Source organism: Desulfatibacillum aliphaticivorans DSM 15576 (genome assembly GCF_000429905.1).
GTDB classification, from domain to species: Bacteria; Desulfobacterota; Desulfobacteria; order Desulfobacterales; family Desulfatibacillaceae; genus Desulfatibacillum; species Desulfatibacillum aliphaticivorans.
Window position 1 is genome coordinate 1 of the sequence record NZ_AUCT01000025.1, and the last position, 111,456, is coordinate 111,456.

At 53.6% G+C, this 111,456-nt stretch carries 76 protein-coding genes and 1 pseudogene; 40 read left to right on the top strand and 37 right to left on the bottom strand.

The genetic code is table 11. From position 1 onward, the window contains the following. The 6 genes from G491_RS35980 to G491_RS31685 all read left to right on the top strand — a co-directional run. A partial coding sequence (locus tag G491_RS35980) for a hypothetical protein (protein WP_035219628.1) occupies positions 1 to 186 on the top strand: 186 nt, incomplete at its 5' end. A gap of 303 nt (positions 187 to 489) precedes the next feature. Then, a complete protein-coding gene (locus G491_RS0120015; RefSeq protein ID WP_028315836.1) occupies positions 490 to 2,502 on the top strand; it encodes a TonB-dependent receptor in 2,013 nt (670 codons plus the stop codon). Positions 2,503 to 2,649: 147 nt separating this feature from the next. Further along, complete coding sequence (locus tag G491_RS0120020) at positions 2,650 to 4,161, top strand: ABC transporter substrate-binding protein (protein WP_157468424.1); 1,512 nt, start codon at positions 2,650 to 2,652, stop codon at positions 4,159 to 4,161. After that, on the top strand, positions 4,158 to 5,141 hold the full coding sequence (locus tag G491_RS0120025; protein WP_028315838.1) for an ABC transporter permease: 984 nt from the start codon (positions 4,158 to 4,160) through the stop codon (positions 5,139 to 5,141). Before G491_RS0120020 ends, G491_RS0120025 begins: the two co-directional genes overlap by 4 nt. Beyond that, on the top strand, positions 5,131 to 6,936 hold the full coding sequence (locus G491_RS34280) for an oligopeptide/dipeptide ABC transporter ATP-binding protein (protein ID WP_051327402.1): 1,806 nt from the start codon (positions 5,131 to 5,133) through the stop codon (positions 6,934 to 6,936). Before G491_RS0120025 ends, G491_RS34280 begins: the two co-directional genes overlap by 11 nt. Beyond that, positions 6,926 to 7,609 carry an ABC transporter ATP-binding protein gene (locus G491_RS31685; protein WP_035219630.1) on the top strand — a complete coding sequence of 228 codons (684 nt, stop codon included), beginning with the start codon at positions 6,926 to 6,928 and terminating at the stop codon, positions 7,607 to 7,609. The genes G491_RS34280 and G491_RS31685 overlap by 11 nt, the downstream gene beginning before the upstream one ends. A 407-nt stretch (positions 7,610 to 8,016) precedes the next feature. Here the strand turns inward: G491_RS31685 and G491_RS0120040 are convergent, their stop codons facing one another. Beyond that, on the bottom strand, positions 8,017 to 8,874 hold the full coding sequence (locus tag G491_RS0120040) for a crotonase/enoyl-CoA hydratase family protein (RefSeq protein WP_028315839.1): 858 nt from the start codon (positions 8,872 to 8,874) through the stop codon (positions 8,017 to 8,019). Positions 8,875 to 9,126: 252 nt separating this feature from the next. Between G491_RS0120040 and G491_RS0120045 the strand changes: the two genes are divergently transcribed. Further along, on the top strand, positions 9,127 to 10,098 hold the full coding sequence (locus G491_RS0120045) for a GlxA family transcriptional regulator (protein WP_028315840.1): 972 nt from the start codon (positions 9,127 to 9,129) through the stop codon (positions 10,096 to 10,098). Between the two features lie 51 nt (positions 10,099 to 10,149). Continuing rightward, positions 10,150 to 10,899, top strand: coding sequence for an MBL fold metallo-hydrolase (locus tag G491_RS0120050; RefSeq protein WP_028315841.1), 750 nt, complete (start codon positions 10,150 to 10,152; stop codon positions 10,897 to 10,899). A gap of 105 nt (positions 10,900 to 11,004) precedes the next feature. On the opposite strand, the gene G491_RS0120060 is transcribed toward G491_RS0120050, so the two are convergent. Beyond that, positions 11,005 to 11,433, bottom strand: coding sequence for a hypothetical protein (locus G491_RS0120060; protein ID WP_028315842.1), 429 nt, complete (start codon positions 11,431 to 11,433; stop codon positions 11,005 to 11,007). Positions 11,434 to 11,733: 300 nt separating this feature from the next. Further along, entirely contained in the window at positions 11,734 to 12,171 is a 438-nt protein-coding gene (locus G491_RS0120065; RefSeq protein ID WP_028315843.1) for a hypothetical protein, read from the bottom strand. Between the two features lie 220 nt (positions 12,172 to 12,391). Here G491_RS0120065 and G491_RS31690 point away from each other — a divergent pair, with 220 nt between their 5' ends. Further along, positions 12,392 to 13,840, top strand: coding sequence for an ATP-binding protein (locus tag G491_RS31690; protein ID WP_051327403.1), 1,449 nt, complete (start codon positions 12,392 to 12,394; stop codon positions 13,838 to 13,840). Between the two features lie 2 nt (positions 13,841 to 13,842). Continuing rightward, entirely contained in the window at positions 13,843 to 14,532 is a 690-nt protein-coding gene (locus G491_RS0120075) for a response regulator (RefSeq protein WP_028315844.1), read from the top strand. A 93-nt stretch (positions 14,533 to 14,625) separates the two neighbouring features. On the opposite strand, the gene G491_RS0120080 is transcribed toward G491_RS0120075, so the two are convergent. From G491_RS0120080 to G491_RS0120095, 4 genes are all read right to left on the bottom strand, one after another. Beyond that, on the bottom strand, positions 14,626 to 15,666 hold the full coding sequence (locus G491_RS0120080) for an NAD-dependent epimerase/dehydratase family protein (protein WP_028315845.1): 1,041 nt from the start codon (positions 15,664 to 15,666) through the stop codon (positions 14,626 to 14,628). Positions 15,667 to 15,732: 66 nt separating this feature from the next. Beyond that, positions 15,733 to 19,458: an SIS domain-containing protein gene (locus G491_RS0120085; protein ID WP_028315846.1), complete on the bottom strand. Its 3,726-nt coding sequence runs from the start codon at positions 19,456 to 19,458 to the stop codon at positions 15,733 to 15,735. Between the two features lie 3 nt (positions 19,459 to 19,461). After that, entirely contained in the window at positions 19,462 to 20,532 is a 1,071-nt protein-coding gene (locus G491_RS0120090) for an iron-containing alcohol dehydrogenase family protein (protein ID WP_028315847.1), read from the bottom strand. A gap of 193 nt (positions 20,533 to 20,725) precedes the next feature. After that, entirely contained in the window at positions 20,726 to 21,913 is a 1,188-nt protein-coding gene (locus tag G491_RS0120095; protein ID WP_028315848.1) for a DegT/DnrJ/EryC1/StrS family aminotransferase, read from the bottom strand. Between the two features lie 110 nt (positions 21,914 to 22,023). On the opposite strand from G491_RS0120095, the gene G491_RS0120100 reads away from it, so the two are divergent. The 6 genes from G491_RS0120100 (at position 22,024) to G491_RS0120125 (ending at position 33,418) form a co-directional block, all read left to right on the top strand. Further along, positions 22,024 to 22,365: an STAS domain-containing protein gene (locus G491_RS0120100; RefSeq protein ID WP_028315849.1), complete on the top strand. Its 342-nt coding sequence runs from the start codon at positions 22,024 to 22,026 to the stop codon at positions 22,363 to 22,365. A gap of 22 nt (positions 22,366 to 22,387) precedes the next feature. Beyond that, the gene (locus tag G491_RS0120105) at positions 22,388 to 24,253 is read left to right on the top strand and encodes a sugar phosphorylase (RefSeq protein WP_028315850.1); all 1,866 of its coding nucleotides are present in this window, start codon (positions 22,388 to 22,390) and stop codon (positions 24,251 to 24,253) included. A gap of 90 nt (positions 24,254 to 24,343) precedes the next feature. Further along, positions 24,344 to 25,372 carry an aldo/keto reductase gene (locus G491_RS0120110; RefSeq protein WP_028315851.1) on the top strand — a complete coding sequence of 343 codons (1,029 nt, stop codon included), beginning with the start codon at positions 24,344 to 24,346 and terminating at the stop codon, positions 25,370 to 25,372. Between the two features lie 83 nt (positions 25,373 to 25,455). Further along, a complete protein-coding gene (locus G491_RS0120115; RefSeq protein ID WP_028315852.1) occupies positions 25,456 to 29,748 on the top strand; it encodes an amylo-alpha-1,6-glucosidase in 4,293 nt (1,430 codons plus the stop codon). A gap of 81 nt (positions 29,749 to 29,829) precedes the next feature. Then, on the top strand, positions 29,830 to 31,395 hold the full coding sequence (locus G491_RS0120120; RefSeq protein ID WP_028315853.1) for a glycogen synthase: 1,566 nt from the start codon (positions 29,830 to 29,832) through the stop codon (positions 31,393 to 31,395). Position 31,396: 1 nt separating this feature from the next. Next, complete coding sequence (locus G491_RS0120125) at positions 31,397 to 33,418, top strand: alpha amylase C-terminal domain-containing protein (protein WP_028315854.1); 2,022 nt, start codon at positions 31,397 to 31,399, stop codon at positions 33,416 to 33,418. A gap of 612 nt (positions 33,419 to 34,030) precedes the next feature. On the opposite strand, the gene G491_RS0120130 is transcribed toward G491_RS0120125, so the two are convergent. The 4 genes from G491_RS0120130 to G491_RS0120150 all read right to left on the bottom strand — a co-directional run bounded on the left by G491_RS0120130 (position 34,031) and on the right by G491_RS0120150 (position 41,772). Beyond that, positions 34,031 to 34,909 (bottom strand): alpha/beta fold hydrolase, encoded by an 879-nt coding sequence (locus G491_RS0120130; protein ID WP_028315855.1) that lies wholly within the window; start codon positions 34,907 to 34,909, stop codon positions 34,031 to 34,033. Between the two features lie 678 nt (positions 34,910 to 35,587). Next, positions 35,588 to 37,321: a hybrid sensor histidine kinase/response regulator gene (locus G491_RS31695; RefSeq protein WP_051327404.1), complete on the bottom strand. Its 1,734-nt coding sequence runs from the start codon at positions 37,319 to 37,321 to the stop codon at positions 35,588 to 35,590. A gap of 2 nt (positions 37,322 to 37,323) precedes the next feature. Beyond that, positions 37,324 to 40,359: a chemotaxis protein CheB gene (locus G491_RS0120145; RefSeq protein WP_028315856.1), complete on the bottom strand. Its 3,036-nt coding sequence runs from the start codon at positions 40,357 to 40,359 to the stop codon at positions 37,324 to 37,326. A gap of 504 nt (positions 40,360 to 40,863) precedes the next feature. Next, a complete protein-coding gene (locus G491_RS0120150; protein ID WP_012610040.1) occupies positions 40,864 to 41,772 on the bottom strand; it encodes an SDR family oxidoreductase in 909 nt (302 codons plus the stop codon). A gap of 391 nt (positions 41,773 to 42,163) precedes the next feature. On the opposite strand from G491_RS0120150, the gene G491_RS31700 reads away from it, so the two are divergent. Continuing rightward, positions 42,164 to 43,393: a SpoIIE family protein phosphatase gene (locus G491_RS31700; RefSeq protein ID WP_051327405.1), complete on the top strand. Its 1,230-nt coding sequence runs from the start codon at positions 42,164 to 42,166 to the stop codon at positions 43,391 to 43,393. Between the two features lie 261 nt (positions 43,394 to 43,654). Then, the gene (locus tag G491_RS0120160; protein ID WP_028315857.1) at positions 43,655 to 44,020 is read left to right on the top strand and encodes a response regulator; all 366 of its coding nucleotides are present in this window, start codon (positions 43,655 to 43,657) and stop codon (positions 44,018 to 44,020) included. Positions 44,021 to 44,247: 227 nt separating this feature from the next. On the opposite strand, the gene G491_RS31705 is transcribed toward G491_RS0120160, so the two are convergent. From G491_RS31705 to G491_RS0120175, 3 genes are all read right to left on the bottom strand, one after another. Continuing rightward, positions 44,248 to 45,525 carry a D-alanyl-D-alanine carboxypeptidase/D-alanyl-D-alanine-endopeptidase gene (locus tag G491_RS31705; protein WP_084511609.1) on the bottom strand — a complete coding sequence of 426 codons (1,278 nt, stop codon included), beginning with the start codon at positions 45,523 to 45,525 and terminating at the stop codon, positions 44,248 to 44,250. 256 nt (positions 45,526 to 45,781) lie between these two features. Then, complete coding sequence (locus tag G491_RS0120170; protein ID WP_012610045.1) at positions 45,782 to 46,363, bottom strand: YqaA family protein; 582 nt, start codon at positions 46,361 to 46,363, stop codon at positions 45,782 to 45,784. 120 nt (positions 46,364 to 46,483) lie between these two features. Beyond that, complete coding sequence (locus G491_RS0120175; RefSeq protein WP_012610046.1) at positions 46,484 to 47,143, bottom strand: protein-L-isoaspartate(D-aspartate) O-methyltransferase; 660 nt, start codon at positions 47,141 to 47,143, stop codon at positions 46,484 to 46,486. A gap of 218 nt (positions 47,144 to 47,361) precedes the next feature. On the opposite strand from G491_RS0120175, the gene G491_RS0120185 reads away from it, so the two are divergent. From G491_RS0120185 to G491_RS0120195, 3 genes are all read left to right on the top strand, one after another. After that, positions 47,362 to 48,195 carry a hypothetical protein gene (locus G491_RS0120185; protein WP_028315858.1) on the top strand — a complete coding sequence of 278 codons (834 nt, stop codon included), beginning with the start codon at positions 47,362 to 47,364 and terminating at the stop codon, positions 48,193 to 48,195. 56 nt (positions 48,196 to 48,251) lie between these two features. Then, entirely contained in the window at positions 48,252 to 49,121 is an 870-nt protein-coding gene (locus tag G491_RS0120190; protein WP_012610048.1) for a radical SAM protein, read from the top strand. A 152-nt stretch (positions 49,122 to 49,273) separates the two neighbouring features. Then, positions 49,274 to 50,950, top strand: a complete 1,677-nt coding sequence (locus tag G491_RS0120195) for an MltF family protein (protein ID WP_028315859.1) — start codon at positions 49,274 to 49,276, stop codon at positions 50,948 to 50,950. Positions 50,951 to 51,605: 655 nt separating this feature from the next. On the opposite strand, the gene G491_RS0120200 is transcribed toward G491_RS0120195, so the two are convergent. After that, positions 51,606 to 54,872 (bottom strand): SUMF1/EgtB/PvdO family nonheme iron enzyme, encoded by a 3,267-nt coding sequence (locus tag G491_RS0120200; protein ID WP_028315860.1) that lies wholly within the window; start codon positions 54,870 to 54,872, stop codon positions 51,606 to 51,608. Between the two features lie 1,563 nt (positions 54,873 to 56,435). Beyond that, on the bottom strand, positions 56,436 to 57,938 hold the full coding sequence (locus G491_RS34285) for a TetR/AcrR family transcriptional regulator (protein ID WP_028315861.1): 1,503 nt from the start codon (positions 57,936 to 57,938) through the stop codon (positions 56,436 to 56,438). A gap of 265 nt (positions 57,939 to 58,203) precedes the next feature. Here G491_RS34285 and G491_RS0120215 point away from each other — a divergent pair, with 265 nt between their 5' ends. Beyond that, a complete protein-coding gene (locus G491_RS0120215) occupies positions 58,204 to 60,060 on the top strand; it encodes a class I adenylate-forming enzyme family protein (protein WP_248635459.1) in 1,857 nt (618 codons plus the stop codon). Positions 60,061 to 60,360: 300 nt separating this feature from the next. Beyond that, entirely contained in the window at positions 60,361 to 61,497 is a 1,137-nt protein-coding gene (locus G491_RS0120220; RefSeq protein ID WP_028315863.1) for a CaiB/BaiF CoA transferase family protein, read from the top strand. 352 nt (positions 61,498 to 61,849) lie between these two features. Here G491_RS0120220 and G491_RS0120230 read toward each other — a convergent pair whose 3' ends face one another. From G491_RS0120230 to rpsF, 10 genes are all read right to left on the bottom strand, one after another. Further along, complete coding sequence (locus G491_RS0120230) at positions 61,850 to 62,956, bottom strand: SPL family radical SAM protein (RefSeq protein ID WP_028315864.1); 1,107 nt, start codon at positions 62,954 to 62,956, stop codon at positions 61,850 to 61,852. Then, on the bottom strand, positions 62,953 to 63,924 hold the full coding sequence (locus G491_RS0120235) for a ParB/RepB/Spo0J family partition protein (protein ID WP_028315865.1): 972 nt from the start codon (positions 63,922 to 63,924) through the stop codon (positions 62,953 to 62,955). The genes G491_RS0120230 and G491_RS0120235 overlap by 4 nt, the downstream gene beginning before the upstream one ends. Beyond that, on the bottom strand, positions 63,908 to 64,807 hold the full coding sequence (locus G491_RS0120240) for a phosphoribosylaminoimidazolesuccinocarboxamide synthase (protein WP_028315866.1): 900 nt from the start codon (positions 64,805 to 64,807) through the stop codon (positions 63,908 to 63,910). Before G491_RS0120240 ends, G491_RS0120235 begins: the two co-directional genes overlap by 17 nt. Before the next feature lie 92 nt (positions 64,808 to 64,899). Then, a complete protein-coding gene (locus G491_RS0120245; RefSeq protein WP_028315867.1) occupies positions 64,900 to 65,385 on the bottom strand; it encodes a metallophosphoesterase family protein in 486 nt (161 codons plus the stop codon). A gap of 63 nt (positions 65,386 to 65,448) precedes the next feature. Beyond that, entirely contained in the window at positions 65,449 to 66,528 is a 1,080-nt protein-coding gene (queA, locus tag G491_RS0120250; RefSeq protein ID WP_028315868.1) for a tRNA preQ1(34) S-adenosylmethionine ribosyltransferase-isomerase QueA, read from the bottom strand. A 31-nt stretch (positions 66,529 to 66,559) separates the two neighbouring features. Beyond that, on the bottom strand, positions 66,560 to 67,936 hold the full coding sequence (gene dnaB, locus G491_RS0120255) for a replicative DNA helicase (RefSeq protein WP_028315869.1): 1,377 nt from the start codon (positions 67,934 to 67,936) through the stop codon (positions 66,560 to 66,562). Between the two features lie 288 nt (positions 67,937 to 68,224). Beyond that, positions 68,225 to 68,671 (bottom strand): 50S ribosomal protein L9, encoded by a 447-nt coding sequence (gene rplI / locus G491_RS0120260; RefSeq protein WP_012610059.1) that lies wholly within the window; start codon positions 68,669 to 68,671, stop codon positions 68,225 to 68,227. Continuing rightward, positions 68,652 to 69,647, bottom strand: coding sequence for a DUF2232 domain-containing protein (locus G491_RS0120265; protein WP_028315870.1), 996 nt, complete (start codon positions 69,645 to 69,647; stop codon positions 68,652 to 68,654). Before G491_RS0120265 ends, rplI begins: the two co-directional genes overlap by 20 nt. Positions 69,648 to 69,668: 21 nt before the next feature. After that, entirely contained in the window at positions 69,669 to 69,917 is a 249-nt protein-coding gene (gene rpsR / locus G491_RS0120270) for a 30S ribosomal protein S18 (RefSeq protein ID WP_012610061.1), read from the bottom strand. Next, positions 69,917 to 70,489 carry a 30S ribosomal protein S6 gene (gene rpsF / locus G491_RS0120275; protein ID WP_028315871.1) on the bottom strand — a complete coding sequence of 191 codons (573 nt, stop codon included), beginning with the start codon at positions 70,487 to 70,489 and terminating at the stop codon, positions 69,917 to 69,919. Before rpsF ends, rpsR begins: the two co-directional genes overlap by 1 nt. A 385-nt stretch (positions 70,490 to 70,874) precedes the next feature. Between rpsF and G491_RS0120280 the strand changes: the two genes are divergently transcribed. From G491_RS0120280 to G491_RS0120325, 9 genes are all read left to right on the top strand, one after another. Beyond that, a complete protein-coding gene (locus G491_RS0120280) occupies positions 70,875 to 71,462 on the top strand; it encodes a DUF4390 domain-containing protein (protein ID WP_012610063.1) in 588 nt (195 codons plus the stop codon). Positions 71,463 to 71,510: 48 nt separating this feature from the next. Then, positions 71,511 to 73,757, top strand: coding sequence for a sensor histidine kinase (locus G491_RS0120285; protein ID WP_012610064.1), 2,247 nt, complete (start codon positions 71,511 to 71,513; stop codon positions 73,755 to 73,757). Positions 73,758 to 73,775: 18 nt separating this feature from the next. Beyond that, positions 73,776 to 75,134, top strand: a complete 1,359-nt coding sequence (locus G491_RS0120290; RefSeq protein WP_028315873.1) for a sigma-54-dependent transcriptional regulator — start codon at positions 73,776 to 73,778, stop codon at positions 75,132 to 75,134. A 1-nt stretch (position 75,135) separates the two neighbouring features. Then, positions 75,136 to 75,690, top strand: coding sequence for a 16S rRNA (guanine(966)-N(2))-methyltransferase RsmD (gene rsmD / locus G491_RS0120295; RefSeq protein WP_028315874.1), 555 nt, complete (start codon positions 75,136 to 75,138; stop codon positions 75,688 to 75,690). Positions 75,691 to 75,925: 235 nt separating this feature from the next. After that, on the top strand, positions 75,926 to 76,453 hold the full coding sequence (coaD, locus tag G491_RS0120305) for a pantetheine-phosphate adenylyltransferase (RefSeq protein WP_012610067.1): 528 nt from the start codon (positions 75,926 to 75,928) through the stop codon (positions 76,451 to 76,453). A gap of 7 nt (positions 76,454 to 76,460) precedes the next feature. Continuing rightward, on the top strand, positions 76,461 to 77,375 hold the full coding sequence (locus tag G491_RS0120310; RefSeq protein ID WP_012610068.1) for a selenium metabolism-associated LysR family transcriptional regulator: 915 nt from the start codon (positions 76,461 to 76,463) through the stop codon (positions 77,373 to 77,375). 28 nt (positions 77,376 to 77,403) lie between these two features. Then, complete coding sequence (locus tag G491_RS0120315) at positions 77,404 to 79,578, top strand: vitamin B12-dependent ribonucleotide reductase (protein WP_028315875.1); 2,175 nt, start codon at positions 77,404 to 77,406, stop codon at positions 79,576 to 79,578. Between the two features lie 73 nt (positions 79,579 to 79,651). After that, entirely contained in the window at positions 79,652 to 81,886 is a 2,235-nt protein-coding gene (locus G491_RS0120320; RefSeq protein ID WP_028315876.1) for a spermine/spermidine synthase domain-containing protein, read from the top strand. 247 nt (positions 81,887 to 82,133) lie between these two features. Further along, entirely contained in the window at positions 82,134 to 84,368 is a 2,235-nt protein-coding gene (locus G491_RS0120325; protein ID WP_028315877.1) for a spermine/spermidine synthase domain-containing protein, read from the top strand. A 273-nt stretch (positions 84,369 to 84,641) separates the two neighbouring features. Here G491_RS0120325 and dnaE read toward each other — a convergent pair whose 3' ends face one another. Together dnaE and guaB are read right to left on the bottom strand one after the other, a co-directional pair. Continuing rightward, on the bottom strand, positions 84,642 to 88,148 hold the full coding sequence (dnaE, locus tag G491_RS0120330) for a DNA polymerase III subunit alpha (protein ID WP_028315878.1): 3,507 nt from the start codon (positions 88,146 to 88,148) through the stop codon (positions 84,642 to 84,644). A gap of 106 nt (positions 88,149 to 88,254) precedes the next feature. After that, positions 88,255 to 89,724 (bottom strand): IMP dehydrogenase, encoded by a 1,470-nt coding sequence (gene guaB, locus G491_RS0120335; RefSeq protein ID WP_012610073.1) that lies wholly within the window; start codon positions 89,722 to 89,724, stop codon positions 88,255 to 88,257. A 372-nt stretch (positions 89,725 to 90,096) separates the two neighbouring features. On the opposite strand from guaB, the gene G491_RS0120340 reads away from it, so the two are divergent. After that, the gene (locus G491_RS0120340; protein ID WP_012610074.1) at positions 90,097 to 90,705 is read left to right on the top strand and encodes an L-threonylcarbamoyladenylate synthase; all 609 of its coding nucleotides are present in this window, start codon (positions 90,097 to 90,099) and stop codon (positions 90,703 to 90,705) included. Positions 90,706 to 90,768: 63 nt separating this feature from the next. Here G491_RS0120340 and G491_RS0120345 read toward each other — a convergent pair whose 3' ends face one another. From G491_RS0120345 to G491_RS36760, 4 genes are all read right to left on the bottom strand, one after another. Then, on the bottom strand, positions 90,769 to 92,616 hold the full coding sequence (locus G491_RS0120345) for a 30S ribosomal protein S1 (protein WP_028315879.1): 1,848 nt from the start codon (positions 92,614 to 92,616) through the stop codon (positions 90,769 to 90,771). A gap of 196 nt (positions 92,617 to 92,812) precedes the next feature. After that, complete coding sequence (gene cmk, locus G491_RS0120350; RefSeq protein ID WP_028315880.1) at positions 92,813 to 93,484, bottom strand: (d)CMP kinase; 672 nt, start codon at positions 93,482 to 93,484, stop codon at positions 92,813 to 92,815. Positions 93,485 to 93,508: 24 nt separating this feature from the next. Then, on the bottom strand, positions 93,509 to 94,606 hold the full coding sequence (hisC, locus tag G491_RS0120355) for a histidinol-phosphate transaminase (protein WP_028315881.1): 1,098 nt from the start codon (positions 94,604 to 94,606) through the stop codon (positions 93,509 to 93,511). A gap of 157 nt (positions 94,607 to 94,763) precedes the next feature. Then, positions 94,764 to 94,883 (bottom strand): helix-turn-helix domain-containing protein, encoded by a 120-nt coding sequence (locus G491_RS36760; RefSeq protein WP_084511611.1) that lies wholly within the window; start codon positions 94,881 to 94,883, stop codon positions 94,764 to 94,766. A gap of 168 nt (positions 94,884 to 95,051) precedes the next feature. On the opposite strand from G491_RS36760, the gene G491_RS0120365 reads away from it, so the two are divergent. Then, positions 95,052 to 96,221 carry an exo-beta-N-acetylmuramidase NamZ family protein gene (locus G491_RS0120365; protein ID WP_028315882.1) on the top strand — a complete coding sequence of 390 codons (1,170 nt, stop codon included), beginning with the start codon at positions 95,052 to 95,054 and terminating at the stop codon, positions 96,219 to 96,221. A 15-nt stretch (positions 96,222 to 96,236) separates the two neighbouring features. Further along, positions 96,237 to 96,914: a ribonuclease HI gene (locus G491_RS36140; RefSeq protein WP_051327407.1), complete on the top strand. Its 678-nt coding sequence runs from the start codon at positions 96,237 to 96,239 to the stop codon at positions 96,912 to 96,914. An 87-nt stretch (positions 96,915 to 97,001) separates the two neighbouring features. Here G491_RS36140 and G491_RS0120375 read toward each other — a convergent pair whose 3' ends face one another. Continuing rightward, the gene (locus tag G491_RS0120375) at positions 97,002 to 98,915 is read right to left on the bottom strand and encodes an AMP-dependent synthetase/ligase (RefSeq protein ID WP_028315884.1); all 1,914 of its coding nucleotides are present in this window, start codon (positions 98,913 to 98,915) and stop codon (positions 97,002 to 97,004) included. Between the two features lie 830 nt (positions 98,916 to 99,745). Between G491_RS0120375 and G491_RS34295 the strand changes: the two genes are divergently transcribed. Together G491_RS34295 and G491_RS0120385 are read left to right on the top strand one after the other, a co-directional pair. Then, positions 99,746 to 101,692, top strand: a complete 1,947-nt coding sequence (locus G491_RS34295) for a methyl-accepting chemotaxis protein (RefSeq protein ID WP_051327408.1) — start codon at positions 99,746 to 99,748, stop codon at positions 101,690 to 101,692. Positions 101,693 to 101,916: 224 nt separating this feature from the next. After that, entirely contained in the window at positions 101,917 to 102,885 is a 969-nt protein-coding gene (locus G491_RS0120385; protein ID WP_012610082.1) for an ABC transporter substrate-binding protein, read from the top strand. 59 nt (positions 102,886 to 102,944) lie between these two features. On the opposite strand, the gene G491_RS0120390 is transcribed toward G491_RS0120385, so the two are convergent. The 3 genes from G491_RS0120390 to G491_RS0120400 form a co-directional block, all read right to left on the bottom strand. Further along, positions 102,945 to 105,521, bottom strand: coding sequence for an EAL domain-containing protein (locus G491_RS0120390; RefSeq protein ID WP_028315885.1), 2,577 nt, complete (start codon positions 105,519 to 105,521; stop codon positions 102,945 to 102,947). A 480-nt stretch (positions 105,522 to 106,001) separates the two neighbouring features. Then, entirely contained in the window at positions 106,002 to 106,280 is a 279-nt protein-coding gene (locus G491_RS0120395) for a hypothetical protein (protein WP_012610084.1), read from the bottom strand. A 138-nt stretch (positions 106,281 to 106,418) separates the two neighbouring features. Beyond that, entirely contained in the window at positions 106,419 to 106,781 is a 363-nt protein-coding gene (locus G491_RS0120400; protein ID WP_028315886.1) for a hypothetical protein, read from the bottom strand. A 199-nt stretch (positions 106,782 to 106,980) separates the two neighbouring features. Between G491_RS0120400 and G491_RS0120405 the strand changes: the two genes are divergently transcribed. From G491_RS0120405 to G491_RS0120415, 3 genes are read left to right on the top strand one after another with little or no spacing between them, the layout of a single operon-like run. Beyond that, a complete protein-coding gene (locus G491_RS0120405) occupies positions 106,981 to 107,976 on the top strand; it encodes a radical SAM protein (RefSeq protein ID WP_345917601.1) in 996 nt (331 codons plus the stop codon). Positions 107,977 to 108,014: 38 nt separating this feature from the next. Continuing rightward, positions 108,015 to 109,340: a glycerate kinase type-2 family protein gene (locus G491_RS0120410; protein ID WP_028315888.1), complete on the top strand. Its 1,326-nt coding sequence runs from the start codon at positions 108,015 to 108,017 to the stop codon at positions 109,338 to 109,340. Positions 109,341 to 109,381: 41 nt separating this feature from the next. Then, positions 109,382 to 110,635, top strand: coding sequence for a NupC/NupG family nucleoside CNT transporter (locus tag G491_RS0120415; protein ID WP_028315889.1), 1,254 nt, complete (start codon positions 109,382 to 109,384; stop codon positions 110,633 to 110,635). Positions 110,636 to 111,288: 653 nt separating this feature from the next. On the opposite strand, the pseudogene G491_RS36380 reads toward G491_RS0120415, so the two are convergent. Beyond that, positions 111,289 to 111,456, bottom strand: a pseudogene (locus G491_RS36380) (IS66 family transposase); the annotation flags it as partial.

Genomic DNA, 111,456 nt, shown 5'->3' on the forward strand with positions numbered 1-111,456 from the left:
ATGAGCTTGACTTTGGCGCCTTTGTCCATTTCAGCGTCACGCGCCTTAGACAAGCTCCAGCAGATCAAGGCGGGACAGGCAAAACTCCATGGGATGGCGGTTCCCGTGCTGACCCGCGTGGAGGAGGAGCACAGGGCGATTTACACTCAGTTGGAAATATCCTTTCCTAAAATCAAGAGCTTATAAGGTTTGTAGTACGAAAAACCCTATTGGTGTTTTTATAACACACTGAAAATGCTCCATATCCGTTTTTGGCGGTGTTAAAGTTCGGGGGATCGAAGTTGGACTGAATAGACTGGCAAAATAATAAAAGGCGGGAAGACGGCGTCCCTCGGCCAAGGTAGCCGCCGTCCTCCCTCGGACGACGGAAGTTCCACCGTTCCTGACAGAATTTACGCATAATTGCCGGTTCCCGTCAAGGTCCGGAATGTTGGAGCCTCCGCGTCCTGTCAATTCTTATCGGAGGAGTAATATACAGGAGGCGGTATAATGAAGAAGAAGTTTGGTTTATTGGCAGGATTGATCTGCCTGGGGCTTTTATGCGCCCCGGTTTACGCCGAGGAGGAAAAGGCGGCCAAAGAAATGGACCAAATGGTGGTAACGGCCACCAAGACGGAAACGCCCTTGCGGGAAGTTGCGGCGTCCGTGGATGTTCTGGACAGAGAGGAGCTTGAACTGCGCTCCCAGCCTAATGGAGACTTTATCGACCTGCTCAGAAACATTCCTGGCATGACCGTGGCTCGGGCTTATGCGCCCTTCCCGGCCACCGTGCGTATGCGCGGCGGCGTGGGCCAGACCGTGATTTTGGTCAATGGCCTGCCCGTGGATTTTAAGATGAGCCAGTCCATCCCCAATGAAATCATTGACCGGGTGGAAATCGTCAGAGGGCCTACCTCGGCGATCTATGGCGCGAACGCAACCGGCGGCGTCATCAACATTATCACCAAGACGGGAAGCGAGAACCTGCGCGCTGAAATTCGCGGCGGCGGCGGAACTTCGGGCACGTACCGGACCAGCGTCATGACCGAAGGCAAGGAAGACAACGTGGGCTTTGCCTTTGCCGGACATTACGGCGGATCGGCCGGCGAAAACGTGGTCAAGAATAATAATAACCCTACCATCCACATGATCAACAAATGCAAGTACAACAAATCCGGCGCCGCGGCTTCCGGCCAGTACGATTTCGGCAGGGCGTCCTCCGTCTCTTTGTTTTACAACTACTGGTGGGGGGACTACATGCGCGGCCGCGTGTATTACGGCGGCGAGTGGGAGCGGAACTTCGCCAATGTGAAATTCAACCAGGGCTTCAACGACATGTTCGACATGCAGGTGAACCTGGCCTATCACGTGGACGATTTGCTGCATACCTATGATAAAGGCGGCACAAACTATTACACGCCTCATCAACGGCGCTACACGGACTATGAAGCCATTCCCATAGACGTCCAGTTTAACGGGCATTTTTTTGAAGGCAAAAACACCCTTGCTGTTGGGTATTTTCATAATGATACAAGCGAGGAGCAGGACTATCGGGATTGGAACACCAACCAGGAGCTGAACCTGATCCGTTACTCCACGGAAACCTGGGCCGTTTATGCTCAGGACACCTGGAAAATATTGGACAACCTGATCCTTTCCACGGGCATCCGTTACGACGATTGGAAAAACTACGATAACTACTTCGGCAACTACGTTAACAAAACCCCGGAGGAAAGAACGGAAGACAACTGGAGCCCCAGAGTCGGCCTGCGCTACAACTTCAACACAGCCACCTCCGTCTGGGCCAATTACGGGCAAGGCTTTAACACGCCTACGGCCACCCAGCTTTACGACGACCGCACAGCCGGCGGCAACCAGCGCATCCCCAACCCGAACCTTCAGCCGGAAAAAACCCATTCCTACGAACTGGGTGCGGACCATTGGTTCGGCAATATAGCCAATGTCAAGCTGGTGGGCTTTCACACCTATACGGAAGACACGATTCTTTCCAGCTTCACTTCCGCCAACACGGTAACCAATGAAAACATAGGTAAAACCGAGTCCACGGGACTTGAACTAAACCTGGACTTTTTCATCACGCCCGAATGGAGCACCGGCGGCAACTATACTTATAATACCGCGGAAGTGGACGAAAATCCGGTGGATCGCACGCTGGAAGGCAAAATCCTGGTATACGCCCCCGAACATCAGTTCAACTGGGACGTGACTTACAAAAAGCCCGAAGACATCACGGCTTGCCTGTCCGTTCGGTACAAAGGCGACCAGCAGGTCAATGCCACCAACACCAAGTACAACGCCGTTGACGAGCAGCTTTACATGAACAGCGCCTGGGTGGTGGATTTCAAGGCCACCAAGACGATCCTCAAGGACAAGTGGATCCTGGATAAAGCGGATTTCTCTTTCTACATTGATAATATCTTTAATGAGAAATACCGCACCATGATCTATTACGAAGATCCGGGCACAACCGTGTACAGCGAAATCGCTTTGTATTTTGACTAAACCCAAGGTCTGTTTATAAAAAAGGCATTCAAGCCTATAACGATATTCATCGGCCTTCTCCTGGTTTTGGCCTGCCTGTTTACGGCCTGCCAAAACCAGGAGAAGGCCTCCGAGGCCGGGGAGTTGGTTTTTCGCATTGGTTCCCCCATGACAGTCCGAAGAGTCAACTCCCTGGCCGATTACGGGTACAGCACGCTTGCCATGCTCATGACCCACGACACCCTGGTGCGCTTTGACGAAAACCTGCGCCCCATCCCTCAACTGGCCAGCAAATGGCGATCCAACGAAAACGCCACGGAGTGGGTCTTCACCATTACGGACAAAGCCAAATGGCATGACGGCGTTCCCGTAACTCCGGAAGACATTGTTTTTACATTTAATTATTTGGCGGATGCCAAGGTTGCAGGATACTCATGGGTTAAACAATTCATTGATGAAATGGTCATTGACGGGCAGGATGTTATTTTTCGCCTGAACAAGCCCTACAGCCGGTTTTTAAGCCAGGGCGGGTACATCGTCCGCATTCTGCCCAAGCATGTCTGGGAATGGATTTCCGACCCGGAAAGAGCTGAAGACGACAAATTGTCAATAGGTTGCGGGCCGTTTTTATTCCAATCCTTTAACATGCAATCCAATCAGGTGACATTCGTTAAAAATCCCGATTATTATCTGGGCGCGCCTCTTGTAGACAAGGTGGTGTACACCTTTTATAAAAACCAGGACGTCCTGACCATGGCCCTGGCCAATGGAGAAGTGGACGCATTTTACAAATACGCCTCCGGGTATCCGCCGGGAAAAGCTGTGCGCCTGAAAAACCAGGAAGGGATAACGGTTGCCAAAGCTCCTTCCCTGGGAGTTCCGGCGGCTATGGGGTTCAATCCCCACGTAGCCCTGACAGCCGATCTGCGGGTTCGCAAGGCCATTACGTTGGCCATCAATTACAAACGCATCGGCGACAGCGTGGCCGTGGGGGAGGCCCAGGTTCCCGGGCCGGGATTTGTGCCAGCGTCTTTTCCCTGTTTCGCCCACATGCCCGCGTTTCATACGGATATCGACCAAAGCAAGGCACTGCTGGCGGAAGCCGGGCTGATTGACCATGACGGAGACGGCATTCTGGAAACCCCGGAGGGCGAGCCGGTTTGCCTGAAGCTCATCGCCCGGTCCGACCTGTTCGGCGACAAACAGGCGACCAAGCTGCTCATCCATGATCTGGCTCAGGTAGGAATCGCAGTGGAGGTGATGTCGGCGGATCTTTCCACCTGGATGGCCAAAATCAATAAAGATGACTACCACCTGATCCTGTTTCGGGCCACGCCGTGGGGGATGCTCATGGGACCGGGATACGGAACCGGCTATTTTGACTCCCGCACCAAGGGGAGCGGCCGCCTGTCCAGCCTGGATAGTCCGGCTTTTCACGCCTTGTGCGACAAAATCCTGGCCACCACCGACCCGGATAGGTTGAAAGAGTTGTATACGGGCGTCCAGGAGCAATACGCCTCCCAACTGCCGGCCATCGCCCTGTATTGGACCAATAACCTGTACCCCTATTCCGATAAATGGGAAGGCCTGGTGGTTAACCAGATTGAGGGAGGCCTTGCCAATCGCCTGACCTGGAAAAGCCTGCGGAAAAAAGCAGGCGCCGGGGAGGCCGGATCGTGAGGCGGTTTTCCGGGCTTGCGCGCTACGCCGTTGTCTTATTGGTGATTGTGAGCGCGCAGTTTTTCCTGTTTCGGGCCATGCCGGGAGATCCCCTGATACACGTTTTGGGCGAAGAGGGCTATCTTCTGGCATCCATGAATCCCGAAGAAATGGCCCGGCTGCGTGTGGAATACGGCCTGGACAAGCCCCTGCCTCTCCAGTTCGCCTCCTATTTATGGGAGACGGTGCATGGCCGCCTGGGATGGTCCTCCACCTGGAACATGCCGGTTTTTAAAATAATTATGGATCGTCTCCCCTGGACGCTTCTTTTGATGTTTCCATCCATCATGCTGTCTGTTTTCTTTTCCGCCCTCTTGGGAACCTGGGCGGGATGGACAAACGATTCCCTGCCCCAAAAATGGGTTTCCGGGTTTTTCTTGCTCCTTTACTCCTTTCCGGGATATTGCCTGGCGCTGCTCTTGGTGGCCGCGCTTGGATTCGGGTGTGCAATTTTTCCTACAGGAGGCATGGTCCCGTTAGGAAACCCGGGGCAGGGATTTTCGTTGCTGGATGCAGCCAGGCACATGGCCTTACCCGTCCTTTCCCTGGCCTTAAGCGGAACGGCGTACAAATTTTTGGTCATGAAAAGCGCGGTCATGGACATTACGGATCAGGAATACGTTTTGACCGCCGTGGCCAAAGGCTTGTCTCCGTTTCGGGTTGCGGTTTTTCACGTTTTTCCCAACGCCCTGCCCCAATTGATTCATTTGGCGGCCATGAGCCTGGGACATATGGTTTCAGGCGCCCTGCTGATCGAGGTGGTTTTCTCGTGGAACGGCATGGGCGTGTTGATGCACGAGGCGGTCATGACCAGGGATTACCCCTTGCTCATGGGATCGTTTTTGGTGCTGACCTTTTGCGTGATGCTGGCAAACGCCCTGGCCGATCTGCTGCACAAAGCCGTGGACCCCAGGGTAAGGGACGGCGCGTATGGGGCTTGATCAAAAAAAAGCGCGCCTGTTGATGCTGGCTGTTTCGGCTGTGACGCTCCTGGCGATTTTCGCCCCTTCCCTCATCGCGCCCCAAAGCATGAATGAATTGGGCAGCCCCTATCTGCCGCCCGGCCCCGGGCACGTGCTGGGGACCAACGACATTGGGCAGGATCTCCTGTCCGAACTGGTTTTCGGCGCACGGGCTTCGCTGCTGGTGGGCCTGCTTTCCGCGCTGATCGCCACGGCCGCCGGGGCTTTGGCGGGCGCCCTGGCCGGATATTTTCGCGGCAGGACCGACGCTTTGCTCATGGGCCTTACGGACATGTTTCTGGCCATTCCAGGCTTGCCTCTGATTATCATCCTGGCGGCCTTTCTGGGGCCGGGCATGGGCAACATCGTATTTGTCATATCCCTTTTATCCTGGGCGCCCACCGCCCGGATCATCCGCTCTAAAGTCCTAAACCTGCGGGAGCAGGAATTCATCCTGAATGCAAGATGCCTGGGCGCCGGGCATATGTATCTTATATTTCGGCACATTCTCCCCAACACGGGAGACCTCATCCTGGCTAAGGCGATCCTGGCCGCTGCAGCCGGGATGATGGCCGAGGCCGGACTCAGTTTTTTAGGCTTGGGAGACCCGGTCAGCAAGAGCTGGGGCGGGATGATTCACGACGCCTTTTCCTGCGGCGCCCTGACCAATGGAGCGTATTGGTGGTATTTGCCTCCCATTTTTTGCCTGAGCCTGTTTGTGTTGGCCTTTTCCGTGATTTCCAACGCCTTTCTACAGGCCAATCAAAGCCCGGCCATGTCCGCCGGAAATTATTACGGACGCAATCCTTCCAATGCGAAAGAGGCGGCTTGCAACGCCTCCCCTGCCCCGGCGCTGTTGGAGTTTAAAAACCACAGCGTGTCCTTTCCGCAACGGGGAGGCGAAATCGTGCAGGCGATCCAAGGGCTTGACCTGACGGTTCAAGCAAACGAAAAAATTGCGGTCCTGGGGCTTTCGGGCAGCGGTAAAAGCCTGCTCTTGCTCTCCATAATTGGAGTGAGCCTGCCCAAAGGAAATTATTCCGGCCGGGTGCTGGCCTGCGGTGAGGATGTGGTGGGCAAGACTCAGGAAGAGCTATGCCGTTTGCGCCGCAATTTTGCGGCATATACGCCCCAGGGGACCGGCAATGGATTGAACCCCGTCATGAAGATCGAACGGCAAATCATGGAGTGCATTCCGGGAGAAAATGATAAAAACGGTCAAGCGGTTGTGGAGCTACTCGCCATGGCCGGGCTTGACGACCCGGAACGGACCGCCCCCAATTATCCCCATCGCCTTTCCGGCGGGATGAAGGAAAAAGTCCTGGCCGCCATGGCGTTGGCCAGCCCCGCAAAGCTCATCCTGGCTGACGAGCCCACCAAGGCCTTGGACCCGGATTCGTGCAAGGCGGTCACCAAGGCCTTTGCATCCTTGAAAGACCGGGCCATGATCGCCGTAACCCACGATCTGGACTTCGCCCGAACCATAGCCACCCGGGTGTTGGTTTTGCACCAGGGCCGCATTGTGGAAGACGCGCCTGCATCGCAATTTTTCGAAAATGCGCTGCATCCTTTTTCCCTGGCTTTGCTCCGGGCTGTGGCCATGGAGGGTTGGAAGCCGGAGGGGGTTGACAAAGCGTCCGGCATGGAAGCCCAAATGCAAGAGGCTTGTTCATTTATCCGGGAATGCCCTTTTGCCTGGGAAAAATGCCGTAACCGCCCTCCCCTGTTTTTCCAGGGCGATCAAAAAATCAGGTGTTGGCGCTATGCTGCTTAAATCAAGGGACATTAAAAAGACGTATCCGGTTCCGGGAAAAGCCCGCAAAAAAGTGGTGCAGGCCCTGGGCGATCTGGAAATCCAACAAGGCGCCCGCATCGGCCTTATGGGCGTCAGCGGCGTGGGCAAGACCACCCTGGGGCTGATTCTGGCGGGATTGGTCCGGCCTGACTCCGGCCGGGTGCTGTTTCACGAAAAGCCTATACACAGGCTGAGAGGCGCCCAGTGGAAGAATATGCGGAAATGCATCCAGATGGTTTTTCAGCATCCTGAGTCGGCCTTTGACCCGCGCTGGAAAATGCGGAAAAGTCTGGAAGAGCCTTATAGAATCCACGGCTTGCCCATTGAAAAAGGCGGTCTGGAATCCGTATTGGAGGAAATGGGGCTTCCCAAGGGCGTTCTGGACCGCTACCCCTCCCAGCTTTCGGGCGGGGAGCTCCAACGGGCCGCCCTGGCCCGGGCCTTATGCCTTAAGCCGGATTTGGCGGTTTTGGACGAGCCCACCAGCATGCTGGACCCCCTCACCCAATCAAGAATCCTGGCCGTGATTCAAAAAAGCCTGAAAAGGCGCAACACAGCCTGCCTGTTCATCACCCACAACCTGCATGTGGCCAAGGCGGTCTGCTCCCAATGCTATGTTTTGGAAGAGGGCCGGCTGGAGAACCTGTTTTAACGTGGGTTCTTGACTTTGAGATTCACCGCTCATATCCAAACCAATTAACTATCTGATTTAATTATGATAGATAGTGCGAACTCAGGCCATTATAAAGACGCCCTATACCTTGCCGTTCGAGAATGGGTAGCCCGGGCAGCGTTGTTTGCTGCCCGGGTGCGCCAGCACATGTGGTTTTAAGACAGCCTTTGCAAAGGATGAGTTGTGCGACTTCTTAATTGGGCGCTATCAATAGTTCTTAGAGGGCTTTGATCTCCATAGGATAAAAGGATGTTTGTCTTGTAAAAACATATCCTTCGGACCCTGGCAGGATACTGCTCTGCCAGGGCTGCCCAATTATGATGCTATTTCGGTTATTTTAGACGTTGAAAGGGGAAAGCAAATCCCTTGTCCCATTTACTCACCGCTTATTCGTAGTCCCGCTCTTTCCACCAGGGATAAAAGTCGGGCATGTTTTTGGTGACTGTGTCCGTAAAGTTGGGGGTGCGTTTTTCCAGGAAGGACTCGATGCCCTCCTTGGCGTCGGCCGAGGCGCCCAGGGCGAAAATGCCCCGCGTATCCAGCTTGTGCGCCTCCACGGGATGATCGGCGCCCAGCATTTTCCACATCATCTGCCGGGCCAAAGCCACGGAAACCGCCGAGGTGTTGACGGCAATCTCCAAAGCCAACTTCCGGGCTTCCACGTAAACCTCTTCCGGCTCGTGTACGCTGCGCACTAAACCGGCGCGCAAGGCTTCCTCCCCGTTGAATATCCTGGCGGAATACACCCATTCCAAAGCCTGGCTGATGCCGACCAGCCGGGGCAGAAACCATGAGGAGCAGGCTTCCGGGATGATCCCGCGCGCTGCAAAAACAAAGCCCAGCTTGGCTTTGTTGGAAACCAGACGCATGTCCATGGCGAGCGTCATGGTCAGGCCCACGCCCACGGCCGAGCCGTTAATGGCGGCGATGACGGGCTTGGTGCAGTCGAAAATCCGGCGGGTCAGGCGGCCTCCGGTGTCTCCCTTGCTGATATCAAAATCAAAGGTGGAGTCGTCGCCGTCCCAGGTGGCGGCGCCCATGCTGAGATCCGCTCCCGCGCAAAAAGCCCGCCCCGCTCCGGTGACGATGACGGCTCGGACCGAGTCGTCGGCGTCCGCCTGGTCGAAGGCGTCCATCAATTCATTGAACATGCGCACCGTAAAGGCGTTCATCTTGTCCGGCCGGTTGAGCGTGATGGTCAGAATTCTGTCTTCAATCTCATATAAAATCTCTTGATATTCCATGGAATTCTCCGCCGTTTTCTTGAAAAATTTTTCGAAGGAAATTTTACGCCGCCCGCAAAGGCTAAGGGTTTATCGCTTGAATGCATGCCCTATTCCTTATCACGGATGTGCTAGAATTGACACTGATTTTCAACGGACGGATTTCAGGGATTTCATTCTAATCGATTTGGCTGAAAATGCGTTTTTCTTGTCATTGCAGACAAGCATGGGCTAATCTATACTTATTCCAACTTGCAAGGACGGGAGGCGCATATGCCGCATGTGATTGAAATTGTACTATTCCCCGAGGTTTTGGGTCTGGACGTTTTTGGGCCGGTGGAGGTTTTCCATACGGCGTCCAGGATTTTGGAGCAAACCCAGGGAATCAAGCAGGCGTATTCCTTTCGGTTCGCCGCTGCAGAGGCGGGGCCGATCAGATTAAGCTCGGGCGCGGAAATAATGGCCCAGACAGACTTCATCGAGCCTTTTCAGGGAGACATGCTTTTGATTCCCGGCGGACTGGGAGCGCACATGATGGCGAAAAATGCTGACTTTGTGAAGATCATCCGGGATCGGGCCAAACAGGCGAAACGCATTTTATCGGTGTGCCACGGGGCCTTTCTATTGGCGGCGGCCGGGCTTCTGGACGGGAAAAGAGCAGCCACTCATTGGCTGGGCGCGGACGACCTGGCCGCGCAATACCCCAAGGTGCGCGTGGAGCCGGACGCCATATTCATCCAGGACGGCGCCGTGTACACCAGCGCCGGGGTGACCGCCGGCATTGATCTGGCTTTGGCGGTTGTAGAGGAGGATTTCGGCATGGCTACCGCTCTGGACGCCGCCCGGATGCTGGTCCTTTATTACAAACGCCCGGGCGGCCAATCCCAGTTCAGCACTCCTTTGAAAGCCCAGGAAGCGGCGGGGAAGCGCTTCTCACCACTGCATAACTGGCTTTTAAAAAACCTGGAGTCGGACATTTCCGTGGAAGACATGGCTAACCGATCCGCCATGAGTGAAAGGAACTTCGCCCGGGTTTTCAAGTCGGAAACCGGCATGACTCCGGGAAAGTATCTGGAAGCCTTGCGCCTGGACAGAGCCCGGGAAATTTTGATTTCCGGCGGCGAGTCCCTGGACGGCGTCGCCCAGGCCAGCGGCTTCGGCAGGGAGGAGCGATTTAGGAGGGCATTTTACCGCAAGTTCGGCGTGACGCCTTCCCAATACCGCCTGCACTTTGCAGCAGGATAAAACAAACCACCTTGGCCGCCCAGGACGCGGTCAAAAAAAAGGAATATGACAATGAAAATTCAACTCATCAGAAACGCGACCATGAAAATCGAATACGGCGGCAAGACCTTTTTGACGGACCCCATGTTGTCGCCCAAGGGCGCCATTCGGTCTTTCGCCGGGATTGCGGAAAACCCCACCATAGACCTGCCCATATCCGTGGATGAAGTCTTGCAGGGCGTGGACGCAGTAATTGTCAGCCACAATCACCCCGATCATTTGGACGAGCCCGCCCTGGCCGGCCTGGATAAAACCCTGCCTGTCTTTTGCCAGCCCTGCGACGATTCTTTCCTTGTTGAAAAGGGATTTGAGCGGGTTTTTCCCATCAATTCCAAACACACCTGGGAAGGCATTGATTTCCACCGCACCGGAGGCAGGCACGGCCAGGGGGAAATAGGCAAGCTCATGGGAGAGGTTTCGGGATTTATCCTGCAGGCTTCGGGCGAGCCCACGCTTTATTGGGCGGGGGACAGCATTTGGTGCGACGAGGTCAAGGAGGCGATCAAGAAGTTTTCTCCTGACGTGATCATTACCCACTCAGGCGGGGCCGCCCTTCCCGGGCACGACCCCATCATCATGACCGGGGAACAAACTATGGCCCTGGTTCAGGCGGCGCCTGACGCCAAGGTGGTCGCCGTGCATATGGAGTCCTTGGATCACTGTACAGTGACTCGTGAGGGCTTGCGGAAAATGGGAGACGAAGCGTCCATCCCTGGTTCGCGCCTGATCATCCCTAAAGACGGAGAGACGGTCAACTTGTAGTGCTATGGTTCTGATGAATGATTTCGGGGACGCGAAGCCTTTTTTTGCTGAGACTTATAACACCAGGTTTGGAATTAAGCGTCGCGGCCCCGAAACCAAAGGATATTACTGAGATTGTCCGCCGCCCCTCCGCCCTCTCGGCGGTTGAGGGCAACTGCTCAAACGGCTGATGGCGTCGCTGGCCTCCTGTTGGGTCAGCAGCCCGCATGAAACGGCCTGATTCAGCATATTTTCAGATTCCGTTTTTACGGCCGCCTGGAAGGTTTCCTGGTCCACGCCAGCGTTTTCCAGGATGGAACGCATATCAACCCGTCCTCCGGAAGAAGACTCCAGTGCGGAGGGAACCGAGCCCGTAAGGTCCTGCAGAACCCGTTTTACTACAGCTTGCTGAAAAGCGTTCCCTAAGGCTCCGCCTCCTCCTGGAGGACCTCCCGAAGGGGGACCCTGATTGGACGAAGAATAATTTCCGCAGACTGCCAGGGACGCAGCCGCCAGGAAAATGATCAAAGTCATTAAAACCGTTTTCTTTTTCATGCTCTTCTTGCTCCTCTGCGTTAAGCGGGGCCCGGCCTGCATAAATACTCAATGACTCCGGGACGCCCTTATGATTGGGTGAAAATCCAAAGACTCTTACAACCCCAATTAGTGTTGATGCTTTATCGTTCTTTGATGTGAGTCGTTGGTTTGTGCGGCCTGAGTTACAGATATAATGCGTTAGGGATTAAAAACGGTTTCAATGTTCGAAATATCACCGAAGCCGTATAAATCTCCGGCGGCGGCGTCCGATAGTTTCGGACGCCGCCTGGCGGCTGTTAATTGTACGAAACAGAGGGTTTATTGGGCCAGGTTACGTTTTCCGGGCCTTCTTTCGCTCCTTGCGGGACGATTGTTGACGTCATCCTTGATGGCGTCCGCCTCGTCCTGGGTGATCAGGCCGCAGTCGGCCGCCTTTTGAGCCATGGCAATGGTTTCAGCGTCCATGGCCTGGCAAAAGGCGTCCCGGTCGACTCCCGACGCCTCAATGATCGCCCGCATGTTCATGGGGCGGGAAGAGTCGGAGACTTCCACTGCCTGGCCCGTCAAGTCTTGCAAAACGCGTTTGGCCATGGAATCGTGAAACACCTTGCCCATCATTGAGCCGGGGCCGGGGCCTTGATGACGCATTTCGCGCCTGCCGCGGTCTTGGGAAGGACGCTCGTAGTCGCCAGCAAATGCAAAAGACGCGATAGCCAGGAAAAACATTGCCGAAATAACGATTGCTTTTTTACTCATGATAATATCCTCCATGTTCAGGTTTGCGCCGCCCGTCCGTTCTGTTTTGGGTCGCGGCGTTCTATGGTTTCTAAGATAAGGAGCGAATGTGGAGAAAATATCGAGACAATCCATTTAGAATATGGGGATTGTTTGCAGGGCTTGAATCAACGAATCAATTAGGCTAACACAATGATCGGAAGGTAAGCATTCGCGTTCCCCATCCGAATAAGGACATGCAATGAAGCTATCCCATAAGTTCCTGGCCGCCATTTTGAGCTACACCCTGTTGCTGATCATTCTCATGGCGGGAAGCGTGGCCTTTTTCGCCAACCGGAATTTTTCGGAATACGTAACCAACGTGGAATTGGAAAATCTGGACCCTCTGGCCCAGGGGCTTGCCCAATCTTATGCGAAATCCGGCGGATGGGATTTGTTCCGCGAAAATCCCCAGGCATGGGGGCAAATGGTAATGCAATATTCGAAAAACCTCCGCCTTGGCCGAATGGAGGTTGAAGCCGCCAAATCGAAGCAAGGCATGCAAAACAGGCAAGGACGAACCGCCCCCCCTCCCCGGCCGGACTTCCAGGGTCGCCAGTTGCGCAGGTTGTCCCTGTTTGACGCGGACAAAAAGATTGTTTTTGGAAATCCCCAGCTCAAAGGCCAGAGCCTTTTGCCCATTGAATTGGACGGAAAAACCATAGGCCATATCGGCCTGAAGCAGCGGGATCACCTGCAACACCCTTTGGACAGCGTTTTTTTGCGCCAGCAGACCAAGGTGTTCTTCGTCATCTCCCTGGCCGCCCTGATATTGGGAGGCGCGGCCTCCTTTTTCCTGGCGCGCAAACTCACCAATCCCATCAAAGCCCTGACCCATGGAGTTCGAAAGCTGCAAGCCCGACAGTTTGACGCCCGCATCAACCTGAATTCCAGGGACGAACTGGGCGAACTCGCCCGGACCTTCAACTCCATGGCGCAAACCCTGGCCCGTTACGAAGCCGCCAGAAAGCAATGGGTAATGGACGTGGCCCACGAACTGCGCACGCCTCTATCCGTCTTGCAGGTGGAAATCGAGGCCATGCAGGACGGAATCAAAAGGGTGGATGACAACGCCTTGGAATCGTTGCGGGCGGAGGTGCTGCATCTGGGGCGGATCGTTCAGGATCTGCACGAGCTGTCCCTGGCGGAAAGCAAAATGCTCAAAATGGAGAAACTGGAAATCAGGCCGCTGTCCGTACTCCAGGAAACCCTGCAACGCTTTATGGAAAGGTGCTCCAAAGAAGGCTTGATGCTTGAAAACAGACTGCCCAACGGCCCCGGCCCTTTGGTTCTTACTGATAAAGACAGGCTGCTCCAGCTTTTTTCCAACCTCCTGGAAAATGCTTTAAGGTACACGGACAAGCCGGGAACGCTTACAGTGGGGCAAGGGGTTTCAGAGGATGAACTGGTTGTATTTTTTGAGGATTCCGGCCCCGGAGTCGATGAAGAGCATTTGGATCGACTATTTGACAGGTTTTACCGGACAGACGCCTCCCGCAACCGAAACAAAGGCGGCAGCGGCATTGGCCTTGCCCTGTGCAAAAGCATCACGGAAGCCCATGGAGGGCGAATCCGCGCTCTAAAAGGCGATTCCGGCGGGCTGCGGGTGGAAGTCGCCCTGCCCCTAACCAAGGCTTCTCCCAAGGAGTAGACATGACAAAGCAGGCATTCATCCTGATCGTGGAAGACGAACCGAAAATCGCCGAAGGCCTGGCAGCCTACCTGGAAAATGCGGGCTTTTCCACCCATTGCCTGGACCGGGGCGACCGCGCGGCGAGATTTGTCAGGCAGGAGGCGCCGGACCTGGTGCTGCTGGATATTATGCTGCCCGGCAAGGACGGCATGGAGGTCTGCAAGGAGTTGCGGAGCTTCTCCCAAATTCCCATCATCATGCTGACAGCCCGTGTGGAGGAAATCGACCGGCTCTTGGGCCTGGAATTGGGCGCGGACGACTATATTTGCAAACCGTTCAGCCCTCGCGAGGTGGTTGCCCGGGTCAAGGCGGTCTTGAGGAGGTCCAATCCGCCCCAGGAAGAATCAAAACGGATTACGGAAGGCCCAATCATCCTGGACGAGGACTCCAGAGAGGTGAGTGTGGGCGGCAATTCCTTAAAATTAACGCCCAGCGAGTTCATGATATTGAAAGTGATGATGTCCCGGCCGAACCGGGTGTTCTCCCGGAACGAGTTGTTGGACCTTGCCATTGGCTCGCAGTTCGAGGGATACGACCGCACTATCGACTCCCACATCCGCAACCTGCGGAAGAAAATCAAGAAAGCCCTGCCCGACCTGGAATGCATCCACTCCATCTACGGCGCGGGGTATAAATTCAATATTTCATAATACTTATAAAAACAGATATTAAAAACACCAATAAAACAAATGTATTACAAAGAACTATTCTTTTCATGGTTTCTTTTTCCACTCAAAGAAAACTCATCGTAAGGATAGAAGGTTTTTTGAAGCCTTTTTATTGGTTATGTATCCGTTTTGAGCGAACCAAACCAGGGCGTCGCGTATGGACTGCCTAAGCGGACGAGGGGTGTATCCCAGTTCCTTTTTGGCGCGGGAGCAATCCGCCCGCAGACCTTTTATCCCGATATTTACTTCAGAAGGCGTCAGCAATGGCGGTTTTTTTGTTACGGTCTGGCTGTACCGCAGCAACAGGCTTCCAGCCGCCTTTGCTAAAGGAGCGGGAGCGGGAAGAAGGAGTTTTTTCATCCCGGCGATCTCCAAGGCGGTCCTGACGATGGTCTCGTAGGCGAGATTTTCCCCGCCCAGCAAGTAGCTCCGGCCGGGCTCGCCCTTTTCCATGGCCAGGATGTGCCCCGCAGCCACATCGCGCACATCCACCATATTTGCTATGGATTGAAAACGAAATGCGACAGGCAGATTGACGGCGCTGGTCAGCATGCGGCCCGTGGGCGTGGGGCCGTAATCTCCCGGGCCGAGAGGACCGCACGGCGCGACAATGGTTGCATTAAGGCCTTTTTCGCAAAACGCGGCGACCACTTGGTGAGATGCGTATTTGGTCCATGCGTAATAGGATCCGGAGTCGCCTAATGCAAAAGGGCTGTTTTCGTCGGCGTCCTTATCCGGCCCCTGCCCTCCAAACAAGGCGATGGAACTGCAATAGACCGTTTTTTCAACATCCAACTCGCCGGCCAGACGCATGACGTTTCGCGCGCCTTCCACATTCACCTTATGCATGAGCTGCATATTGGGAATCCACAGGGCGTATATGGCCGCAAGATGATAGACTTGATTGCAGCCGCTCATGCATCTTTGGATGGAATCAACATCCAGGACATTGCCTTCCATCAATTCCACATCCAGCCCGGACAGGTTTCTCAAATCATCTCCAGGCAGATGAAAAACCCTGACATTCACCCCTTTTTCAATCAGTTGCCTGACCAGATTGGAGCCGATAAAACCAGCCCCGCCCGTGACCATAACTGTATCCTGCTTTCGGATCATGACGCCCCCTCCGCGTTTTCCGAACAGGTTATGTGAAGGCAGGCCGGATAGCCCCCTTGTCTATATCTATTCCTTTTCCCGGGACACAATGGCCTCGGCGATTTTTTCGGCGGAGCGGCCGAAGATGAATTCCACGTCCATGCGGCCCAGGAAATCGTCCTGCCAGGTAACGCTGCTTTCCTGCACCAGATTCTTGATGCGCTCGTACTTGCCGCCCAGAGCGCGGATGATCTTCTCCAGAGATAAATCCTTTTTGAAATCCACGTGCAGCAGCAACAGGTGCTCGATCACGTTGGGCGACGGCCCGCTCCCTGAGATTACCGGGATGAAAATCAGGCTGCGGTTATCCTTCCGTCCCAGGCCTATGTACACGTTGCCTTCGCGGACAATAATGCTTTTGGTGCCTTTAAGGCGCGTATCATTTTCAACCCGGGAAGGCAGGGATTGGGAGCTTCCCCGCTTTTGCAGGATGGTGATGGTGGATTTTTCCGTGGGTTCGCCCAAAAGCGAAAGCCCCTGGACGCTGTACAGGGTGGAGCCGAGAATTTCCGCGACAACTTCCTGCAGGTTCCTAAGCACCAGCACGTTTTTGTTGATGAGCTGATCCGGGGAGAACCCGTGGCTGCAAACCGATTCAAACAGCAAGCCTTCCGCTTTTTCGGCAATGCGGCTGGTCCCCACGGTGACCGTCTTGGCCTGGTGCTTGATGGCGTCCACAGGCCTTGCAAGCTGATTGATGCCGAATGACAGGGTGGAAAACAGTTTGTTCAGCATGTTGGAAGGCGTGCCTTTGACGCCGAAGTCAATGGTGAAATCCGGCCCGCGCAGGCGGCCTTCCAAATATTTGGCCAGCAGGGTCAGGTCAGCGGGAACGGTTCCGCACAACCCGGCGGGAAAGGAGTTTTCCAGAATCCTCTTGCGGAATTCCTGGTAAAACATGGCCACGCTCTCCCTGAATTCCTGATCCAGGAGCAATTCGTAGACGTCCTGGTCCTGAACCGCCGCGTTTTCTACATAATTCCTTATTTTTTCGCGAAATTTAAATAGGAACTCAGACCCCTGATTCAATGCCAGGGCCGCGTTATACCCCCAAATGTGCCCGGCCAGGGTGCTTAAAATGGGCGCCAGATGGGGCGGAGCGCCGGGCACGCCGATGACGAATTCCGCATAATCGTTAAACCGGTTTTCGCCCTCGTCCGCGATGACCACGGGCGCAGCCTTATGGGCCTTGAAGATGGCCGTATCCTTGATGATATCCCCAAGGACTTCTTCCGGGCTGCCTGCGGCGCATACCAGAATCAGGGGTTCGGAGGACAGGTCGATATGCTTTTTGTCCTCCACATAATCACTGGAAATGGTCTTGTAGCAAAGCTCCGAGAGTTTAATCCGGATTTCGTCCGCCGCCGCCTTGTTGGGGCCGCTGCCTACGGAGGCCCAATAGGTTTTGGTGACCGCCAAAGCCCGGGCCGAAGCGGCGATGGCCTCCTTGTTGGCAAGCACCCGGCGCATGGAATCGGGCACGGCCAGAAGGTTGCGGATTTCCTGAGCCACAAAGGCGTCGTCGGCCATGTTTGTCAGGCGCGCCATGTGCAGCCCCAGGAGGGCGCCCGCCACGATCTGGGAGTAAAAGGCCTTGGTGGAGGCCACGGACATTTCGATGTCCCGGCCGGATGAGGTGTACAGCACCCCGTCCACCTTGAAGGTGATGTCCGAATCCCGGCGGTTGACGATGGCCAGGGTGTGGGCGCCGCGGGACTTGACCATGTCCACGGTGCGGTTGGTGTCGGTTGTGGTGCCGGACTGGGATATGGCGACCACCAGGGTATTTTTGAGAGAATCCTTGTCGTCGCCCTGGTGGAGCATGAAGCCTGAGAACTCTGAAGCCTTTTGTGCAGAGACGCTTTTGAGGGAATTCTTCATGTAATACTTGAAGATGTCCGCGCACGCCTGAGCCGCAATTCCCGCTGTACCCTGGCCAATAAAATATACGTGCTCGATCTCGCCGTTCTTGAACGCATTGGCCAGGCTGTCAGGCACTATCTTGGAGTCCAGGTCCACAATAATCCGTTCGGCGCCGCCCTCCTTGACGATCCGCCAACGGTTGCGCATGGTCCGCTCCACGGACAAAGGCGCCTCGGAAATCTCCTTGAGAAAATAGTGGTCGAAACCCTGGCGGTCGGTGTCGCGGGTGGTGATTTCCGTGCTTTGAAGATCACTATCGCTCAAAGGCAACGGCGTGCCGTCGTAATAACAGGCGGTGACGCCCTCCACGCCGCCCTTGGCCTGATCCAGGACAAAAACCTGCCCCTGGGTAATGCCGGAAACGCCTTCCACTTCCTTTTCGCCCTGGAGCTTGATGAATTTTTGCGTATGCTCCACAAAGCCGTAAACCTCGGAAGTGGGCATGTAGGCTTCGTCGCCGATTCCCACAAACACGGTCTGGCCGCTGCCGCGCTGGGCCATGAAAAATTTGCCCGGCGCCAGGCTGGTATGCATGAATATGGCGTGGGACCCGGAAAAATCGTTCACTGCCAGCCTGAATGCGGTTTCCAGCTTATGCCCCTTTTGGATGTATTTCTCTATCTGCAAGGGGATGATCTTGGTGTCCGTGGTGATGTCTTCGGGAATTTTCGCGCCGGTCCTGGCTTCGTAAGCGGCCTTCAGCTCGGCGTAGTTATCGATGTCTCCGTTCAGGCAAGTGTAAATCAGCCCTTTGGAGGCGGCGCCCTCCACGGCGTTATCCACGGGGTGGCAGTTGGGTTCCGTAATGGCGCCCACCGAAGCCCAACGCGTATGGGCGTTGACCGTAAAATGAATCATGGAAGCGCAGGCCAGCAAGGCCAGTAATTTGTCGCGTTGAACCTGTTCCCGTAAAAAGGCGGTGTTATCGCCCAGGCGGCCGATTTCGGCGGCAACTTTGTAGGTGATGCTCACGGCCGCCTGATTTTCGCTCTCGCGAACCGCCATGCCGTTGTTTAGTAAAACCGGTTTGTGATTGCTGCGGGATTCCAGTTCGCCGGAAAGGCCTGCCTCGGCGACTTGGGATTTCCACGCTCCAAAATCCTCGGGCGTCATAAAAAAAAGCAGGGAGATTCCCGAAGAGTCCCGGCCGCGCACTTCCAGACGATCGATGCTGGAAAGCACGGAATGAACCTGAAAATACACGTCCGCGGCGCAGGATTGGCAATTGCTTGCGTCATCCCCCATAAGAGCCGTTACGCCGGCCAGAGCCCCCAGGACCTCGGAGGACAAACGCCAGGCAATGTCCTTCAACAGTTCCAGGCGATCCGTGGCAAGATCCATTTCCACGGCGGACAGGCTGACGCAGATGGACAGGGCTTTGTCTTCATCTCCGGCCAATTGAGTAAGTTGAGAGGAAACCTTTGTAACCCGTTCTTTTAACGCCTGATCTGAAAAAAGCTCACAAAAAACCTCATGCTTCTTGAGGGTTTGCACTTGCTCCATAAGCTGAGTAAGCAAGTCGCCGCCCAAATAGGATGCATCCAGGCCTCCGTTGGCCAGGATGGACTCCAGTTTGTGGGATTCTATGCCGGCGGGCGCCTTTTCCATTTGGGCGATCAGCGCGTCAAGCCCCTCTGCGGGCGCATGGGTGCGTTGCTTGTAAGCGATCATCCCGGCCAAACCGCAGCACAGGACGTTTTCCCTGTAGGGAAAGACGACCAGAGAGCCCGGGGGAGCGTTTTTCAGGCTTTTGCCGAAAAAGACCGGCGTTTTTAAAAACGAATCAATTTCCTTCAGACCTTTGAATATCCTGCCGGAAAAACGGGACATGCTTTACATCCTCTCAAACATTTCTCTTGCTTTTTCACGGGTCATGATTTTTTTCCAGTCCTTGCCAAGGGCGTTTTCCCACAGAAGCTCCATGGCCAGGGATACATTAATCATTTTTTCGAACTGCTCTTCGGTCAGGTTGGCGCACAATCCCCTGGGAAGCTCCACGCCGGCTTTATCCAGCATGATGCGGAACTCCTTCACGCCTTCGGGGTAAAACTCATCCAGATAGTCAAATACAATGGCGTTGCCGATGCCGTGGTGCGTCCCCAGCACATAAGCCAGGCCGTACGACAGGGCGTGGCAGACGCCCACCTGGGAATAAGCGATGCTCATGCCGCCGCAATAGGAGGCCATCATGAGCTTGTCTTCGGACTCCTCGGTGCGTTTGTTCAAAAAGACCTCGCGGCAGAGTTCCAGGGATTTCTGGCCGTAGGATTTGGAAAACTCGTTCAAAAAGGTGCCTTCCAGGGATTCGATGCAATGGATGTAGCAATCCATGCCTGTATAGAAGCGTTGTTCGTCCGGGGCGCCGCGGATCAACTCCGGGTCCAGGATGATTTGATCGAACACCGAATAGTCGGAATTGATGCCCAGTTTCTTTTCCGGACCCGTCAACACGCAGGTGCGGGAGACTTCCGCGCCCGTGCCGGAAAGAGTCGGAATGGCCGCGTGATACAAAGAGGGATTCTTGGGCAGGTCGTAGCCCTGGTATTCGGCGGAAGAGCCTTCGTTGGTCATCATGACGGAAACGGCTTTGGAAAGGTCCATGGCGCTGCCGCCGCCCACACCCACGATGCCGGCGGGGTTCTTGTCCATGGCGCCCTTGATCTGCTCCACCAGGGCATCCACCAGCTTGGTTTTGGGCTCGTCGTCCACGTTCACCCAAATGAGCATGTCGTCGCCCTGAAGGGGGATGCTGCCGCCGAATTCGGCGCCCTTGAACACGTCGTCCACCAGATACACCATGTCGGACTTTTCTTTGTCCCGTTGCTGCCCCATGATGTCCTTGGTCTGGTTGAAGCATCCCCTGCCAAAGACCACATACGATACCATTCTGAAATTGCGATACATATTTTATTCCTCTTTTAAAGCCTTGCCAATAAGACGGGCTGTTTTTTTTAAAAGGTTATGACTCAATATGTCGGATGAACCCGCGCTTCGTATTTCGCGTTTTCGGCTCTCATTGCCAATCCAGCGGCAGGAATTGCATCCTCCTATATGTCCTATTCGCGGAACCATCCGACCTACGCCCTTTTATGGGAGATTAGGCCCCGAATACCTGACGGATTTTTGCAATCCGGTCGTCTATGTCCTGGGCGGTCCAGCCGAGCATGATCTGCATGGAAATGGTTCTGCCCATGACTTTATGAGACTGCGCCAGATCCAGGTTGGCGTAATCCGGGGCCGAGTCCACCAGTTCCAGGGTCTGGCGGCAGGGGAAGGAACGCTGCTTCAGGTGGTCCCAGGCCCTGATGTAATGCCAGTTGTTGTCATACCAATAAGGGCATCCCCCTACCCCGGCCTTGGCGAGCTGGCCGGCGCACTCCCTGGCCTGATCCTCGTCCGGGAGGAAAAAGGACAGAAAGGTGGCCGTGTCTCCGTCCGGGTCGGGCAATGTTCTGAAAGTGACGCCGTTCAGTCCGGTCATGGCTTCCTTGATCCTGGATTTGTTGCTCCGTTGGATTTCCAGGATTTTATCAAGTTTTCTCAATTGTGCAAGTCCTACGGCGGCGCCAAGCTCGCTAATGCGGAAATTAAGCCCGGTTATAGGGTGGCCTTCCAGGCCGCGGTCATTGCCTATATGGTCGTGGCCGTGGTCTGCAAACTGGTCGATTTTTTCGTAAACCTCTTTAAAAGGCGTTACCACGCCGCCGCCCTCGCCGCAGGTGATGGTCTTCACTGCGTCAAAGGAATAACAGCCTGCCTTGCCGAAGGTTCCCAGGGCCTGGCCTTTGAATGCGCCGCCTACGGACTGGCAGGCGTCTTCCACCAGAATCAGACCTTTTTGGTCGCACAAGTCCTTGAGAGCGTCTATTTGAGCCATGGAGCCGCACATATGCACGGGAACCACGGCTTTGGTTCTTTCCGTAATGGCCTTTTCCACGGACTTGGGGTCCAGGCACAGGGTTTCGTCAATGTCGGCGAAAACCGGAATGGCGCCCGCCGCTATGACGGATTCAAAGCTGGCCACAAAGGTAAAAGGCGGAATGATGACTTCGTCGCCCGCCCCTATTCCGCAAGCGGCCAGGGCGATGAGCAACGCGGCTGTGCCGCTTGAGCATAAATGGGCGTAAGGAACGCCTACCCTTTCGGCGAATTCCTTTTCAAAGGTCTTGGCTTTCCAGTGTCCTTTTCTCTGGGCGTCAAAGCCGTAGCGAAAGAGCACTCCCGTTTCCAACACGTCATTGACTTCCCTGCGTTCCTCATCTGAAAAGATTTCGAATCCGGGCATGTATATCCTCCTTAATTAGGGCGTTCAGCCAAAAACTTGATTTAATCATCAAGCGTATGGCATAGTCAAAGGCCAAGTGCAAGGATAATCAAAATACGGAGGAAACCACCATGTCGGTGAGGACGCGGCACGAAAAATTCGGCGAAATAGCCGTTATCCACGCTCCGGAACGACTCCGGGCGGACGAATCCGGAGAGTTTCGGCAAACCCTCAAAGAAATTGTGGATCAGGGAATAAACCGCCTTGTCATTGATCTTTCGGAAACCACAGCCATGGATTCCAGCGGTCTGGGCGCTTTGGTCAGCCGGATCGCCGTCACCCGGCAAAACGGAGGAGACGTGCGTCTTGCCGGATGCAATGAAACGGTCAATAGTCTGTTAGAAATTACTCACCTGGATCAGGTTTTCGAATTCTTTGACGACGTCAAAGAAGCTGTTGAAAGCTTTTCCTAATCAAAGCGGATAATTAAAAGATATGGCCAGAGCACGTAGAAAAGGCAGGCAGCGCTTCCACCTGTTGGAGCCGGATTATGAGCGCCCTTTGCATAAAATTCCCGAGGAGACGGCTCAGGGAATTCTTGAAAAATTGACGATTCTGTACGGGGAGCAAGAGGCCAGGATTTACCAAGCTGAAGTCCTTCGCCTCATGAAGGTCTATTATGCGCATAAATCTCCTGAAATGATTGAATTCGAACGGGATTTTGACGCCAATAACCGGTTTACCGAAGAGGATGTCATCCTCATTACATACGGGGACCTGCTGCATGATGACCGTATGTCCCCCCTGGACACCCTCACCTATTTCTGCGAACGCCACTTGCGGGGAACCATCAACACTCTGCATTTGTTACCTTTTTTCCCATACTCCTCGGACCGGGGCTTTGCGGTCATCGATTTCGAGGAAGTGGACCCCCGGCTGGGGACGTGGGAGGACATCGACCAGTTAAAGTCGGATTTCCGTTTAATGTTTGACGGAGTTTTTAATCACGTCTCCTCCAAGAGCAAGTGGTTCGCCGAATTTCGGGACGGAGCGCCCGACTTTCAGGATTTCTTTATTGTCTTTTCCACCAGCGAAGCCATTTCCAAGGAGCATCTCAAGATCATCACACGGCCCAGGCCCACGCCCATCCTGAGCGAGTTTTCCACATACAGCGGATATAAATGGGTTTGGACCACCTTTTCGCCCGACCAGATCGACCTGAACTTCAAAAATCCCAGGGTGCTTTTAAAAACCATACAGATCCTTTTGTATTACATCCGCAGAGGGTCGGACGTGCTGCGCCTGGACGCCGTGACCTATTTGTGGCATGAACTGGGCACCCATTGCGTGCATTTAAAGGAAACCCACGCCATTATCCAGCTATTCCGGCTGATTATCGACGCCGTGGCGCCGGTGGCTGCGCTGATCACGGAAACCAACGTACCCCACGACCAGAACATCACCTATTTCGGCGACGGAAGCAACGAAGCCCACATGGTGTATAACTTCGCCCTGCCTCCCATGGTGCTCCACGCCTTTCAAAACGAAGACGCTACAGCCTTGACCAAATGGGCCTCCTCCCTGGATCAGGTTTCCAAAACCGCCACTTATTTCAATTTTCTGGACTCCCATGACGGCGTGGGCGTCACTCCTGTCAAAGAAATCCTGTCCGCCAAGGAAATTGAGCTTATGGCGTGGCGGGTGATCGAACATGGCGGCTTCATCTCCTATAAAGACGACGGGGACGGCAACTTGAGCCCCTATGAAATGAACATCACCTGGTGGTCGGCCATCAACCGGGAGGATGCGGACGAAGACGACGATTTTCAGGTGAAGCGATTCTGCGCGTCGCGCTCCATCGCCCTGGCGCTCATGGGCGTGCCGGGAATTTACTTCCATGGCCTGTTGGGCTCGAAAAACGACGCCGAAGCGGTTATTGCGGAAAAGCACACTCGAAGCATCAACCGCATGGTTCTTGATTACAGCAGCCTGAAGGAAGGCTTAAACAATCCGGAAAGCACCACTTACAAAGTGGTCAATCAGTGCGGCCGGATGATCGCCAAACGCGTGAAGGAAACCGCGTTCCACCCCAACGCCCCCCAGGATGTGCTGAATCTGCACCCCGCGGTTTTTTGCGTTAAACGCACCTGCCAGGAGGCGGGGCAGCCGCTACTGGCCTTGACAAACGTGTCGGGCGACCAAATTGTTGTGGAGATTCCATGCAGCACAACGGGCATTCACTGCAACCGCTTTGTGGAGATTCTATCCGGAGACAGGCGGACCTTTGAAACTGATAAGGGCTTTAATCTGCAACTAACAATGGAGCCTTATGACGTATTTTGGCTGACCCCGGCCAAATAGAGCTTTCAGCCGTAAGTAAATCGGCAAGAATGTCGAGAGGGATAGCATTTTCAAAAAAACCGGCAAAAATCCCAAGAAAGGGAGGTCTCCGTGCAAAAAGTGCGCTTAGGCAGGACAGAGCTGATGGTGTCGGAACTTGGATTTGGAGGCATCCCCATTGTGGGGCTGGGATCGGATCAAGCCGAAGACGTGGTGCGCCACTGCTTTGAAAGAGGCATTAACTTTTTCGACACAGCCAATATGTACGGAGACTCGGAGAGCAAGCTGGGCCGCGCCCTGGGTTCGGTGCGCGACCAGGTGATCCTGGCGACCAAGAGCCTGGAACGCGGAGCGGACGGTCTGAATCAGCATTTGGAAAACAGCCTGAAATGCCTGGCCACGGATTACATAGACGTATATCAGCTCCATAGCATCACCAAGCCTGTGGACCTGGAACAAATCCTGGCTCCGGGCGGCGCCCTGGAAGCCGTTGTCAAGGCCAAGGAGGCCGGAAAGGTGCGCTTTATCGGAATTTCGTCGCATGCCCGGTCCGTAGCCTTAAAAGCCATTGAAACCGGTTACTTCGACACGGTTCAGTTTCCCTTCAATTTCGTTGAAACCGATGCGGACACAGACCTCTTTCCCGCCGCGCGCGAACGGGACATGGGCATCATCGGCATGAAACCCCTGGGCGGCGGCATGCTGTCGCGGGCCGACCTCTGCTTCAAGTTTCTCCAGCAGAACGCCCATGTGGTTCCTATTCCAGGCTTTTCCAGCATTGAGGAGGCGGACGAGGTTATAGACCTGTACGAAAATCGTCAGCCCCTGACGGATGCGGACCAAGCGGAAATGGAAGCCATTAAAAAGGAACTGGGAAGCAGCTTTTGCCACCGGTGCGGGTACTGTCTGCCCTGTGAACAGGGCGTCATGATTCCCGAGTCCCTTATGTTCCGGCCCATAATCCACAGGCTTGGGGAGGCTATTGCCGTAGCCATGTCCAAGCCCGCCGTAAGCGGAATCGAAGAGTGCACCCAATGCGGGGAATGCGCCGAACGCTGCCCCTACGGGCTTCCCGTGCCTGAATTGCTGGCGGAGAACCTGGCCTTGTTTCGGGAACTGGAGGCCAAATTCGCGCCCTGAAAAGAACGGCTACTTGGTACATGAAGAAACTTGGAAGATATATTTCATTTTTTAAAATTATAGAGCTGTTATGGGTATAAACCGTGGAAAATCAGATCAATCAGCGCCCCGAACCAGGAAAAACCCTGCTGCTGTTTGCAGGAGACACGGTTACATTTACCCTCCAGGCGCCAAGTCGTTTGCAAGGCGCGGCCTGGCTCAGGACCAACCTGGATCAGGCGCCCGTCACCCGGCGTGAAATCATCCGGGAAACGGAGTTGGGGGAGCATCCCCTGGGCCATGACTGGTTTGACATCCCCATGGCGCCCCTTGGCGGCGGCCGGTTCACCCTGACACTGCCGGTTTGCGATCCGGGCCATTTTCAATGCAAATGCTATTTTTTGGAAGAAGGAGCAAGCCTGCCCTTGTGGCCTGAGGGCGATAATACGGTCCTCAACGTTGAGCCCGCGGACCTATGCTGCCACAACACCCTGTACAACGCCTTTGTGCGCCAGTTCGGCCCGAACAAAGCGGGAAAAGGCAGGCTGCCTGCATCCCGCCAGGAGTTGCTGCAGGATCTGGATAAGATTGGCTTCTCCGTCATCCCCCCCTCAGGAAAATTCCGGGATTTGATCAAGGAGCTCGACTTTATCATAGACGTCCTGGGCTGCCGCACCATCCAGCTTTTACCTATTCATCCCACGCCCACCACCTACGCCAAAATGGGAAGATTCGGCAGCCCGTACGCGGCGCTCAGCTTCAGAGGAGTGGATCCGGCCCTGGCGGAATTCGATCCCAAGGCCACTCCCATGGAGCAATTTAAGGAGCTTGTGGACGCAATTCACGCCCGTTCCGCTAAAATATTTCTGGACATCGCCATCAATCATACGGGTTGGGCGGCCCGGCTCCATGAAACTCATCCCGAATGGCTGGCCAGGACGGAAGACGGCGAAATCGAACGTCCGGGGGCCTGGGGCGTGGTCTGGGGCGACCTGACAAAACTGGACTATTCCCACAAATCTTTGTGGAAATTCATGGCGGGCGTGTTCCTGAAATGGTGCAGGCGCGGCGTAGACGGGTTTCGGTGCGACGCGGGCTATATGGTCCCCGCTGAAGCGTGGAAATACATCCTGGCCAAAGTTCGGGAGCAGTTTCCCGACGCAGTGTTTCTGTTGGAGGGCCTGGGCGGGCACCTGTGGCAAACCCGGGCGATTTTGGATGGGTCCAATTTTGACATGGCCTATTCGGAATTGTTTCAGAATTACGAAAGAAGTCAGATTGAGCATTACCTGCCCGGCGCCATCGAGTTGTCCGACAGCGTGGGGATCATGCTGAATTTCGCCGAAACCCACGACAACGCCCGCCTGGCGGCCACATCCCACACCTTCGCCAAAATGCGCACAGCCCTGTGCGCGTTGTTCGCTCCCAACGGCGCCTTTGCCTTTGCAAACGGAGTGGAATGGCTGGCCGCGGAAAAAATCGACGTGCATAAGGCCTGTTCCTTGAACTGGGGCTCTCCGGTCAATCAGGTGGAGGCCATTCAAAGGTTGTCGAATATACTGAAAAATCATCCGTCTTTCGGCAGCGGAGTCTGGCTGGCCATGATCCAACAGGGGGACGGCGAATTTCTCGTTTTACTGCGTTTGCATAAAACCACGGGAAAACGGATTTTGGTTTTGGTGAACCTGGATTGCGACAATCCGGTTCAGGCCTTCTGGTCCTCCCATAATGCGGGCATGGACGGCATGGATTACACGGATCTCCTCACCGGTATTGAGGTTCAAACCTCCATTGAAAACGGGCTGCAGGCCGTCAGCCTCAATCCGGGCCAGGTCATGTGCCTCACTCCTGACCGGGAGGATTTGAAACTGGTTTCCGGGAACGGCGAACCGGAGTCGCAATTTATTGTGCGGCAGAGATTAAGAGCCAAGGCGCTATCCGTGCTGCGCTGCTTTAAGGGCACGGGCCATTTGGGCGAAATCAATCCGGACTTGCTGGCGAAATCCCTGGAGAAAGACCCGGAAGCCTTTGTTGCAGAGTTCAAGCGTCAGGACGAAGCGCCCGGCGTTATCCCGTGGCATTGGCCCAGGGACAAAAAACGCGAGGTCATGATTCCGCCTGGGCATTATTTGATCGTGTACGCAAAACATCCCTTTTCCGCCAGGGTTGTACGCGGAGCCAGGGTGCTTGCGTGTGAACGCAGCTTTAGGATGCAGGGAAAGGTGGATTCCAACGGGGAAAAATTTTTCTGCCTTTTCACGCCGTTTGAACAACCCAACAACTTGAAATCTTTAAAGATTCATATGGAAGTGTATGAAAACGGCGCGTGCGAAAGGTCGGAAAACCCGCTTCTGCTGCTCCCCTCCCCTGACGGTCCGGCCATTTCCAATATTTACAAGGGAAAGGAAATCCTGGACAACGCCCCCATGCTGTTGGGGACCAATGGACGGGGAGGCATGATGCGCGCCCATGCAGCGTGGGGGGAATTGAAATCCCGCTATGACGCGTTGCTGGCCGCCAATCTCGATCCTTCCGTACCCGTGGACCGGTGGATCATGCTTACTCGCTGCCGGGCCTGGGTGGTCTACCAGGGGCATTCGCGGGAGCTTAACAGTACGTGCCTGGACGCTTTTCGAACGGACATGGACTCCAGGGGATTCTGGAAATTCTCCGCGCCTTGCGGCCAGGGCCAGCACGTGGTCCTGACTTTCGGCCTGGAAATGATTCCGGATAAAAACGCTGCGGCAATGCATGTGCGCCGCCATGTCGCCTCGGGGCAAAAGGATCGGCTTCCCAAAGACCGGGCGATAAGCCTGATTTTGCGGCCGGACGTTGAAGACCGGAGCTTTCATGACGTGACCAAGGCCTACGCCGGGCCGGAGGATAACTTTCCCGGGACGGTAAAGCCTTTTGACCGGGGCTTTAACTTTCAGCCCCATCCCCAACGAAAACTAACCCTTAGCGCGGATAAAGGCCGATTCTTCCATGAGCCGGAATGGCATTACATGGTCCATCGGGACCTGGAGGCCCAACGCGGCCTGGATCCGGACTCCGACCTGTTTTCGCCGGGCTATTTTTCCATAGACCTGAAAGGCGGGGATTCGGTCCGGATTATCTGCGCCGTCAATGAGGATGCCAAGGCAATAAGGCCGTCGGAAAACACGACCAATCTGATGAGCGCGCCGTCCCTGTTTCAGGAGGAAGCCCAATCCGCCGGGGAACAGGCCCATCAGGCCATGACGCACTATGTGGTCAAACGGGATCAGGAAAAAACCGTCATTGCTGGATACCCCTGGTTTTTGGACTGGGGGCGGGATTCGTTGATTTTCCTGCGGGGTTTGATCGCCGCCGGCAGGCTGGAGGAATCCGGCGCCATCCTCAAACAATTTGCGGCCTTTGAGGACCGGGGAACCATTCCCAACATGATCCGAGGGGCCGACGCCGGCAACCGGGACACCTCGGACGCGCCGTTGTGGTTTTTCACGGCGTGCAGGGATTATGTGGAGGCCGGCGGCGGCATGGATTTTCTCGACCAGGATTGCGGCGGCCGAAGCCTTTGGCAGGTCATGGAATCCCTTATGGAAAACATCCGTTTGGGCGCGCCCAACGGAGTGCGCCTGGACCCGGAATCGGGCCTGGTTTACAGCCCTTCTCATTTTACCTGGATGGACACGAATTATCCGCCGGGAAGCCCCAGGCAGGGATATCCGGTTGAAATTCAGGCTTTGTGGTATGCAGCCCTTGACTTTGCGGCTTTAGTTGATGAAAGATACAAGGACGCGGCTATCCAAACGAGCCAATCTTTGGCAAAGTATTTTTTCCGCCCGGACCTGGATTTTCTGGCAGACTGTTTGCATTGCAATCAGGGAGACGCTGCAAAAATAGCCCATGCCGACGACGCGCTGAGGCCCAACCAGTTATTTGCGGTTACCTTGGGCGCGGTCAGGGATTTGACGATCAGCCGGTCGATAGTTCGGGCCTGCCGGGAACTGATTGTTCCGGGCGCCATTCGCAGCCTGGCGGATCGGCCTGTGCAAACGCCGTTGCCCGTTACGGACAACGGCAAGGCGTTGAACGATCCCCTTCGTCCCTATTTCGGAACCTACGAAGGGGATGAGGACACGCGGCGCAAGCCCGCGTATCATAACGGAACCGCCTGGACCTGGGTGTTCCCCTCTTTTTGTGAGGCCTACGCCAAGGTCTGGCCGGAAGCCAAGGATACGGCGCTTGCCTGGCTTATGAGCAGCGCACGGTTGTTTCGCCAAGGCGTTCACGGACATCTGCCCGAGGTCATGGACGGAGACTATCCCCACACGAATCGGGGATGCGACGCCCAGGCGTGGGGCGCCAGCGAATTTTACAGGGTATTTAAAAAGTTGGCGCCGGAAAAAGAATAGTTGAATGAAAAACCGGGAGCGGACGGCGCTCCGCCCCCTGTAATGAAGTAATTCGGGCTTGCCCGGGATTAAGATAGGATCATGGTTAAAGACGCAAAAAAGCCCAGGGTTTTAATTGTAACCCCCGAAGTGACTTACCTGCCCCCTGGAATGGGGAACATGGCCAACTATTTTCGCGCCAAGGCCGGGGGCCTGGCCGACGTTTCGGCGGCTCTGGTTTCGGCCCTGTTCAAGCAAGGCGCGGACGTGCATGTAGCCCTGCCGGATTTCCGCACCGTGTTTTACTCGGGCGTGGGGCCTGTCATGCGCAAGGAATTAAGCACCATCCGCAGCAACATGCCCGAAGACCGCATTCATCTGGCGGAAGACCGCGCTTTTTTTTACCAAAGCGGCGTGTATTCCAACTATCCCCAGGAAAATTTTAAAATCTCCCTGGCTTTTCAACGGGAGGTCATCAACCATATCATCCCCCAAGTGCAACCGGACCTGATCCATTGCAACGACTGGATGACCGGCCTCATCCCGGGCCAGGCGCGGTGGATGGGCATTCCCTGTTTGTTCACCATCCATAATATCCATACGGAAAAATACACCCTGGAACAGATCGAGGATCGGGGTGTGGACGCGGCGTCCTTCTGGCAGGGATTGTTCTATGAGCGCCCGCCGGAAAATTACGAAGAAAGCCGCAATAACAACAAGGTGGACTTTTTGACCAGCGGCGTGTTCGGCGCTCACTTTGTAAACACGGTCAGTCAGACTTTTTTAATGGAAATCATCGAAGGGCAGCACCATTTCATCCAGGAGCCCATCAAGCAGGAACTGGCCAATAAATGGCATGCAGACTGCGCCACGGGCATATTGAACGCCCCGGACCCGTCGTACAATCCGGCGACGGACAAATCCCTGCCCGCCGCATACGGGCCGGACGACCACGTGCACGGCAAACTGGAGAATAAACGCTACATTCAGCAAAACCTGGGACTGCTTCAGGACGACAACGCTCCGATTTTCTTCTGGCCGTCCCGGCTGGACCCGGTTCAGAAAGGCTGCCAGCTTCTTGCGGACATCATGTACGACGTGATTTCCAAGTATTGGGACAACAATCTGCAGATCGTGGTGGTTGCCAACGGAGAGTATCAAAAGGTGTTCCGGGATATTGTGCTGCATCATGGCTTTGAGGAAAGGGTGGCCGTCCAGAATTTCGACGAAAGGCTATCCCGCATCGCCTTTGCGGCCTCGGACTTTGTGCTTATGCCGTCCAGCTTCGAGCCCTGCGGCCTGCCCCAGATGATCGGCGCCATATACGGGTCCCTGCCCGTGGCCCACGACACCGGCGGCCTGCATGATACGGTCTGGCAAATGAACACCCAGCAAAACAAGGGCAACGGCTTTTTGTACCGGTTTCAGGACACCCATGGCCTTTGGTGGGCCATTGACAGGGCCATGGACTTTTACTTTCTGTCTCCGGAAGTGCGGGAAGCCCAGGTCGCCCGGGTGATGCGTCACGGCAAGGAAAATTTCAATCACGAAGTCAACGCACGTGCGTATATCGACCTCTATGAAAAAATGCTCCATAGGCCGCTGATAGGCGGCGGGGGCGGAAAGAAATCCTCCCAGTCATCCTCTGATGGAGAAACCGAGTCATAATATGACGAAACAAGGAGGCCCCAAGGAAAAGGCGCCCGGTCTGGTTCGTTCGGACCCGTTGCTCAAGCCTTTTCTGAAGGACATTCTCCGGCGCGAGGACAAAATCCGCGCCATGCACGACCGGCTTGTCCCTAAGGGAAAAAGCCTGGAGGAGATCGCCTCGGGCCATGAGTTTTTCGGGCTGCATTTCCAGGACGGCGAGTGGATCTTTCGGGAATGGGCGCCCAACGCCGACGCGGTGTATCTAACGGGGCCTTTCACAGAATGGCGGGAGAAGGAATCCTGCCGCCTTCAACGAATCGACGGAAACGGCGCGTGGGAAATCCGCCTGCCCCGGAGGGCATTGCACCATGAAGACGTCTATCGCCTGAAAATCAAGTGGGCCTGGGGCGAGGGAGACCGCATACCGGCCTACGCCCGCCGGGTGGTTCAGGACTGGCAAACCGGCATATTCAACGCCCAGGTCTGGAAGCCGGAAAAGCCCTACGCCTGGAAGCACGGGGATTTCATCCCGGAAAAGCCGTTGTTGATCTACGAGACCCACGTGGGCATGGCCCAGGAAGAGCCCAAGGTCGGCTGCTTCAACGAGTTTCGGGAAAAGATCCTGCCCCGGATTAAAAAGGCGGGCTACAACACCCTTCAGGTCATGGCCCTGCCCGAACACCCCTATTACGGGTCCTTCGGGTATCAGGTCTCCAGCTTTTATGCGCCCTCCTCCCGGTTCGGAACGCCCGAGGAGCTTAAGGAGTTGATCGACGCTGCCCACGGCATGGGGATCGCCGTGGTCATGGACATCATCCATTCCCACGCGGTTTCCAACGAGGTGGAGGGGCTTTCGTGCTTTGACGGCACGCCCTATCAATATTTTCACGACGGGAAGCGCGGAACTCACCCGGCGTGGGGATCGCGCTGCTTTGACTATTCCAAGCCCCAGGTGCTGCACTTTCTCCTGTCAAACTGCCGGTACTGGCTGGACGAGTTCCGCGTGGACGGATTCCGGTTCGACGGCGTCACCAGCATGCTGTATCAAGATCACGGCCTGGGCAAGGCTTTCACCTGCTACGACGATTATTATACCGAAAATACGGACGAAGACGCCCTGGTCTACCTGGCCCTGGCCAATCGCCTGATCCATACCCTGAATCCCCATGCCATCACCGTGGCCGAAGACGTCTCCGGCATGCCCGGCCTGGCCATGGACGAAAGCCAAGGCGGGTACGGCTTTGACTATCGCTTCGCCATGGGCGTGCCCGACTATTGGATCAAGCTCCTGAAGGTCCAGCGGGATGAAGACTGGCACATGGGAAGATTGTGGCACGAGCTCACCAACAAGCGGACCGACGAAAAAACCATCAGCTACGCCGAATCCCACGACCAGGCCCTGGTGGGCGACCAAACCCTCATTTTCCGTATGCTGGAAGACGATATGTTCTGGTACATGTCCCTGGATCGCGAAAGCCTCCGGGTGGACCGGGGCATGGCCCTGCATAAAATGATCCGGCTGATCACCCTGGCCACGGCCGGGGACGGGTATCTGAACTTCATGGGCAACGAATTCGGACACCCGGAATGGATCGACTTTCCCCGGGAAGGCAACGACTGGTCTTACCACTACGCCCGCCGGCAATGGAGCCTGATGGACGCGCCCAACCTGCGCTACGGCCTATTGGGGCGGTTTGATCGGGACATGATCGACATGGCGAAACAAAGCGCCCTGCCCTCGGGCCAGGCGCCGATCATCTTGCGAGAGGATGAAGACAGAAAAATCCTGGCTTTCTTAAGCCATGGTTTGGTTTTCGCCTTTAACTTCCATCACACGGAATCCTATGCGGATTGCTTGATCCCGGCTCCGGCCGGGGCTTATTCCATTCTCCTGGATACCGATCGCCAAGCCTACGGAGGCCACGGCAGGCAGGATCGGGACATCCAACACTTCACCCAGCCCGGCCCCAAAAAAGGCGAAAACTATTTAAGCCTCTATTTGCCATCTAGAACGGCGTTGGTTTTGGGGATGGGTAAATAAGTAGCAATTGGGATGCAACATCAGATAATGAGATTAACCACGGAAGACACGGAAAACACGGAATATATATTTTCCGGAGTTCTATATTTTATGCCTGGCATCAAGATGGGTTAGTCGCTTATTCTGGGATGTCTCTGTGAATTCACGGGAACGCCAAATGCTGAGATTTTGGGGGACGTCTTGAGATTTTGGGGGACGTCTTTGATTATTCTACTAACAAGGATTTTGTGTTCTCGGGGACGTCTCTCAAAAACTCAATAACTCCGTATACCATTAAAATCATGGATTATTTTTGGATGATTTACAGATCGTTTGAAGATTGAGTCAGGTCGGCGGCGGACGGGGTGGGTTGAATTTCTGGTTTTGTTTGGTTTTGGACAGAGCGTCCGTCCGCTGGAAGTTTCCGGTTTCCACATGCAAAAAGGTAGCACCTACTGCGCTGGCGCGCCCAGGCAAGACACTGCTTTGCCTGGGGCGCCCGCCTTGATGGACGCCATCCCTTTGTTCATAACATAGGGATTCCACACTCTGAACGGTCGAATTACAGGTCGCTTATGCGACCCAGACAGGATAGTGCCTTGCCAGGACGCCCTGGAATGGCGGTTAAAATCTTCATCCCTTGATTTCTTCGTCCGCAGCGTCAAAAATAGCATCCATGTATTTGTAGGGGAACAAATGCCCCTGATCTTCCAGCCTGTGGAGGATGCAGTCCGGAACATTTTGCTCCAGGTTCAAACCGAATTCAAAAGGAACCATGTGGTCCGCCGTCCCGTGAAACACATGCAGCCTGCATTGTATTTCGGACAGGGAAAATCCCCAGTCCACATAGTGGACCGCCGCGTCCGTGGTAACGCCTTGCGCCCCCTGCTTGAAGGCCTCGCGCTGATCGTTAAGAAACAATGCCTTAAATTCCGGCTGCGCGGATATTTCCTTATCGCTGGGGCACAGTTTTTTCATAAAGGCGTCATAGGTTGCTTCCGGGGCGACTTTTTCGCTGAAATTCATCAAGTCAAAAAACATTTTAAACAGGCGGGGGTGGGATTTGGACAGGCCGACGGCAACCTGATCCGCCTTGGACTCCAGGTATTTTTCCGCGCTGGGCAGTTCCGAAAAATTCGTATAACCTGCGCAGGTAATATTAAAGAGCAGGCGCTCCTGCAAAGCATACGCGCAAACCGTGGTGTGGGCGCCCCCTCCCGACCATCCCATGACGCCGAACTTCCTGATATTCAAGGCGTCGGCAAGTTCTTCAAGGTCTTTTGGATAGTCCAGCAGCTTTCGGTTTTCCAGGAATGTCGACTCTCCCATGCCCGGGCGATCCGTGGCGATAAAACGATACCCCCGTTCCAGGGCTTTGGCATGAAATAAGGCCCCTTCCAGGCGGGACCCAGGGCCGCCGTGAGCATAAAACACCGGGACGCCGTCCGGTTTCCCAAACTCGGCATAGGCCAGGATTCTCCCGTCTTTCAAGGTGTGATGCTTTGTTTCCATTGTGTACGTCCCTCCTCTATGCCTTAGTCCCCGTGAACAGATTTTTACCATTTTGAGGGAATGTCTTTGCAAATAAGAGGCCAAGCCGAATTTTTCCTATCGGGGTTTATCGGGGGCGGCGCAGATATCCAAGCATAAAGCCCCCCCTGGATTCCAGACGGGAGTCAGGACGCTTGAAAAGGCGGAATGACGCTGGATTCCCGTTTACGGGCGATCCTGAAAAGTGGATCTCCCTTGCGGGGATGAGGGAGAACAGAGGCCGCCGCAATCAAAGGGGAGTGAATGTCTTTCTTCACCTTCATTCAAAGATTCCTCCACTTCTCAGGCTCTTGGAAATGAATTTTATCATTATGGATAACAGGTTATTTTTGTTGGGTTTCGCAAGCTCTACCCAACCTACGCTTCTTTTTGTAACAGATTGATTTTATGCGATATTTAAAAAATATAAGGACGCTGGATTCCCGACAGGGACGCTCGGGATGTTGATGCAGGTTGTGGGGCGTCCACTGCCTATACGATTAAACAACATATCGCTGCGCTCCTGGCAGGATAGTGCTCTCTGCTGGTACTGTCCGACCAAAAGACTTCAAAACACAGAATTTATCGAGATCATTTCATAGGTGATTTCTGTATATTCTATGGACAAAAATCAAGATAATAAGCAGATGCAACTTTCAGCTATTGGATAACTGATAAAATTTTGGCAACTTCAGCAAGTAGTTGGCTTCCGGAAAACGGTTTTGAAATAAACGGATGGTTATACTTTTGATTGTTTTCGGAGGAAATATGTTCTTCAGAGTATCCAGACATAAACAGGGCCTTTGCCTCCGGATGATATTTGAGAATTCCATTCATAATTTCCGGGCCTTTCAGGCCCGGCATTATTACGTCGGAAAGCACCAAATGAATGGGCTTGTTATAAGCACAGGCGAAAGACAGGGCGCTCTCACCATCCTCGGACTCAATCACATTATACCCTTTGCGCCTTAGGATCTTGCATGCCAGCCTACGAACGGCCGCCTCGTCCTCAATCACCATGATAGTGCTTTTACCCGGAACATCATCACGCGCCTTATCAGGAGACGGCAAAGGAACTGGCGCCTGGGCGCCTATGGGCAGGTAAATCATAAATGTAGTTCCGGTCCCCGGCTGGCTCAACACTTTAACATCCCCTAAATGTTGCTTTACAATGCCGTAAACCGTGGAAAGCCCCAAGCCGGTGCCCTTGCCCATAGCCTTTGTGGTGAAAAAGGGTTCAAAGCAGTTTTGCGCGGTTTCCGGGTCCATGCCCAAGCCGGTGTCGCTGATCTTCAGCAAGGCGTATCGTCCAGGAGTCACTTCCAGGCAATTGCTGCATATTCCGGGTTCATCCAGTTCCACCGTCATGGTTTCAAAGAGAAGACGGCCCCCGCGGGGCATGGCGTCCTTGGCGTTGACAGCCATATTCATCAGTATTTGCTCGATCAGGGAAACATCAGCCTTGACCCAGAGGGGAGTTTCCTCCAACGCAAAATCCACCGCCACGTCTTCTCCGACCATCCGGTTCATCATTTGCCTGAAGCCTCGAATCACTTCATTCAGATCCATGGGCTTTAGCGTCATTACTTGTTTTCGGGCGAAAGAAAGCAGTTGCTTTGTTAGGTTTCTGGCTCGAACGGCTGCCGAAAGAATCTGTTTTAAAGGGTCTTGTTCGGGATCGTTCGGATGTTTGTCCGCCAATAAGAGATCGGCGTATCCAATAATGATCATTAGCATGTTGTTAAAATCATGGGCCACGCCTCCAGCCAACCGGCCCACGGACTCCATTTTTTGCGCGTGATGGAGCTGATCTTCCAGGTTTTGTTGCTTTTCCTCCGCTTGTTTGTGAGCGTCAATGTCGCTGATCACCATCCGGCAAACCGGGTTTCCGTCCTTTGTTTGAGCAACAGCGGCTTCCAGGCGGGACCATTTTGGATTTTTTTCCGCGTCCAGCAGACGCAGTTCGCACACCTGGGGGGAACGTGTTTTAAAAAGTGTTTTTCTGTGATTGTAGTATATATCCTGGTCGCCGGGAAAGATGTAACGGGACAAGGGCTCGGTTATCAAGGATCCCCGGGCCGCGCCCAGTAAGGAGGCGGCGGTCATATTGGCTTCAAGAATCAAACCTTTTTCGCTGATTGTGCAATAACCTACAGGGGCCAAGTCATACAAGTCGAAATACATTTCCCGAGAGGACTCCAGTTCCAATTGAGTCCGGCGTAGCTCTTCGTTCTGCATTTCCAGTTCAATCTGATGAACCTGAAGCTCATGGAGCAAGCGCCGTACTTCCTCGGGGGAGAGGTCCTCAACGGCGGGACGCCGGCGCGCCGCCTTTTCCTCCGCTATCCGGCGCAGTTCCCGGGCCTGTTCCCGATCGAATATTGTTTCCGTCATTGCTATGTCCTTTTATGCCCTTCCCTTTCTATGGTCACGATGGCATAAACCCTTCCGGATTTATCAATCAACGGAGTGGCGGTCAGCAGAATCTCCACGATCCGATTACTCTTGGAGAGGCGTTGGATGCTTTGCGGCTGCAGAATAGTGGCTTGGGCGCACTCCCGGATTTTCAACAGAGTGGTCTCGTACTGATTCCCGGGCAGCATCTCGCAAATATTCATGTTCAGAGCTTCAGCTTCGCTCCAGCCGAAAATGCGTTCGGCCGCGGGGTTCCAGGCCAGGATGCGGCCCTCCATATCCTGTACCGTAATCGCGTCCTGCACATCCCGAAGCACTGCCGCCAGGCGGTTTGCGGACTCGGACTCCATCAAAGCCTCCCGCATGGTTCGGTTTTCCGTGATATCCGTAAAGGTGAGCACGGCGCCTTCAATCACGTTTTCCAGCGTGCGGTAGGGCCGGATGCGCAGGAGGAACCATTTGCCTTCAAGGGTCCGGGCTTCGACTTCTCTGGGAACCAGGTTTTCCAGTACGGCATTCACATCCTCAATCAGGGAGTCATAGTCTTCCAGGTTGGATACAATATGACTGAGTGGGCGGCCCACATCCGTTTGAATCAGGTTTATCACCTGGGTGGCTGTGGGAGTAAAACGCAGAATGCACAACTTGAGGTCCACGAAAATGGTGCCGATTTCGGTTCCCGCCAGCAGATTGTTCATGTCGTTGTTAATGCGAGTCAGTTCCTCAACCTTTTTTTGCAACTCCGCATTGACCGTGGATAATTCCTCGTTAACCGACTGGAGCTCCTCCTTGGAAGTCTCCAACTCCTCGTTGGTGGATTGCAACTCCTCGTTGATGGATTGCATTTCTTCATTGGAGGAGTTAAGCTCCTCATTGGTGGTCTGCATCTCCTCCAGGGTGGATTGCAGATATTCGTCCTTGGCCTCCAGTTCCTGGCGCAAGGCGGTAATGGAATCGGCGTCCCCGGGGAGGGGGGCGGAAGCCGGGTCCATGGATAGCGCCTTGGAAGGGGCGCCGGTATTCTCCAAGCTCCTGGTTTGAGCTTTTTCAAGAAGAATTAAATACAGCTGAGGGCCAGAGCCGCCTTCCAATGACTGCATGGGTACAGGCTGTATGGTGAGGTTGGTAAGCGTAAATTCACCGTTCGTTTTCACTCGCAGCCCGGGATGGCGCACGGTTGCCCTTTGCGAAGCGGCTTGATGCAAGGCCAGGGCCAGTTTTCCCTTAAGACCTTCACGAGCCATTTTCAAGGCATTCATTCCCGGCTCTCCCTGGGCCGGTTCCAGGTAAAGGCCCGATCTTCCGTAAAGGTAGAGAATATCTCCTTGCTTGTCCACAAGGGCGCCAACCGGATCATACTGCTGCAGCAGCGTCCTTTCCGTGATCTCCCGCAACGGCAGTTTGGGTTCCACAGGGACCTTTCTCCACATTCCCAGAACAGTTTCATTATTCGCATTAGGCGGAAAATACCGGTCAATTCCCGGCCCGGGACTTCTCGGCAAACCTTCCTTTCGATGATAAAGCTTGGATTTGGCGTCCACACAGTCAAACAAGTCGGCGTACTCGCCCACGCTTTCAGAAGTCCCCAGGAATAGAAACCCATCAGGTTTCAGCGCATAATGGAAAAGGGGAATAAGTTTTTTCTGCAGAGTTCCCCCCATATAAATCAAAAGGTTCCGGCAACTAATTAAGTCGAGCTTGGAAAACGGCGGGTCCCTTATCAGATCCTGTGTGGAAAAGACCAGCATATCGCGAATGCTCTTATTGATGCGCCAAGCGCCTCCATCCGGCTCCAAGGAAAAAAACCGCCTCAGGCGTTCCGGGGATATGTCGCCGGCAATACTGGCCGAATAGACGCCTGCACGGGCCGTATCAATAGCGAGGCTGTCAATGTCCGTAGCAAAGATCTGCACCTGCGCATTGGTCCCCAATGCATCCGAGCACTCCTTAAGAAGCATGGCAATGGAGTAAGCCTCTTCGCCTGTTGAACAGCCTGGGACCCAGACACGGATTAAGGCGCCCTGAGGCTTGCTTTTAAAAATACGCGGCACTGCCAGGGCTTCAAGGGCCTCGAAGGCCTCGGGATCCCTGAAAAAGCTAGTGACGCCTATTAGCAAATCCCGAAACAGGGCTTCCACTTCATCCTGATTTTGCTGTAAATAGCGAAGGTAGTCCTTGACGCGTTCAATTTGCTGGATAGCCATCCGCCGCTCAATGCGGCGGATGATGGTGTTTTCCTTGTAATTGGAAAAATCGTGGCCGGTTTGGGCGCGTAATAGAACACACACCTTTTCAAGGATATTCTCATTTTTTTTCTCGGATTGATGCATTTTCGAAATTGCCTGGCCTCCAAAAGCGTGTGTAACATATTTAATGAGCTGAGCAGGCATATCAGCAGGCGCTAAAACAAAATCCACCAAGCCGGTGGCGATGGCGTTGTGCGGCATGCTGTTGAACGTGGTGGATTCGCTGCTCTGAGCCATCACCATGCCCCCTTCCGCCTTGATAACGCGAACACCCGCGGCGCCATCATTTCCTGCGCCGGAAAGCACTATTCCAATAGCACGCTCGTGCAGATCCTGGGCAAGGGAGCGGAAAAAAAAGTCGATGGGGAGCCGCAAACCGCGCGGCGCCACAAGCTCCAACAGATGGAGAGATCCATTACTATAAGCCATATTCCGGTTGGGAGGAATTATATAGGCGCAATTCGGCTGAACCTCCATCCCATCCGAAACCTCAAACACCTGCATGGGGGTGCAGCGTTTAATTAATTCCACAAGAATGCTCTTGTGGTCCGGGGCCAAATGCTGCACAAGAACAAATGCCATGCCAGGGTCTCTGTCCGCGGGCATTCCGGAAAAAAATGATTCAAAGGCTCCCAGCCCCCCGGCGGAGGCGCCGATAGCGACGATGGGGAAAGATGCGCCTCTATCGCTGGAAGGATCCTCCGAACCCACCTTTGTGTTGGATTTTTCTCTTTTTGATTCTTGGGAGATGATTTGTTTTTGGAGAGGCATGGAATCTCACTCTCGTGAACTCTTCACTCAATTTTATAAAAGCGGCAAAAAAGAAGCGCCCATGAAACAAAAAACTCTAGCTCCATGCCTTTTGAATGGAAAACGCTTCGGCGCAAATGGCCTACTATGATACGTTTTTAGACTTTATTTTAGACACGGCCTTTGTTTTGTGTCCATCAAAAATTTGCAAACGCATTGATTCACCATGGTCAGAAGGACGAATTGGCTGATCTTCAATCTTCCTTCCGAAACCGCATTGGCCTCACCTTTGAGTAAATGGTGAGAAACATACCGTGTTAACATGCCTCCTCAGATTATCCACAAAAACCTTATCTTCCATGTTTTCCGTGGTTGGAAATAAATGGAAATTAAGACGCTGGATTCCCGACAGGGACGCTCGGGAATGACGGCAGAAAAAAACCGGCCGCCCGGGGGAATCCCGAACGGCCGGCTTGGCCTCATAACAGCCGCCTTGTCAGGTCAAGGGGCGATTACATTCTTTAATTAGGAAAGCAGAGGCATCATGTAGCTGAAGATGCTTGTTCCGCTGTCGTGGGGCTTGTCATTGGCGAGGTCGCCGATTTTGTCCCAGTTGTCGCGGATTTCTTCGGGGGTGATGTCCCTTTCTGCGTCGCCAATGCATGCGCCGTCGCCGGATACGATGGCGGTTCTGGCGTACCAGCCTGCTCCCATGGCGAAAATCTGACCGGTGGTCTGGTTTTCTTCGGAGCAAAGATACAGCACCATGGGGGAGTTGAACTGGGGCCTGAGTTTTGCGCCCATTTTCTCGTCAATGATGTCTTCGGTCATACGGGAGTACGCCGTGGGGGCGATGGTGTTGATCTTGATGTCGTACTTGGCCAGTTCCAGCTTGAGGGTGTTCATGATGCCCACAACGCCCATTTTGGCGGCGCCGTAGTTGCACTGGCCGAAGTTGCCGTACAGGCCGGAAGTGGAAGAAGTGAAGATAACCCTTCCGTAGCCGTTTTCCTTCATGAGCTTGACAGCGGGCTGGGTCACGCAGAAAGCGCCCTTGAGATGCACGGCGATGACCAGGTCCCATTCTTCTTCCGTCATTTTCAGGAAGGAACGGTCGCGCAGGATGCCCGCGTTGTTGATCAGGATGTCCACCTTGCCGAAATTATCCACAGCGGTCTGCACGATGTTGGCGCCGCCTTCCATGGTGGCCACGTTGTCGTAGTTGGCAGCCGCTTCGCCGCCGGCGGCCTTGATTTCTTCCACAACCTGATCGGCTGCAGAGGTGCTGGCGCCGGAGCCGTCGCGGGCGCCGCCGAGATCGTTGACCACCACTTTGGCGCCCCTGGCGGCCAGTTCCATGGCGTACATCCTGCCGATTCCTGCGCCTGCTCCGGTTACTATAGCCACTTTTCCGTCAAATCTAATATCAGCCATCCTACTCCTCCTGCTTTTCCGCCCGGGCTCTCGCCTTGGGGCTGTTTATGTATTTATGGTGGTTCCCATGGGCAAAGCCGATTGGCTTCATCTTAGAAGGAATACAAAAACCACCTTATTAAACATGAGTCAAGACAAAAATGCCCCGAAAATAAACGATCCACCCAAATTTCTACATTCATTGACAAGGAGAGGTACAAAAATAATAGAATCCAGGAAGTAAAAGTTCAAATTAGAGCGAGCGTTCGCCATTATCCGTCAGATTTTCCCCCCTTCGGCGGAACCCCGGCGCCTTGTCCCCTCTCAAAGAATATGGTAGCAATGGGAAAAATGCGATATATCTCATATTCAGCGTTGAGGTCACCCTAATTTTACTTACAGGCGGCGCCATATGACGGAATCCGGCAATTTCAGCAGCCCAAAAAATCCCAGCCAGGAAAATTACGTGAAAGGGCTGGAATATCGGGAAACCCTGTACCGGCGGGTGCTGGAATCCACCCAGGAGGGGTTTGTGCTGGGGGATGAAGACTGTGTGATCAAGGACGTCAACGACGCTTTGTGCCGGATGACCGGGTTTACGGCAGGGGAATTGGCGGGCAAGTATATGTGGGAGATTTACGACGACCAGACCCAATCCTGCATTGCTCCCCAACATCCTGAAATGCGCATGTCCCGGGACCGCCGCTTTGAAGGCGCCCTGCTGAAAAAGGGAGGCGGAACCATCCCGGTGGCCGTGCACGGCAATATTCTGACGGACGACCTTGGCCGGGTGTTGGGCAACGGCGCTTTCATCGTGGATCTGACCAAACAGAAAGAGGCGGAGGACCTTTTACGGCAGTCCCTGGAACAGAGGGATCACGCCTTGCGAAGGTTGAACGACGAACTGGCCGCGGCCGCCAAGTATGTCAGGTCGGTTTTGCCGGAGCCTTTCAGCGACAGGGGCGTGGCCGCCAAGTGGAAGTTTCTTCCCGCGGAAACCCTGGGCGGGGACACCTTCGGCTACCAATGGCTGGACGACGACCACTTTGCCATGTACCTGCTTGACGTGAGCGGCCATGGAGTTGGCCCGGCCCTGCTGTCCGTCTCCGTGGTGAACATGATCCGGTCCGGAACCCTTCCGGACACGGACTTTCAGGAGCCGGCGCAGGTACTGGAATCCTTGAACAAGGCCTTTCCCGGTGAAAAGCACGACTTTATGTTTTTCACCATGTGGTACGGAGTATACAATCGGAAGACCCGGGAGTTGAAGTATTCCAGTGGAGGCCATCCGCCGGCCCTGTTCATGGAGCACATTCCCGGGCAGCCGCCCAGGGCGAAAAATCTGTCCGTAAAGAATATCATTCTGGGTGCGAGGGAAGACGCCTCCTTCAGCCAGGAATCCACCATCCTGGAGAATCCCGGGTGCCTGTACATTTTCTCGGACGGCGCTTTTGAAATCACCCAGCCGGACGGCGCGTTCTGGGGCATGGAAGGCTTTTGCCATTACATGGAGACCCAGGCCTGCGCCAACCCGGAGGCTCTGGACGCCCTGGTCTCGCATGTCACGGAATTAACCGGATCAGACCGTTTGGGAGACGATTTAACCATCATTGAGGCCAAGCTCGGGCTGCCCGGCGCCTGACAAGAGGGAAATCTTTTTGGATTTAGCCGGCTTTCTGAGACGCTTTTAGCTTCCGTATCGATTAACGACATTCATCAATCATTCTCTAAAAACTCCATTAAAAACGGCATACGCTTTGCATAAATCTACCTGTGAGTTTTCAAAATACGGCAAGAGTTCCTTTTCCGGTCCATAAACGGCTTTTCTTTGCTTTTCAGGCGGAAGAGGCTCTTTCCGCGCTCTGGATTAACAAAAGGCCGGCGCTGTTTTTGGGAGATGGATATGCCTGAAATATTGATTATCGACGATGAAAAGGAAATATGCACCATTTTTAAAATGACGCTGGAAAGGGCCGGATACTCTGTGCGAGCGGCCCAGGACGGCGATGAAGGGATTCGTTTGCTTAAGGAAAAGCCCGTGGACCTCCTGATTGTAGACATCATTATGCCGGATAAGGACGGCATTGAGACTATTGTGGAAACGCGCAAAAATTCCCCGCACGTCAAAATTATGGCGGTTTCCGGCGGGGGGCGCATATCTTCGAATGAATACCTGAGAATGGCCAAAACGCTCGGCGCCAACGTAACCCTGGAGAAGCCCGTAACGAGGGACGTGCTGCTAAGCACGGTCAAGGAGCTTTTGGGTTAAAAATTTTTCTCCATATCAAGAAGTCGCCTCCACTATTACATATTTCCTCCCCCATGATTTCGTATATCAATCCGCTGTTGGCAAAATTGTCAAATAGTGAAAAATGTCGGGTCGCTTCGTACACGCGCCCTATGTTTTAAACTTTTATGCGGCAAGACGGCATCTTTATAATTCAAATACGCTTCTCCGCACGGGTGACCCGGCCTACGCGATCTCAATTTAACATTCTAATTTGATTGTAAAATTCGACCTAAGACTTTTTGTGCGGAGCCGCCGGGGGTGTTGATGAAGATGACGAACCGGGTCAGGCCGTCCGAATCGCCTTCGGGGATGTAGCCCACCAGGGTGCGGACCCCGTGGAGGGTGCCGGTTTTGTACCAGACTCCATCTTCATAATGCATCAGGGTTTGATAAGGCTGGAAAGCCCGCAAAACCTTCATCATCTGGGAGGCTGTAATCCGATTTTTCCGAGACAGGCCGGAGCCTTCGGCCACGATCAGGTCTTTGATCTCCAATTCCTTGGCGGCGAATTCCCGGGCCGTGTTGACCGCATTTTCCAGGGTGGCGGGCGCGCCTTTTTCGTGTGCGCCCACGCTCAGAAAAACCTGGTTCACAATAAAATTATTGGAAAATTCCAGGGCTTTGCCCGCGACCTCGGTGAGGGAGTAAGGGGACTCATGCTCAAACAGGAGCGTATCCCCGGGCTTCACCCTTCCCAGAACGACTTCGCCGCATGCCACGCCTTTTTCCCGGAGAAAATAGCGGAGCAGATGCCCAGCGTACAGGGTGGTCTGCTCATGCTCCTGCGTCAGCAAAGCCCTGCCTCTGGGGAGCTTCTTGGAGCGAATAATTGTTTCAGCAAACGGGATGAGCGGCGTCTGATCTTCGGCGGAGGCCAATTTTCCATTCGCGTCATAGGTAAAAAACACGGTGTTGAAATTCACGCACAAAGCGCCTACCGGCGCGTCGTAGGGATTGGCCGTGGATCCGGTCCCGGGAATTTCCAGGGGCGTCTTAAAATAGGAGGAATCCAGCACGATTTGCTTGCAGGACTTGGTTCGGGAGGCGATTTCTCCGGCCAGGGGCTCCAATACTTCGGAAATGAGCAAAGGATCTCCGTATCCCTTGATTTTCAGGTTTCCTTCTCCGTCCTGATAGATTTCCGTCTTAAAGTGAAAATCCTCCCCCAGTTTATTAAGGGCCAGCAGGCTGGTAAACACTTTAAACGTGGATGCAGGCGTGCGCAGGGCGTTGGGGTTGTATGAATAAAGGATTTCCCCCTTGGAGTTTTCCGCCAATAGGGAGTCTTTGGGCCCCAATAGACGGGCTATGGACTGGGGCAGGTCTTTTGACGCGTCCAAATCCAGGGAAGGCTCCCTGGCCGGAATCCGGCTTGCGCTCACGGACAAAAGGAGCATGCAAAGAAGCGGAAGAATTCCGTAATTCCATAGCCTCCTTTGCTTTTGCCGATTCCCGCTCATCATGTTCCTTGTCAGGTTCGCCATCTTTGGTTCGAAGCTTTGGCCTTTCTATCAACCATATTGCTTCCCGGAAATCATAGCCCCGGAGTCATGGTTCCTTCCCCCCTGGCGGGGGAAGGACAGGATGGGGGGCGTTTGAATCCGGAAACATGTCACCCCCACCCCAGCCCTCCCCCGTCAAGGGGGAGGGAGTATAGCTTATCCGGCTTATCAAATCCTCACCTTTGGGATTGTACGCCAAAGGCGTCAAAGGGCGCCAAAATTTAGGCGCTCTCTTTTATTACATCAGGTACTTGATCAACACAAACCCGCCGATGAGCATGATGGTGAAAATGACGGCCAGCAGGTTGAAGTATTTGTCGATATAAGGCTTGATGGTCGGCCCGAAATAATAGAAGCAGGCGGCCACCAAAAAGAACCTGGCGGAGCGGGATACGGCCGAAGCCAGGCAGAACACGGGAAAGTTGATCTTAAACGCCCCGCCTGCAATGGTGAACAGCTTGTACGGGATGGGCGTGAATCCGGCCGCGAACGTAATCCATGCGTCGTAGGTCGCGTAGAGTTCCTGCACGTGGACGTATTTGTCGGTCAGGTGGTAGAACTCGATGATTTTAAACCCTACCGCGTCCATGAATTGCCAACCCAGGAAATACCCGAACATGCCGCCCAGGATGGACCCCACCGAGCAGTAAGCCGCGAACTTGAAAGCCTTCTTGGGCATGCCGAGAGCCAGTACAATCAACAGGGCGTCAGGCGGGATGGGAAAAAACGAAGACTCGGCAAAAGCCAGAATGGCAAGGGCCCAAACGCCATGGGGGCTTTCCGCCCATCCGATCACCCAATTGTACAAACGCTTCAGCATGTTCTCCCGCTTTCCTGATGGATTAAAAAAATGGAATAAATAGGCTGTCCTGTGAAAGAATGGGACGGGACGTTCGTCAGGCTCGCCCTCCCCTGCCCGGTTTAGGATGCGAAAAGGCGATCAATCCCTCCACCCCTGCTCTCCCACCAGTTTAACGAATCGGCAGGCGCCAAGGTCGGATTCGTGAATTCCGTTTTCATCCCGCACGATTTTTTTTAAGGATTGTACGCTTTGATCCCCCACCGGAATGATCAGCCGCCCCCCCATGGCCAGTTGGCTGATAAGCGCTTTGGGGGTTATGGGCGCCCCTGCGGTGACGATAATGGCGTCAAAAGGCGCTTCGTCCTGCCAGCCCAGCGTTCCGTCAGCGCACCGGGCCACAATATTATGAAAGCCCAGTTCGTCGAAAATCCTGCGTGCGCCGATGAACAGGCTGCGAATCCGTTCAATGGTGTACACCTTGTAGGCCAGTTGGGCCAGGACGGCTGTCTGGTAACCGCATCCGGTTCCGATTTCCAAAACCCTGTCCTCTTTGGTCAGGTTCAGGGCCTGGGTCATTTCCGCCACGATATAGGGCTGGGAAATGGTCTGCCCCTCACCGATGGGCAGGGGAAAGTCCTGATACGCCTGATCATGCAAAGCCTCGCTCACAAACAGGTGCCTGGGCACGGTGTCCATGGCTTCCAGGACCTTGGGATCGCTGACGCCGCGGGCCTGAATCTGGGTTCGGACCATTTGTTTGCGGCGCCCGGCGTATGGATCGTTTTTTAAAGGTTTCAATACAGCCCCGCATTGATTTGTAGGGGAATTCCGATGCTCCGCCCTCAGGGGAAAACCATAAGGGATTGCGGCTTGCCAGTGGGCCATACTTATCAGCAAAAAACCTTTTCCGTCAATAAAAAGCCCGCTTTTCTACAAGTTTACAATCCGCCGGCCCTGTGTTAACTTTATCCGGATATAGAGTTCTTGAACGTAGGTGATTTCCTTAGGAGGAAGCCATGAGTTTTGCACAACGCCTGCTGAAAAAAATCCAAGTGGACGCCCTTGCCCAATCCGTCAGGTCCAGCATCCGCCCCCCGGGAACCGAGGCCAAGGTGGACAAGGAAGCCATGCGCAGCCTGCTGGGCATGCTGGGCTTCAGCCAGACCGAAGCCCGGGACATGGAGTTTCAAGTGCTCGCCCCCAACGAACCCCAGGGCCTGATCATGGTCATGGACAACGAGCTGGCCTTATATAAAGGTACTAGCGTGGAAGACGTGGCCATGCGGAAGAACCCGGTGGTCAAGGAAATGGTCAAAATCCGCAACATCCGGAAAATCCTGTCGGACAAGGACGTGGTCATCAGCCGCCGCCAGGACACCGTGGATCATGTGGCCGGCATGATCATGGGCGATGTGGACCTTTCCTTCGACAAATCCGACATAGAGGAAATCAGAGCTCTTTCCGTCAAGGCCCTGGCCGGCCTGGACCTGCAGGGCATCGGAGACGGCGCGGCCATGTTTTCGGAGTTGTTGGGATTTACGGACCATCCCTGGACCAAAAGGAAGAATTCAACGGTCGCCAAGGGGATTTTGGACCGCTCGGACCCGAAAAAGCCCCTGTTCGGCCCCTGTCTGATTTTTGACAAAGGGGCGGCCAGAATCCTCTGGCTGGAGAAGCCCATGGACCTCTCCAACAAGGAAAATCGGGAATTATTCAAGGCAATTGTCAATGGCGACCGACTGGCGGACAAGACCGGTTCCGAGGTGTTCGATATATTGACGGCCATGGTCATGGAAAAATTCGGTCTTGACAATGGAGGCCGGGTAGACTTGAAAAACCGGGGACAATGATTAGCTTGTTGCGGAAAACATCGTTGTTCAATTTTTTGACGATAAGGAAAAAACATATGCATTATGAAGGCAACATGATCCGGCCGCCCAGCGAGGCGAACAGCATCCTGCTGCAGGCAACCGTAGGTTGCTCCCATAATAAATGCACCTTTTGCGCGGCTTATAAAGGCGAACGCTTTAAAATCAAGTCCGACGACATCATCATGGAGGACATCGCCTTCGCCGCCCAATATTGCCGGCGTCAGGACCGGCTTTTTCTGTGCGACGGGGACGCCTTGATCATTCCCCAAAAAAGATTGGTAAAATTTTTAACGGAAATCAAAAGGCAGCTTCCGTGGGTAACCCGCGTAGGCACTTACGCAAATCATAAAAGCCTGTCCATGAAGAGCCTGGACGAGCTCAAGGAGTTGCGGGAGCTTGGCCTGAAAATTGCCTATATGGGATTGGAAACAGGGGACGACCAAACCTTGAAGCATGTCCGCAAGGGCTGCGATTCGGAAAAAATGATCGCCATGGGCAAAAAATGCCGGGAGGCGGGCATTCAACTTTCCATCACGGTTTTGGTCGGTTTGGCAGGCAGGGAGAGATCCCAGGAGCACGCCATCGCCACCGGCAAGGTGTTAAGCGCCATCGACCCTGAATACGTGGGGGCGTTAAGCCTCATGATCGTGCCCGGCACGGAGTTGTATACGGAGTATGAAGCGGGAGACTTTCCGATTTTAGAGCCGGATGAAGTGTTGACCGAACTGGGAACCATGATCGCCAACACCAATCTGACCAACGGACTGTTCCACGCGAATCATGCGTCCAATTATTTGCCCATTCGGGCCAAAATGCCCGAGGACAAGGAAAAAACCCTGGCGCTCATCAACAAGGCCTTGGACGGCAAGGTCGCCCTCAAACCGGAATGGATGAGAGCTTTGTAAATAGTGTGAGTTGGTTTTAGGAAAAATTGAAGGAATAAGGGACATATGAATCGCGTTGAAAACGAACGCGATTTTAATATGGTGCGGAGGACTATTGCCTCGGCGTGAAAGCAACCGGGGCGTTAAAGATGTTAGCAGCACTGAGATACCAAATGGGACCCACGCAAAACCAATCGGTTAAGCTGGCCTTTGTAGCTGTCGCTATAGCCGGATTGGTGTTTATGCATCCTCCCATGGCCGCCACGCTCTTTCTGACGGCCCTGCCCCCCGACAATCCCTTGCCTCCCGCCCTGCCGGACGACACCCCGGAAGAATCCCTGGCCTTGACGGACGCCGCGGAAAGAGAACCGGCCCTGGAACTGGAAAGAACAAACGAACTCCAGGACCCGGCCGGGGACATGGACGACGTGAATCTGGCCGCCCTGGACGCCTGGGTTCTTGACCGCAAGAGCGACGTGGATTCCAGAGTCCGCCAGACCGACCAGGAGTGCGACTATCTCACCCTTGTCAATTCCCTCCGCCAGGAGCAGTTTACGGGCGACCTGGACGAGATCAGGGAGCGAGGCGTGCTCCGCGTGCTCATCAGCATGGGGCGCACCAACTTTTTCTTTTCCCACGGCGAAATCAAGGGCTTTGAATACGAGCTTTTCAGGGAATTTGAAAAAAAAGTCAATAAGGATCTATCGCCCAGCCAAAGGCCCATCAGGGTGTTTTTCATCCCAACGCCTTTTGACGAAATGATGGACAAGCTGAACCAGGGCTTGGGCGACGTGGTGGCCGCCGGCATGACCATCACCCCGGAACGCTCGAAAAAGGCCCGGTTCACCCAGCCTTATATCCGGAACGTGAACGAAGTGGTGGTGGTTAACCGGGAGGTTAAAAACCTGAACAGCCTGGAAGACCTTTCCGGCAGGCAGGTTTACGTCCGCCCCGGCAGCAGCTATTCCGAACACCTGAACAAGCTGAACGCCTCCCTGGCCGCCAAAAATCTTGCGCCCATCAAAATCGTCCGGGGCGATTCCAGCCTGAATACGGACGACATCCTGGAGCTTGTAAACTCCGGGGTCATAAAGATTACCGTGGCCGACAGCCACATCGCCACACTTTGGGCCAGGGCGCTGCCCGACATCCGGGTGCACGAGGATCTCGCCGTGAACACGGGCGGAAAAATCGCCTGGGCCGTGCGCAAGGACACCCATCAGCTTCGGGCGGAACTAAATGACTTCATCCGGTCCCACCGTAAAGGGACCTTGATGGGCAACATCTTTTATGACCGCTATTATAAAAACGCCTCCTGGATCAACAACGCCATTTCGCCCCAGGATCAGGAGAAGCTCTCCCCCCTGGAAGACCTCTTCCAAAAATACGGGGATGAATACGGCTTTGACTGGCTGGCCCTGGCCGCCCAGGCCTACCAGGAATCCGGCTTTGACCATACCAAGACCAGCCACAAGGGCGCGGTGGGCGTCATGCAAATCATGCCCAGCACGGCGGCCGACAAAGTGGTCAGCATCCCGGATATTAACGATCTGGAAAACAATATCCATGCGGGCGCCAAGTATCTTTATTTTCTGAGGGAGCATTACTTCAACTCCCCGGACATCTCCCCGGAAGACCGGGTTTTGTTCGCCTGGGCCGCCTATAACGCGGGCCCCGCGCGCATCAATCACCTGCGGCGGGAAGCCGCCCTCCAGGGCCTTGACCCCAACAAATGGTTTTACAACGTGGAAAAAATGGCCGCCATGGACATCGGCCGGGAAACCGTGGAATACGTGGCCAACGTCAATAAGTATTACGTCGCCTTCCGCCTGGGCTACGAAAGAAGCTGATCCTCCGCAAAAGCTCCTCACTTCATTTTTTGTTTTAGGATATCAAATAAAAACGTCGGGTCGCTTCGCGTTGGTTCCCTTGCCGGTTATACCTCACAGGCAAGGATAAAGCCTGCCTCGGCAACATATATATGCCTTGCTCCGCATGACCCGACCTACGCTTCTCTTGGTCAACATATTGAATCAATTAATTATTTATGTAGGTCGGGTTACGAAATCCGCCAAGGATGCAGCAAGCCGGCCTCAACGCTCGTGGACTTCAACCCGACAAAATTTTTCTAACCCACTGACCCATGAGCAATGCATAACAGGTTATTATTTAACATAATATTAACATTTAAACATAACTATTTCAATAGTTTATAATATTCATGCCCACGCGGAGCATGGGAACGAGTTAAAAATGGCAGGCACGGGGGCCTGCGACTACACGTTTGCCTGCTTTCGCCATGAGTACTTTGTAGATGCGCCCCCCTGTGGGCGCCCAAAAAACGCGCTTAGCGTTTTTTTCCACTAAAGCATGGGAACAAGTAGTGCTCAAAGACGCTGGATCCCCGCGTGCGCGAGGACGACGGACAAGGGTGATATCTCCCGAGCCTCGTTTTAGGAAGATGGAGGCATAAGGCAAAGGGTAAAAGGGTAAAAGTACAAAGGGTTATTTTTTGGTCCTGACGCAACGAAACCCGACATAGACGCCCCTGCTATCCGGATAGTACCTGACGCGGAACGCGCAACGGGCATTGTCCTGATCGAAGTCCCAGGAGCCGCCGCGCAGCACCAGCCATTGCCCTGGTTTAACGTCCATGGCAAAATCTTCCGGGTCTTCTTCCGGTTTGTATCGGCTTCGGGTCCATTCATACACATTGCCCGCCATGTCGTAGACTTTTTCAGGCGTCGCACCTTGAGAAAAAACGCCTACTGCCGAAGTCTTTCCAATTTCCGACTCACGGGTATTGCAGTAGCCGTCCTCCCACTCTCCCCAAGGGTATTCCCGCCTTTCCTTGCCTGCAGCGGCGGCCTCCCATTGCTGCTCTGTAGGGAGGGAATATACAAATCCATCGTTCTGGAATTCGGTCAACCAGTTGCAAAAAGCGGCGGCCTCGTACCAGCACACCCCGACCACGGGGTGGTTAGGGCAATTGAAGCGCCTTTCATTCCAATGCATGGGCTGTGTTTCATTTACGCCTTCTAACCAAAACGGCCTCTGTTCCGTCCAGAATTTGGATTTCTTATATCCATCGGAATCCATGAACTTTTTGTAGCATTGATTCGTAACCGGATATTGAGATATTTCAAATTCCTCCAACTCCACTTGACCGTCTTGATAAGGGTAAGTCCCGCCTGGAATCCTGACAAAGGCCTCCAAATTCCTTCTGTCCCCCAGGCGCCCCAGAATCTCCCCCGCGTCAGCCCTTGGGATAGGCGCCAACTCCTTTGATTGAATTACCTTTTCCAGCCTTTCCACAGCCAATTCCACAAGTCCGCCGTCTCGTGCGTTTTTATGCATGTCTTTTAAAGCCCGGCCGGCCAAACGCCACTGGTAAAAAGGTTCCACGTCATCCGAATTAAGCAATTTATTAACAATGGCATGGGAAATTTTGCGGTTATCCTCGGCTAAAAGACCTATTAGCAACTCCACAACCTCTTTGTACCATTCATCATTCAAGAAAGGCTGGACAGCCTTCCAGTAATCCATGCTATTGGCTTTCAGCCAATGGGCGCACAAATACTCTTGAAAGGTAAGGTGAACGAATCCGTAGGCGCCATTATCCCTTTTTAACAAGCCGCAGCGGGGCTCGATGCGCTTGAATTCCGCCTCCACACGGCGCCTGTATTCCCATTTTTCTTCATCTGTCTGCAATTTAAAAAAACGGGAAAGTATGTCCAGTGCGAAGGCTTGACCCTCGGATTTTTCATGCTTTTTGTGCATTTCCCAGGCAAAGGCGCTTAAAAAATCCTTGACCGGCCCCGGATTTTTAAAACGGCGGGCCAAAAGGTTGTCCACGAATTTTTTGTACAGCTCAGCCCGCTGGCCGGGCAGTTCCTTGTCATTATAATAAAGCAGGCAGATGGCCGTAAGCATCAAAGGGCTTTGAGTGAGTTCCGAAATGGACTCATGGCCTTGAATGCCTGCAATAAGGTCCTGGGCCGTGCGCTCCCCCATGGTCAATGCCTTTGAAATAACAAAAGTGAACCACTTATTGATGAACTCTTGTATTTGCTCCCAATTCAAAGGTTCTATTTGTACATGGTACTGCCGGAACGGATTGAGGGCGTCTCCCTGCAACCCGTGAGGGCGGCCGGACCAGACCAATTTAACCCCATCGTACTTATTGGCGAAATTGCTGAACGCCTCGACAACCAAATTACGGGTTTTCTCCGGGATTTCGTCCAAACCGTCCAAAAGAAAGACCGCCTTTCCCGCGGTTGAAAATTTTTCGATGACCGAATACTCCAGGACGTTTTCCATTTGAAAAAAATAGTGGTCCAGAATGGTTTGAACGGACAACGGTTCTTTAGGATCGCGCTTTTGAAGAAAGGAGGACAATCTGCTCAAAAAGACAAGCACGGGCAACCGCCCGCACAAATCCCGAAACCAGGGTTCGGGGCATTCTTCATGGGCCATGCAATAGGCCATATGCTTGAACAGGGTGGTCTTGCCCGAGCCGGGCTGGCCTTCCAAAAGCATGTGGGGCAGATGGGGGATGAGGCTTTCCACGGATTTTAGGCGCTCCCGCTCCTCCCGCATCCCTTCAGGATCGGGATTCTTCTTTTGTCTCGGGTCACTACCGTACAGCGGAATAAAAATATCCATTAATTCTATGGGGACGGCCTTTCCGTCCGCCTGCAAGCGGTCCGCGTCCGCATATATGCACTTGTTGTTGATCCAGTCGAGATAAGATTGGGGGATTTCAAGCACAAGCGCCGGGCAGACTGTTTCAGAGGCGTCCTCTTTCCAATAAGGTACGTCAAAGGATTTTTTGCCGTCATCAGCCGTGTCTGAATCCGGACCCCATTTGCCCCGTTCCGAAACATACTTCCTAAAATCCAAATTCACACGTTGCTTTTCCCAGTCCAAAGTGACGTATTGAAATCGGTTGGGATAATCGCTTTTGTGATAGGCTGCACCCGCCTGAAAGTTGAATAGTTGCCCGTCGTATGTATTGGCGAAGCCTCCGGCTGCGTCATGCAAATGGCCGCACAAAATAAAAAAATGGTTCAGCCGGTTGGCGCACAACCGGCTATCCTTCAGCCACAGCCATGACAGGGGATGATGGAACAGGCATATGTTGGCGTCCGTTTCTCCTTTTTCCTCCATGGCTTTTAGGGCCTGCTCTATCTGATATCGGCCGATGGCGATCTGATTCCTGTCCTCCTGATCGTCCGGCAGTTGGCGGCACATCCAGGCAGAGTTCAGGCCAACCAATCCAATCTTCTTGCCGGTTTTAGTTTGGTGGATGTTTACAAAGGGGGCGAGGTCCGTTTCCACAGGCTTCAGGTGAGGGCAAAGCTCTGCGGCAAAGGCGAAATACTCCCGCATGCCCTTTAGTAAATCATCCCGGTATTCCATCAACTCCGCATCCAACTCCTGCAAGTCGTCATACCGGGGGATGTCTTTGGGGCGGTATTTCTTCCGATTGACGTCGTGGTTGCCTGGGACGATGTACAGGCATTCGGGAGGCAGGTTGACGGCGTCCACCAAATCCTGAAAAAATTCTTTCGCCAGATCGTATTCTTCTTTTATTCCCTTAAAGGCGATGTCGCCCGTCACGGCGATGATGTCGGGTATAAGGCCCTTTTCCGCATCCTCTTTCACTCTTGTAATCAAGGGATCAAGAACCAGGGAACGATCAAAGGTTTTGGCTTCACTGTTTTCAATATGCAAGTCGGAAATATGAAGAATGGTAAAATCATCGGACATGGTGAAATCTCCGGGAGTCTGCATTGTTTTACAATATGGATTCGAATGAAGGCTGGAACGGATATTTTTATACAAAAGGTTGTGCCATATGACAACCATAAGATGAGGATATATGTTGGATTGAAATAAAACGGCTTTAAAACATGTGCTGCGCACCCTGGCAGGGTACTGCTCTGCCGGGGCTACCCATTTTCTTCGACAGCAAGGTTGTTGGAAGCATCGCCTACCCCAAAAAAAACGTCGGGTCGCTTCGCGTTAGTTCTGTTACCGGTTATACCTCTCAGGTTAGGATAAAGCCTGCCTCAGCAGCAAATATATGCCATGCTCCGCGTGACCCGACCTACGTTTCTCTCAGTCAACATATTGAATCAATTAATTATTTATGTAGGTCGGGTTACGAAGTCCGCCTTGAATGCAGCAAGCCGGCGTCAGGGTTTGTGGACTTCAACCCGACAGGAATGCCCATGATTGATGTCGGAATTCTCCTTTCTTCATTCCCCCGTGGAATCCAGTCCCAGGCTTTGGCGGAAACACAGGTCCGCTCACAATATGTAATTTCAACAGCGGAAAGTTCGAACGACATGTGCTGCGCACCCTGGCAAGGTACTGCTCTGCCAGGGCTTCCCACTCTCTTCGACAGCAAAGTCGTTGGAAGCGTTGCCTAATCAATAAAAACGTCGGGTCGCTTCGCGTTGGTTCCCTTGCCGGTTATACCTCACAGGCAAGGATAAAGCCTGCCTCGGCAACATATATATGCCTTGCTCCGCATGACCCGACCTACGCTTCTCTTGGTCAACATATTGAATCAATTAATTATTTATGTAGGTCGGGTTACGAAATCCGCCAAGGATGCAGCAAGCCGGCCTCAACGCTCGTGGACTTCAACCCGACAAAGTTTTTCTAACCCACTGACCCATGAGCAATGCATAACAGGTTATTATTTAACATAATATTAACATTTAAACATAACTATTTCAATAGTTTATAATATTCATGCCCACGCGGAGCATGGGAACGAGTTAAAAATGGCAGGCACGGGGGCCTGCGACTACACATTTGCCTGTTTTCACCAAAAACACTGTGTAGATGCGCCCCCCTGTGGGCGCCCAAAAAACGCACTAAGCGTTTTTTTCCACTAAAGCATGGGAACAAGTAGAACTCAAAGACGCTTGATCCCCGCGTTCGCGAGGATGACGGATAAGGATAATGCCTCCTGAGCCCCTCCATGGGGATTTCCGGGGACATGAACTTATCTCCCCGACCGTCATACAATTCACGGAGCATAAACGTGGAGATAAGTATCATGTCCCCTGGAAATCGTTATCCCTTATTACCGATTATATCATTCCCTCAGTCCCCATGAAAACGCATACCAGGTATAATCAAACCCAATATTGTGATTGAAATAATAATGGTTTCAATGTCTTACAATATGCATTCCCACGCGAAGCATGGGAACGAGTTTTTAAAAATGCGGCGGAACAAAGTCAGGGAAAACAAAAAAACCGGCCATGCTTTGTTCTGAGCATGGCCAGGCTTTTTTATTTTCTATGGAACAATTTGTTATTTATTGGAAAACAGCAAACTCTTCATGCAGGGGTAGAACACGTTCATGAGGGTGTCCTTGACCCATTGCCGGTATTCCGGGCCTTTGGGCTCCATGCCCAAAACCTGTGCGTGATAGGACGCCGCCCCCACGCAGCTGAAAACCACGGTTCCAAAGCCGTAAAGCCACATGCGCACCCTTTCGTCCGATTCGGGCAGGGGCATGTATTCCTTGAAAAGCTCCAGGGATTCTATCAGGAAACGGGTGAGGTGCTCGAAACCGGGCATGTCCTCGAATTTGTCCAACTGGGCGATGTTCTGCATGCATCCCATCATGACGTCGGGATTTTCAAAGCTGTAATCCAGGGTTTTATCCACGAACCGGGTCATGTTCTCACGCATGGACGGGCTGTCCAGCTCCTTGATGATCTCGGTGACCGCGGTCCGGAACTCGCCCAGCAACTGACTGGTAACCGCCTCGAACAGCTCCGCCTTTTTGGGGAAGTAGTGGTACAGCAGGGTGAAGTCAAAGCCGCCTTCCTCCCCGATCATTCGGATGCTGGCCGCGTTATAGGGATATTTGGAGAACACCCGGCGAGCCACGGCGATGATCCTCCGGCGAGTGGCCTGGCCTTTGGTCTCTCCCCTGCGAACCCGGGTGGTGATCCTTCCCTTGCGGATTCTCAGGGCGGATTTTTCGATGTCGGCAAGCAGCTTTTTAAAAGCCGGGCTGGTGGGCCCCAGGGACATGACGTTTTTGGCCGCGCCCTTGATGCGTTTTCTTACGGCGCTGGCGCTGTGCAGCAAGGCGCCCTTGCCCGCCCCGAGCGGGTCGGGGCCGCTTTTCCTTGATTTGGCAAAAAACAGCCTTTTCACCGAAGGATACAGCACGAACACAAACAAGTCCTTGACCCATTCCCTGTACTCCGGGTCGTTGGGATTGATACCAAGAACCTTGCCGTAAAAATTGGCCGCTCCCACGCAATTGGCCAGCAAAATGCTGGAGCAGAAAAACACCTGGCTGATATCTTTAATGTCCGCCTTAAAATAACCGCTGGCGGCGAACAGCGCCAGGGTGTCTTCGTGGAATCCCCGCAAATGCTCCATGCCGGGGAAGGCGTCCTTGACGTTATCCACGGCGCCCATGTTCAGCATCATGATGTAAAAGGCGTCGGGATTGTCAAAGGCGTAGCCCACGAATCGTTCGGCCAGAACCTTTGTGTTCTCGTACAAAGGGCCGTTCAACTCCATGACCATTTCGCCGGAGGCCTGATAGTACTCTCCAATGAGGCTCTTGGCCACGGACTCGAACAATTTGGCCTTGGACTTGAAATGGTAGCGCACAAACGAATGGTTGAATCCCCCCTCCTGGCCGATCATCCTGATGCTGGCCGCGTCATAGGGGTAATTGGTGAAAACCTGTCTGGCGGCGTCCGTTATCCGCTTTCTGGTGGCCTCGGTCTTTTGCTGGCGCTTGGAGGGTTTGGCCGGTCCTGTTTTTTTTCTTCCTGAAGGGGTCATGGTTATCTCTTTCTCAGTGTATTTCCACCCTGCATCAAAGCCTGATCCCAAAATACGATTAAATTATAAGGCGCTCAATGTTTCCCGGAGGTCTTGGCGAAGATTGATTCTCCGCCGACCGCTTAAATTCGTCCAGGCCGGATTTTTTCTCCAACCGGGCGAGATCCCCCCTGAGCCATAGATTTCATATTCAAGGCGTGTTATCAAATAGTTTCTTGATAAAGATCGGAAGAATGCTGGCTTTTTTTTAAGGAAGGCTGTATATTTGAACGATCGGTACAATTTCACCCCCGGCCGCTCCGTGCATTGCCTTGGGATTATTGGCGGCCAGTTTTTATCCTTCCCCCCAAATGTGATTGTGGAGGCGCAAATGGGAAAGTATTCTTCCAACATCATTGCTGACAGCCTTGCCGGCGCAGCAAGCTACAAGGGAGACAGAGAAGCCATCGTATACGGAGACGTCCGCGTATCGTGGGAGCAGCTTGTCAACCGGACCAATCAAGCGGCGCAGGCCTTTATTCGCCTGGGCGTAAAAAAAGGCGACAAAGTCGCGTTCATGTTCCACAACACGCCTGAGTTCGTGGAAATCAACCTTGGAATCCAGAAGGCAGGCGGCATACCGGCGCCCATGAATTACCGGCTTGTGGCCCCAGAAATTGAGTTTCAGGCCAATCATTGCGACGCCAAAATCTTTCTTTTTGACGAAACCTGGAACGAGGAAGTGGAAAAGGCGGCGCCCAACCTCACCGCCATCAAGCATTTTATCTGCAAGGGAAAAACCAAGCTGAAAGGCGCCCTGGATTATGACGAATTCGTAGCCGGAGAGCCGGCCATGGATCCGCAAATCCCAACACAGCCTGGCGATCCCGCGGTCATGATCTACACCGGAGGCACCACGGGATTCCCCAAGGGGGTGCTGCTTTCGTACCAGGCCCATGTGGACATGGTGGCATCCCTGGTTTCCAACATCGTGGTGTATGTTTCCAAGATGAATCTTTCCACGGACAAGTTGAAAAACCTCACCGAGGACATGTCCTTTCCGGCCGTAGGGCTGGCTCTGCCCCTGTTGCAGACCAAACTGTTCAAACGAATCATGCAAAAGCAGGGAACTTTGAAGTTCATCAATTCCAGGCTGCTTAAAATCATAAACAATCCCGGCCGGATAAAAATGCGTTACAAAAACCCTTTGGGCTTTATGTTCCCTTCCATGCCTCTGTTTCACGACGCGTCCTACGCCATGCTCATGGCGGGAATTTTCATGGGCAATATGCGGTTTATCCTGATCCCGGGCTTGAGCTTCAACCCGGACAGGGTCTTTAAAGCCATCCAGGACGAAAAGCCCACCATCCTGGCCAACGTGCCCACAGGCTGGAAAAAACTGGTCAAACACCCGGACGCAAAAAATTACGATGCGCGCTCCGTCAAGGTGTGCATCTCAGGCGCAGGCGTCTGTCCTTTGGACGTGAAGAAGAAAATGTTCTCGACCTTCCCCAATACGGTGGTTGCGGACATGTTCGGCCAAACGGAAATGACGCCCGTGACAACCTTTAAAATCGATGCAGATCCTTCCACCCTCAAAGACCGTTCCGTAGGCGCCTCCATTGTGGAGGTGAAAATCGTGGACGATTTGGGCAATGAGGTTCCCAAAGGGGAGCACGGCGAAATCCTGTACCGCTCCTCCACCATCATGATGGGCTACTACAAGGACGAGGAAAAGACTGACGAGGCCATGGCTGGAGGCTGGTTCAAGAGCGGCGACCTGGGCTATATCGACCAAGACGGCGAAGTCCGCCTGTTGGACCGGAAAAAGGAATGCATCAACACCGGCGGCGAGAAAGTCTTTCCCGTGGAGGTGGAAGGCGTTATCGGAACCCACCCGGCTGTTGAAAACGTCTGCGTCATCGGCCAGGAAGACGAAGATTGGGGCACGCGGGTCAGCGCCCTGGTTCAACTCCATGCCGGCGATACGGCCACGGAGCAGGAAATCATCGAGCATTGCCGCGGCAAGATCGCCGGATATAAAATCCCGAAATCCGTGGTCTTTGTGGACGAGTTCCCCTTGTCTCCCGTGGGAAAGATTCTCCGGGCCAAGGTGAAGGATCTCCTGAGTCAATCCGCTTAAAAGCTGAAACGGCAAGGCTTGGCTGGCCTTATAGGCAGGAGGCGATTCCCTGATCTTTTATCCAACAATTGTTGGAAACAAAATATAGGAAATCCTGCTTGCACTTACGGCGCCTTTCAGGGTATTGTACCTCATCGGCCGGATGATTTGCCTTTTATCGATAGAATCGTCCGTCCGGGGCCTGTCTGTCTTGGAGGTTCACACAAACCATCAGGTGTGAAAATAAAACTTTAATTTACAAACAATTAAAGACGTAAAATCGGATTGCGATTTTTTCGGAGATTGAAGGAGGGACGTGACATGGGACCTTTGGAAGGGATTACAATCATTGAACTGGCCGGCATCGGCCCCGGACCTTTTTGCGGCATGATGCTCGCCGATATGGGCGCGACCGTCATCCGCGTGGAACGCACCGGTCCTTCCGGGCTTGGCAGCCTGCCCGGCGACGTGCTTGCCAGGGGGCGGAAATCCGTCGCAGTAAATTTAAAAAACCCGGAAGGCCAGGCAGTCGTTCTTAAGCTGTGCGAAAAAGCGGACGCCATTTTTGAGGGATTTCGGCCGGGCGTGGCCGAACGCATGGGCGTGGGGCCGGAAGATTGCTGGAAGGTGAATCCCAAGCTGGTATACGGCCGCATGACGGGATGGGGCCAGGAGGGGCCTTTGTCCCAGGCGTCCGGGCATGACATCAATTATATCTCTCTTGTGGGCGCTCTTCACGCTATCGGCCGCAAGGGGCAGACGCCTGTACCGCCCTTGAACCTGGTTGGCGACTTCGGCGGCGGCGGCATGCTGCTGGCTTTCGGCATGGTCTGCGCACTTTTGGAAGCCCAAAAATCCGGCAAGGGGCAGGTGGTGGACGCCGCCATGGTGGATGGCGCAGCCACCCTCATGGCCATGTTTTTCACGTTCAAAAATCTGGGCATGTGGAACGACAAGGAGCGCCAGGTCAACCTGCTGGACGGCGGCGCCCATTTTTACGATACGTATGAAACCAAGGACGGCAAATACATTTCCCTCGGTTCCATCGAACCCCAGTTCTATGAACTGCTTTTGCAAAAAGCGGAGTTGGACCGGGATAAGTTCGGAAACCAGATGAATTTCGGCGCATGGCCGGAGTTGAAGGTGGAACTCGCCGAGGTTATCAAGCAAAAAACCCGGGATGAATGGTGCGAAATCATGGAAGGTTCGGACGTCTGCTTCGCCCCGGTCCTCAATCTGAGCGAAGCCCCGGAGCATCCCCATAACAAGCTCAGGAAAACCTTCGTGGAACTGGACGGCGTGCTGCAGCCCGCTCCTTCTCCGCGTTTCAGCAGAACGGAGGCGGAACTGACCAACAGCGCTCCCAAGGTTGGCCAGGATACGGACGCCGTATTGACCGATTGCGGCTTTTCCGCGGAAGAAATCGCCAAACTCCGTGAAAATGGAGATGTGGCGTAGAGGCTTAACTTCTCAATGACAAACAAAAAGGCCGTATCGCTTGCTCCAACGGCAAAGCGTTACGGCCTTTGTTATAGTTCTATTCTCCGCTGCTGTTACTCGTCTTTCAGGACCGTCCTCAAATACAACTCGGATTCCGTTACCTGCTCCACGTCAGTATAGTAATAGTCGGAGGGATTGATCCCCTTTTCCGTAATGAATGTAGACAAGTTATCCAGAAACCCCACGGAATGGGTGATCTTGGGAAGCACGCCGTAAACAAAGACTAATCAACCACCTGTATAACGGGTGGCTTTGGCTTGCCCCCTGATAGGAGGCCTCCGCGTATGAGAAGCCCCTCGGGGGCTCATTTTTACTTTATAAAGCAGACCCGTTGGGCGCTTTGGTCCAGCAGGGACGGCAAGTCGGGAGTCTGGTTAAAGGATTTTCGCCAGACTTCATCGTCCTCCATGCAGAAATACGCCGCGGCCTGGGGCGCCCGTTTTTTAAGGGCTGCGGCCATGACCTGGAAAAGTTTGATCCGCAAGGGCTTGAAGTAGCGCATTTTGTTATCCAGGCCGGTAATGAACTCGCCGTAGACTATTTTGGATTTTTCAAAGCGGGATTCGATAACTGCTTTCAAATCCGGCATGAACCGGAAGGTTCCCAGGCTGATCCAGACCACGTTTTCAGGCGATACGTGGTCAAAAATCAGGTCCACAACCTTTTCGTATTCCTGTTCGCAACCGGGGTAAATCACCATAGGATCGAAATGGAACGCCAGGGGGTATCCCCAGGACTCGCATTTGGCGGCGGCCGCCAGCCGGGCGTGGAGAGGCGCGGTGTTGCGCTCCTGGGTTGCAATAACTTCCGGAGTGTTCACGGACCAAGCCATGATGGTTTTCCGGTTATGACTCAGCTTGTCCAGGCCCTGGATGTTCACGGTTTTGGATTTTAACTCCAAAACGGCGTGGTCCTGCCTGCCGAAACGCTCCACCAACCGGTGGGAAAGGCCGGACCAAGGCTCCCAGATCATGCTGTCCGTGAACTCGCCCGTGCCGATGCGCCGGATTTCCGGGTTTCGGGACTCCAAAACCTGATCCAATTCACTAAACAAGTCTTCGTGATTCACGAAAAACTGAAGCGCCGGCGGGTGGAAATAAGCCTGGAGCACGCAATAGGAGCAATCCATGGTGCAAAAGGTTCCGATGTGCAGAATCTGGTAGCCGCAGCAGGTGTATTCCTTGGTGCCCGGGCATTTGCGGACGAAAGCGCCTTTGTTTTTTGTGAGAAACAATACTTCCTTGGCGACTGAAATGGGGTCCGGCGCTTCGGCCACGCGCCGGAAAACGGCGGTGGGGCCGTCCACGACTTCCCGGGGGACGCCCTGGAAATAGTCCAGGATGGGTTGGATATTGGGCAGATCCTGCACGTCCTGGTCAATGTATACGGTGCGGATATTTTTAGCGGTCAGGGTCATCGATCCAGGATTTTCCTCAGGCCGGGCTTTTCGGCGATCTCGATTATAACATTATGGTTTTTTATAAGATCGTTGATATTTTTAAAGTAGAACTTTAACTCGTACACCTGCCCTTCAAAATTCGCGGGAGGGTCCAGACGCACTCCCTTGGGCAGGTTCAAGCCTTGCACCTCAGCCTCAAAAGCCTCTTGCGCACGGGTGATTTGGGGAAAACGGGTTTTCTTTAGAAGCGCCCTCGCCTCCCTGGCCTTTTGATTCATGTCCTTATCCGCATCGTTCAGGATGGCGGCGACTTCATCCGACTCCAGTACCGCCTTGCACGACAGGTCGTCCCGGGCGGCAATTTCAACAGCCAGGGTCAGGATTTCGCGCTGCTTGCCCAGGCTGAGGGCCAGGCTCCGAAAGAATCGGACGAAGGCCAGGGCCTCAGCCTCTTCCATTTCGTGCAGTTTGAGGGCGATGGGAAAGGCGATGGCGTCTTCTTTAACGCCCTCAAGGATTTCTTCATGCATGGAGCACAAGGACTCCACTTGCTCCATACGGCGCTGATTGGGTGGCTCCGTAAGGAACAGGGCGTCCTTGATCATGTCCGCCCTATCCTTCCAGGGAAGCCCGGCCCCCAGCAAAGCCAGGGACCGGGAGGTTTCCAACATATCCAATTCCCTCTGGCCGGCGTTTTCCGCCACAGCCAGCACGGCGCATTCCTGATCCGAAGTCAGGGGATCCACCACGCGCACCTGGATGCGGCGCATGTCCAGTTCGCGGCAGACGTCCACGCGGCGAAACCCGGAGATTACCCGGTGCATGCCGCCGCCCGACTCCTGCACCAGGGGCGGATTGATCAAGCCCAGGGATTCCACGGAACGTTTCAGGCTTTCATCATCTCCGGCGGAGCTGATCTTGAAAGTCAGATCCTGGGAGTCAATGGAATCCAGGGCAAGCCAATATGTCTCATATGGAGTATGCATCGCCCGCCAGCAGCTTCAGAGCTTGGAGATACTTATCCCTTGTTTTATCAAGAACTTCCTGAGGCAATTTGGGTCCGGGAGGCTGCTTGTTGAATTTGATCTCAAGCAGGTAATCCCGCACAAATTGCTTGTCAAAGCTGTCCTGGGCGCGGCCGGGCTCGTACTGATCCTTGGGCCAGAACCGGGAGGAGTCCGGGGTCAGAACCTCGTCAATGAGGATGATTTGGCCGTCGTCCGCGGCCCCGAACTCGAACTTGGTGTCGGCGATGATGATGCCCTTTTCGTTGGCCAGGTCTGCGCCTTTGGTATAGATGGCCAGACTCAGGTCGCGGAGTTTTTCCGCGGTTTCCTGACCCACGATTTCGGCGGATTGTTCAAAGGAGATGTTCTCGTCGTGCTCGCCCAATTCCGCTTTGGTGGAGGGGGTGAAGAGAGTCTCGGGCAGCTTTTCGGATTCCTTCAGGCCCTCGGGCAGGGAAATGCCGCAAACGCTCTGGGACTTTTTGTACGAAGACCAGCCGGAGCCGGAAATGTAACCGCGCACCACGCATTCGATGGCCTGGGGCTGCACTTTTTTCACCAAAATGCTGCGGCCTTCCAGGATGTCGGCGTATTGCCTGCACTTGACCGGGAACTCATCCACCTTGGCGGTGAGAACGTGGTTATCCACGATGTCTTTCATGACGTCGAACCAGAACAGGGAAATCTGGGTCAGGACCTTGCCCTTGTCCGGGATGGGATCGGGCATGATCACGTCAAAGGCGGACAGGCGGTCGGTCGCCACCATCAGGTAGGCGTCGCCCAGGTCGTACATATCGCGAACTTTGCCCCGTTTGGGCTCGGGAAGGTCCGGCAATTCGGTTTGCCATACGCTGCTTGCCATTATGTGTCTCCTCTTATAATCATTTACGTCGGGTTTCGGGGGGCTGAACCCATCCCGCGGCTATACAGAAGCCAATGCGGGTTAAAATAATATCACAGGGGAAGGATTTCCCCGGAGATCCCTTTTTCATCAACGGTCAGAACGCCTACGGTTCCGGTTTCCGTTCCCATGCTGTAGGAAGTGAAGGCGCCCGGATTGAACATGAGCACGCCTTGCTTCAAATGGTTGGCCGGAGAATGGGTGTGGCCGTATACAATGGCCTCCACATCATCGAATTCCTTGAAGATCCTGTCTTCCAGCCCGGTCCTGGAGCCGTGCCCGTGAATCAGGCCGATGCGGACGCCTTCCACGGTAATCACCTCTTTGGGGCTTAAAACCTGGGTGGAGTCCCGTTCGCACATATTGCCGCACACGGCCACGACCTTCTTGTCGATAAACGCGTCAAGCACCCGGATGCTTACCAGATCGCCGGCATGGAGCACCATGGAAACGTCCTTGAACTGACGCTCCGCCAAGCGAAACATGCGTTCGTTGGGCATCCGCATATGAGTGTCTGATATTACGCCGATCTTTGTCATGTTTTCTCCTCGCAAAAATCGAAAACTCTATTTATGCGGGCTTGGCCCCAGTATGTCAATCAATTATTCAATGAACATGGCGTCGCCGTAGCTGAAAAAGCGGTATTTCTCGGCGACCGCCTCCTGATAGGCCGCCAGGATGTTTTCCCGGCCGGCCAGGGCGGAAACCAGCATGAGCAATGTGGATTGGGGCAAGTGGAAATTGGTGATCAAAGCGTCCACGATGTTGAAACGGAAGCCCGGCATGATGAACAAATCGCACATGCCGGAGCCCGCAACCACCCTGCCCTCTTTTTTTGAAGAGTATTCCAGGGTGCGGACGGAAGTAGTGCCCACGGCCACGACCCTGCGGCCCTGATCCTTGGCATGATTGATGGCCTGGGCTGCTTCAGGGCTGATTTCGTAGAATTCGGAATGCATTTTATGCTTTCGCACGTCGTCCACGCGCACGGGCATAAAGGTTCCATACCCCACATGCAGGGTGATGCGGACGAATTCCACGCCTTTGGCCTGGATGAAATCCAGCAGTTCGGGCGTAAAATGCAGCCCGGCGGTTGGGGCTGCCACGGCGCCCTTATGGCGGGCGTAGGTGGTCTGATACCGCTCCCGGTCGTTGCAAGGGGGCGCGTCCCCGTCCCTGCGAATATAGGGAGGAAGGGGGATGGCCGCGATGTCGTCCAGCACCGCTCCCGGCTCCGTGGGACACGTGAATTCCAATAGGCAAATCCGGTCTTCCGCCTTCAGGACTTTGGCTTTCAGGCCCTTGTCAAATAGCAGCCGGGATCCTGGCTTGGGGCGTTTGGAGGCCTTGACCAGGCATTCGCAGGCAAAGGGCTCTCCCGGGCCGGCCTGGGCCACAGGGCGGTAATCTATGATGAGCGCCTCCACCTTGCCGCCGGTCTCTTTTTTGCCAAAGAGGCGAACGGGCGTCACCTTGGTGTCGTTCACCACCATCAGGTCTCCGGGCTGAAGCAGGTCCGCCGCCTGGGCGAATTGCAGGTGGGCGGTCTGGCCGGTGTTCTTGTCCAGCTTGAGAAGGCGCGAAGCGTCGCGTTTTTCAGCGGGCGCCTGGGCGATCAACTCTTCGGGCAGCTCGTAATCGTAGGATGCCAGGGAATAAAAATCTTGGGTCGGTTCGGTCATTGTTTTCTTCAAGTCGGGCGCGCCAGGGACGTTATTGGCCGTTCTGGGCCGGGGCGCCTGCATCGGCGCTGAGGTTATCGAACCGGGTGTAGTCGGCGTTGAAATACAGGGTGAACTTGCCCGTGGGCCCGCTGCGCTGCTTGGCGATTTTGATTTCCGCCTCGCCGCTGTTGGAGCCGCCCTCCTCCTGGCTGTACGCCGCCTCCCGGTAGATGAACATAATCATGTCCGCGTCCTGCTCCAGGGCGCCGGACTCGCGAAGGTCGGCGATCTGGGGGCGTTTGTCGCTCCGCTCCTCCACCTTGCGGTTAAGCTGGGACAGGGCCAGAACCGGGATTTCCAACTCTTTGGCCAAGGCCTTGAGGGATCGGGAAATTTCGGAAATTTCCAGGTCGCGGCGTTCCGCCTCGGGCGGGCCTTTCATGAGCTGCACGTAATCGATAACCACGAATCCAAGGCCTTTGTCCTTTTTCAAACGCCTCGCCTTGGCCCGAACGTCCATGGCGGTGAGCACCGGGGAGTCGTCAATAAAAATCGGGGCTTCGTACAATTGATGGGCCGCGGAAACCAGCTTGGAATGATCGTCCTGGGCGAAAAATCCGGAACGCAGGTTGGCGGAGTTGACGCGGGCTTCGGCGCATAAAAGACGCCGGCAAAGCTGGTCGGACGACATTTCCAAGGAGAACACCAGGGTCGGAGCTCCGCCGATCACCGCCGCGTTGCGGGCGATGTTCAGGGCGAAGGCCGTTTTGCCCATGCCGGGGCGCGCCGCCAGAATAATAAGGTCCGAAGGCTGAAATCCGGCCGTAAAGGTGTTCAAGCGGGAGAAGCCGGTGTCCACGCCGGTGATCAGGGCCCGGTTTTCCGCTCTTTTGGCGATGGATTCCAGGGCCGAGTTGATCAGGCCGCCCAACTGACTCATGGACGTGCCGCCTTTTTCCTCAGCCACGGCGAAAATGGAGCTTTCGGCGAAATCCACCACCTCGCGCACGTTGCCTTTGTCCTCATAGGCCTTGGTGGCGATATCCGACGCACTGGAAATAAGCCTGCGCAGCAAGGATTTATCCCGCACGATATTGGCGTAATACACCGAGTTGGCGGCCATGGGCACGGAGTTGACCAGCCTGGACAGAAAGGCGGCCCCGCCTACGGCTTCCATTTCCTTCTGCTCCTGGAGCTTGTTGGCGATGGTCACCAAATCCACAGGCTCGCTCTGGCTGAACAGCCTGAGCATGGTTGAATAAATTTTAGCGTGGGCGTCCCGATAGAAGTCGCCGGGGCTAAGGATTTCCTGCACTTCCAGCAAGGCCTGATTATCCAGCAGAATGGCGCTGAGTATGGATTCCTCCGCCTCGATATTATGAGGGGGGAGTTTGGTCAGGGATTGGTCCTTGTTTTTGGCTGCCAACGGCGGTCTCCTAAAGGCAAAATTGTATTTTGAGCGAGCCTATCCTTAATAACATACTGTTATCACTTAGGATATAAGTAAAAACAAGCGGAAATTAATTGAATTTTTCGCCTGAAGCGGATTAGGCGATGGTAGCAAAAAACAATCCATTGGACAATCTGTTTTCCGTCAATAACGCCATGCAGCAGGGAGCGGCCTTGGAAACAAACAGCGGTGCGTCCAGACGGAAGTCCGGGCGCACCGCTGATATGATGCAATCCAGTCAAAAAAGGACTAAAGGCAGGGCTCTTAGTCTTCGGGAACCACTTCCACGATAATTTCCGGTTTGACGCCGGCGAACACGCGAACGGGCACTTCAAAGGTTCCCAGGGTCTTGATGGACTCTGCGAGCAGAATCATGCTCTTTTCCACTTCAACGCCTTTTTCCGCCAGAGCATCCTGGATGTCCTTGACTTTAATGGAGCCGTAAAGCCTGTCTTCTTCACTGACCTTGGCCTTGAGGGTGACTTTGACGCCCTCAATGCGTTTGGCCATTTCTTCGGCCAGGGCTTTTTCTTTGGCTATTTTGGCTTCCCACTTGACGCGCTTGAGTTCCACCACCTTACGGTTGGCTTCCGTAGCGAGCACAGCCTTTTTCTTGGGAAGCAGGTAATTCCTGGCGTATCCGTCAGCCACCGCCACTTCGGAGCCGATGAGACCCAGGGAATCTATGTTTTCAGTTAATATCACCTTCATTGTCGTCCTCCGCAAAACCTTTTTTCTGGAGCTTTCTGTAATCAGCCCACAGGTCGAATAATCCCAGACCCGCCAGCATGAGCATGGCGATGGGCCATGCAATGACATAGACCACGCAGATGATGAGAACCTGCTGAGGTCCGGGAATACGGAACTTGTTCATTTGAAACAAGACGATGGCCAGCCCGTTAAGCATGTAGACGGCCATGACCAAAATGCCCACGATCAGGGCCATGTCGTTGATGGCCGTCCCCTGGAAGAAAATGAGTCCGCCCATGCAGGCGATAGCGACCCAAACCAAGTGATCCGGCGCTTTCCATTCCCTGAATGGAACATAGTCGGGATAGGGCCATCCCATTCGCAAGTAAATTAACCTTGCAAACCAGATATTCAGCCAGGCGATGAGCATGACTGAGGCCAGAACCGCACCCAGGTAAACCCGCTTAATCGCTCTTATTAACGATTGGCGCTGCTCCTGAGTCAGTTCCGATTGTATCTGTTTCAGGAATTCGGGGCCCTGGATGGAAGCAACCAATTCCTCGAATCTCTGAAATTCCTCCTGCCCTTGGGCTTCGTACCGAAAGGAGTCGCCTTGAATCAATGTCAGGGCGGCTCCCCAAATCAGTATAAAGCCTACAAGGCTGTATACCGTCGTCTTTTCAAGGCTTAAGCCTTTTTCCAGGCATTCCTGGATAATGACGCCGAGGGAAAGGATGCTGGCATAGGTGACGACTTCTTCGCCGGCTATGTAATCGGCGCCGAACAGGGCGACGAAAGCAGCGGCGCCGGCCAAAATCATGACCGCGCTGAATCTTCCGTAAACCGCCCTGTAATAAACCATGGGCGCGGGCAGGATCAGTTCCAAAGCGGTTGAGAACCTGCCCAGCAGTATGGCCGCGACAAGAAAGACGCCGGTGGTCAGAATGCCCATGGCAAGATCCCTGCCGGAAGCTTTTACTCCGGGGATTGCCGTCATCCTGTTCCTCTCAGGCCAACCCTAAGCGTCCGGGGTGTTGCCCACAAAAGGCATCAGAGCAATGGCCCTGGCCCTTTTGATGGCCGTGGTCAGAGCCCGCTGATGCTTGGCGCAGGTTCCGGAGATGCGCCTGGGCACGATTTTGCCCCGTTCCGTAGTGAAATATTTCAGGGTCCTGGGATCCTTGTAATTAATCTCCAGGGTCTTATCAGCACAAAAACGACAAACCTTGCGGCGATGGAAAAACCTTCTTTTTCTTCTAAAAGCCATTATGCATCCTCCTCATCGGATTTCGGTTCTTCGGCGGGCTCCTCGGCGGGGGCTTCAGCCGGAGCTTCTTCAGCCGGAGCTTCTTCGGCCGGAGCTTCTTCGGCCGGGGCTTCTGCAGCCGGAGCTTCTTTGGCCGGGGCTTCCGCAGCCTTGGCGGCTTCTTCTTCAGCGGCCTTTTCGGCTTCCAGCCTGGCGGCTTCGGCCTTTTCGGCGGCGGCTTTCTGAGCGGCTTCCTTTTCAGCCTTGGCCTTGGCCACTTGTTCCTTCACGGCATCCAGGTCCACTTCCTCTTCCGTCTGGATGGTGAGGAACTTGAGAATCCGATCGTCGATGCGCATGATGCGCTCCATTTCCGCGATCAGGCTTCCTTCCGCGCAGAAATCCATGAGGACGTAATAGCCTCTTTTCTTCTTTTTGACTTCGTAGGCGAGCTTTCGGGCGCCCCATTCGTCAAAAAAGGCTATGTAGCCGTCGTGTTCCGCAATCAAACCCTGCATCTTCTCGAACAACGTTGCTCTGTTGTCTTCCGGAAGATCAGGATCCGAAATGAAAATAGTTTCGTACCTTCTCATCGTTCCTCCTCTCGGATATAGCCCTTTTTACAATAAAAAGAGCAAGGATCTAATATTTGGGGCGTACTGGCCCCTTTCTTTTGGCGGGAATGCCAAAAGAAGCCTTGTTACACGGAGGGCGCGGCTGTGTCAAGCATTTTGGAGCATTTTTACCTGCGCGACAATTATTACTTTAATAAAGAAGCGGTATATGCGTCACCATTACCCAACCAAGCCCGACTATGTATAAGGGATGAAAAGGCCTTGCCATGGATTGGGCCTTCATGTATAGAGGATTATTGATATAACCTTACCCCGTATATCTTTAACATCGGCTGGCTTCTTATCCTGGACCCCGATCCAGCCAGATGAAATCTTCGTATGGAATAAAGGCTGATTTTATATTTTGACATTCAAGATTTCCCATAACATCAAGACGATCATATGCGCCCTTGTCGCCTTTGTGTGCCTGACCAGCGCATGGCCTGCGCCAGCCCTGGCCGAAGAAGCGAGGATCACGGACTTTGTGGTGACCAACACCCGGGACGACTTATTGATATATCTGACTTTGGAAGGATGTTTCACCAAGGATATTGAAGAGGCTATCCTAACCGGCATTCCCACCACGTTTTCCATATTCGCTTCCTTATCCCGCCATAGAAGTTTCTGGATGGACAAGGAAATCGCAGATCTCACCATCACCCACGCCATCACCTATGACAGTCTGAAAAAAGAGTTCACCGTAGTCCGCTCGGAAAAGGAAGGCCCTCCTTTGGTGACCCGGGATTTTTCCGAAGCCAAAAAGGCCATGTCCGAGGTCGACAGCTTGAAGATCGTAGCCCTGGACAAGCTGGAAAAAGGCCATAAATACCAAGTGCAGGCTAAAGCTGAACTGGACAAGGTCACGTTGCCTTTGTATCTTCATTATGTGCTTTTTTTCGTGTCCGCCTGGGACTTTGAAACCAAGTGGTATACGATTGATTTTATGTATTAAACTCCGGTCGCAAAATGGCCGTTGGACCCATAGCCAGAGCCTGTCGCCATGCCGCTAAAGCTGAAAAATACCAAAGGGTTTAAAAACATTTCCGATGCGGAGAGAAAAAAACGCCGCCGGGAATGGGTGCTGGCGGTCCTCATCATATTTTTCATAGCGGCTCTCACCTACGCCCAGACCCGGGGCATTCAGTTCGGCAAGTCCATACCGGTTTCCAGCACTGTTCTGATGTTCATCATCATCAACATCAACCTGCTGCTGGTTATCATCCTGTTTTTCCTGGTCGTTCGCAACGTGGTCAAGCTGCTGTACGAACGGCGAAGCAGGGTGCTTGGCTCCCAACTTAGAACCAAGCTGGCTTTATCGTTCATCACCCTGTCCATCGTGCCTACGGCGGTTTTGTTTTTCTTTTCGCTCCTTTTCATCAGCCACAGCATCACGTCGTGGTTTAACGTCCCTGTGCTCAATTCTTTGGAAAGTTCTTTGGAAGTGGGCCGGGAATTGTACGAACAAGTGGAGTCCAATCACGAATTTTTCGTCCAGCGGGTCGCCTATCAGGTAAAAGCGAAGAACTACCTGGACCCCGACAGGAACAAGGCCCTCAGTCACTACGTGGTCATCACCCAGCGGGAATTCAACCTGGATGCGGTGGAGATTTACGGACCGGACGCCGCATTGACTGCGTTTTCTTCGGACCTGTTTACGGACTCCGGCGCCCTGCCCCCTTTAAAGCTGGCCGACTTGCAGAAGGAAGGGGATTCGGAAGAGAAAAAATTCTATACCTTTAATGTATCGCTTCCCCATGGCGAACTGGTTAGAACCATCGGGCCCATTCCGTTTTCGGAAACCCGCAAGAAGGCGGCCGGTTTTGTGGCGATTTCCACCCTCCTGCCCGCCAAACTGTCCAAAAATCTGACCTCCATCAAAGACGGCGTGGATTCCTACCGCCAAACCCAGATTCTAAAGGACCCCTTTGAGTCCCATTTGTACATCACCTTGTCCATTGTGGCCATGCTGGTGCTTTTTTGCGCCATCTGGTTCGGATTTCATCTGGCCAAAACCCTGACCGTGCCCATTGCCCACCTGGCGGAAGGCACCCGAAGGGTTGCCGGCGGAGACCTGGAATTCACCCTTCTAAAAATCGCCGACGACGAAATGGGCAGTCTGGTGGACGCGTTTAACAAGATGACCCGGGACCTGCGCATGAGCCGGGAGCAGTTGGAGTACACGGCTCTCAGGCTGGCGGAGCAGAACACGGAGATAGAAAATCGCCGGGTGTATATGGAGGTTGTGCTGCGAAACGTTTCCGCCGGGGTCATCTCTTTGGACGACAGCGGGCGATTCGCCACCATCAACACATCCGCGGAAAAGATGCTGGGGATTCGAGGCGAGGATATTCTCGGGCGTTCTTACAAGGACATGCTTTCGGGCGAGTACACCCTGGTGGTGGAGGAAGCTCTTGAAAAGCTCGAGATGTCCGGCGAAAACTACCTGGAAATCCCTGTCAAACTGATCGTGAACGAACGCCCCAGGAGCTTTTTGGTCCATGTTTCCGCTTTGGTGGACGATCAGAATCAGGACATGGGCATGGTGGTGGTTTTTGACGACCTGACCGAGCTGGAGCGGGCTCAAAGGCTGGCTGCATGGCGGGAGGTTGCCCGCAGAGTGGCCCATGAGGTCAAGAACCCCCTTACGCCCATTAAACTGTCAGCCCAGAGGCTTGCCCGGAAGTTCCAGGATCAGGTGGACGATCCGGTGTTCGGCAAATGCACGGACACTATTATTGAACAGGTGGACGTCATACGGAATCTTGTGAATGAGTTTTCCGCATACGCAAGATTTCCGTCCCCGGCTCCCACTCCATGCGATTTGCCGGCGCTGACGGCGGAAGCCATGGTTCCGTACCTGGAAAGCCCCGGAGAAATCAGGTTTGAGCTGAGCGCGGATGAAAATACGCCCAGGCTCATGCTGGACCACAGGCAGATCAAACGGGCGTTGATCAATCTGGTGGACAACGCCATCGCCGCCATTGAGGGCCCGGGCGCCATTCACGTCTCCGTGAAGTACAATCCCGGAGCGAAAACCGTCAGAGTGGAAGTTGCGGATACGGGCAAGGGCATCACCGCTGAAGAAAAAGTCCGCTTGTTCGAACCGTATTTTTCCACTAAAAAAGCGGGTACAGGCCTGGGCCTGTCCATTGTAAACACGATTGTGACGGATCATGGGGGGGCCATTCGCGTGGCAAACAACCATCCCAAGGGCGCCCGGTTTATCGTGGAATTCCCCGTGGAATAGTCAAGGAGAGAAACAAGCATGTTTCCAAGCATTTTAATAGTAGACGACGAGCCTTCCATCCTGGACTCTTTGGGCGGCATTTTAACCGACGAAGGGTTTGAGGTCGTCACCGCCCTGAACGGTTACGAGGCGATCAAGCAACTTTCCAAAATCTCGCCCGACCTCATGCTTCTGGATATCTGGATGCCGGGCATGGACGGGCTGGAGACCTTGAAACAGGTGCGCAAGGAGCATCCCTCAGTGCCCGTGGTTATGATAACGGGTCACGGAACCATTGAAACGGCGGTCCAGGCCACCAAACTGGGAGCTTACGATTTTATTGAAAAGCCCCTTTCCATCGAAAAGGTGGTGGTCACCATCAATAACGCCCTCAATTTCAGGCGGTTGGAGGAAGAAAACCTCTACCTGCGCAAGAAAGCCCTGGAGAAGCATTCCATCACCGGATTCAGCCCGGCCATCATGGAGGTGAGAAACCAGATCAACACCGTGGCGCCCACGGACTCCTGGGTATTGATTTCGGGGGAAAACGGAACCGGCAAGGAAATGGTCGCCCGCACCATCCATCATCTGTCCGCCAGGTCCGACCATCCCATGGTCACGGTCAACTGCGCTTCCATCTCAAAAAAGTTTATGGAAAGCGAGTTGTTCGGCCACGAAAAAGGCGCTTTTCCCGGCGCCAAGCAGCGCAAGCGCGGCCGATTTGAGTTGGCCAACCAGGGAACCCTGTTTTTCGACGAAGTGGGCGACATGGACATGGAAACCCAATCCAGGATTCTGCGGGTTTTGGAAAACCAGAAATTCCAGCGCGTGGGAGGAGGACGGACCATTACCGTGGACGTTCGCGTAATCGCCTCCACCAATAAAAACCTGGAAGAGGAAATCATCAAAGGCGCTTTCAGGGAGGATCTGTATTATCGCCTGAACGTGGTCCCCATCGCCATGCCTCCCCTGAAAGAGAGAGCCCAGGACATTCCCAGCCTGTGCGAGGAATTTTTCAAGGAATTCGCTGCGGCGGATAATCTGGATGAACCAAAAACCATCTCCCAAAACGCCTTGGAAGCCCTCATGCGCTACCCCTGGCCCGGCAACGTGCGGGAGTTGCGCAATCTGGTGGAGAGACTGGTGATTTCCACCAAGGCGTCTCATGTGGACATCAGGCACATACCGCCCGCTTATAAGGACTGCGCCCAGGAAGCCATCCAGGACTGCGGCTTGGACGTGTTTGAAGTAGACTCGTACAAAGACGCTCAAAAGGCCTTTGAAATCGCCTATATTCAGCGTCAACTGGTGAAACACGACAACGACCCGGACGCCACGGCTGCAGCCATAGGCATGGATAAGTCCGCCATTAAAAAGATTTTAAAAAAAATCAGGTAATATGCGCATCATTGCAGGAAGCCGTAAGGGCAGAAAACTGAAGCCCGTCAATATTCCGGGAATCCGGCCCACTTCGGACAGGGTGCGGGAGGCTATTTTCAGCATCCTGTATCAGTCCGTGGTTGAGGCGAATGTCGCAGATTTGTTTGCGGGCACAGGCGCCATGGGCATGGAGGCCTTGTCCCGAGGCGCCGCCCATTGTGTGTTTGTGGAGGGCAATCCAAAGGCGTTAAGCCTGATCAACGAAAACCTGAAGCACATGGACCTGGAAAAGAACTCGCAAAGCCTTCGCTGGGACGCCATGAAAAACCTCCAATGCCTAAAAAGGACCGGGCTGAAATTCGACCTGATATTCGCGGATCCGCCATACGCCCTGAATGCTGTGGAAGACGTCCTGCAAGTTCTGGCGGAATCGGACGCCTTGAACCCGGGGGCTGTTGTGGTGTTTGAAAGCGCTGCCAACCAGGGAGTCGTGGAAAAGACCGGGGCTTTTGAGCTTACCGACCAGCGCAAATATGGGAAAACCCTTGTGTCGTTTTTCCGCTTCATGTTATGAGTTTGTAAATATTGTTGTAGTTGGGTTGTGGATGGCGCCGGATGCTTGTTATCCGTTTTTTTACGGCTTTATAAAATCTTTTTTCGGATGCCTGTTGAATTTCACCGGGATTCCGGGAAATACACTTTATTGCGGCCTTTCCACCCTGACTTTTGGAACTGCACTTGAAGTTGTTTCGATCAAAGTTCGCGGCTATTGCTAAAGTCTGGAATTTTTAAACGAAAGTCGGGAGTGTATGGAAAGAACCGCTATCTACGCCGGATCTTTTGACCCGGTTACCAATGGACACCTGGACATTTTAAAGCGGGGACTTAAACTGTTTGACCGCATTATCGTGGCCATTCTGATCAACCCCAACAAGCAGTATCTTTTTTCCGTGGAAGAACGCATCAGCATGCTTGAAGAGGTGACCAAGGAAATCCCTAACACGGAAATCGACACGTTCAGCGGTTTGCTGGTGGACTATGCGGAACAAAAACAGGCTCATGCCATACTCCGGGGCATGCGGGCCGTGTCCGACTTTGAGTATGAGTTTCAATTGGCGCTCATGAATCGCCGTCTGAATCGCGAAGTCCAGACCGTTTTCCTCATGACCGGGCTGCGCTGGATATTCACCAGCAGCTCCATTATCAAGGAGGCGGCCCGTTTCGGCGGCAATATCCATGGCATGGTTCCCGAATTGGTGGAAAGGCGGATCGACAAAAAGATGAAGGACACGGGCCTGTATATCCCCCCCAAAAATAATAAAAAACAAAAAGGATAATATGAACATGGACCTATGGCAACTCCACATTTTCACCAAGGTGGTGGAGCTGGGCTCCTTTTCCAAAGCCGCCCAGGCAGTGAACCTTTCCCAGCCCACTGTAAGCAGCCATATCAAGGACCTTGAAGATCATTTAAACTGCCGGCTCATCGACCGTCTTGGCAGAAAAGCCTCTCCCACCAAAGGCGGAGAGCTGCTTTACTCCTTTGCCACCCGATTGCTGGCTTTACGCGACGAAGCCCAAAGCGCCATGTCCTCGTTTTTAGGCAAGCCCACCGGGTCGCTGGCCATCGCCGGAAGCAACATCCCCGGCTGCTATGTGCTGCCAAAGGTAATTGGCGCGTTTTCCAAATATTATCCGGACGTTTCCATTTCCCTGAAAATCGGGGACACCCGTTCAGTCTCGGAGGACGTGATTGCAGGAACGGTGGAAATGGGGGTTGTGGGGGCTCTTTCCCCCAATAAGCAGCTCACCCAGGACAAATTAATGGACGATCACCTTACCCTGATCGTTCCGGCCAGCCACCCCCTGGCGGAAAAGGAAGCCGTAAGCATCAAAAGCATTGCCGACGCGCCCTTTATCATCCGTGAACAAGGTTCGGGCACCCGAAAATTTTTTGAAAAAGTGCTGGCGGACGCAGGCATAGGCTTGGACAGCCTGAATATTTCAGGTCAATTGGGAAGCACGGAAGCCGTCCGGGAAGCCATCAAGGCCGGCCTGGGAGTTTCCATTTTCAGCACCCGCGCCGTATTGGGCGACCTGCGTTGCGGCTCCCTGAAATCCATAGAGATTTCGGACCTGGATTTCAGGCGTTCGTTTTATCTGGTTCGGCACCGCCAACGCACAGCCTCTCCTCTTTGCCAGTATTTTTGCGACTTTTTGACGGCCAACGCCCACGACTTGGCCGGAGAAGTCGAATAGCACCTTAAGATTACACAAAGGGTTTCTCATGAGTCTTTCCTTTTCTTCCAGCGCCCTGGTTGTCCTGAAAAAACGGTATCTCAAAAAAGACAAAAACGGCAGGGTAATAGAATCTCCTGAAAAAATGCTGCAAAGAGTGGCGGACTCCGTGGCTCGGGCCGACAAAGACTTTGATGAAACCGCTGACATCCAGGCCCTGGCCGCCCAATTTTACGACCTGATGAGCAAAGGATGGTTTATCCCCAACTCCCCTACCCTCATGAACGCAGGCCGTCGCCTGGGGCAGTTGTCCGCCTGTTTTGTGCTCCCTGTGGAGGATTCCATCGAGAGCATATTCGACTCCCTCAAGCATACGGCCATGATCCACAAAAGCGGCGGCGGTACGGGCTTTTCCTTTTCAAGGGTCAGGCCGGCCAATGACAAAGTGCTCTCCACGGCCGGAGTGTCTTCCGGGCCCATATCCTTCATGGCGGTGTTTGACGCAGCCACGGAAACCGTCAAGCAAGGAGGCACCCGCCGGGGGGCCAACATGGCCATTCTGCGGGTGGACCACCCGGATATCGAAGAGTTCATCGCCTGCAAGGACGATCCGGCATTCTTGCAAAACTTCAATATTTCCGTGGGTTTGACCCAAGAGTTCATGGAAGCCTTGGAAAAGGGCGGGGATTATGAACTGGTCAATCCGCGCACCAGGAATTCCGTCAAAACCCTGAACGCCCCCAAAATCTTTGACATGATCGTCAATTCCGCCTGGCAAAGCGGGGAGCCGGGGATCATCTTTCTGGACCGGATCAACGAAGCCAACCCCACCCCGGCCCTTGGCGAGATAGAAGCCACCAATCCCTGCGGGGAGCAGCCCTTGCTGCCATATGAGTCGTGCAATCTGGGCTCCATCAACCTGGGGAAAATGGCGGAAGGCGGAAAACTGGATAAAGACAGGCTGAAGGCTGTGATCCACACAGCCGTCCACTTTTTGGACAATGTGGTGGAAATCAACAAGTACCCACTCAAAGAGATCAAAGAACAAACCCTGGCCACCAGAAAGGTGGGACTGGGCGTCATGGGGTTCGCCGACCTTCTCATAAAACTGGGCGTTCCGTACGACTCCGAAGAAGCCGTCGCAATGGCTCACGAGGTCATGTCCCTGATATCCGAGGAATCCAAAAAGGCTTCGGCTCAGTTGGGCGAAGCCAGGGGGAATTTCCCTGCATACGCCGGCAGCATATACGATAAGCCGGAAACGCCCCACATGCGCAACGCAACCACCACCACGTTGGCGCCCACGGGCACCATCAGCATTATCGCCAATGCGTCGTCCGGCATCGAGCCCATATTTGCAGTAGCTTACACCCGGCGGGTTCTGGACGGGGAAAGGCTGCACGAATTTCATCCTCTGTTTGAGGAGATGGCCAAGGAACAAGGATTTTTCACCGAAGACCTGGCCAAGAACATCGCCCTGGAAGGCTCGATTCAGGAGATGACCAACATCCCCAAGGAAGTGCGCAGGCTGTTCAAGACCTCCCACGACATCTCGCCGGATTGGCATGTGAGGATTCAGGCCGCCTTTCAGAAATATACGGACAACGCGGTTTCCAAAACGGTCAATTTTCCCCATACCGCCACCCGCGAGGACGTGGAAAAGGTTTTTAAACTCGCCAGGGAAACCGGATGCAAGGGCGTGACCATCTACCGCGATGGGTCCCGGGACCACCAGGTTCTGTCCGTGGCCTCCCGAAGCGAAGGACCGCGCCCCACCGGAGAATTGGCGCCAAGAGCGCGGCCCATCCGCACCCATGGCGTGACCGAACGCATCCAGACCGGCTGCGGCAGGCTATACGTAACAGTGAACTCGGATGACCAGGGTATGGCCGAGGTTTTCGCCCAGATGGGCAAGACCGGCGGCTGCGCTTCGTCTCAGACGGAAGCGGCGGGCAGGCTGATTTCCCTGGCCCTCAGATCCGGAGTCAAGCCCGAGGAGATCATTAAGCAAATCAAGGGAATCCGCTGCCCCTCCCCTGCCTGGCAGAACGGCAAGATGGTGCTTTCATGCCCGGACGCCATAGGACAGGTGCTTTCCCACTGTACAGGCGCGGGAGACGAAACGGAAAAGGCCGTAGGCCAATGCCCGGATTGCGGCGAATCCCTGGCCCACGAATCAGGATGCCTGGTTTGCCATTCCTGCGGCTTCTCCAAGTGCTCCTGACAAGATTGACCAAACGCTGACTTTCAGTTCACAGGGTGAGATATCAGTACTCCATAAGGAATGGGTTTCCAAGATGTATCCCGAGGCAAACCACACGCCCCATCAGACCGATAACATTGATTTGAGGCTTTGCATCTCCCTGCTCTTCATGGCGTTCGGATATGCGCTGCTTTCCGTCTGTCTGTTCCGGGTTCTGGCTTTTGCCATGAACAGCACCTCGTTTTTTATGCTGTATGTCTGCACGGGCATGCCTTTGGGCGCTTTATTTGCAAAACTGCGATACAAAAATCCTCTGACGGGCGTTTTGCGCGGCGCCCAAACACTGGTTATTCTTGCCTTATGCTACCCGGTATTAGGCTGGATTATAGCCCATGGCCCCTGCCCTCTACTGGAAACCGCCCAATACCAAATCCAATTTGGGGCCTTATGGAAGCAACTGGGGTACATGACCCTGGCGACCAGTCCCTTGTTCATCCTATGGGGTGCGGCGGAGTATTCCGGGTATGAAGCCGCCCTGGCCGCACCCAAAGTCAAAAAATATTTTTACCTCCTCTTCGTCTGGGGACTGGCCTGCGCCCTGGCTGTAGGCGCTTTTACCATACCTCGTTTAGGGTGGCTGCCGACTGTTTGTATTGCATTAGCCGCCGGATTAGCCTCGTGGATGGTCCTGAATCTTCATAAGTTTCAAAACAAGAAGATTGTGATCATCGCCGCCTGTTTTGCGGCGGCCTGTTTTGCAGCCGATCTTTTCGAGCCCGTGTATATGAAAAGCATTTTACCGGGCGGGCTGCACAGAATAAAAGAAATCCTGAACAATGGGGATATGATGAGCGACGCTCCCTTGCCTGCTACAGGGAGGGAAAGCCGCTTGATTCATCAATCCTGGGGCAAGTATTGCCATATCGAACTCGTCGAAAGCAACGTCCGGGGGCTTCAGTACGTTTTAGGGTTTTTCGATGGGAGTTTTATCTGGGCCAGCCTTCCCGTTGGAAAAATTTCAGGACGCCTTGACGACATGGCCTTTGAAACGGTCCAGCCTGGAAGCGATGTTTGCGTGTTAGGCGCTGGAGGCGGCAGGCAGGTTCAACAAGCCCTGGCCTGCGGGGCTAAGTCCATAACGGCGGTGGATATCATTCCCGAAGTGTTTCCCTTATTCCAAGGCGACCTGGCATGGGCGAACGGGGGGGTATATGTGGATCCCCGCGTGCAGTGCATCGCCGGAGACGGCAGGCATTATCTGGAAAACACAGACAAGAAATTCGACTTGATCATTCTGCCTCACACGGAGTCTTTTGCAGCAACGCGGAGGGCGGCCATTGAACCAGGCCGGTTCGTTCACACGGTCGAGGCGTTTGAATCCATGAAAAAACGGTTGAAACCCCACGGTGCATTGGCTATTGTTAAATCAGTGGATAGGGAAAACAAATTTTTTTTTACTTGTGCAAACGGACTGGCGGAAGCGGGATTGAACGTCAAGGGCTGGAGCACCTTTGGCGAAGGAAATCCTTATAAAATCCATGAATTCATCTTGTTAGCTACCTTGCGGGATTATGAATCGGACTATTTTCCCGCTGCAATTCAAACAGCGGCAGACCATCCGGAGCCGCCGGTCTATTATGAAGATTTTCCCAAAACCCCGGCATTGCATGATTCATCCCCGTGGACGATGGGTTTAAGCGGCCTGTTCTTTGAACCCAACACCCTGAAAAAAAGCCTTATCTGCATCTTTCTCCTGGCTGTTTCAGGTACGGCCGCGCTTATGCTGTTTTCCGTTCGTTCTCCATCCGTTGATTTGCCGCCTTACAAAATGGTTGTTATTCTGCTTGCAGGCATAGCCGTCGGCGCCAATGCCGTGTGTCTGGAAAACGCCCTGATATTCTGGTTGATTCCCTGGCTGTTCAACCCCTTGTCCGCGTTCTTTGTAGGGGCAGCCGTTTTTCTGGCTTTATGGGGTTTTTCCAGCTTTGGGTTAAAACATTGGAAATGGATCGCCCTAATAGGTTTAGCGGGTTCTGTGGGGCTACTAGTATTTGCGCCTCAATGGCAAAGCGTTGCTATCGTTCCGGCTTTGATCGCCGCAATTCTGGGAAGCGGTTTGTTGTTTCCCTTGATGGGAATCCACTATCGGAAATTGCTGATAGTGGTGTTTCTGGCGGACGCCCTGGGAGGTTTAATCGGCGGATTGTTGGGCGTCTGGGGTCCCATGCTGGCAGGCCTTGAGTATTACTTTAAGTTGCTGCCCGCAATCCCTTTTGTTACAATACTTCTGGCTGGCGCCGCAGTTTGGAGGCAAACCGGACGGGAGTGAACTTTCAATCCAAGCAAAGAGGCGTTATTGTGCATTCTTGTTAGGTGACAGGCGCAGGAGACGAAAGGGTAAAGGCCGTAGGCCAATACCCGGATTGCGGCGAATCCCTGGCCCTTGAGTCAGGATGCCTGGTTTGCCACTCCCGCGGCTTCTCAAAATGCTCCTGATAACATGACAATCCGGTCCACGCGCCGGCTTTCTGTTCACAGGACTAAAAATCGAATCTCCAAAGGAATGGGTTCCCAAAATGTTTCCCGAGGAAAACCACACGACCGCCTCCCGGGCCGGTGATTTTGAATTGAGGCTTTGCATCTCCCTGCTGTTTATGGCGTTCGGATATTCGCTGCTTTCCGTCTGTCTGTTTCGCATTCTGGCCTTTGCTTTGAACAGCACCTCGTTTTTCATGCTGTATGTATGCGCTGGCATGCCTTTGGGCGCCTTGTTCGCAAAAATTCGTTACCAGGGCGCAATCAAAGGGGTTTTACGCGGCGCTCAGTCGCTGGTCGTTCTTGCCGTCTGCTTTCCTGTTTTAGGCTGGATCGTCGCCCATGGCCCCTGTCCTCTTTTGGAGAGCATTCAATATCAAATCCGGTTCGAGGACTTATGGAAGCAACTGGGGTACATGACCCTGGCCACAAGCCCACTGTTCGTACTTTGGGGGGCAGCGGAGTATTCCGGCTATGAAGCCGCCCTGGAATCCCCTGGAATAAAAAAGTACTTTTACCTCATATTCGTGTGGGGGCTGGCATGCGCCCTGGCCGTAGGCGCCTTTACCATCCCCCGCCTGGGGTGGCTGCCTACGGTTTGCATTGCTTTAGCGGCCGGGCTTGTCTCCTGGATGGTTTTAAACTTCCATAGACTCCAAAACCGGATGATACTCATCTTTATTGTATGCTTTGGGGCGGCCTGGTTTGCAGCCGGTCTTTTTGAAACCGCCTATATGAAAAGCATTTTGCCGGGCGGTTTGCACCGGATCGGGGAGACGTTGAAAAACAAGGATTTTCTGGACGGCGCCCCCCTGCCGGAGGATGCGAAAAGCCGATTGATCCATCAATCCTGGGGCAAGTATTGCCATATAGAACTCACGGAAACCAAATTCAAGAATTTCAGCCGCATCCTGGGTTTTTACGATGGATGCTTTATCTGGGGCGGCCTGCCTGTCGGAAAGTTTTCCGGAACCATGGACGATATCGCCTTTCAAACGGTTGAGCCGGGCAGCGATATTTGCGTGCTGGGCTCCGGAGGAGGCAGGCAAGTGTATCAGGCTCTGGCCTTTGACGCAAAGTCCGTAACCGCAGTGGATATCATCCCTGAAGTGTTTCCCCTGTTCCAGGGCGATCTGGCATGGGCGAACGGCGGAGCCTATACGGATCCCCGGGTGGAATGCATCGACGGAGACGGCAGGCATTACCTGGAAAACTCTGAAAAAATGTACGACCTGATCATCCTGCCGCACACGGAGTCTTTCGCTGCAACCCGTAAGGCGGCCATCGAGCCCGGCCGGTTCGTCCACACTGTAGAGGCGTTTCAATCCATGAAGAAGCGCCTTAAGCCCCATGGGGCGCTTGCCATAATCAAATCGGTGGACCGGGGGAACAAGTTGTTTTTCAGTTGCGCAAACGGATTGTTAGAGGCGGGATTGGACGTTCAGGGCTGGAGTTCGTTTGGAGAGAAAAACCCTTTCGGCGTTCATGGTTTTATTTTATTGGCCACCCTGCCTGGTCGCCAGGCGCCGGTTATTCCTTCAGAGGTCCCAATACTCACGGCCCTTCCCATGCAGCCGACCTACTATGATACATTCCCCAAAACCCCGGCATTGCATGATTCGTCGCCGTGGATGATGGGTCTGACAGGGCTGTTTTTTGAACCCAACATGTTGAAAAAAAGCCTGGTCTGCATTTTTCTCCTGGCGGTTTCAGGGGCGGCGGCAATCATGTTTTTTTCACTCCGTTCCCAATCCGTTGATTTGCCGCCCGGCAAACTGGTTCTCTTGCTGTTCGCGGGAATAGCCATCGGGACTAATGCCGTTTGCCTGGAAAACGCCTTGATTTTCTGGCTGATCCCCCGGCTCTTCAATCCGTTGTCCGCATTTTTCGTGGGCGCGGCCGTGTTTTTGGCCTTATGGGGGTTTTCCAGCTTTGGTTTAAAGCATTGGCGATGGATCGCCCTCTTAGGTATAACGGGCTCAATCGGGCTTTTGCTTTTTGCGCCCCAATGGCAAGGCCTTGCAATCGCTCTGGCTTTAATGGCGGCCATATTGGGAAGCGGGCTCTTGTTTCCGTTGATGGGAATTCGCTTTAAAAATCTGCTGCTGATCGTGTTTCTATCGGACGCTCTGGGAGGCTTGATCGGCGGATTGCTGGGCGTCTGGATGCCCATGCTGGCGGGTCTTGAAAATTACTACAAATTATTGCCCATTATTCCATTTGCAACCATACTCCTGACCGGCGCCGCCGTGCGGCGACAGATTGGCCGAGAGTGAGTTTTTCATTACGACGGAAACGCATCTTGAATTGACGTTGGGTGAACCTGCAGAATGCCGTCAGCTTACGACAATTTTTTTACTCTATTTCACCCGAACAATTTCTATTGTTTTCATATCTGCAGAACCACCCAACCTACGGCTTGTCATGAAGCGACGTAGGTTGGGAAGAGCTTGCGAAACCCAACAAAACAAGCAGGTTATTTCATAATTTAACAATAACTCCGACGCCTCAACAGAGATGGTGGAGGCGAAGGGCGATACCACTTCGCGTTAAGCGCTTTTCTGCCACTTTTTCCGGCCGTTTCCATTACCGTTATTGGCCAGCCTGGCGGGTTGGCAGGCCGTGTCGTAAGCGCGAGGCCCCAATAATTTGCGAAGATCCTTGGCCAAGTCCTTGCCGGCCGCCACACAGTTTGTTTCAGGAAGTTCTATCACCGCTTCAAATTTGGTCGGATCCACCAAATGCAAAAAGGCTTTGGACGCGCCCGGATGTTTGCCGCAAATTTCCTTGATCTGCTCCAACACCTCGTTTTCCATGCCGTTCATATTGGCGCGGATGTGCACGCTGGCCGTCCATTCGGAGTCTGCGTCTTCAATGGGCACGATTTTGTCGGCCAAAATTTTTGCGCCTTTTTCTTCCTTCTGAAGTTGGCCTTCCACCAGGAGGGCGTTTTCCACCACCAATAAATGGGACGAGGCCTTGTAGCATTCGGGGAAGACCACCACCTCCACCGAGCCCTTCATATCCTCCAGGGTGATGAAGGCCATGGGATCGCCTTTTTTTGTCACCAGATTTTTGGTGGACAAAATCATCCCCCCTACCCTTACGGCGGATTTATCGGGCATTTCCGGCAGGGTCAGGGTATCGGCGTTGGCAAATTTAATCAATATATCTTCATACTCGCCCAAGGGATGGCCCGTGAGGAAAAAACCCAGCGCCTCTTTTTCGCAGCTCAATTTGAGCTGATCGTCCCATTCCTCGATGTCCGGCAATTTAGGCGTGATCGTCGGCATTTCTATGGCGCCGAAAAGGCCCATTTGGGGATCATTCTTTTCTTTGGATATGCGCTGGCCGTGATCAATGGCGCTTTCCAGGACGGCCATTAACTGGGAGCGTTTGGCGCCCGTGCTGTCAAAGGCTCCCGCCTTAACCAGGCTTTCCAGCACTCTTTTATTGACCCGGCGCAAGTCCACCCTTTCGCACAGGTCGAAAATGTTCTCAAACGGCCCGTTGGCCTTGCGTTCCTCAACAATGGCTTCCACGGCGCCCTGGCCCACGCCTTTAATGGCGGCCATGCCGTAGACGATTTTCCCCTCCAAGACGGTAAAGCTGACGCTGCTTGTGTTTACGTCGGGAGGAAGGACCTCTATGTCGTGATCCCGGCACTCGGACATGAACTTGAGGACGTTGTCCGTGTTGTCCATTTCACTGGTCATGAGGGAGGCCATGAACTCGACCTGGAAATGAGTCTTGAGATAGGCGGTCTGAAAGGAAACCAGGGCGTAGGCCGCGCTATGGGATTTATTAAAGCCGTACTCGCCGAATTTTTCCATGAGGTTGAACAGGGCTTCGGCTTTTTTCAGGTCGACGTTGTTTTCCTTGCAGCCGTCCATAAAGCGGATGCGCTGCTGGGCCATTTTTTCGGCGATTTTCTTACCCATGGCTTTACGGAGATCGTCGGCCTCGGACATGCTGTAACTGGCCAGGGCGGCTGCGATCTGCATGACCTGCTCCTGGTACACAATAACGCCGTATGTGTCCTTGAGGATAGGCTCCAACTCGGGAAGCGCATAAGTGACGGGGATGTCCCCGTGCTTGCGCTTGACGAAATCGTCCACCATGCCCGAGTTCAAAGGGCCGGGACGATACAGGGCCACCACGGCCACCACGTCTTCAAAGCATTCGGGCTTAAGGCGCGCAAGGAGGTCTTTCATGCCGCTGCTTTCAAGCTGGAACACGCCTGTTGTGTCGCCTCGAGACAGAAGGTTATACGTGGCCTTGTCGGTCACATCCAAATGCATGAGGTCCGGGGGCGTTTTGCCCTGCCCCTCGATGAGCTTGATGGCGTTGTCGATGACCGTAAGATTTCGCAGCCCCAGAAAGTCAAACTTGACCAGCCCGATTTTTTCCACCCGTTTCATATCGAACTGGGTCACAACTTCGCCCTTTTTACCTTCATACAAGGGGAGGTATTCCACCAGGGGCTTGTCGGCGATTACCACGCCGGCGGCGTGGGTGGAGGCGTGGCGGGAGAGCCCTTCCAAAACCTGAGCCACTTCAATAAGCTCGGCGATTTCGGGCTTATCCTTCATGATTTCAAGAAGCTTAGGTTCCTGTTCCATGGCCTTTTTCAAGGTCATCTTGGGCGCTTCGGGGATGAGCTTGGCAATGACGTCCACCTCTCCCAAAGGAATGGCCATGGCCCGGCCAACGTCGCGAACCACAGCCCGGGCGTTCATGCTTCCAAAAGTGGTGATCTGGCTGACGTAATCCCCGCCGCCGTATTTTTCCACCACGTAATTAAAAGTGCGCTCCCGGCCCAGGATGCAAAAGTCCACGTCGATATCAGGCATGCTCTTACGGCCCGGATTCAGGAACCTTTCAAAGATCAGCTTATGCTCCAGAGGATCCAGGTCCGTAATTTCCAGGGCGTAGGCCACAAGGCTGCCTGCCGCGGAGCCGCGGCCTGGTCCCACGGGAATGCCGTTTCGCTTGCTCCATTGGATAAAGTCGGAGACGATGAGAAAATATCCGGGAAAGCCCATGTCCTGAATGACGCCCAATTCGTACTTCAGGCGCTCCAGATATTTTTCCTCGTCAACGTCCGGATTTACGGCCTTGATGGCGTCCATGCGTTTGTGGAAGCCGTCCCAGGTCATTTGGGTCAGGATTTCCGCTTCGGTTTTGCCTTCCTCCGTCGGAAACTGGGGAAAGTGAAAGGTGCTGAGGTCAAACTCTACATTGCACATTTCGGCGATCTTTACGGTATTATCCGTTGCGCCTGGAAATCCCTTGAAATATTCGATCATTTCCTGGGGGGATTTTAAATACAACTGATCCGTTCGGAATTTAAAGCGATTAGTATCGTGAATCGTTTTATTGGTTTGGATGCATAATAGAACTTCGTGAGCCTTGGCGTCCTTGGCCCTGAGATAATGGCAGTCGTTGGTTCCCACAAGGGGGATGTCCAGCTTTTCGGCCAGTTCCGCCAGTTTTTGGTTCATCTCCTCCTGTTCGGGCAGGCCGTTGTTTTGAATTTCCAAATAAAAATGATCCGGCCCGAAAAGGTTTTTATAGTAAAGGGCGGATTCCTCGGCCAGTTTCATCTGGCCGTCGGAGATGTACATGGGAATTTCGCCGTGAAGACAGGCGGAAAGGCAGATGAGCCCTTTGGAATGCTCTTCAAGGGCTTTTTTGTCTATACGCGGTTTATAATAAAACCCTTTACGCTGAGCCAGGGTGGCCAGCCTGCACAGGTTTTCGTATCCTTGGTTGTTTTCGGCCAGCAGCACCAGGTGGCGGTTGTCTTTATCCATGGGGGTTTTATCCTCCATGGACTTGCGGGCCACATAGCACTCGCAGCCTATGATCGGTTTGATGTCTTTGGATTTGGCCTTTTCGTAAAACTCCAGAATTCCGAACATGGTGCCATGGTCGGTAATGGCGCAGGCGTCCATGCCGAATTCCTTGCATTGGTTGACCAGGGCGTCCAGACGGATGGCCCCGTCCAAAAGGCTATACTGGGTGTGTACGTGCAGATGGACAAAGTCAGACATGGCTCTCTCTTGAAGCCGGGCGGGGCGGAAAGGCCGTTCCGCCCGGCTTGTATGTTAGAAAAGGATTGATGACAAACCGCGTTCTCCTTAGGGAGAACGGAAGGGATCAGGAATGATCCTGACGGTAGTTAGGCGCTTCCTTGGTGATGATCACGTCATGGACGTGACTTTCCTTAAGGCCTGCCACCGTAATTTTGGTAAAGCGGGCTTTTTCGCGCAGTTCCTCGATGGTTCTGCAGCCGGCGTAGCCCATACCCGACTTGAGGCCGCCCACCATCTGATAGATGTTGGCGCCCAGGGAGCCCCGGTAAGGCACCCTGCCCACGATTCCCTCAGGAACCATTTTTTCTTCTTCCACAGTATGTTCCTGATGGTACCGGTCCTTGCTGCCCTGCTTCATGGCTTCCAGGGAGCCCATGCCCCTGTATACCTTGTAGCTCCGGCCCTGGAATATGATGGTTTCCCCCGGGCTTTCTTCGGTTCCTGCAAAAAGCCCCCCTATCATCACGCAATGAGCGCCGGCGCCAATGGCCTTGGTCACGTCGCCGGAATACTTGATGCCGCCGTCCGCAATCAAGGGCACTTTATGCTTGTTGCACGCAGAGCGGCAATTCATGATGGCCGTCACCTGGGGCACGCCGACGCCGGCCACGATGCGGGTGGTGCAGATGGATCCGGGGCCTACGCCAACCTTGACGGCGTCCACGCCTGCTTCGATCAGGTCTTCGGCGCCCTTGCCGGTGACCACATTGCCGGCCACCAGTTCCAGGTCCTTGATGTTGGCTTTAAGCTCTTTGATGGCGTTGATGATGCTGGCGGTGTGGCCGTGGGAGGCGTCGATCAGGATGATGTCTGCTCCAGCGCCCCATAAGGCCTGGGCGCGTTCCATCATGTCCGGGCCAATGCCCACGGCGGCGCCGCAGCGCAAGCGGCCGATGGAGTCCTTGCAGGCGTTGGGGTATTTCTTGATCTTTTCAATGTCCTTGATGGTGATGAGGCCCACCAGCTTGCCGGAGGAGTCCACCACAAGAAGTTTTTCAATGCGATGCTTGTGCAGCATGGCCTTGGATTCTTCCAGGGTGATGCCTTCCCGCACGGTCACCAGGTTGGACTTGGTCATGACCGAGGAGACCTTTTTATCCAGGTCAATCTCAAAACGCAGGTCGCGGTTGGTCACGATGCCGACCAGTTGATCGCCCTGGGTGACGGGCACGCCGGAAATCCGGTATTGACTCATGAGGTCCAGAACTTCACTGACCTTCTGATCCGGGCGGATGGTAACGGGATCCACGATCATCCCGCTTTCCGACTTTTTAACCTTGTCCACTTCCAGAACCTGGTCGTCAATAGACATATTCCTATGGATAAAGCCGATTCCGCCTTCCCGAGCCAGGGTGATGCAGGTCTGGGCTTCGGTGACCGTGTCCATGGCCGCACTCACGATGGGAATGTTCATGCTTACGTTTCGGGTCAGGCGGGTTCTTACATCGACGTCCTTGGGCACCACCTCGGAATATGCCGGGATGATAAGGACGTCCTCAAAAGAGTAGGCGTCTTCGGGTGGTATTTTTGTCATCAAATTCCTCCATACCGATAAAAAGGGTTGGGGGCGAATATATGCGCCCCGCGTCGGGGTTGGGCACTGATAACAGATGATGAAGGCAAATTCAATGCCTGATTTTATGCAAAATAAGAACTTTTTTAAACCAATTGAAATAATGCATTATTATAGCGGCTTGGGATGATCGGGCAGTTTATGGGGCCGCTTTCTTCCCTCTTTAATTCCTGGGATCTTCCTTATTGACGTTTTATAATGATAGGCGCCTTTATTAGATATGTCCATCCTTAGTCTTCGTTATGTTTATGGCTTGACAAAGAGGGCTGTTAATACTAGATATACCGTTCGTCCTCAGTTTGTGACGTTTCACCCATTTCTTGCGAGGTCGCCATGCTACTGCCAATCAATCCAGTCAACCCGGAATTCAGGAAAATCGCCCAGGTGGTGGAGGTGTTAAAAAGAGGCGGCATTATTGCTTATCCAACAGACACCATATACGGCATCGGGTGCGACATCATGAATAAAAAAGCGATTCAAAAAGTGTATCGCTTAAAGCAAATGGAGTCAACTCAACCGTTGTCTTTTATCTGCTCCGATCTGCAAAATATCAGCGACTACGCCAAGGTCAGCAACTACGCCTACAAAACCATGAAACGGCTTCTGCCCGGACCCTATACCTTTATATTGGAAGCCTCAAAATTGGTGCCTAAAATCATGATCACCAAAAGGAAGACCGCCGGCATCCGGGTTCCGGAGCACGCCATCTGCATGGAGATCATCAAAGAGCTTGGCAATCCCATCATCAGCACCAGCGCCGCCGACCTGGACGGCAACGAATTCATGGACCCTTCTCTGCTCCACGATTATTACAATAACCAAATCGACCTGGTGATTGACGGCGGGCCGGTATCGGGCCGGGCCTCCTCCGTGGTTTCTCTCATTGACGACGAGCCCGAGGTGTTGCGGGTCGGCGCCGGGGACGTGAGCATTTTTGAGTAAAAAAAACCGCCGGGGATTTCTCCCCGGCGGCTTTTTATAAATCTAACAGGTTTTGAAGAGGTATTATTCTTCTTCTTCCCCGTTGTCGTCATTTTGCGCCTGAATCTTGGCGGCTCTCTGGAAGGCTTCGCCCAGAGCGGAAGAGGCGGGCTTATTGCTGGCCATATACTCGTTGAAGTAACCTTCCTGCTCGTCTTCTTCCAGACGTTTGATGGACAGGCCGATGCGCCTTTCCTTGGGATTGATGTTGACCACAACCGTTTCCACGGTGTCGCCCACGTTGAACTGTCCCACGGGGGTCTTGACCTTTTCCTTGGCGACCTCGGAAACATGGACAAGGCCTTCGATGCCTTCTTCCAGTTCCACAAAGATGCCGAAATCGGTTACGCTGGTGATGAGGCCGTTGACCTTGGTTCCCACCTGGTAGCGTTCGGAAATGGTTTCCCACGGATCGGGCTCAAGCTGTTTGATGCCCAGGGAGAATCTTTCGTTCTCGCGGTCGATGTGCAGGACGATGGCGCGGACTTCGTCGCCTTTCTTGTACACGTCGCCAGGATGGTTGATGCGCTTGGTCCAGGAGATGTCGGAGATATGAACCAGACCGTCGATGCCTTCGTCGATGCCGATGAACATACCGAAGTCGGTGATGTTCTTGATGCGGCCCTCGATGGTGGTGCCGATGGGGTATTTTTCGCCGATAACGTCCCACGGATTGGGGGCGACCTGTTTCATGCCCAGGGAAACCCTGCGGTTGCTGGGTTTGATGTCCAGCACCACGGCTTCCAGGTCATCGCCCACGGAGACCACCTTTGAAGGATGGCGTATCTTGCGGGTCCAGGACATTTCGGACACGTGAATCAGGCCTTCGATGCCTTCTTCCAGTTCCACAAAGGCGCCGTAATCGGTCAGGCTGACAACCTTGCCGCTTACGCGTTCGCCGACCGGGTAACGGTCGGAAGCGGTCGTCCAGGGATCTTCCTTGAGCTGTTTCATGCCCAGGGAGACTCTTTCGCGTTCCAGGTCCAGGTCCAGCACCTTGACGGTGATGGTTTGGCCTACGCCGAACAGCTCGGAGGGATGCTTGACGCGGCCCCAGGAGATGTCGGTGATGTGAAGCAGACCGTCGATGCCGCCAAGATCCACGAATACGCCGTATTCGGTGATGTTCTTGACAACGCCTTCCACGACTTTGCCCTCGTGGATGTTCTGCAGCGTGCTGGAGCGTTGTTCTTCTCTTTCCTTTTCCAGGATGACCCGGCGGGAAAGGACGATATTGCTCCGCTTTCTATTGTATTTCAACACCTTGAAAGTGAAAACCTTGCCAACCATGGAATCCAGGTCGCGCACCGGCCTCAGGTCCACCTGAGATCCGGGCAGGAAGGCGGGCACTCCGATATCCACGGAAAAGCCGCCCTTGACCCGATGGGTGATGGTTCCTTCCACGATGCCTTCTTCTTCGTAAGCGACCTTGATCTCTTCCCAAACTTTGATCTTGGAGGCTTTTTCTTTGGAAACCATGACGCCTTCGTCTTCACTGTCCAGGCGTTCCACCATGACTTCCACTTCATCACCGATTTCGGCGGCCACTGTGCCGTCCGGTTCTATGAACTCACGGATCGGTATCAATCCCTCGGATTTGTATCCGATGTCCACCAGCACATAATCCTTGTCGATCTGGATAATTTTGCCAGTTACGACCTCGCCTTCCTCAAAGCGCTTGAAGCTCTCCTCGTAGAGCGCCATGAAGTTCTCTTCGTCCTCCATCATCTCGTCCATGTCCATGTCGTCGTCCATCTCGTCGTTTTCCATGGCGTCGGTTTCGGGATTCTGGGTTTCCGAAGCGGTCTGTTCCTCTTGCTCGGTGACGTCAGTTTGTTGTTCTTCAGTTACTTGGTTTTGTTGTTCGTCCATTAAAGATCCTTACCCCCTGTTACGGTAAATTTGCCTCATTCCACAACCGGACGCAGAATGAGGCGTCGAAGTTGGATGCATAACAGATGAAAAGACAAAAAACAACGCTATTTTTAGGCTTTTTCAACTCTTAACTTTAAGTTAATGCGCTCCAAAAATCCGCCCCTTCGCCTTAAATACACCCAACTATTTAATTTTATTTCAATTTCTTTTTCACCCAATCCAGGATGACCCAGACCGCCTCCTCAATATTTAATTGCGAACTGTCCACTAAAATCGCGTCTTCCGCTGGTTTTAAGGGGGCTACGGCCCTGCTTGAGTCGTCCTTGTCCCTTTTTTCCATGTCCTTGGCCACGTCTTCCTCGGTCACGGCCAGGCCTTTTTCCAGGAGTTCCTGGTGGCGGCGGCGGGCCCGGATATTGGGATCTGCGTGCAAAAAGAACTTGGCTTCAGCGTTGGGAAAGACAACGGTTCCCATGTCGCGGCCTTCAAAAACGGCGCCGCCTTTTTCTCCAAACTCCCTCTGAATGCCCAAAAGCCATTCCCTGACCAAGGGTCGAGCGGACACGGCTGAGGAGGTCATTGAAATCTCGGGGGTGCGAAGTTTATCTGTAATATCCTCTCCATTGGCGATGACCCGGGTTTTATCTTCTTCGGGAATCAGGGAAAGTTCCAACTCCTTGCACACGGCGGCCAGGGCTTCGTCGTCATTGGGGTCTACGCCCTTTTGGTTGACGATCACGGCCAGGCCTCTGTACAAGGCGCCCGTATCCACATAGGTATAGCCCAATTCCAGCGCAACCGCCCTGCTTACGGTGGTTTTTCCCGCGCCCGCAGGCCCGTCAATAGTGACTAATATTTTTTTCATATCGCCCCCCTGGCGGTTTCAAGGTTAAGAACCGGTCATTACGTCTTTCAAGGCTTTTACAAAACGTTCGTTTTCCTGGGGAAGCCCCACGGTTACGCGAATGTGATTATCAAAGCCGTAAGATCCCAAAGGCCGGATGATAACGCCCTTATACAACAAGGCTTCGTAGACGGCCTTGGCGTCCCGCTTCAAGTCGATCATAAAAAAATTGGTCTGCGTGGGATAGCAGACAACGTCCATCTCTTTTAAAGCGTCAAACAAGTAATCCAGGCCATTGTGCACGGTTTCCAGCGTTTTTTCAACAAATTCCGAGTCGCTGAGCGCCGCCAGGGCCGCAACCTGCGCCGGAATGTTAATGTTGAAGGGAGGACGAATCCGATTCAACATCTGGGACGCGTGCTCCGGCATGACCCCGAACCCGATTCTCAGGCCGGCCAGGCCGTACAGCTTGGAAAAGGTTCGCAGGGTGACCACGGTGTGGTCGCCGTTCAAATAATCCAGGCCGATGACCGCTTCGTGATCCCGGTTGAACTCGATATAGGCTTCGTCCATGACAATCAGAATGGAAGGGTCCACTTTTTCCAGAAAAGGCTCGAACTCCTCTTTTGTAATCACCGTGCCGCTGGGATTCTGGGGGGAGTTAAGAAAAATGATCTTCGTTTTGTCCGTAACGGCTTTTTCCAGAGCGTCGAAATCATGCCTGTAATCCTGGGTCAGGGGGATTTTCACGGCCCTGGCGCCCTGGGCCAAGGCGGAAATGGAATACATCATGAACGAAGGCTCGGTCATGAGGGCTTCGTCGCCGGCGTTCAAGTACACCTTGGCCAGCATGTCGATGACTTCGTCGGAGCCGTTGCCCAATACGATTTGACTGGTCTGGCAGCCCATCTTGGAAGCGATGCTCTCCATAAGCTCCGGGGCTGCGCCGTCCGGGTATCTGTGCAGGTTCGTCAGTGCATGCTTCACCGCCTCCATGGCTTTGGGAGAAGGTCCATGGGGATTTTCATTGGACGCCAGCTTGATGGAATCCTTGATTCCGTATTCCCTCTCCAGTTCCTCCATGGGCTTTCCCGGAACATAAGGCGGGATGATATTGAAATATTCAGGGGCGGTGGGTTTCATATTTACCTCCAAATTACACCGTATTTTTCACCATACACATCATGGCGGGCCGAAAAAGTAAAGGGAGCAGAGTCCATAACAGATGAAAATTGCGGGATCAACAAAGAAAAGACGCGCCGCAGCTTCATCATAAAAAATCTTGAAAGCAGGGATTCAATCATCTCATGCCAAGTTTTTTCATTCTGTTATAGAGGCTTGCCCGCTTCATGCCCAATATTTCGGCCGCTCCCCCCTGCCCTGAAATTTTTCCGTTGGTTTTTTCGAGAATGTACGAAATATACCGGAGCTGGGAGTTTTCCGGCGTCCGCCTTTTGAAGCAGCCCCTTGCACATCACATCAGGCCCTAAGCCTTGATCGCCTATCAACGCCGTGGTATTGTGGCAGAATAGTCTGTTAACATGGCCTTCAATGGCATTTCTTCTATTTGCAAAGGATCTGACCTAACATGCTCGTCAATACCGGCCTGGATAATCTGCTGGAATCTCCGCCCGATTGGATCAAAGGCAAACGACTGGGGCTGCTGCTTAACCCGGCCTCCGTGGACCGGGGGCTTACCGGAGCCCAGGTCGTCATAGACAGGCGGTTTCCCGGGCAACTGACCGCCCTGTTCTCCCCCCAGCACGGATTTCACGCAGCCAAGCAGGATAACATGATCGAGTCGGATCACATGAAAGATCCCGACCTGGGCGTCCCCATATACAGCCTGTACAGCGAAACCCGCATTCCCACGGAGGAGATGTTCGACGGCATCGACGTTCTTCTCATTGACATCCAGGACGTGGGAACGCGCGTTTATACCTTCATGTATAGCATGAGCTATTGCATGGAAGTCGCCAAAAAAACAAATAAAACAACCTGTATAATGGACAGGCCCAACCCCATCGGCGGAGAGGCGGTGGAGGGGAATATCCTCCGGGGGAACTGCACATCCTTTGTGGGAAGATACCCTATTCCCATGCGCCACGGCCTGACAATGGCCGAATTGGCAAGGCTCTTTAACGATGAATTCGGCATTGGATGCGATCTGCAAGTCATCCCCATGACCGGCTGGAAGCGATCCATGTATTACGAGGAGACCACGCTCTCCTGGATTCCGCCCTCCCCTAACCTGCCCATTGTGGATTCCGCCGTGGTCTATCCCGGCCAGGTCATCCTGGAGGGAACCAACGTCTCCGAAGGACGAGGAACCACCCGGCCCTTCGAGGTTTTCGGGGCGCCTTATATCGACCCCAAAGAGGTCATGGAAGTGTTGCGTCCAAAGGGCGTTCCGGGCGCCATCCTTCGGCCCATGGCTTTTGAACCTCTTTTCAATAAATGGGCCGGAGAGCTTTGCCGGGGATTTCAGATCCACGTGACGGACAGGAGGACATTTCAACCCTATTTGACCTCGTTGCGGCTGATTTCCGCTTTGATCAAATTATACCCCGACGATTTCAAATGGAAGCAGCCGCCCTATGAATACGAATACGAACGCCTGCCCATGGACCTGATCCTGGGCGATAAGGAAATTCGGGAAGCCCTGGAAAACGGCGCATCCCCCTTTGAACTGGAAGAGGCCTGGCAAGACGAACTGGACGCCTTTATCAAGACCGCATCCAAATATCATCTTTACTAAAGTAAAAGGAAACCCATGGCGGAAACGGATGGCAAATGGGTCAGAATGGCCCTTAAAAACAGCAAGGTATGGGCCGAGTCGGACGGCAAGGGGAATTTTGTCGTCAATAACGGCAAGGTGAAAATCAAGTACAAGCTGGATCAGGAGCAGGAATACACCGCCCGGGTGGACAACCTGGCGCCCGTGGAAACCCTGATAAATAAGCCTAAAACCGCCCCCAAGGCTTCGGCTTCCAAAAAGATTCCCAAATACGTGGCCGAAGAAACGCCCGACCTGCCGGAAAACGCGATCATCGCCTATACGGACGGCGCGTCCTCACACAATCCCGGCCCGGCCGGACTAGGCGTGCTGCTCAAATACAAAGGGCATGCCAAGGAAATCAGCCAGTACATAGGAGAAACCACCAATAACGTGGCCGAACTCTCGGCCATCCTGGTCGCCCTCCAAAACATCAAGAAAAGAGAATTGCCAGTCAGGATCTTCACGGACAGCAAGTATTCTTTCGGCGTGCTTTTTCAAGGCTGGAAAGCCAAAGCCAACGTGGAGCTAATAGCCAAAATTCAAAATGAAATCAGCAAATTCAGGGATATTAAATGCTACTGGGTCAAGGGCCACGCCAACAATCCGTACAATGAAATCGCCGACAAGCTGGCCACCGACGCCATTAAAAACCACCAAAACGGGACTGATTAACTGCGGAACTGCAAAAAAATACTGCCTCCGGCGGCAAACTTTTAAAAAAGTTTGATCAAAACTTAAATAGGGCGCTTCGCGCGAAGACTATTTATATAAGTCTTTAATTTCCTTTTCGAAATTTTTCATAACCACGTTGCGTTTGATTTTCAGCGTGGGGGTGACTTCGCCGGTTAGCTCGGTCAGCCTGCGTTTGGAAATGGTGTATTTTTTGATGGTTTCGTATTCTTCGAGCTGAAAATTAGCCAGTTTGATTTCCTCGTCGACCATTTCCTTGAGCTTGGCGTTCCTGATGAAATCCTCGCCGACTTTTACGCAGACCGGGGCGGCGCCCAGGTCGGCGAAAGCCAGGGCGTCCTTGTCATACTCAATGCCGTTGGCGTTAAAATACTCTATGAAGGCGTCAAAATCGGGAATGACGATGGCTGCCACATATTTGCGGTTATCGCCCACGGGAACCACGGTGTCGATGTATCGGGACAGGGAAAAACAGCTTTCGATTTTGGCGGAAGGCACGTTTTTGCCGGTGTCCAGAACCATGAGGCCTTTTTTCCGGTCCACGATTTTCAGGTATCCGTCGGCCTGTTCCTCCACGATGTCGCCGGTGTGGTAAAATCCGTCTTCGGTGAAAGCCTCTTTGGTGGCCTCGGGGTTATTCCAATATTCCAGCATGTTATTGGGACCTTTGACCAGCCATTCCCCGTCCGGGGCGATGCGGCCTTCCACGCCCGGCGCCAGGCAGCCCACGCTGCCGGGCAGGACCTTGTTGGGGCGGTTCAGGTTGACCGTGTTGCAGGTTTCGGTGGCGCCGTATCCCTCGTAAATCCGGATGCCCATGGCCATGAATACCTTGCAGAGGTCGGCCGGCAAGGCGCCGGCCGCGGAAAAGGCGAAGCGGAACCGTCCTCCCAGCTTCTCCCGCACTTTGGAAAACAGGATTTTATCCACCAACTGATATTGCATGCGCAGCAAAGGGCCTATGCCTGAGGTCAGGTCGGCCTCTTCGGACATGTCCACGAATCCGTTTTCGTCCGACCGGGCGTCCACCACCTTTTTCCCGACTTTCAGGGCGTAGTTGAAAATGGCTTTTTTCAGGAAAGATTCGGAGGCGGCGGCGGACAAAGCCATGAAAATGCGCTCGTAAATGCGAGGCACGGACATGAACATGGTGGGCTTGAAGACCTGAAGGTCTTCCACCATGGTCTTTGGAGACGAATAAGCCAGGGTAATGGCGCCGTGCATGGCGACTCCGTGGCCGCATTCCCTTTCGTAGGTATGGGAAAGGGGCAGAAAGGACAGCATGACATCGTCGGGCTTCATGAACCCAATGGGCTCCATGTCCCGGCGGCAGGCTGCGTTGATGCTGGCGTGCGTGTGCACCGCTCCCTTGGGCTTGCCGGTGGTTCCGGAGGTGTACACGATGGTCATGGGATCGTCCAGAGCCACGGACTTCCAACGGTTGGAAAAGGCCTTGGGCTCCTTGGCCCTCAAATTTGAGCCTAAAGAGCAAAGGGCGTTGAAATCCAAAATCCGGGGATCATCCCCGCCGACCTCCCCTTGCAGCACAATCACCTTTTCCAGGGAAGGCATGTCCGCCCAGGCTTCCAGGGCCTTAGCCAGGTTGAGGCCGTCCTGCACGTACAGGACCTTGGCGCCGGAATCCCTTATAATATATGTAAGTTCGTCTTTGGACAACGTGGGATACACGCAGACGGTCATGGCGCCTGCGCATAGGATGGAGTAATCCGCCTGCATCCACTCGGGACAGGTATGAGCCATGAGGGCCACCCTGTCGCCTTTTTCCACCCCGATCTCAATGAGCCCGCAGCTTGCTTCTTCTATGATGCGGCCCAACTGAAAATAGGTCAGGGTCTGATGGGTGCCTGACTCGGTTTTCCACCACTGAGCCCGGCGTTCTCCAAACTGGGTGACGTTGCGATGCAGCAACTCCGGAAAGGTTTGCGTTGTGATGTACCACTTGTCCTGGGAGATGTTTTCCATGGTTGACGGCCTTCCTGATTTCCTTCTATTATTTCTGTCTCCTTGGCGGCGCCTGCCGGATTTCCAAGAATCCGACCCATAGGGAATAGACTTCTTACAAAAAGGATGCAAGCATAATTCCAATTTTTACTAAACCCCTTCCAGGCAATCAGCCGGAAAATCAAAGAACATAAAGGACCAGACCGCCAAATTTTGAAAAAATTATTCCCAAATAGGACGGCTGATTAAACGGACCGTGTTACAGTTTTAGGGAGCCGCTGTAGTCATAGGCCCCTAAAAAATCCTCTCGGCGTCCGGTAAAGAGTAAAAAAATACGCAAATTTATGGAAACTATTTGAAATTGGATCAACGGCTCGTTCTACGCTAAACAAGCGTTCGTCAAAGAAAATCCGCCTTCGATAAAACATATAATTTACTAAATATTTCAAGTGATAATAAGAAATCCCTCTGCGCACGCTTATAGATCCCTTGGTGTTTTAATGGAGCTGGATAATATGCGGCTCCAATCTTATCAATATATATATAGAAGATAAAATTTACAATAAAATTAGATTTATAGAATACTTTATATGGAATTATATCAGACTTTCCGAAAAGTATTGACATATACAACTTAATTGTGTTTTTTAATACTCAGAATTTGCCTTTGTAGCCAAAAGCAGATTTTCTCTTTCGAAGTAATTACTGGTTCAAATTTGTGTTTGCATGTCAGGACGCCCAAAATATGTTGTCGCGTCACAGCAGCCAGTTCACCGGTGATGCGTTTCGAAGTAATGCCTTATTACAACATATTTAATGTACACGATCCCGTGTAAAGGGGGGGCGTTCCCATGAAGTTTGGCCTTCGCACGAAGTTCTTAGCGCCTGCGCTAATCATTCTGACAATTCTCCTGACCCTTTTCGGCGCCGTCACCTACGTCAAAGTCAAAAGCGTTTTAAAATCTCAAGCCAAGGCGCAAATGCTGCTGCAGGTGGAGTCTTCGTCGCTGAACCTGGCCGCATGGGTTCACCGGGCTATGTTTGACGTTGAGTCTTGGGCTACGGAAAAGGTATTCAGGGAGGCTCTGCCAGACACTTTCATCGCTACGGCATTCAGAAAACAGGCCCAGGCGAATCTGGAGAGGATTACATCCAAGCACGCTTTTTACGACATTGTGGTCCTCACGGACGCCCAGGGGACGCCCATAACAGCTTCCGACGCAGAAAAAGCCAGACAAATTAAGGATTTATGCCAAGGCATATTGTCCGGAAACGATATAACTGAAGGAAGATTTTCCCCGGTGTTCAAGAGCAGCCTTACCAACTCGGCGGCTCTCATGCTCACGGTTCCCGTGGAGCAAAAGGGGTTGAAGGGATACATGTTCGCCCAATTGAATCTTGCCTATTTCCGGGAAAATTTCATGAGCAAGATGAAATTCGGGGAAAGCGGAAGAGCATTTTTGATGGAAAGCAAAGGCTTGATAGTCAGCCATCAATCCCATTCCAACAAGCTGCAGATGGATTTCGTCATAGACATCGCAAAATCCGACCTGGGAACGAAATATGCCGGCCAGGAACGCGGAGTCTATGAACATGTCCTTGGCGCCGACATGGACAATTCCTCCGGCCAAGATTATATAACAGCAATATGCCAGGTTGAAGGAACGGACTTGGCGACAGGCCTGAGCGCCAAAGCCAGCGAGATTTACGCCGGCGCCAATGAGGTTAGCGTCTGGGTGGCTGGCATAGGCTTTCTGCTATTGCTGGCAATCGGCTTTTCCATCTTGATCCTGGTGCAGGTCTTCATCATCACGCCCATTAATACGGTCAGCAAAGGCTTGCAGGACGTGGCTCAGGGCGAAGGGGATTTGACGAGAAGGCTGGACGTCTCCAGTCAGGACGAAGTGGGGGATTTGGCATCCTGGTTTAACAAATTCATGGACAAGCAGCAATCCATGATCCGGGAAATCATGGAATCCGCCCATTCCCTGGCCACCCTGACGGCCCAGATTTCCACCACCGCCTCCCAGTTCGCCTCCAGCGCCACGGAGATGGGAAGCTCGGTCAGTGAAATCAGCACAACCGGGGAGGAAGTTAAGGAGACCATGCGGGTTTCCAGCGAAAAGGCGGAAAGCGTGGCTCAATCCGCCGAAGATACGGAAAAGGTCTCCCAAAGCGGGCTTTCGGCCACCGCCTACAACCTGGACGGCATGGTCCGGATCAAGGATGAAATGCAGTACATCGCCGAAAGCATTGTCAAGCTGAGCGAACAAACTCAGAACATCGCCGAAATCATCGATGCAGTGAACGAACTGGCCAACCAGTCCAATCTCTTGTCCGTCAACGCCTCCATCGAGGCGGCCAAGGCAGGCGAGTTCGGCAAGGGCTTCGCCGTGGTCGCGCAGGAAGTCAAATCATTGGCCGACCAATCCAAACAAGCCACAGAGCAGGTCCGAAACATTCTGCAGGAAATCCAGAACGCCACCAGCGCGGCCGTCATGGCCACGGAAAGGGGCTCTAAAGCCGTGGACGAGGGCAGCCACCTATCGTCCGAAGCCGAGGAAGCGATCCGCAAACTGTCGTTAAGCACTACGGAATCCTCCAAGTCGTCCCGCCTTATAGCGGCGTCGGCCCAACAGCAACTGGCTGGAATGGAGCAGTTGTCTCAAGCGTTGGAAAGCATCAAGCTGGCCAGTGAGCAAAACGTGGACAGCGCCAAGCAACTGGAGGAATCCACCATCGCCCTAAACAGCTTGGGGAGCATGCTCACCGAGATGGCTGGTAAATTCAAGGTGTAACTCTAAAAACGCTTCCCATGCCCTATTGCCCCGCGCTTGCAGGCGGACCAAGCGTGGGGTGCGTGTCGCCTCTATGCCGGCGCACGGTTTGGTCCGCAGCCGGGCGAACAATATTAGTCAGACATTTTCAGCCGGAAGACCGGAATCTTTGGTCATTTTTCATGATCAAGGACTTTGGCGAAATGTATAGCAAGACGTGTCACAGCAAATGAAGTGGAGGAAATATGAAAAAATTGGGCGTATACCTTGCCGCGGTTATGACTTTGGCCCTTATTTTGGCGGGCTCATCCCCGGCTGCGGATTTTACCGGAAAAAAAATCCTTTTGGTGGACTCCTATCATGAAGGATATGAGTGGAGCGACGGTATTATCAGGGGGGCCAAAACCGCTCTGGATGGCAAAGGAATTGAGGTTAAAGTCTTTAGAATGGACACCAAACGACAATCGGGGGAGGAGTACAAAAAAAGCGTTTCATTGAAAGCCAAGGCTCTGATTGACTCCTTTAAGCCGGACGTGGTTATCGCGTCCGACGACAACGCCGCCAAATACCTGGTGGAGCCTTACTTGAAAAACACGGCGACTCCGGTGGTTTTCTGCGGCGTCAACTGGGATGCCTCGGTGTACGGCTTCCCGTGCAAAAACGTCACCGGCATGGTGGAAGTCACCCCGGTTCCCCAACTGCTGGAGCAGTTAAAGCCTTTCGCCAAGGGGGACAGGCTGGGTTTTATCGGGCCTGACACGCTCACATCCACCAAGGAGGCGGAAAACATTTCCAAAGCCTTTGGTTTGAGCCTGGAGAAATACTTTTCTAAAAGCGCCGAAGACTGGAAAATGGGATTTGCCGAACTGCAAGGCAAAGTGGATATTCTGCTCGTTGACTCCGACGGCGGACTGTACGCAGACCAGGCTGATGAGCTCATTGCCTTTGTGGAAGCCAACACCAAAATCCCCACGGGAACATCCTATGATTTCATGGCCCCTTACGCCCTTTTGGACTTCGCCAAGGTGTCTGAAGAACAAGGCCTGTGGGCGGCGGAAGCGGCTCTGAAAATCCTGGGGGGCGCCAGCCCGGATTCCATAGCCATTGCCCAAAACAAGGAGGGCAAGCTCATATTGAACGCCCGCATCGCTCAAAACCTGGGCCAGGAAATACCTTATACGCTCATTGAAGCCGCCAACCAGGTTATTCAATAAGCCTTTTTCATTCTGCGCCTCTCCTCGAAACATTCCTGGAGGGGCGCAGATCTCTTCCTTTAATAAACCATGCTGCAATAAAACTCGATCTCAGGAGCCGACATGGGAACGCCCAAATAAAAGCCCTGGCCCACGTCGCACCCGATCTTAACCAGGTAATCGAACTGCTGCTTGTTATCAAATCCTTCCGCGATAACCGTAAGCCCCAAATCGTGAGACATTTCCACGATTTTACTCAAGAGGTTTCTCTTACGCTCCGAGGCGAAGGTGTCGTCCCCTGTGTTAATCACAAAGGAGCGATCTATTTTCAGGCAATCTATGGGCAGGTCGTGAAGATAGCTCATGGAGGAGTAGCCTGTGCCAAAATCGTCGATGGCGGTTGTGGCGCCCAGGGATTTGACGCCGCTTAACATGTTGGCGATGGATTTGACATCCTTTACCAATATGCTTTCCGTCAATTCGATTTCCAGGTGGTGGGACTCCATGCCGCTTTTGTTGAGCGCACTGACTAGAACGTCCAGAAACCCCTCGTCTGCAAACTGCACAGACGAAACATTGACGGACACCTTGAAAGACCCGTATCCGGCTTTGGCCCATCGTGCGTTCTGGGCGCAGGCCTCGTGGACCACCCATTCGCCTATGGGGATGATCAATCCGGTTTCCTCGGCCAGGGGAATAAATTTTAACGGAGGAATGCGGCCCAATTCCGGGTGATTCCAGCGAATCAAAGCCTCAAACCCGATCAGCCTTTTGGTCGCCAGTTCGTACTGGGGTTGGTAGAAAAGCTCAAATTCCTTATTTTCTATGGCCTTTCTCAGGTCATTTTCAATCTCCAAGCGCTCCAGGACAGCCATCTTCATTTGAGGCTCGAACTCCGCCAGACGATTGCCGCCCCGGATTTTGGCATAATACATGGCCGTGTCTGCATGGCGGATGAGTTTGCCCGCGTCCTGGGCGTCTTCCGGAAAAAAACTGATTCCAATACTGGCGTTAAGATACAACTCGTGGTCTTGAATCCGATAGGGCTCCCGGAATATCTGCAGAATGCGCCGCCCCATGCCGAGGGCGTCTTCCTTGGAGTCCAGGCGGCTTGCCGCCAAAACAAACTCATCCCCTCCCATGCGGGCCAGAATGTCCGAATCCCGGACTATCCGAAGCAAACGGCTGACCACCTCCTTCAATAATTGATCGCCCACCACATGCCCCAGGGAGTCGTTGACCTGCTTGAATCGATCCAAATCAATATACAAAAGAGCCAGCATTTCTTCGTAGCGTTTGGCGGCGTTCAGGCTTCTTTCCAGCCATTCCCGCAAAGCGCCCCGATTGGCCAATCCGGTCAGGTCGTCATGGCGGGCCTGGTACACCAGGGTTTCGGTCAATTGCACTTTTTCAATGGCAACGGACGCCAAATCAGTGACCGCCTTAAGCAAAGCCAGGTCTTCTTCCGCAGGGTCAACGGATTCCTTGTAATAGAGGGAAATGACGCCAAGCAACTGCCCTTTGCCGGACAATATGGGGGCGGCATAACAGGCATGTAATCCGTGTTCTTGCGCCAAACTCTGGAAATTATCCCAAAGCGGATTGGAACTGGCGTCGTTAACCAGGATGGTCTCCCCCAAGTATGCGGCGGCGGCCAGGCCGGATTCCGGGCAGATTCTCTGCCTGCCCACGGCCCTGATGAAGCCGGCGGGAAGCCGTGAGTACACCGCGGAAACCAGTTTGCCGTCCTTGGCCAGACTGATCATGGTGGAGGCCTGGGGCCTTTGCCTTTCCACCACTCTGACAACCTCGTTCAGCACGTCCATAATAGGCAGATTTTTGATGATCATGGTCAGGACGCTGTTCTTATCCATCTCAAAAAACTCGTTCAACCTTTGGTCCGTGACGTCCAGGGCCGTGCCAAGGATGGTTTTGACCCCGGTGATATTGTTCCGGACAATGGAAACCTGCTGTTGAATAAAACGGACGCTCCCGTCAAAACGCATGATGCGGTGCACCAGTCTGAATGGAAAATGCCGCGTGACCGCCTGATTGAGCAGATTGGAAAATTCTTCGCGATCCTCAGGATGAAACACGTCCAGAAAATGGTCCCGGGACACCCTTTCGTCGCCGTAGCGTATGCCGAACACCTGATGGGAGTTCTTGGATAAAATAAAGGTTTTGCTCTCAGGAACATATTCCCAGGTTCCCATGTGGGCGGCCTTTTGAGCGTGATAAATTTTTTCTTCGCTGTCCCTCAGCTTTGCCAAGAGTTGGTTGGTATCCAAGGCGTAGCGCAGACGATTTTGCATGACTTGCCAGTTGATGGGAAAAGTCTCAACATCGGAGAACCCCGCGTCGTAGCCCACCTTGATCTTAAACGTTTCATGGGGGTCTGCAACCAGGATGGCAGGCAGCTTTTCTTTGGAATAGTCCTCCCGCAATGATTTGCAAAAGGCGCTTGAACTCGTGTTATTGAGAGCGGTCCGCACCAGGCAGATGCCTGGCTCTCCTTTTTTTATGAAAGCCAGCGCCTCTTCCGGGTCCGTAAAGCCGTGAATCCGGAACAAAGACTCGGGCAGGTATTTTCTGGCCTCCTCTGCAAGGGATTCGTCTTTATCCAAAACAACAAGTATAATCTTTTTAGGGGCGTTCATTGCGTCCACCTTGGAAACAGATGCACCGGCAAAACCGGACGCTTTGTTAAACAAAAGTCATATTTTTTCCAAGGCCGATATGTAGCGAGATGCGTAAAAGAAAAAGCACATGGATTGGACTTAAAAATCTAAGAAAATCCTTCGTTTTCACTCAGAAAAAATGCTGGACCGACTCAGGGCGCCAAGAGTCTTGAACAAGGAAGGCGCCTCCACCCTTAAGCCGACCAATCTTTTAAACACATCCTGGGAACCAAATTAATAATGGTTGCTATGATATACCAAGAAGATCTTTATGGCAATAATTTTATCTTTGTTAATATATTGTGTCATAACAAAAAAATAGTATTTAAGAAGACAAAAGGCGGACAAGAGGGATTAAAAAAAGCCCTGATCCGAGGTTGCGGATTCAGGGCTTTTTGGATGCCTATTTGCAATCGGCTCAGGAATAATAAGGGGAGCCGAAAAACTTGCTATGCTATTTTATTTGGAGCCTTTGAGGGAGTTGATCTCTTTTTTCAGGTCCTCAATTTCTTTTTTGTAGCGATCCACGTCGCTGGCGCCGTCGCCGAAATCAAAGTCCTCTTCTCCCTGCCATTTATCTTTCAGTTCGTCAAAGCCCAGGTAAATAGCTAAGGCGCCGCCCAGAAACAGGGTTACGGGCACCACACCGGCCAGGATGCCAAAAAACTGTTCCGACCAGATGGCCATGCCCAACAGACCCAGTACAGCCGCGACTGCTCCGCCAACTAACGTTTTCATTAAAAGTCCTCCTTGTAGTTATGTTCTTAAACGTTCCGGCACGTTAAGGAAAGCCATTCGCCGGCAAAATTCTAGTTTCAGCCGTCTTCAAATGAAGGCAGACGGATACCACGTACTACCTGCGAAAGCAAGCCTATTTTATTTTTTTCGGTCCATTAAGGAGACGACCTTTGCCTGGCCGCCCTTTTTTTCGCCCGATTTTTTACCGTCCGTAGACGAATCTTCCTTGGAGGATTCAGCCCCAGTCCCTTGAGGAATAAGCCCCCGGGGCGGCCCCACCTTTTCCAGGCGCATCTCATTGCCGCCCATGGTGAAGACCTCTCCGTTGATATATTCGTCGCGCAGAATCCAGGAAAATTCGTGGGACGGCGTCATTAATGCCATCATATGCACATGGCGCCACCCGGGTTTGCGGTCCGCCTCGATGTCTTCTATTCTTGCGTAAAAGGCGGGGTTCCCTTCGTAATGAACCAAAACCAAATCGCCTATGGATGTCGCCATGAACCTTTTCCTTATTCCATTCCTAATATACTCCTGACAAATAATAAATACGGACCTCAATGTCAAGAAAAGGGTCGGCTTTTACTCAAAAATCGGTCTTCTCTTTATCCTTTTGCCGGCTTATGGTATGTGAGGACATAATGCGTTGTAATGATTGTTAGTATTTACCCATATATACAGGTGCGGCATGAAACAAACTGTGGCTTTTCAAGCACACGCAAAAAACGTGTTTTTTCACATTTTAACCCAATGCAATCTTTCCTGCAGGCATTGCTACATCAACCCCGAGCAGCACGGCAGGCAGACCCTTGATATTAAAACCATTTGCAAGTGGCTGGATGCATTTTCCGCTCAGGGGGCGGACTCCAACGTGATCTTTTTGGGCGGGGAGCCCACCATGCACCCGGATCTTGATCAGGCCATCCGCCACGCCCGCAGCACTGGATACAAATCCATAACAGTGGATACAAACGGATATTGCTTCCACGATATTCTGGACAAGACCAGCCCCGGCGAAGTGGACGTGTTTTCGTTCAGCCTGGACGGTCCCACCCCGGAGGTGAACGACCCCATTCGAGGAAAAGGCTCCTTCAAAATATGCACGAAAAACCTGCAAAAGGCTGTTAAAAAAGGATTTGGCATCAGTCTGATATACACGGTCAGCACGGGAAACCTGAAATTTCTGGACCAGATGCCCGAACTTCTGGCAAAATGGGGTGTACAACGATTTTTTATCCAAGTTATCGGGTTGCGGGGAAACGCAGCGTCAAACGCCTCAGACCTGAACCAGCTCACCCGCTCCCAGTGGGACAGTGTGGTTCCCGTCACGGCCGAAAAAGCGGCCCTGCTGGGAATCGAGACCACCTATCCCAAGGTATTTCTGGAGTCGGGCGAGAAATTCGAGTGCGCGGGCAAGGTGGCGGAGAATTATTTCATCTTTCCCAACGGCAGGGTGTACCGGTGCCCTTTGTGCGAGGACTACCCCATTCACTCGCTCATGTTTGAGGATGACAGGCTAAAACCGGTTTCCGGATTGCATGAGGACCGATTTTTCGACCTGAACATCCCCGAGGGCTGCGTGATGAACAAGCTCATTCAGCCTGGAAACGTGGAATACGGTCCGGACGGCGATCCATTGTATCAGGTGGCCTGTTGTCTTCTCAAAGAAAGGGTCAGCCCTCCCGATCAATCCTGATTGAGCGCGTTTTTATGCGCTGGACGGAGGACAATGCCATGACGCAAATCTTGCGGGAACACGCTATGGAAATATTCCGGGCTGGCCTGGCGGCGGCCGACCCGGAGCAGGCCGTGCTCAAAGCCCTGCATCTAAGTCAAAGCGGCGTTTTGTCGGTTGGAGATCGGAAAATCAGCCTGGCCGGCTATGACAGGGTGTTCGTTGTTGGAGCGGGCAAAGCCGCCTGTCCCATGGCCCGAGCCCTGGAAAAGACCCTGCCCCATATCACGGAAGGCCAGATCGTCACTAAATACGGGCATGTCATGCCCTTGGATTTCGTCAAAATCGTCGAAGGCGGGCATCCTGTACCTGACGCCAACGGGATGCTGGGCGCCCGGGCGATCATCGGCCTGCTGGAAGGCCTTACGGAAAGGGACCTGGTTTTTTGCGTGATTTCGGGCGGAGGCTCGGCCCTGCTGCCTTTGCCGGCCAAAGGCCTGACGCTGGCTCAAAAACAGGAAGCCACCTCGGCTCTGCTGGCTTGCGGCGCTCCCATCCAGGAAATGAACGCCATCAGAAAGCACCTTTCCGCGGTCAAAGGCGGGCAACTGGTGCGGATCGCCCATCCTGCAACCATGATCTCCCTGGTGCTGTCCGATGTGATCGGAGACGATCTGGACATCATCGCCTCGGGCCCTACCACGCCCGACCCGGACACCTTCCAACGGTGCCTGGAGATTATCGACCGTCACCAGATGTGTTTGAACTTTCCCGCTGAGGTCATGGGGCACCTTGAACGGGGAGCGGCCGGAGATCTGCCCGAAACGCCCAAGCCGGGAGATCCGATGTTCAACCACGCCCATACCCTGATCGTAGGATCTTCGCGTCAGTCTTTGCTTCAGGCGCGAGACAAAGCCAAGGGCTTGGGATACAATACCATGATTCTTTCCTCCTTAATTGACGGAGAAGCCCAGGACGTGGCCAAGGTGCACGCTGGCATCGCCAAGGAAATCCTGGCCACGGGCAATCCCTTGCAACGGCCCGCCTGCGTCCTTTCCGGCGGCGAAACCACCGTGACCATCAAGGGAAAAGGCAAAGGCGGACGCAACATGGAGTTCGCCCTGGCGGCGGCCATCGCCATACAGGGCGTGGAAGGCGCCCTGCTGTTTTCCGCAGGAACCGACGGCACGGACGGTCCCACGGACGCAGCCGGCGCCTACTGCGACGGCGGCACATGCTCCCGGGCGGAAGCCATGGGCCTGGACCCGCACGACTACTTGCTAAGAAACGACTCCTACAATTTTTTCAAAAAAACGGAGGAACTGGTCATTACCGGTCCCACCATGACCAATGTCATGGACCTGCGTCTCATACTGATATCCTGATCACTTATTGAATTTAGGGCTGTTTCTGAAAGGACTCCTTCATGCTCGACATCCTGCACTGCGCCCTTGGCCTGATCGCCATGCCCCTTATTGCTCTGGCTTTTTCCGAAAATCGCAAGAACATCCAACTCAAGACCGTCATATCGGCCATTGTCCTCCAGCTTATATTGGCCCTGGTCTTTTTGAAAATGCCGGGCGCGCAAAGCGTATTTCTGGCTTTGAACAAAGTTGTCGGAGCATTGGAAACCGCTGCCAGGGCGGGCACCACCTTTGTTTTCGGATACCTGGGCGGCGGCGAGTCCTTTCCCTTTGAGGTGACGAATCAAGGAGCATCCTATATTTTCGGCCTACGGGGGCTTTGGCTTATCCTGGTCATGAGCGCCCTATCCTCCCTGCTGTTTTATTGGAAAATTCTGCCTCTCATCGTCCGGGGCTTCGCCTGGCTCCTGCGCCGGTCTTTGGGTGTGGGCGGAGCCGAAGGTCTGGGGCTGGCCGCCAACGTATTCGTGGGCATGATCGAGGCGCCTTTATTCGTCAAGCCCTATCTCAGAGACATTTCCCGGGGCGAGTTGTTCGCCCTCATGACGGGCGGCATGGCCACCGTGGCAGGCACGGTGCTGGTGCTATACGCCAGCTTTTTAAAGCCCGTATTGCCCGATGCGTTAGGTCATCTGCTGGTGGCCTCCATCATCAGTGCGCCGGCGGCAATCGCCATAGCCCGCATTATGATTCCCAGCGACAGCGTTACGGAAGGCCAAATGAGCATCCCCAATCCCGCATCCAGTTCCATGGAAGCCATCACCAACGGCGGAACCGAAGGCATGAAGCTCTACCTGAATGTCATCGCCATGCTGGTAGTCTGCGTGGCCATGGTGGAGTTGGTGAATATCTGCCTTGGGTGGGTCCCAAACATCGGAGGCGAGGCCGTCACCCTTCAACGGATTTTGGGCATGATCATGGCGCCCATCGTCTGGCTCATAGGCATTCCCTGGTCCGAATGCGTGACCGCAGGCAGCCTCATGGGCGTCAAGACGGTCCTGAACGAGTTCCTGTCTTACCTGGCTCTAGCCGGAACTCCGGCGGAGCAATTGTCGCCCCGGTCCGTGTTGATCATGACCTACGCCATGTGCGGGTTCGCCAATTTGGGATCTTTGGGCATCATGATCGGCGGCCTGGGCATGATGGTGCCCGAGCGGAGAACGGAGATTGTGGGCCTGGGGTTCAAATCCATCATCGCCGGCACCCTGGCCACCCTCATGACCGGCGCCATCGCAGGGATTTTGTTCTCAGGATAAAGACAAAAGCAAAAAGCCTCCGGCGGCAAACTCTTTTTCCATACGCCGCAAAACGGCAAAAAAGTTTGATCAAAAACCTTCAAATTGCGCTGCGCGCGAGAATACGAAAATGGGCGTCCAATTTTTCTTGCAATAGCAATTACAACCCGACTTGTCACAATAACCTTCATGGATAGCCCAGGCAGCGCAGTTTGCTGCCAGGGTCCGAAGGACATGTTTTTATTTTAAATCACTTACATCTGATTGGAGAGGCGTCATGACTGCCGGGGATTCCTACAAAAGGACTCATAACGAAGTTCTATTCATGCCGATCTATATGGGCGCAACGCTGACAAAGGCATTCTATTAAATACATGTGCTCACGCACCCGGGCAGGATACTGCTCTGCCCGGGCTACCCAAACTCCTATGTTTGATGGGTCTTTCTCCATTTTTTTAATCCTGAAAAGGCAGCAAGGATAATGTGATGAAAATCAAGGTTGATTCTGAGTTTTTCGGTATTTGTAAGGAAATATTGTAAGCCTTCAGGGGGTAGTTAGCCCGGGTTACTGATCCATGCAAGGTCTGTGGGTTGGTTTTTCAGGAAGTCGGAGATAATTTGGACGAGTCTGGGATACACAGGAAGGCCGTGCATTCTTAAGGTATGTTTGAGGCTGAGGATGCGTTCCACCCAGCGGTCGCCTTTTTCGCTTTGGGTTCCCAGGCTCCGTTTGCGCCAGATCACCCCGTAACGCAAGGCCCTTTCCGCCCGGTTGTTGGTAGGGTCAACGCCCGGCTCGGACAGGCAAAGCCAAAGGCTTTCCATTTCCAGCATGAGTCTGC

Bases quoted from the DNA above. Each gene is read 5' to 3' on its own strand.
- G491_RS0120065 (WP_028315843.1), bottom strand. From the start codon at position 12,171: ATGAGTAAAAAAGCAATCGTTATTTCGGCAATGTTTTTCCTGGCTATC.
- guaB (WP_012610073.1), bottom strand. From the start codon at position 89,724: ATGACAAAAATACCACCCGAAGACGCCTACTCTTTTGAGGACGTCCTT.
- cmk (WP_028315880.1), bottom strand. From the start codon at position 93,484: ATGAAAAAAATATTAGTCACTATTGACGGGCCTGCGGGCGCGGGAAAA.
- G491_RS0120045 (WP_028315840.1), top strand. From the start codon at position 9,127: ATGCCGCATGTGATTGAAATTGTACTATTCCCCGAGGTTTTGGGTCTG.
- dnaE (WP_028315878.1), bottom strand. From the start codon at position 88,148: ATGTCTGACTTTGTCCATCTGCACGTACACACCCAGTATAGCCTTTTG.
- G491_RS0120095 (WP_028315848.1), bottom strand. From the start codon at position 21,913: ATGCCCGGATTCGAAATCTTTTCAGATGAGGAACGCAGGGAAGTCAAT.
- G491_RS0120230 (WP_028315864.1), bottom strand. From the start codon at position 62,956: ATGACCCTGACCGCTAAAAATATCCGCACCGTATACATTGACCAGGAC.
- G491_RS0120395 (WP_012610084.1), bottom strand. From the start codon at position 106,280: ATGAAAACGTTAGTTGGCGGAGCAGTCGCGGCTGTACTGGGTCTGTTG.
- G491_RS0120120 (WP_028315853.1), top strand. From the start codon at position 29,830: ATGGTTAAAGACGCAAAAAAGCCCAGGGTTTTAATTGTAACCCCCGAA.
- G491_RS0120285 (WP_012610064.1), top strand. From the start codon at position 71,511: ATGCCGCTAAAGCTGAAAAATACCAAAGGGTTTAAAAACATTTCCGAT.
- G491_RS0120325 (WP_028315877.1), top strand. From the start codon at position 82,134: ATGTTTCCCGAGGAAAACCACACGACCGCCTCCCGGGCCGGTGATTTT.
- G491_RS0120100 (WP_028315849.1), top strand. From the start codon at position 22,024: ATGTCGGTGAGGACGCGGCACGAAAAATTCGGCGAAATAGCCGTTATC.
- G491_RS0120195 (WP_028315859.1), top strand. From the start codon at position 49,274: ATGGGACCCACGCAAAACCAATCGGTTAAGCTGGCCTTTGTAGCTGTC.
- G491_RS0120320 (WP_028315876.1), top strand. From the start codon at position 79,652: ATGTATCCCGAGGCAAACCACACGCCCCATCAGACCGATAACATTGAT.
- G491_RS0120345 (WP_028315879.1), bottom strand. From the start codon at position 92,616: ATGGACGAACAACAAAACCAAGTAACTGAAGAACAACAAACTGACGTC.
- G491_RS0120415 (WP_028315889.1), top strand. From the start codon at position 109,382: ATGCTCGACATCCTGCACTGCGCCCTTGGCCTGATCGCCATGCCCCTT.
- G491_RS0120060 (WP_028315842.1), bottom strand. From the start codon at position 11,433: ATGAAAAAGAAAACGGTTTTAATGACTTTGATCATTTTCCTGGCGGCT.
- rsmD (WP_028315874.1), top strand. From the start codon at position 75,136: ATGCGCATCATTGCAGGAAGCCGTAAGGGCAGAAAACTGAAGCCCGTC.
- G491_RS0120185 (WP_028315858.1), top strand. From the start codon at position 47,362: ATGAGTTTTGCACAACGCCTGCTGAAAAAAATCCAAGTGGACGCCCTT.
- queA (WP_028315868.1), bottom strand. From the start codon at position 66,528: ATGACCGAACCGACCCAAGATTTTTATTCCCTGGCATCCTACGATTAC.
- G491_RS34295 (WP_051327408.1), top strand. From the start codon at position 99,746: ATGAAGTTTGGCCTTCGCACGAAGTTCTTAGCGCCTGCGCTAATCATT.
- rplI (WP_012610059.1), bottom strand. From the start codon at position 68,671: ATGAAGGTGATATTAACTGAAAACATAGATTCCCTGGGTCTCATCGGC.
- G491_RS0120385 (WP_012610082.1), top strand. From the start codon at position 101,917: ATGAAAAAATTGGGCGTATACCTTGCCGCGGTTATGACTTTGGCCCTT.
- G491_RS31685 (WP_035219630.1), top strand. From the start codon at position 6,926: ATGCTGCTTAAATCAAGGGACATTAAAAAGACGTATCCGGTTCCGGGA.
- G491_RS0120190 (WP_012610048.1), top strand. From the start codon at position 48,252: ATGCATTATGAAGGCAACATGATCCGGCCGCCCAGCGAGGCGAACAGC.
- G491_RS0120085 (WP_028315846.1), bottom strand. From the start codon at position 19,458: ATGTCCCGTTTTTCCGGCAGGATATTCAAAGGTCTGAAGGAAATTGAT.
- G491_RS31695 (WP_051327404.1), bottom strand. From the start codon at position 37,321: ATGACGGAAACAATATTCGATCGGGAACAGGCCCGGGAACTGCGCCGG.
- G491_RS0120050 (WP_028315841.1), top strand. From the start codon at position 10,150: ATGAAAATTCAACTCATCAGAAACGCGACCATGAAAATCGAATACGGC.
- G491_RS0120235 (WP_028315865.1), bottom strand. From the start codon at position 63,924: ATGCATACTCCATATGAGACATATTGGCTTGCCCTGGATTCCATTGAC.
- G491_RS34280 (WP_051327402.1), top strand. From the start codon at position 5,131: ATGGGGCTTGATCAAAAAAAAGCGCGCCTGTTGATGCTGGCTGTTTCG.
- G491_RS31700 (WP_051327405.1), top strand. From the start codon at position 42,164: ATGACGGAATCCGGCAATTTCAGCAGCCCAAAAAATCCCAGCCAGGAA.
- G491_RS0120020 (WP_157468424.1), top strand. From the start codon at position 2,650: ATGACAGTCCGAAGAGTCAACTCCCTGGCCGATTACGGGTACAGCACG.
- G491_RS0120410 (WP_028315888.1), top strand. From the start codon at position 108,015: ATGACGCAAATCTTGCGGGAACACGCTATGGAAATATTCCGGGCTGGC.
- G491_RS0120240 (WP_028315866.1), bottom strand. From the start codon at position 64,807: ATGGCAAGCAGCGTATGGCAAACCGAATTGCCGGACCTTCCCGAGCCC.
- hisC (WP_028315881.1), bottom strand. From the start codon at position 94,606: ATGAAACCCACCGCCCCTGAATATTTCAATATCATCCCGCCTTATGTT.
- G491_RS0120090 (WP_028315847.1), bottom strand. From the start codon at position 20,532: ATGTATCGCAATTTCAGAATGGTATCGTATGTGGTCTTTGGCAGGGGA.
- rpsF (WP_028315871.1), bottom strand. From the start codon at position 70,489: ATGAGAAGGTACGAAACTATTTTCATTTCGGATCCTGATCTTCCGGAA.
- G491_RS0120170 (WP_012610045.1), bottom strand. From the start codon at position 46,363: ATGCTGAAGCGTTTGTACAATTGGGTGATCGGATGGGCGGAAAGCCCC.
- G491_RS0120375 (WP_028315884.1), bottom strand. From the start codon at position 98,915: ATGGAAAACATCTCCCAGGACAAGTGGTACATCACAACGCAAACCTTT.
- G491_RS0120075 (WP_028315844.1), top strand. From the start codon at position 13,843: ATGACAAAGCAGGCATTCATCCTGATCGTGGAAGACGAACCGAAAATC.
- G491_RS0120315 (WP_028315875.1), top strand. From the start codon at position 77,404: ATGAGTCTTTCCTTTTCTTCCAGCGCCCTGGTTGTCCTGAAAAAACGG.
- rpsR (WP_012610061.1), bottom strand. From the start codon at position 69,917: ATGGCTTTTAGAAGAAAAAGAAGGTTTTTCCATCGCCGCAAGGTTTGT.
- G491_RS0120160 (WP_028315857.1), top strand. From the start codon at position 43,655: ATGCCTGAAATATTGATTATCGACGATGAAAAGGAAATATGCACCATT.
- G491_RS0120400 (WP_028315886.1), bottom strand. From the start codon at position 106,781: ATGGCGACATCCATAGGCGATTTGGTTTTGGTTCATTACGAAGGGAAC.
- G491_RS0120245 (WP_028315867.1), bottom strand. From the start codon at position 65,385: ATGACAAAGATCGGCGTAATATCAGACACTCATATGCGGATGCCCAAC.
- G491_RS0120130 (WP_028315855.1), bottom strand. From the start codon at position 34,909: ATGGAAACAAAGCATCACACCTTGAAAGACGGGAGAATCCTGGCCTAT.
- G491_RS0120290 (WP_028315873.1), top strand. From the start codon at position 73,776: ATGTTTCCAAGCATTTTAATAGTAGACGACGAGCCTTCCATCCTGGAC.
- G491_RS0120310 (WP_012610068.1), top strand. From the start codon at position 76,461: ATGGACCTATGGCAACTCCACATTTTCACCAAGGTGGTGGAGCTGGGC.
- G491_RS0120265 (WP_028315870.1), bottom strand. From the start codon at position 69,647: ATGACGGCAATCCCCGGAGTAAAAGCTTCCGGCAGGGATCTTGCCATG.
- G491_RS0120145 (WP_028315856.1), bottom strand. From the start codon at position 40,359: ATGCCTCTCCAAAAACAAATCATCTCCCAAGAATCAAAAAGAGAAAAA.
- G491_RS0120390 (WP_028315885.1), bottom strand. From the start codon at position 105,521: ATGAACGCCCCTAAAAAGATTATACTTGTTGTTTTGGATAAAGACGAA.
- G491_RS0120015 (WP_028315836.1), top strand. From the start codon at position 490: ATGAAGAAGAAGTTTGGTTTATTGGCAGGATTGATCTGCCTGGGGCTT.
- G491_RS0120105 (WP_028315850.1), top strand. From the start codon at position 22,388: ATGGCCAGAGCACGTAGAAAAGGCAGGCAGCGCTTCCACCTGTTGGAG.
- G491_RS0120125 (WP_028315854.1), top strand. From the start codon at position 31,397: ATGACGAAACAAGGAGGCCCCAAGGAAAAGGCGCCCGGTCTGGTTCGT.
- G491_RS0120080 (WP_028315845.1), bottom strand. From the start codon at position 15,666: ATGATCCGAAAGCAGGATACAGTTATGGTCACGGGCGGGGCTGGTTTT.
- G491_RS0120200 (WP_028315860.1), bottom strand. From the start codon at position 54,872: ATGTCCGATGATTTTACCATTCTTCATATTTCCGACTTGCATATTGAA.
- G491_RS0120340 (WP_012610074.1), top strand. From the start codon at position 90,097: ATGCTACTGCCAATCAATCCAGTCAACCCGGAATTCAGGAAAATCGCC.
- G491_RS0120040 (WP_028315839.1), bottom strand. From the start codon at position 8,874: ATGGAATATCAAGAGATTTTATATGAGATTGAAGACAGAATTCTGACC.
- G491_RS36140 (WP_051327407.1), top strand. From the start codon at position 96,237: ATGGCGGAAACGGATGGCAAATGGGTCAGAATGGCCCTTAAAAACAGC.
- G491_RS0120150 (WP_012610040.1), bottom strand. From the start codon at position 41,772: ATGGCTGATATTAGATTTGACGGAAAAGTGGCTATAGTAACCGGAGCA.
- G491_RS0120365 (WP_028315882.1), top strand. From the start codon at position 95,052: ATGCTCGTCAATACCGGCCTGGATAATCTGCTGGAATCTCCGCCCGAT.
- G491_RS34285 (WP_028315861.1), bottom strand. From the start codon at position 57,938: ATGACCCCTTCAGGAAGAAAAAAAACAGGACCGGCCAAACCCTCCAAG.
- coaD (WP_012610067.1), top strand. From the start codon at position 75,926: ATGGAAAGAACCGCTATCTACGCCGGATCTTTTGACCCGGTTACCAAT.
- G491_RS31690 (WP_051327403.1), top strand. From the start codon at position 12,392: ATGAAGCTATCCCATAAGTTCCTGGCCGCCATTTTGAGCTACACCCTG.
- G491_RS0120220 (WP_028315863.1), top strand. From the start codon at position 60,361: ATGGGACCTTTGGAAGGGATTACAATCATTGAACTGGCCGGCATCGGC.
- G491_RS31705 (WP_084511609.1), bottom strand. From the start codon at position 45,525: ATGGCGAACCTGACAAGGAACATGATGAGCGGGAATCGGCAAAAGCAA.